Annotated in this window: 105 protein-coding genes, 5 tRNA genes and 1 pseudogene (2 of these 111 running past the window's edge); 51 read left to right on the top strand and 60 right to left on the bottom strand. The window is 63.9% G+C overall.

All coding sequences use genetic code 11. The features are described 5' to 3' along the window. From ACFOPI_RS20640 to ACFOPI_RS20675, 8 genes and pseudogenes are all read left to right on the top strand, one after another. A protein-coding gene (locus ACFOPI_RS20640; protein WP_382178171.1) for a P-loop ATPase, Sll1717 family crosses the window boundary here: on the top strand, positions 1 to 261 show its final stretch. It extends 1,335 nt beyond the left edge of the window; 261 of the gene's 1,596 nt are visible here — the last part of the coding sequence; its start codon lies beyond the left edge, outside the window; it ends in the stop codon at positions 259 to 261. Then, positions 261 to 1,628: a GTP pyrophosphokinase gene (locus tag ACFOPI_RS20645; protein WP_382178173.1), complete on the top strand. Its 1,368-nt coding sequence runs from the start codon at positions 261 to 263 to the stop codon at positions 1,626 to 1,628. Before ACFOPI_RS20640 ends, ACFOPI_RS20645 begins: the two co-directional genes overlap by 1 nt. Before the next feature lie 198 nt (positions 1,629 to 1,826). Next, positions 1,827 to 2,093, top strand: a complete 267-nt coding sequence (locus tag ACFOPI_RS20650; RefSeq protein WP_382178174.1) for a transposase — start codon at positions 1,827 to 1,829, stop codon at positions 2,091 to 2,093. A 23-nt stretch (positions 2,094 to 2,116) separates the two neighbouring features. Next, positions 2,117 to 2,671, top strand: coding sequence for a DDE-type integrase/transposase/recombinase (locus tag ACFOPI_RS20655; RefSeq protein WP_382178177.1), 555 nt, complete (start codon positions 2,117 to 2,119; stop codon positions 2,669 to 2,671). Between the two features lie 15 nt (positions 2,672 to 2,686). Further along, the gene (locus ACFOPI_RS20660; RefSeq protein ID WP_382178769.1) at positions 2,687 to 2,872 is read left to right on the top strand and encodes an integrase core domain-containing protein; all 186 of its coding nucleotides are present in this window, start codon (positions 2,687 to 2,689) and stop codon (positions 2,870 to 2,872) included. Between the two features lie 86 nt (positions 2,873 to 2,958). Continuing rightward, entirely contained in the window at positions 2,959 to 3,225 is a 267-nt protein-coding gene (locus ACFOPI_RS20665) for a transposase (protein ID WP_382178180.1), read from the top strand. A 32-nt stretch (positions 3,226 to 3,257) separates the two neighbouring features. Beyond that, a pseudogene (locus ACFOPI_RS20670) lies at positions 3,258 to 3,458 on the top strand (IS3 family transposase); the annotation flags it as partial. A 154-nt stretch (positions 3,459 to 3,612) separates the two neighbouring features. After that, the gene (locus tag ACFOPI_RS20675) at positions 3,613 to 4,071 is read left to right on the top strand and encodes an integrase core domain-containing protein (protein ID WP_382178182.1); all 459 of its coding nucleotides are present in this window, start codon (positions 3,613 to 3,615) and stop codon (positions 4,069 to 4,071) included. 104 nt (positions 4,072 to 4,175) lie between these two features. On the opposite strand, the gene ACFOPI_RS20680 is transcribed toward ACFOPI_RS20675, so the two are convergent. From ACFOPI_RS20680 to ACFOPI_RS20725, 10 genes are all read right to left on the bottom strand, one after another. After that, a complete protein-coding gene (locus ACFOPI_RS20680) occupies positions 4,176 to 4,340 on the bottom strand; it encodes a helix-turn-helix transcriptional regulator (RefSeq protein WP_382178772.1) in 165 nt (54 codons plus the stop codon). A gap of 371 nt (positions 4,341 to 4,711) precedes the next feature. Continuing rightward, positions 4,712 to 4,787, bottom strand: a tRNA-Asn gene (locus ACFOPI_RS20685). A 65-nt stretch (positions 4,788 to 4,852) separates the two neighbouring features. After that, positions 4,853 to 5,917, bottom strand: a complete 1,065-nt coding sequence (locus ACFOPI_RS20690; RefSeq protein ID WP_382178185.1) for an NAD(P)/FAD-dependent oxidoreductase — start codon at positions 5,915 to 5,917, stop codon at positions 4,853 to 4,855. 10 nt (positions 5,918 to 5,927) lie between these two features. Continuing rightward, the gene (fdxA, locus tag ACFOPI_RS20695; protein WP_382178188.1) at positions 5,928 to 6,257 is read right to left on the bottom strand and encodes a ferredoxin FdxA; all 330 of its coding nucleotides are present in this window, start codon (positions 6,255 to 6,257) and stop codon (positions 5,928 to 5,930) included. Between the two features lie 108 nt (positions 6,258 to 6,365). Further along, complete coding sequence (locus ACFOPI_RS20700; RefSeq protein ID WP_382178190.1) at positions 6,366 to 7,670, bottom strand: sulfate adenylyltransferase subunit 1; 1,305 nt, start codon at positions 7,668 to 7,670, stop codon at positions 6,366 to 6,368. Positions 7,671 to 7,713: 43 nt separating this feature from the next. Further along, a complete protein-coding gene (gene cysD / locus ACFOPI_RS20705) occupies positions 7,714 to 8,658 on the bottom strand; it encodes a sulfate adenylyltransferase subunit CysD (RefSeq protein WP_382178193.1) in 945 nt (314 codons plus the stop codon). Between the two features lie 34 nt (positions 8,659 to 8,692). Then, a complete protein-coding gene (locus ACFOPI_RS20710; protein WP_308327892.1) occupies positions 8,693 to 9,316 on the bottom strand; it encodes a phosphoadenosine phosphosulfate reductase family protein in 624 nt (207 codons plus the stop codon). A gap of 17 nt (positions 9,317 to 9,333) precedes the next feature. Further along, a complete protein-coding gene (locus tag ACFOPI_RS20715; protein WP_382178196.1) occupies positions 9,334 to 9,717 on the bottom strand; it encodes a DUF934 domain-containing protein in 384 nt (127 codons plus the stop codon). 17 nt (positions 9,718 to 9,734) lie between these two features. After that, entirely contained in the window at positions 9,735 to 11,516 is a 1,782-nt protein-coding gene (locus tag ACFOPI_RS20720) for a nitrite/sulfite reductase (RefSeq protein WP_382178199.1), read from the bottom strand. 22 nt (positions 11,517 to 11,538) lie between these two features. Further along, positions 11,539 to 12,330, bottom strand: coding sequence for a sulfite exporter TauE/SafE family protein (locus tag ACFOPI_RS20725; RefSeq protein WP_382178201.1), 792 nt, complete (start codon positions 12,328 to 12,330; stop codon positions 11,539 to 11,541). Between the two features lie 137 nt (positions 12,331 to 12,467). On the opposite strand from ACFOPI_RS20725, the gene ACFOPI_RS20730 reads away from it, so the two are divergent. Then, positions 12,468 to 13,259 carry a hypothetical protein gene (locus ACFOPI_RS20730; RefSeq protein WP_382178203.1) on the top strand — a complete coding sequence of 264 codons (792 nt, stop codon included), beginning with the start codon at positions 12,468 to 12,470 and terminating at the stop codon, positions 13,257 to 13,259. Between the two features lie 6 nt (positions 13,260 to 13,265). Here the strand turns inward: ACFOPI_RS20730 and ACFOPI_RS20735 are convergent, their stop codons facing one another. Beyond that, complete coding sequence (locus tag ACFOPI_RS20735) at positions 13,266 to 14,432, bottom strand: FAD-dependent oxidoreductase (RefSeq protein ID WP_382178205.1); 1,167 nt, start codon at positions 14,430 to 14,432, stop codon at positions 13,266 to 13,268. Positions 14,433 to 14,450: 18 nt separating this feature from the next. Next, on the bottom strand, positions 14,451 to 14,729 hold the full coding sequence (locus ACFOPI_RS20740) for an oxidative damage protection protein (protein ID WP_382178207.1): 279 nt from the start codon (positions 14,727 to 14,729) through the stop codon (positions 14,451 to 14,453). Between the two features lie 291 nt (positions 14,730 to 15,020). Here ACFOPI_RS20740 and ACFOPI_RS20745 point away from each other — a divergent pair, with 291 nt between their 5' ends. Then, positions 15,021 to 15,797, top strand: a complete 777-nt coding sequence (locus ACFOPI_RS20745) for a ferredoxin--NADP reductase (RefSeq protein WP_066151134.1) — start codon at positions 15,021 to 15,023, stop codon at positions 15,795 to 15,797. Positions 15,798 to 15,878: 81 nt separating this feature from the next. Then, complete coding sequence (locus ACFOPI_RS20750) at positions 15,879 to 16,382, top strand: disulfide bond formation protein B (RefSeq protein WP_382178775.1); 504 nt, start codon at positions 15,879 to 15,881, stop codon at positions 16,380 to 16,382. On the opposite strand, the gene ppk2 is transcribed toward ACFOPI_RS20750, so the two are convergent. Both ppk2 and argA read right to left on the bottom strand, forming a co-directional pair. Then, positions 16,383 to 17,600 (bottom strand): polyphosphate kinase 2, encoded by a 1,218-nt coding sequence (ppk2, locus tag ACFOPI_RS20755; RefSeq protein WP_382178210.1) that lies wholly within the window; start codon positions 17,598 to 17,600, stop codon positions 16,383 to 16,385. It abuts the gene before it with no gap. An 87-nt stretch (positions 17,601 to 17,687) separates the two neighbouring features. Then, positions 17,688 to 19,028, bottom strand: a complete 1,341-nt coding sequence (gene argA / locus ACFOPI_RS20760) for an amino-acid N-acetyltransferase (protein WP_382178213.1) — start codon at positions 19,026 to 19,028, stop codon at positions 17,688 to 17,690. A gap of 74 nt (positions 19,029 to 19,102) precedes the next feature. On the opposite strand from argA, the gene hrpA reads away from it, so the two are divergent. Continuing rightward, positions 19,103 to 23,023 carry an ATP-dependent RNA helicase HrpA gene (hrpA, locus tag ACFOPI_RS20765; protein WP_382178216.1) on the top strand — a complete coding sequence of 1,307 codons (3,921 nt, stop codon included), beginning with the start codon at positions 19,103 to 19,105 and terminating at the stop codon, positions 23,021 to 23,023. Between the two features lie 71 nt (positions 23,024 to 23,094). Then, a complete protein-coding gene (locus ACFOPI_RS20770) occupies positions 23,095 to 23,811 on the top strand; it encodes a twin-arginine translocation signal domain-containing protein (protein ID WP_382178219.1) in 717 nt (238 codons plus the stop codon). 9 nt (positions 23,812 to 23,820) lie between these two features. Here the strand turns inward: ACFOPI_RS20770 and ACFOPI_RS20775 are convergent, their stop codons facing one another. The 5 genes from ACFOPI_RS20775 to lptF are packed head-to-tail and all read right to left on the bottom strand — an operon-like array spanning position 23,821 to position 28,554. Further along, positions 23,821 to 25,002, bottom strand: coding sequence for a pyridoxal phosphate-dependent aminotransferase (locus ACFOPI_RS20775; protein WP_382178222.1), 1,182 nt, complete (start codon positions 25,000 to 25,002; stop codon positions 23,821 to 23,823). Between the two features lie 8 nt (positions 25,003 to 25,010). Beyond that, positions 25,011 to 25,955 carry a CysB family HTH-type transcriptional regulator gene (locus ACFOPI_RS20780; protein ID WP_382178225.1) on the bottom strand — a complete coding sequence of 315 codons (945 nt, stop codon included), beginning with the start codon at positions 25,953 to 25,955 and terminating at the stop codon, positions 25,011 to 25,013. After that, complete coding sequence (locus tag ACFOPI_RS20785) at positions 25,952 to 26,317, bottom strand: sirohydrochlorin chelatase (protein WP_382178227.1); 366 nt, start codon at positions 26,315 to 26,317, stop codon at positions 25,952 to 25,954. Before ACFOPI_RS20785 ends, ACFOPI_RS20780 begins: the two co-directional genes overlap by 4 nt. Positions 26,318 to 26,320: 3 nt before the next feature. Then, positions 26,321 to 27,439, bottom strand: a complete 1,119-nt coding sequence (gene lptG / locus ACFOPI_RS20790) for an LPS export ABC transporter permease LptG (RefSeq protein WP_382178230.1) — start codon at positions 27,437 to 27,439, stop codon at positions 26,321 to 26,323. Next, a complete protein-coding gene (lptF, locus tag ACFOPI_RS20795; protein WP_382178233.1) occupies positions 27,436 to 28,554 on the bottom strand; it encodes an LPS export ABC transporter permease LptF in 1,119 nt (372 codons plus the stop codon). Before lptF ends, lptG begins: the two co-directional genes overlap by 4 nt. A gap of 25 nt (positions 28,555 to 28,579) precedes the next feature. On the opposite strand from lptF, the gene ACFOPI_RS20800 reads away from it, so the two are divergent. From ACFOPI_RS20800 to ACFOPI_RS20825, 6 genes are all read left to right on the top strand, one after another. After that, positions 28,580 to 30,082 (top strand): leucyl aminopeptidase, encoded by a 1,503-nt coding sequence (locus ACFOPI_RS20800; RefSeq protein ID WP_382178235.1) that lies wholly within the window; start codon positions 28,580 to 28,582, stop codon positions 30,080 to 30,082. Next, on the top strand, positions 30,079 to 30,510 hold the full coding sequence (locus ACFOPI_RS20805; RefSeq protein WP_382178237.1) for a DNA polymerase III subunit chi: 432 nt from the start codon (positions 30,079 to 30,081) through the stop codon (positions 30,508 to 30,510). Before ACFOPI_RS20800 ends, ACFOPI_RS20805 begins: the two co-directional genes overlap by 4 nt. A gap of 192 nt (positions 30,511 to 30,702) precedes the next feature. Beyond that, positions 30,703 to 31,908 carry a branched-chain amino acid ABC transporter substrate-binding protein gene (locus ACFOPI_RS20810; RefSeq protein WP_382178240.1) on the top strand — a complete coding sequence of 402 codons (1,206 nt, stop codon included), beginning with the start codon at positions 30,703 to 30,705 and terminating at the stop codon, positions 31,906 to 31,908. A 195-nt stretch (positions 31,909 to 32,103) separates the two neighbouring features. Next, on the top strand, positions 32,104 to 33,279 hold the full coding sequence (locus tag ACFOPI_RS20815; RefSeq protein WP_382178243.1) for an ABC transporter substrate-binding protein: 1,176 nt from the start codon (positions 32,104 to 32,106) through the stop codon (positions 33,277 to 33,279). Further along, positions 33,252 to 34,913 carry an ABC transporter permease gene (locus tag ACFOPI_RS20820; RefSeq protein WP_382178245.1) on the top strand — a complete coding sequence of 554 codons (1,662 nt, stop codon included), beginning with the start codon at positions 33,252 to 33,254 and terminating at the stop codon, positions 34,911 to 34,913. The genes ACFOPI_RS20815 and ACFOPI_RS20820 overlap by 28 nt, the downstream gene beginning before the upstream one ends. A gap of 1 nt (position 34,914) precedes the next feature. After that, the gene (locus tag ACFOPI_RS20825) at positions 34,915 to 35,562 is read left to right on the top strand and encodes an ATP-binding cassette domain-containing protein (protein WP_382178248.1); all 648 of its coding nucleotides are present in this window, start codon (positions 34,915 to 34,917) and stop codon (positions 35,560 to 35,562) included. A gap of 28 nt (positions 35,563 to 35,590) precedes the next feature. Here the strand turns inward: ACFOPI_RS20825 and ACFOPI_RS20830 are convergent. From ACFOPI_RS20830 to ACFOPI_RS20865, 8 genes are all read right to left on the bottom strand, one after another. Further along, a tRNA-Arg gene (locus ACFOPI_RS20830) sits at positions 35,591 to 35,667 on the bottom strand. A 57-nt stretch (positions 35,668 to 35,724) separates the two neighbouring features. After that, positions 35,725 to 35,801: transfer RNA gene (locus tag ACFOPI_RS20835), tRNA-Pro, on the bottom strand. A gap of 57 nt (positions 35,802 to 35,858) precedes the next feature. Continuing rightward, positions 35,859 to 37,118 (bottom strand): acyl-CoA dehydrogenase family protein, encoded by a 1,260-nt coding sequence (locus ACFOPI_RS20840; protein WP_382178250.1) that lies wholly within the window; start codon positions 37,116 to 37,118, stop codon positions 35,859 to 35,861. Between the two features lie 44 nt (positions 37,119 to 37,162). Next, a complete protein-coding gene (locus ACFOPI_RS20845) occupies positions 37,163 to 38,248 on the bottom strand; it encodes a phosphotransferase family protein (protein ID WP_382178252.1) in 1,086 nt (361 codons plus the stop codon). Between the two features lie 31 nt (positions 38,249 to 38,279). Continuing rightward, positions 38,280 to 38,999, bottom strand: coding sequence for a Crp/Fnr family transcriptional regulator (locus tag ACFOPI_RS20850; protein WP_382178254.1), 720 nt, complete (start codon positions 38,997 to 38,999; stop codon positions 38,280 to 38,282). 137 nt (positions 39,000 to 39,136) lie between these two features. Further along, the gene (locus ACFOPI_RS20855; protein WP_382178256.1) at positions 39,137 to 39,916 is read right to left on the bottom strand and encodes an oxepin-CoA hydrolase, alternative type; all 780 of its coding nucleotides are present in this window, start codon (positions 39,914 to 39,916) and stop codon (positions 39,137 to 39,139) included. Between the two features lie 2 nt (positions 39,917 to 39,918). After that, entirely contained in the window at positions 39,919 to 41,439 is a 1,521-nt protein-coding gene (locus ACFOPI_RS20860) for a 3-hydroxyacyl-CoA dehydrogenase (protein ID WP_382178258.1), read from the bottom strand. Between the two features lie 335 nt (positions 41,440 to 41,774). Continuing rightward, the gene (locus ACFOPI_RS20865) at positions 41,775 to 42,092 is read right to left on the bottom strand and encodes a hypothetical protein (protein ID WP_382178261.1); all 318 of its coding nucleotides are present in this window, start codon (positions 42,090 to 42,092) and stop codon (positions 41,775 to 41,777) included. A gap of 55 nt (positions 42,093 to 42,147) precedes the next feature. Between ACFOPI_RS20865 and ACFOPI_RS20870 the strand changes: the two genes are divergently transcribed. Further along, the gene (locus tag ACFOPI_RS20870; RefSeq protein ID WP_382178263.1) at positions 42,148 to 43,560 is read left to right on the top strand and encodes a hypothetical protein; all 1,413 of its coding nucleotides are present in this window, start codon (positions 42,148 to 42,150) and stop codon (positions 43,558 to 43,560) included. Positions 43,561 to 43,632: 72 nt separating this feature from the next. On the opposite strand, the gene ACFOPI_RS20875 is transcribed toward ACFOPI_RS20870, so the two are convergent. From ACFOPI_RS20875 to lexA, 3 genes are all read right to left on the bottom strand, one after another. Continuing rightward, the gene (locus tag ACFOPI_RS20875; protein ID WP_382178266.1) at positions 43,633 to 44,640 is read right to left on the bottom strand and encodes a D-2-hydroxyacid dehydrogenase family protein; all 1,008 of its coding nucleotides are present in this window, start codon (positions 44,638 to 44,640) and stop codon (positions 43,633 to 43,635) included. A 47-nt stretch (positions 44,641 to 44,687) separates the two neighbouring features. Continuing rightward, complete coding sequence (locus ACFOPI_RS20880) at positions 44,688 to 45,038, bottom strand: hypothetical protein (RefSeq protein WP_382178269.1); 351 nt, start codon at positions 45,036 to 45,038, stop codon at positions 44,688 to 44,690. 132 nt (positions 45,039 to 45,170) lie between these two features. After that, a complete protein-coding gene (gene lexA / locus ACFOPI_RS20885; protein WP_382178271.1) occupies positions 45,171 to 45,851 on the bottom strand; it encodes a transcriptional repressor LexA in 681 nt (226 codons plus the stop codon). Positions 45,852 to 45,941: 90 nt separating this feature from the next. On the opposite strand from lexA, the gene ACFOPI_RS20890 reads away from it, so the two are divergent. Beyond that, positions 45,942 to 46,907: an asparaginase gene (locus ACFOPI_RS20890; protein ID WP_382178274.1), complete on the top strand. Its 966-nt coding sequence runs from the start codon at positions 45,942 to 45,944 to the stop codon at positions 46,905 to 46,907. A 75-nt stretch (positions 46,908 to 46,982) separates the two neighbouring features. Here the strand turns inward: ACFOPI_RS20890 and adk are convergent, their stop codons facing one another. The 6 genes from adk to ACFOPI_RS20920 all read right to left on the bottom strand — a co-directional run bounded on the left by adk (position 46,983) and on the right by ACFOPI_RS20920 (position 50,947). Then, the gene (gene adk / locus ACFOPI_RS20895) at positions 46,983 to 47,639 is read right to left on the bottom strand and encodes an adenylate kinase (RefSeq protein ID WP_382178277.1); all 657 of its coding nucleotides are present in this window, start codon (positions 47,637 to 47,639) and stop codon (positions 46,983 to 46,985) included. A gap of 126 nt (positions 47,640 to 47,765) precedes the next feature. Continuing rightward, on the bottom strand, positions 47,766 to 48,548 hold the full coding sequence (gene kdsB, locus ACFOPI_RS20900; protein WP_382178280.1) for a 3-deoxy-manno-octulosonate cytidylyltransferase: 783 nt from the start codon (positions 48,546 to 48,548) through the stop codon (positions 47,766 to 47,768). Further along, entirely contained in the window at positions 48,545 to 48,745 is a 201-nt protein-coding gene (locus tag ACFOPI_RS20905; protein WP_382178283.1) for a Trm112 family protein, read from the bottom strand. Before ACFOPI_RS20905 ends, kdsB begins: the two co-directional genes overlap by 4 nt. Continuing rightward, entirely contained in the window at positions 48,726 to 49,832 is a 1,107-nt protein-coding gene (lpxK, locus tag ACFOPI_RS20910) for a tetraacyldisaccharide 4'-kinase (RefSeq protein WP_382178286.1), read from the bottom strand. The genes ACFOPI_RS20905 and lpxK overlap by 20 nt, the downstream gene beginning before the upstream one ends. Before the next feature lie 11 nt (positions 49,833 to 49,843). Continuing rightward, on the bottom strand, positions 49,844 to 50,281 hold the full coding sequence (locus tag ACFOPI_RS20915) for an ExbD/TolR family protein (protein ID WP_382178289.1): 438 nt from the start codon (positions 50,279 to 50,281) through the stop codon (positions 49,844 to 49,846). 21 nt (positions 50,282 to 50,302) lie between these two features. After that, positions 50,303 to 50,947, bottom strand: a complete 645-nt coding sequence (locus tag ACFOPI_RS20920; protein ID WP_382178292.1) for a MotA/TolQ/ExbB proton channel family protein — start codon at positions 50,945 to 50,947, stop codon at positions 50,303 to 50,305. Positions 50,948 to 51,337: 390 nt separating this feature from the next. Here ACFOPI_RS20920 and xseA point away from each other — a divergent pair, with 390 nt between their 5' ends. From xseA to ACFOPI_RS20935, 3 genes are all read left to right on the top strand, one after another. Next, positions 51,338 to 52,564: an exodeoxyribonuclease VII large subunit gene (gene xseA / locus ACFOPI_RS20925; RefSeq protein WP_382178294.1), complete on the top strand. Its 1,227-nt coding sequence runs from the start codon at positions 51,338 to 51,340 to the stop codon at positions 52,562 to 52,564. A gap of 93 nt (positions 52,565 to 52,657) precedes the next feature. After that, a complete protein-coding gene (locus ACFOPI_RS20930) occupies positions 52,658 to 53,239 on the top strand; it encodes a superoxide dismutase (RefSeq protein WP_382178297.1) in 582 nt (193 codons plus the stop codon). 257 nt (positions 53,240 to 53,496) lie between these two features. Next, positions 53,497 to 55,731 carry an NADP-dependent isocitrate dehydrogenase gene (locus ACFOPI_RS20935; protein ID WP_382178300.1) on the top strand — a complete coding sequence of 745 codons (2,235 nt, stop codon included), beginning with the start codon at positions 53,497 to 53,499 and terminating at the stop codon, positions 55,729 to 55,731. Positions 55,732 to 55,792: 61 nt separating this feature from the next. On the opposite strand, the gene ACFOPI_RS20940 is transcribed toward ACFOPI_RS20935, so the two are convergent. Further along, on the bottom strand, positions 55,793 to 56,245 hold the full coding sequence (locus ACFOPI_RS20940) for a DUF192 domain-containing protein (RefSeq protein WP_382178303.1): 453 nt from the start codon (positions 56,243 to 56,245) through the stop codon (positions 55,793 to 55,795). Positions 56,246 to 56,380: 135 nt separating this feature from the next. On the opposite strand from ACFOPI_RS20940, the gene icd reads away from it, so the two are divergent. The 3 genes from icd (at position 56,381) to clpA (ending at position 60,638) form a co-directional block, all read left to right on the top strand. Next, positions 56,381 to 57,634, top strand: a complete 1,254-nt coding sequence (icd, locus tag ACFOPI_RS20945) for an NADP-dependent isocitrate dehydrogenase (RefSeq protein WP_382178304.1) — start codon at positions 56,381 to 56,383, stop codon at positions 57,632 to 57,634. Between the two features lie 215 nt (positions 57,635 to 57,849). Next, positions 57,850 to 58,206: an ATP-dependent Clp protease adapter ClpS gene (gene clpS / locus ACFOPI_RS20950; RefSeq protein ID WP_133156860.1), complete on the top strand. Its 357-nt coding sequence runs from the start codon at positions 57,850 to 57,852 to the stop codon at positions 58,204 to 58,206. 92 nt (positions 58,207 to 58,298) lie between these two features. Further along, entirely contained in the window at positions 58,299 to 60,638 is a 2,340-nt protein-coding gene (clpA, locus tag ACFOPI_RS20955) for an ATP-dependent Clp protease ATP-binding subunit ClpA (protein WP_382178307.1), read from the top strand. Positions 60,639 to 60,716: 78 nt separating this feature from the next. Here the strand turns inward: clpA and ACFOPI_RS20960 are convergent, their stop codons facing one another. Together ACFOPI_RS20960 and ACFOPI_RS20965 are read right to left on the bottom strand one after the other, a co-directional pair. After that, positions 60,717 to 61,490: an SGNH/GDSL hydrolase family protein gene (locus ACFOPI_RS20960; protein WP_382178310.1), complete on the bottom strand. Its 774-nt coding sequence runs from the start codon at positions 61,488 to 61,490 to the stop codon at positions 60,717 to 60,719. 25 nt (positions 61,491 to 61,515) lie between these two features. Further along, positions 61,516 to 63,057, bottom strand: coding sequence for a helicase HerA-like C-terminal domain-containing protein (locus ACFOPI_RS20965; protein ID WP_382178313.1), 1,542 nt, complete (start codon positions 63,055 to 63,057; stop codon positions 61,516 to 61,518). 89 nt (positions 63,058 to 63,146) lie between these two features. Between ACFOPI_RS20965 and ACFOPI_RS20970 the strand changes: the two genes are divergently transcribed. From ACFOPI_RS20970 to rng, 8 genes are read left to right on the top strand one after another with little or no spacing between them, the layout of a single operon-like run. Further along, positions 63,147 to 63,872, top strand: coding sequence for a YebC/PmpR family DNA-binding transcriptional regulator (locus ACFOPI_RS20970; protein ID WP_382178316.1), 726 nt, complete (start codon positions 63,147 to 63,149; stop codon positions 63,870 to 63,872). Then, the gene (gene purD, locus ACFOPI_RS20975; protein ID WP_382178319.1) at positions 63,869 to 65,143 is read left to right on the top strand and encodes a phosphoribosylamine--glycine ligase; all 1,275 of its coding nucleotides are present in this window, start codon (positions 63,869 to 63,871) and stop codon (positions 65,141 to 65,143) included. Before ACFOPI_RS20970 ends, purD begins: the two co-directional genes overlap by 4 nt. A gap of 2 nt (positions 65,144 to 65,145) precedes the next feature. After that, complete coding sequence (gene hemF / locus ACFOPI_RS20980; protein WP_382178322.1) at positions 65,146 to 66,060, top strand: oxygen-dependent coproporphyrinogen oxidase; 915 nt, start codon at positions 65,146 to 65,148, stop codon at positions 66,058 to 66,060. Between the two features lie 8 nt (positions 66,061 to 66,068). After that, on the top strand, positions 66,069 to 66,710 hold the full coding sequence (gene nadD, locus ACFOPI_RS20985) for a nicotinate (nicotinamide) nucleotide adenylyltransferase (RefSeq protein WP_382178325.1): 642 nt from the start codon (positions 66,069 to 66,071) through the stop codon (positions 66,708 to 66,710). Beyond that, positions 66,707 to 67,459, top strand: a complete 753-nt coding sequence (rsfS, locus tag ACFOPI_RS20990) for a ribosome silencing factor (RefSeq protein ID WP_382178328.1) — start codon at positions 66,707 to 66,709, stop codon at positions 67,457 to 67,459. The genes nadD and rsfS overlap by 4 nt, the downstream gene beginning before the upstream one ends. Beyond that, entirely contained in the window at positions 67,456 to 67,923 is a 468-nt protein-coding gene (gene rlmH / locus ACFOPI_RS20995; protein ID WP_382178331.1) for a 23S rRNA (pseudouridine(1915)-N(3))-methyltransferase RlmH, read from the top strand. Before rsfS ends, rlmH begins: the two co-directional genes overlap by 4 nt. A gap of 6 nt (positions 67,924 to 67,929) precedes the next feature. Next, positions 67,930 to 68,553, top strand: coding sequence for a Maf family protein (locus ACFOPI_RS21000; protein WP_382178333.1), 624 nt, complete (start codon positions 67,930 to 67,932; stop codon positions 68,551 to 68,553). Between the two features lie 25 nt (positions 68,554 to 68,578). Then, on the top strand, positions 68,579 to 70,120 hold the full coding sequence (rng, locus tag ACFOPI_RS21005) for a ribonuclease G (protein ID WP_382178336.1): 1,542 nt from the start codon (positions 68,579 to 68,581) through the stop codon (positions 70,118 to 70,120). An 8-nt stretch (positions 70,121 to 70,128) separates the two neighbouring features. Here rng and msbA read toward each other — a convergent pair whose 3' ends face one another. After that, entirely contained in the window at positions 70,129 to 71,940 is a 1,812-nt protein-coding gene (gene msbA / locus ACFOPI_RS21010) for a lipid A export permease/ATP-binding protein MsbA (RefSeq protein WP_382178339.1), read from the bottom strand. A gap of 148 nt (positions 71,941 to 72,088) precedes the next feature. Here msbA and tolB point away from each other — a divergent pair, with 148 nt between their 5' ends. The 7 genes from tolB to ACFOPI_RS21045 all read left to right on the top strand — a co-directional run bounded on the left by tolB (position 72,089) and on the right by ACFOPI_RS21045 (position 77,078). Continuing rightward, a complete protein-coding gene (tolB, locus tag ACFOPI_RS21015) occupies positions 72,089 to 73,399 on the top strand; it encodes a Tol-Pal system beta propeller repeat protein TolB (protein ID WP_382178341.1) in 1,311 nt (436 codons plus the stop codon). A gap of 69 nt (positions 73,400 to 73,468) precedes the next feature. After that, entirely contained in the window at positions 73,469 to 74,041 is a 573-nt protein-coding gene (gene pal, locus ACFOPI_RS21020; protein WP_382178344.1) for a peptidoglycan-associated lipoprotein Pal, read from the top strand. Between the two features lies 1 nt (position 74,042). Continuing rightward, a complete protein-coding gene (gene ybgF / locus ACFOPI_RS21025; protein ID WP_382178346.1) occupies positions 74,043 to 74,843 on the top strand; it encodes a tol-pal system protein YbgF in 801 nt (266 codons plus the stop codon). A gap of 56 nt (positions 74,844 to 74,899) precedes the next feature. Continuing rightward, on the top strand, positions 74,900 to 76,012 hold the full coding sequence (locus ACFOPI_RS21030) for a YeeE/YedE family protein (RefSeq protein WP_382178349.1): 1,113 nt from the start codon (positions 74,900 to 74,902) through the stop codon (positions 76,010 to 76,012). Further along, on the top strand, positions 76,009 to 76,812 hold the full coding sequence (locus ACFOPI_RS21035) for a tRNA threonylcarbamoyladenosine dehydratase (protein ID WP_382178352.1): 804 nt from the start codon (positions 76,009 to 76,011) through the stop codon (positions 76,810 to 76,812). Before ACFOPI_RS21030 ends, ACFOPI_RS21035 begins: the two co-directional genes overlap by 4 nt. A 59-nt stretch (positions 76,813 to 76,871) precedes the next feature. Continuing rightward, positions 76,872 to 76,947 (top strand) — tRNA-Lys (locus ACFOPI_RS21040). A gap of 55 nt (positions 76,948 to 77,002) precedes the next feature. Further along, positions 77,003 to 77,078, top strand: a tRNA-Lys gene (locus tag ACFOPI_RS21045). 150 nt (positions 77,079 to 77,228) lie between these two features. On the opposite strand, the gene ACFOPI_RS21050 is transcribed toward ACFOPI_RS21045, so the two are convergent. Further along, positions 77,229 to 77,429 carry a helix-turn-helix transcriptional regulator gene (locus tag ACFOPI_RS21050; protein ID WP_079365804.1) on the bottom strand — a complete coding sequence of 67 codons (201 nt, stop codon included), beginning with the start codon at positions 77,427 to 77,429 and terminating at the stop codon, positions 77,229 to 77,231. A gap of 354 nt (positions 77,430 to 77,783) precedes the next feature. Here ACFOPI_RS21050 and ACFOPI_RS21055 point away from each other — a divergent pair, with 354 nt between their 5' ends. Next, entirely contained in the window at positions 77,784 to 78,104 is a 321-nt protein-coding gene (locus tag ACFOPI_RS21055) for a hypothetical protein (protein ID WP_382178355.1), read from the top strand. A 606-nt stretch (positions 78,105 to 78,710) separates the two neighbouring features. Here the strand turns inward: ACFOPI_RS21055 and ACFOPI_RS21060 are convergent. The 3 genes from ACFOPI_RS21060 to ACFOPI_RS21070 all read right to left on the bottom strand — a co-directional run bounded on the left by ACFOPI_RS21060 (position 78,711) and on the right by ACFOPI_RS21070 (position 81,166). Further along, positions 78,711 to 79,334, bottom strand: a complete 624-nt coding sequence (locus ACFOPI_RS21060; RefSeq protein WP_382178357.1) for a hypothetical protein — start codon at positions 79,332 to 79,334, stop codon at positions 78,711 to 78,713. A gap of 744 nt (positions 79,335 to 80,078) precedes the next feature. Continuing rightward, complete coding sequence (locus tag ACFOPI_RS21065) at positions 80,079 to 80,789, bottom strand: SOS response-associated peptidase (protein ID WP_382178360.1); 711 nt, start codon at positions 80,787 to 80,789, stop codon at positions 80,079 to 80,081. 2 nt (positions 80,790 to 80,791) lie between these two features. Continuing rightward, positions 80,792 to 81,166, bottom strand: a complete 375-nt coding sequence (locus ACFOPI_RS21070) for a hypothetical protein (RefSeq protein WP_382178363.1) — start codon at positions 81,164 to 81,166, stop codon at positions 80,792 to 80,794. Positions 81,167 to 81,252: 86 nt separating this feature from the next. Here ACFOPI_RS21070 and ACFOPI_RS21075 point away from each other — a divergent pair, with 86 nt between their 5' ends. Then, a complete protein-coding gene (locus ACFOPI_RS21075; RefSeq protein WP_382178366.1) occupies positions 81,253 to 81,540 on the top strand; it encodes a hypothetical protein in 288 nt (95 codons plus the stop codon). Here ACFOPI_RS21075 and ACFOPI_RS21080 read toward each other — a convergent pair. After that, positions 81,509 to 81,970, bottom strand: coding sequence for a thermonuclease family protein (locus tag ACFOPI_RS21080; RefSeq protein ID WP_382178369.1), 462 nt, complete (start codon positions 81,968 to 81,970; stop codon positions 81,509 to 81,511). The two genes, ACFOPI_RS21075 and ACFOPI_RS21080, sit on opposite strands and share 32 nt — an antisense overlap. A gap of 1,352 nt (positions 81,971 to 83,322) precedes the next feature. Here ACFOPI_RS21080 and ACFOPI_RS21085 point away from each other — a divergent pair. Next, positions 83,323 to 84,177, top strand: coding sequence for a hypothetical protein (locus ACFOPI_RS21085; protein ID WP_382178371.1), 855 nt, complete (start codon positions 83,323 to 83,325; stop codon positions 84,175 to 84,177). After that, positions 84,174 to 85,199 carry a hypothetical protein gene (locus ACFOPI_RS21090; RefSeq protein WP_382178374.1) on the top strand — a complete coding sequence of 342 codons (1,026 nt, stop codon included), beginning with the start codon at positions 84,174 to 84,176 and terminating at the stop codon, positions 85,197 to 85,199. The genes ACFOPI_RS21085 and ACFOPI_RS21090 overlap by 4 nt, the downstream gene beginning before the upstream one ends. Positions 85,200 to 85,531: 332 nt before the next feature. Here ACFOPI_RS21090 and ACFOPI_RS21095 read toward each other — a convergent pair whose 3' ends face one another. The 8 genes from ACFOPI_RS21095 to ACFOPI_RS21130 form a co-directional block, all read right to left on the bottom strand. After that, positions 85,532 to 86,992: a YfjI family protein gene (locus ACFOPI_RS21095; protein WP_382178377.1), complete on the bottom strand. Its 1,461-nt coding sequence runs from the start codon at positions 86,990 to 86,992 to the stop codon at positions 85,532 to 85,534. Between the two features lie 423 nt (positions 86,993 to 87,415). After that, positions 87,416 to 87,622 (bottom strand): hypothetical protein, encoded by a 207-nt coding sequence (locus ACFOPI_RS21100; protein ID WP_382178379.1) that lies wholly within the window; start codon positions 87,620 to 87,622, stop codon positions 87,416 to 87,418. Between the two features lie 12 nt (positions 87,623 to 87,634). Beyond that, positions 87,635 to 87,829 (bottom strand): helix-turn-helix transcriptional regulator, encoded by a 195-nt coding sequence (locus ACFOPI_RS21105; RefSeq protein WP_079365813.1) that lies wholly within the window; start codon positions 87,827 to 87,829, stop codon positions 87,635 to 87,637. Between the two features lie 772 nt (positions 87,830 to 88,601). Further along, positions 88,602 to 89,264 (bottom strand): hypothetical protein, encoded by a 663-nt coding sequence (locus ACFOPI_RS21110; RefSeq protein ID WP_382178381.1) that lies wholly within the window; start codon positions 89,262 to 89,264, stop codon positions 88,602 to 88,604. A 13-nt stretch (positions 89,265 to 89,277) separates the two neighbouring features. Continuing rightward, on the bottom strand, positions 89,278 to 89,493 hold the full coding sequence (locus ACFOPI_RS21115; RefSeq protein ID WP_382178384.1) for a hypothetical protein: 216 nt from the start codon (positions 89,491 to 89,493) through the stop codon (positions 89,278 to 89,280). A 103-nt stretch (positions 89,494 to 89,596) separates the two neighbouring features. Continuing rightward, positions 89,597 to 90,946, bottom strand: coding sequence for an integrase (locus ACFOPI_RS21120; RefSeq protein WP_382178386.1), 1,350 nt, complete (start codon positions 90,944 to 90,946; stop codon positions 89,597 to 89,599). 345 nt (positions 90,947 to 91,291) lie between these two features. Continuing rightward, on the bottom strand, positions 91,292 to 91,744 hold the full coding sequence (locus tag ACFOPI_RS21125) for a response regulator (protein ID WP_382178389.1): 453 nt from the start codon (positions 91,742 to 91,744) through the stop codon (positions 91,292 to 91,294). After that, positions 91,741 to 94,509 carry a PAS domain S-box protein gene (locus ACFOPI_RS21130; protein WP_382178778.1) on the bottom strand — a complete coding sequence of 923 codons (2,769 nt, stop codon included), beginning with the start codon at positions 94,507 to 94,509 and terminating at the stop codon, positions 91,741 to 91,743. Before ACFOPI_RS21130 ends, ACFOPI_RS21125 begins: the two co-directional genes overlap by 4 nt. 519 nt (positions 94,510 to 95,028) lie before the next feature. On the opposite strand from ACFOPI_RS21130, the gene ACFOPI_RS21135 reads away from it, so the two are divergent. Further along, positions 95,029 to 96,594, top strand: a complete 1,566-nt coding sequence (locus tag ACFOPI_RS21135) for a methyl-accepting chemotaxis protein (RefSeq protein WP_382178392.1) — start codon at positions 95,029 to 95,031, stop codon at positions 96,592 to 96,594. Between the two features lie 64 nt (positions 96,595 to 96,658). Here ACFOPI_RS21135 and ACFOPI_RS21140 read toward each other — a convergent pair whose 3' ends face one another. From ACFOPI_RS21140 to dapC, 7 genes are all read right to left on the bottom strand, one after another. Further along, on the bottom strand, positions 96,659 to 96,910 hold the full coding sequence (locus ACFOPI_RS21140; RefSeq protein ID WP_382178395.1) for a GlsB/YeaQ/YmgE family stress response membrane protein: 252 nt from the start codon (positions 96,908 to 96,910) through the stop codon (positions 96,659 to 96,661). A 131-nt stretch (positions 96,911 to 97,041) separates the two neighbouring features. Continuing rightward, positions 97,042 to 99,051 carry an ABC-F family ATP-binding cassette domain-containing protein gene (locus tag ACFOPI_RS21145; protein WP_382178398.1) on the bottom strand — a complete coding sequence of 670 codons (2,010 nt, stop codon included), beginning with the start codon at positions 99,049 to 99,051 and terminating at the stop codon, positions 97,042 to 97,044. Next, positions 99,048 to 99,941, bottom strand: a complete 894-nt coding sequence (gene prmB, locus ACFOPI_RS21150) for a 50S ribosomal protein L3 N(5)-glutamine methyltransferase (RefSeq protein WP_382178401.1) — start codon at positions 99,939 to 99,941, stop codon at positions 99,048 to 99,050. Before prmB ends, ACFOPI_RS21145 begins: the two co-directional genes overlap by 4 nt. A gap of 5 nt (positions 99,942 to 99,946) precedes the next feature. Further along, on the bottom strand, positions 99,947 to 101,119 hold the full coding sequence (gene dapE, locus ACFOPI_RS21155; protein ID WP_382178403.1) for a succinyl-diaminopimelate desuccinylase: 1,173 nt from the start codon (positions 101,117 to 101,119) through the stop codon (positions 99,947 to 99,949). Further along, positions 101,119 to 102,279: a PilT/PilU family type 4a pilus ATPase gene (locus tag ACFOPI_RS21160; RefSeq protein ID WP_382178406.1), complete on the bottom strand. Its 1,161-nt coding sequence runs from the start codon at positions 102,277 to 102,279 to the stop codon at positions 101,119 to 101,121. The genes dapE and ACFOPI_RS21160 overlap by 1 nt, the downstream gene beginning before the upstream one ends. Before the next feature lie 137 nt (positions 102,280 to 102,416). Further along, positions 102,417 to 103,250: a 2,3,4,5-tetrahydropyridine-2,6-dicarboxylate N-succinyltransferase gene (dapD, locus tag ACFOPI_RS21165; RefSeq protein WP_382178409.1), complete on the bottom strand. Its 834-nt coding sequence runs from the start codon at positions 103,248 to 103,250 to the stop codon at positions 102,417 to 102,419. A 34-nt stretch (positions 103,251 to 103,284) separates the two neighbouring features. Next, the gene (dapC, locus tag ACFOPI_RS21170) at positions 103,285 to 104,511 is read right to left on the bottom strand and encodes a succinyldiaminopimelate transaminase (protein WP_382178412.1); all 1,227 of its coding nucleotides are present in this window, start codon (positions 104,509 to 104,511) and stop codon (positions 103,285 to 103,287) included. A gap of 100 nt (positions 104,512 to 104,611) precedes the next feature. Here dapC and ACFOPI_RS21175 point away from each other — a divergent pair, with 100 nt between their 5' ends. From ACFOPI_RS21175 to ligA, 4 genes are all read left to right on the top strand, one after another. Next, positions 104,612 to 105,985, top strand: a complete 1,374-nt coding sequence (locus tag ACFOPI_RS21175; RefSeq protein WP_382178414.1) for a M48 family metalloprotease — start codon at positions 104,612 to 104,614, stop codon at positions 105,983 to 105,985. Positions 105,986 to 106,102: 117 nt separating this feature from the next. After that, positions 106,103 to 109,624 carry a chromosome segregation protein SMC gene (gene smc / locus ACFOPI_RS21180; RefSeq protein ID WP_382178417.1) on the top strand — a complete coding sequence of 1,174 codons (3,522 nt, stop codon included), beginning with the start codon at positions 106,103 to 106,105 and terminating at the stop codon, positions 109,622 to 109,624. A 30-nt stretch (positions 109,625 to 109,654) separates the two neighbouring features. After that, entirely contained in the window at positions 109,655 to 110,803 is a 1,149-nt protein-coding gene (locus ACFOPI_RS21185; protein ID WP_382178419.1) for a cell division protein ZipA C-terminal FtsZ-binding domain-containing protein, read from the top strand. Further along, positions 110,803 to 111,797, top strand: partial view of an NAD-dependent DNA ligase LigA gene (ligA, locus tag ACFOPI_RS21190; RefSeq protein WP_382178422.1) — the 5' portion only. It continues 1,054 nt past the right edge of the window; 995 of the gene's 2,049 nt are visible here — the first part of the coding sequence; the start codon lies at positions 110,803 to 110,805; its stop codon lies off the right edge, out of view. The genes ACFOPI_RS21185 and ligA overlap by 1 nt, the downstream gene beginning before the upstream one ends.

A 111,797-nucleotide genomic window follows, 5' to 3' on the forward strand; every position in this document is an offset into this window, starting at 1 on the left:
TATCTTGAATACAACTCGCGCAACAAAAAAGTCACCGTGCCATCATTTGCTACGGCCGACATCACGTTGCAGTTTATGTTTGATCTAAATGTTCTTGGCTACTATGAGGAAAAAGTCTTTCGCAATGGCGAAGCAAAAGTTTTTACAAACTATTCCTTTCGCAAGCGATCGTTCGCGAACCTTCGACCAAAGGTGCCGACTAGTGGGCGGTATGTGATGCACTACGGTGTTGCGAAGTCGCTACTCGTGGATTTTAGGTAATGGACGAGTCGCCAAGTGACGTCTTTGGCCTTGTCGCTCAAAAATATGTTGAGCTTGAGCGAATCGCCGATCCAATCCGAAAGATTGCTCAAGCGCAGATTGCAACCCTCCTCCTTGATCAACTGCAGAGTATCGACAGAATTGAGAGTCGCACAAAGTCGTTTGATAGTATACGTGAGAACTACATTCGGAAGCATGGAGTTCCACAGTCTCCCCTTTCTTTTGAAGAATTTCTACAGAACACTAATGATATAGTCGGTGTTCGGGTTGTTGCATTTTTCAACTATGAAGTCGATCTAATAGGCGACTTAATAACCCAGTTTTTTGTTGGATCTGTATTGGATCAGAAGCTCACGATCCATGATCCGAATAGAGGTTCTCGGTTTGGGTACAGAGCAGTTCATATAAATTTTCCTTTTTCGGATAGCCGACTTGTGAATTCACCTCTTCGCCCTTTTATTGGGGTAGAGGTTCAGGTAAGAACAATACTATCTGATGCATGGGCTAGGCATAGCCATAGGCTTTTGTACAAGCGGAGCAATCTGATGGATGAATATCATATCAGATCGTTTGCCAGAAATGCCGCTATGTTGGAAAACCTTGACGAAAATATGGAATCCATGAGTAGAGCCCCGCAAAGTACCTCAATTTCCCCCGTGTTGGTTGCTCTATCTTGGCATGAATTCTTTTTGAAATGTTGTTCGATAGTCGCCGTCGATCTTAATGAAGATGACTTGAGAATCAATTTTGAGACAGTGAAGGATGAAATTGATGCTACTGATGAAGTTGTGGCCCTGCAAGTATTTTTGATGGATATCGGTAAGGCTTGGAATAAATTTGGCAAGATAGACTACCCCAAATATGGATTTCGGGATTCCGGAGCAAAATTGAAGCTTGCTCTATTCGGATTGGATGAGAGTCGCTATCGCGGGTTAGTGCCACTCCATATGCGAAGACGAGTTTTGAATATTCTACATTTGGGCGTGGTGAATGACCCTCCTTCAGTATTCAATGGACTGCGGATTCGTGAGGATAACGGGGTGTCGGACTACGCAGTTCCTAAAGAAGTGGTGGATCTTTGCGATGGAATGAAGAAATCTTGGAGGTCTTATGTAACAGATGGCGTCCAATGCATGCTTGTGCAGCCAAATCAACTCATTCTTACTCGGGCGCGTCCAACTGGGATTAGAGGTGCAATTGATAAAATGAAGGAGGCGGCGAATGGGAGGATTTCGCGGCGGAGGCCTATTAGCGTGATCCGGCAGTCTGATGATTTTTTGGTCATTGACGGAAATTCCACTGCCATTGTTTTGGTGGCAATTGGTCTGAATGAAGTCCCAGTGGAGCTCAATGCAGAGCTCCAATGAGCGATGGTCCGCCAGACTGGTTTACTCCACTGCATGTTGTAGCCTCCTTTCAACCCTACCAGGTGGCTAACTGAGTTTGAGTTGGTGTCGTTATTCTGGCTGCGCAAGGATTCGTATATAATTTCGATAGTATTGAGGTCCCCTCCAAAAAACCTGAACCAGCCGGAGGTAGAGATTTCCCTCAGACGGAGTCTCTACATGAAGAAATCCAGATTCAGTGAGGCGCAGATAGTCGGCATCCTGAAGGAAGTCGAGATGGGCGCGAAGGTCGGCGAGACGTGCAGGAAGCACGGCATCAGCGAGCCGACGTACTACAAGTGGAAGAGCCAGTTCTCGGGCATGACGGTCTCGCACCTGTCGCTGCTTCGCCAGCTGCAGGACGAGAACGCCAAGCTCAAACGCATGTACGCCGACCTGACGTTGATGCACCACGCTCTGAAGGACGTCGTTGACCGAAAGCTTTGACCCCGCAGCGTCGTGAGCTGGTCGTGCGTGCCCTCGTTGACGAGCACGGCATGAGCGAGCGACGTGCCTGCCAGGCCAGCGGCATTGCCCGCTCCACACTGCGCTACCGGCCTGTTGCACGCGACGACTCCGGGGTCATCACCTTCATCCAGACGCACATGGCGCTCAACCCATGCCACGGCTTTGGCCTGCTGTACGACAGCGCCCGTCACCAAGGCAAGCCCTGGGGCAAAACGGTGCTCTGGCGCGTCTACTGCGAGCTGCGGCTGAATCTGCCACGGCGGGGCATGAAACGGCTGCCTTCGCGCATCAAGCAACCACTACACGCAGCAGGCCAGCCCAACCAGGGCTGGAGTTGTGACTTCATGTCTGATGCGTTGTGGTCCGGCAGGCGATTCAGGACCTTCAACGTCATCGACGAGTTCAACCGCGAGGGCCTGCGCATCGAAGTTGACACCAGCCTGCCGGCTGCGCGCGTCATACGGGCGCTCAACGAGCTGGTGGAGGTGCGAGGTGCGCCGCTGTCGATTCGCCTGGACAACGGCCCTGAGTTCATCGCCCAAGCGCTGGCCCAGTAGGCTCAGAGCAAAGGCATCGCCCTACAGCACATCCAGCCCGGCAAGCCCACGCAGAACGCCTATGTCGAACGATTCAACAAGACCTACCGCACCGAGGTGCTGAACTGCTACGTCTTCGATTCACTGCAGGAGGTGCGCGACATGACAGCCGACTGGCTGCACCGATACAACCACCTCCGCCCCCATGACGCCCTCGGCTGAATCTGACGTTCCCCCGGAAAACCGCGACAGGTCAAAACTAGAGGTACGGTTGCTTCCCGAGGCCCCGAGAGGGGCAAGGAGAAGCGATGAAGAAGTCCCGATTCAGCGAGGAGCAGATCGCCTATGCGCTGCGGATGGCCGACGGCGGCACGCCGGTGGTGGACGTGTGCCGCCAGATCGGCATCTCGGAGGCCACGTTCTACACGTGGAAGAAGAAGTACGGCGAGCTGGGCGTGAGCGAGTTGCGCAAGCTCAGGCAGCTTGAAGATGAGAACGCGCGCCTTCGGCGCATCGTGGCCGATCTGACGCTGGACATGCAGATCCTTCAGGAGGTCGTCAAAAAAAAGCTCTGAGGGCTGCCAAGCGCCGCGAGCTGGCAGCCTGGATGCAGGAGCGTTTCAAGCTCAGCGTGCATCGCTCGTGCCGACTGGCGCTGTTGCAGCGCTCAAGCTGGTATGCCAAGAGCGAGGCACGCGACCAGGGTGCGCTGCGCCAGCGCATCCGGGACATCGCGCTGAGCCGGCCGCGGTTTGGCTACCTGAGGGTGTTGGTGATGCTCAAACGCGAAGGCTGGCCGGTGGGGAAAACGCGGGTGTATCGCCTGTACCGGCTCGAAGGCCTGCAGTTGCGCATGAAGGTCAAGCGGCGCAAACGCATTGCCCTGTTGCGCGGCAAACCGCAGAAGCCCACGGGCGCGAATCAGCACTGGAGCATGGACTTCGTGCACGACCAGACACACGATGGCCGCGCGTTTCGCATCCTCACGGTCATCGATCAGTGGAGTCGCGAGAGTGTATGCCTGGAGGCCAACTTCCGGCTGTCAGGCCGGTGCGTGGCGCAGGCGCTGGACGAGGTCGCAGGCACCGCGCGGTTGGCCCAAGGCAATCACCGTGGACAACGGGACGGAATTCACCTCGAAAGCGCTGGACGAATGGGCGTATCGGCGAGGGATCAAACTCGACTACACCCGTCCCGGAAAGCCCACGGATAATGGCCTGATCGAGTCGTTCAACGGCCGGCTGCGCGACGAGTTCCTCAACGTCAACGAGTTCGTCACACTGCACGATGCCCGGGAGAAATTGAAGATCTGGCAGGACGACTACAACCACCACCGTCCACACAGCTCGCTCGGTAACCTGACCCCGAACGAGTTCGTCAACAACAGGTCAGTTCCACCCAACGAAGCGGCCAGCCTGTAGTTCAGAACTGTCCTGTTTCCGGGGGAACGTCACTGTTCCCCAACCTCTACTTCTGACTGGCTCAGGAATTCGAGGGGACCACACAAGGTTGAGCGTGTCCGACATCAGTGCGATGTCGCTGGGCGTGACTGGCTCCACAGATCCAGCTCGCTGCGGCGGCAAGCCACTGCGCGCGCACCGAGGCGAACGGGGCAGGGGAACTGTTGTTGGGCGATGAGCCTGTAGATTGTTGATCGACCCAAGCCCGTCATCTGCATGACGGATGGCATGCGCAGAAACACGGTCTGTACCTGATCGTGTGTGGTGGTCGGTGTGGCTGGTGTCGGTTGCACGGCATTTTCCCGGTGGAGGCATAAAGGCAACTGTAGGGCTCGGCTGGCCCCTTGGTCATGCTGGATTCGCCGTCAAATCTTGTGCACAGGGCTCTCACTGTCAGAGCAGCGCGTTTACGACAGTGGTTTCGACGGTTGGGTCTCTGACAGGGTGCCTGGCGAAGCCTTGGTGCAGCTCGCACGCAACACAACTGGCACGATTCTCTGCACTACGTTCATCAGACCAGAAACTGGCACCAGACTGGCACCAGCCAAACCCAGAAAGCAAAAAAGTCAGCAGGCGCTAACCTGCTGACTCTCGTGTTTCTTGGCTCCCCGACCTGGACTCGAACCAGGGACCTGCGGATTAACAGTCCGTCGCTCTACCGACTGAGCTATCAGGGAACAGCCTCAAATTATAGTGTGATTTTTATGATGTTTGGAAGCTCAGCCGCAGTTTCTGCAAAAAATTATGGGACTGATCCGTCCAGGGGGTTGGGCTGCACTTCCAGCAAACGATGCAGCCGGGAGCTGGAGGTGGTGTATTCGAGGTGGATGGCTTTGCCGGGAAACACCCGCGTGGCTGCCGCATACGCTGCGAGCACGCACTCGTGGAAGCCGCAGACGATGAGCTTCTTCTTTCCCGGGTATGTGTTGATGTCGCCAACAGCGAAGATGCCGGGCTCGCTGGTGGAAAACGTTGATGTGTCGACTACCAGCTGTTTGCGCTCTAGCGCGAGTCCCCATTGGGCCACGGGGCCTAGACGCGGTGAGAGTCCTTGCATCACATACACGCTGTCAACGTCCAGCCGCTCGGCGGCGCCATCGGCACGCAGGACAGTGACAGCGTTCAGCCGCTCGCCGTTCGATTCGCAGGCTGTGGCCTGACCAATCAGCAGTCGCATGCGGCCCTGCGAACAAAGTGCACGCATCTGCGACTGCAGGTCCGTACCGGACTGAAACACATCGCGGCGGTGCATCAGCGTCACGTCGACGCCACCATGGTTCACCAGGGTAAGCGCCCATTGCAAGGCGCCGTCGGTGTCTCCGACCACCAGCACGCGACGCCCGATTTCATGCTCCGCGAGGCGCGGAAAGAAGAAAAGCTGCGAGCCTTCAAAGTTCTCCAGACCATCGAGTTTGAGGCGACGCGGTTCAAAGGCACCCACACCGGCGGCGATGAACACCGTCCTGGTCAGCAGAGATATTTGGCGGGAGGTCGATATCAGAAAGCGATCGTCGTCCTGTCGTTCGACACAGGATACGGTCTGACCGAGATGAAAGGTGGGCGCGAAGGGTCGAACCTGCTTCAAAAGCGCATCGGTCAACTCCTGGCCGGTGCAGGCGGGCACGGCAGGAATGTCGTAGATCGGCTTGTCGGGATAGAGCTCTGCGGGCTGCCCGCCGGGGTGCGGGAGCGCGTCGATGATGTGAGCCCGGATTTCCAACAGCCCCAGCTGGAAAGCCTGGAACAGGCCCACAGGACCGGCGCCGATGATGACCGCATCGGTCTCGATCACGTCATCGGTCGCCATCTCCTGGTGTTCAGCGAACGAGTTCGGACAGCTTGCCGGTGCGGTCTTTCCACTCCTCGTGGTCGGGCAGAGGGTCCTTGCGTTTGGTGATGCTCTTCCAGCTCGGCAGCTTGGCCAGTTCGGCGTTCAGCGCCGTCATGTGCACCTGGTCCTTGGGCAGATCCTCTTCGGCGAAGATGGCGCTGACCGGGCACTCGGGAATGCAGACCGCACAGTCGATGCACTCGTCCGGATCGATGGTCAGGAAGTTCGGGCCTTCGCGGAAGCAGTCGACGGGGCAGACGTCGACGCAGTCGGTGTATTTGCAGCGGATGCAGGCTTCGGTGACGACGTGGGTCATGGTGTGGGAGAAAAATCGATCAAACCGGTGATTTTAGGCGGTGCAGGAGGGTAAGGCCCGGGGAAGCCCTTGGCTTTGATATTGGTTAAACCCGGCCTGCGAAGCTCATCAGCTCACCAGCACGGCGCCGGAGGTTCTGTGGCTGGCGGTGTCGACCAGCACCAGCGAACCCAGCGCACGCGACTGTGCGAACGGGGCGGTGGCCAACGGCTCCTGCAGCGCCAATTCAATGTGGCCGATGGCGTTGGGTTCGAGCTGGGTGGCAGCTTCTTCTGCCAGGGTGTGGATGTCCAGCTTGTGCACGATGCGTTTGACCTTGGCCTTGACCCAGCGGTGGCCGTGCAGCGCCCAGTAGACGCGGCCGGCGACCAGGGTTTCGTCGTCCATCCACGCCACGGTGGCGCGGATTTCGCGGCTGGCTTCGAGGCATTGACCTTGTTCGTCCACGGCCAGCAGCCAGTCGCCGCGCGAGACATCGACCTCGCGGTCGAGCACGATGCCGGCGCTGTGGCCCGCCGCCACGGCCTTGGGCTGGCGCACGTGGTTGAGCACCTGGGCCACGGTGGCCGTCTGGCCACTGGGCATGACCTTGACCTGCTGGCCAGGTTGCACGGTACCGGTGGCGACGCGGCCCCAGAACACGCGGCGACCCTGACTGGTGTCGGAAGACGACGAGAACTTTTCCACCCACTGCACCGGGAAGGCCAGCGGCAGTTCGGTGTCGGGGCGGGTCACCGGCAGGTGCTCCAGGATGTCGAGCAGGGTGGGGCCCTGATAGCCGCACCAGCCGGCCTGCGCGGGTGCGTCGACCACGTTCCAGCCCTTGAGCGCGGACACCGGCACGGTGGCGGTGACGGCGATGCCGGCGTCCACTGCAAACGCACTCAGGGCACCCGAGATGTGGGCGAAAGCCAGTGCGCTGTCTTCCACCGCGTCCAGCTTGTTGACGGCGAACACGACGGACGGCACGCGCAGCAGCTTGAGGAGCAGCGAATGGCGGCGGGTCTGCGGCAGCAGCTTGAGACCGGGGTCTTTCCAGTCCAGCTTGGTCGCATCGACCAGTACCACCGCGGCGTCGGCAGCCGAGGCCGCAGTCACCATGTTGCGGGTGTACTGCTCGTGGCCGGGTGCATCGCCGATGATGAACTTGCGCGTTTCGGTGTTGAAGTAGCGATAGGCGACGTCGATGGTGATGCCTTGCTCGCGCTCGGCCGAGAGGCCGTCGGTCAGCAGCGCGAGGTCGGTCTCGCCCTGGCGCTGCACGCCGGCCAGGTGGTCCTGCAGCACGGCCTTGCTGTCCACCAGCAGGCGGCCGATCAGGGTGCTCTTGCCGTCATCGACCGAGCCGCAGGTGATGAACTTCAGTGCGGTGCGGGTGTCGGCGGCGGTGGAGGGGGTAACAACAGCGTTCATGGGATGTCCGGGGAAATGTCGGTTCGTGGGCCCGAAGGTGGCTTCAGAAATAGCCGTCTTTCTTTCGCTTCTCCATCGAAGCTTCCGACGTCTTGTCGTCCATGCGCGTGGCGCCGCGCTCGCTGACGTCCGCAGCCAGTGTCTCGATCACGATGTCCCCGGCCGTCGCGGCCAGGCTCTCCACCGGGCAGGTGCAGGTGATGTCGCCGACGGTACGGAAGCGCACATCGCGAATCTGCACGGTCTCACCGTCCTTGGGCGGGGTCAGTTCGGTCACCGGCACCAGCAGGCCCCGGCGGTCGACCACCTCGCGCTTGTGGGTGTAGTAAATCGAAGGCAGGGCGATGGCCTCGCGCTCGATGTACTGCCAGACGTCGAGCTCGGTCCAGTTGCTGATGGGGAACACGCGGAAGTGTTCGCCCGGGGCCAGGCGGGTGTTGAACAGGGTCCAGAGTTCGGGGCGCTGGGCCTTGGGTTGCCACTGGCCGAAGCTGTCGCGGTGCGAAAAGATTCGCTCTTTGGCGCGTGCCTTTTCTTCGTCGCGGCGTGCGCCGCCGATCAGGGCGTCGAAACGGAACTCTTCAATCGCTTCGAGCAGGGTGACCGACTGGTGCACGTTGCGGCTCTCACCCGGGTGGGCCAGGCGCACGGTGCCGCGCTTCATCGAATCTTCGACGCTGCGCACGATCAGCTCGGCCTGCAGTTCCTTGGCGCGGAAGTCGCGGAAGTCGGTCACCTCGGGAAAGTTGTGGCCGGTGTCGATCATCAGCAGCGGGTAGGGAATGCGGCCGACGCCAAATGCTTTCTCGGCGCACTTGAGCATGACCAGCGAGTCCTTGCCGCCGGAGAACAGCAGGGCGGGGCGCTCGAAGGCGGCTGCGACCTCGCGCAGGATGAAGATGGTTTCCTCTTCAAGCGCGTCCAGGTGGGCGTTGCTCAGGTGGTGTTCGGCAGGTTGCAGCACGGCGGTATCGGTACGGGCGTTCATGATCGTTGTCGGCAGTCGGTTCGGTGGGCCGGCCTCAATGGGCCAGGTGCAGGCCGCACTCGCGGTTCTCTTCACCCTTGGTCGGGTCCACGTAGTCGAAGTTGTTGGGCAGACCGTGCAGTTCGCAGTAGTGGTACAGGTCCTTGGAGGTCCAGTGCAGCAGCGGGGCGACCTTGATGAGGCCATCCGGGTTGATGCTCACCGGATCCATCTGGGCGCGCACAGCGGTGTCGGTGGCGCGCAGGGCGGTGAACCAGACCTTGGGCGCGGTCTCGCGCAGGGCGCGGGCAAAGGGCTCGAGCTTCACTTCTTCGGTAAAGGCAGCGTGGCGCGGATCGTCCAGCGCGGGCGTCGGCCCTTCGACCGCCTCACGGTGCGCGCGCGAGCGCCGCGGCAGGTAGATCTTCAGGTTCAGCTTCAGCTGCTTCGTCACCTCGTCGGCGAAGCGGTAGGTGGCCTCGGTGTTGTAGCCGTTGTCCATCCAGACCACGGGCACGTCCGGGTTCACCTGGGTGACCAGGTGCAGGATCACGGCCTCAAAGGGGCGGAAGTTGGTGGTGACGATGGCAGGCTGATTCAGGCCCAGGGCCCACTTCACGAGGGCAGGAGCGTCGCGGCCAATGTCGGCGTTGATTTTTGCGAGATCGATGGTGCTCATGGTGTTCGTCCTGGTGCTCAGGCGTGGGCGAAATGCGGGCGGGTGTCCACGGCATCGCCCTGGTAGTAGGCGTCGTACTGGACCAGCAGCTTCTGTCCGTGTTCGATGCTCTGGTCGGCGCGCAGCACGGCCTGGGTGAAGCCGCTGCGCTGCATCTGCGCCAGCTGGTCGATCAGCACGTCGCCGATGGCGCGAATCTGGCCGGTGAAGCCCAGGCGGCGGCGCAGCAGGAAGGCCTGGCTGAAGGCGCGGCCATCGGCAAACGACGGGAACTCCAGTTGCACGGTGTGAATGCCTTCCAGCGACGCTTCGCGCGGATCGGCGTCGTTCGGCAGGGTCAGGGTGCCGGCCTCGTCGGCGCTGAAGCTGTCGGCCTTGAAGAGTTGGATCGTGGGTTTCATGTCGTGGGCTCCTGCGTTCAGGCGGCGACCGGGGTGCGGGCCGTGGCGACGCGCACCGCGTTGGCGGCGGTCTTGAAGGGTTCGATGCCGACGCGCTTGACGGTGTTGACGAAGGTCTCGGCCGGCTGGCGCTGGGCACGGAAGGTGTCGATGATGGCTTCGATCACGTCGACCATCTCGTCGGCGGCGAATGAGGGGCCGATCACCTTGCCCGGCACGGCTTCGCCCGACAGGCGCGTGCCGTCGGAGCCGCCCAGCGTGACCTGGTACCACTCCTGACCGTCCTTGTCGACGCCGAGGATGCCGATGTGGCCGCTGTGGTGGTGGCCGCAACTGTTGATGCAACCGCTGATGTGCAGGTCGATCTCGCCCAGGTCGTGCAGCTCGTCCAGGTCCTTGTAGCGGGCCAGCAGGGCCTGGGCGATGGGCAGCGAACGGGCGTTGGCCAGGTCGCAGAAGTCGCCGCCGGGGCATGCGATCATGTCGGACAGCAGGCCGATGTTGGGCTTGGCCAGGCCTAGGCGGCGCGCCTCGCGCCACAGTTCGGGCAACTGGTCGCAGCTGACCCAGGGCAGCAACAGGTTCTGTTCGTGGGTCACACGGGCTTCGCCGCAGGAGAAACGATCCACCAGCTCGGCGGCGCGCTCCAGCTGTTCTGCCGTGGCGTCGCCGGGCGCGGAGCCCAGGCGCTTGAAGGACAGGGTGACGGCGCGCAGGTCGGGGTTCTGGTGCGGCTTGACGTTGCGGGTCAGCCAGCGGCTGAATTCAATGTCGTCCTCAGCGGCGGCCTTGAGGATGTTGGCGATCTTGGCGTCGGCGCTCTTGCGGTCGCAGCTGAGCGTGGGCTGGACGAAGAAGGCGCTCACGCGGTCCAGTTCGGCCTGGGTGATGGTGTGTGGCGCGCCGTCCTTTTCCACGATGTCGCGGTATTCGGCTTCCACCTGGTCGGTGAAAGACTGGCCTTCGGCCTTCACCAGGATCTTGATGCGGGCCTTGTACTTGTTGTCGCGGCGGCCGAAGCGGTTGTAGGCGCGGACGATGGCTTCAAGGTAGTTGAGGATCTGGTTCCAGGGCAGGAACTCGCGGATCACCGAGCCGATGATGGGGGTGCGGCCCATGCCGCCGCCCACGCGCACCTGGAAGCCCAGGTCGCCGTCCACATTGCGCAGCAGGCGCAGGCCCACGTCGTGCCAGGGAGTCGCGGCGCGGTCCTCGCGGGCGCCCGTGATGGCGATCTTGAACTTGCGCGGCAGGAAGGCGAACTCGGGATGCAGCGTGCTCCACTGGCGCATGATTTCCGCAAAGGGGCGTGGATCGGCCACTTCGTCGACGGCAATGCCGGCCAGGGCGTCGGTGGTGATGTTGCGGATGCAGTTGCCGCTGGTCTGGATGCCGTGCAGGTTCACACTGGCAAGCAGGTCCATGGCGTCGGCCGCGCGGTGCAGCGGAATCCAGTTGTACTGGACGTTCTGGCGCGTGGTGAAGTGGGCGCAACGGTCGGGCAGGCTGGGCACGTCGGCCAGGGCGGCGTTGGCCTTGGAGGTGTCGTGGTCTTCCTTGTGGTCGAAATCTCGGGCCAGCTGGGCCAGCACGCGCAGCTGGGCGGTGTTGATTTCGCCATAGGGCACGGCCACACGCAGCATGGGCGCGAAGCGCTGGATGTACCAGCCGTTCTGCAGGCGCAGCGGCTTGAAGGCTTCGCCATCCAGCGTGCCGGCCTGGAAGCGTTCGAGCTGGTCGCGGAACTGGGCGGCGCGCTGGTGGACGAACTGGCGGTCGAAATCGGAGTACTGGTACATGGCTGTCGTGGGAAGGCAGAAATCAGAAGGCGATGAGCTTGGTGCCGGCGTATGCCAGCAGCAGCGAGAGCAGGGAACGCACGAGGCGCTCGGGCGTGTGGCGCATCAGGCGGGTGCCGAGCCAGATGCCAGGCAGCGACCCGGCCAGCAGTTTGCCCAGCAACGGCCAGTCGACAGAGCCGAGGCTGGCGTGGCCCAGGCCTGCGACCAGGGTCAGCGGCACGGCGTAGGCGATGTCGGCGGCCACGATGCGCGGCAGCGGCAGCAGCGGGAACAGGAGCAGCAGCACCGACACGCCGATGGCGCCGGCGCCGACCGAGGTGAGGGTGACCAGCGTGCCGATGACGGCACCAAAGAGCACCGGCAGGCTCCAGTGGCGAGCATGGGTGGCGTTGTCGATCTCGGCCGCGGGCAGGCTGCGCGGCAGCACCTTGCCGCGGGCCGCCTTGTAGAGCATGGCGGCGGCGGTCAGCAGCAGCGCCACACCCAGGGTGTGGGTCATGACCGACTGCACAGCGGGGCTGGCCGGCCCAACCTGGTGCAGCACCCAGAGAGTGGCCAGTGCCGCCGGAATGCTGCCGGCGCACAGCTGGGCCACCACGCGCCAGGGCACTAGGCGCTGCCGAGCCAAATTGATCGTACCTCCGGCCTTGGTCACGGCGGCGAACAGGAGGTCGGTGCCCACGGCCAGGTAGGGCTTGACCCCGAAGAAGAAAATCAAGATCGGGGTCATCAGCGAACCGCCGCCCACGCCGGTCAGGCCCACGACGAGGCCCACGAAAAACCCGGCGAAGACAAAAGCAAGTTCTGACATGGGACGCGACTGTACGCAGCTGTCCATATGTCTCAAACGACATTTTGGTTGTTCATATATTTCTTCTGGTTATCAGTGGCGTCGGATGTCTGGTCTCTTTTCACAGTGCAGCGCCGTCGCAGGGGTAACATGCACCGATGGTCAAGCAGCGGATTCATGTGCAGGTGGTGGGCTTCAGTGACGTGGAGCGACATGCGCTCAACACCGTCTTCCGGCTGTCCGAAGAGCGCGAACTGAGCTACGCCCCCTGGGTGCCGCTGACCGCACCCGGTGTCCAGGCGCCGACCCGGCTGGCGGAGGTGGCCCTGGTGGATGGCGATTCCGCGGAGGCCGTCTTGTCGCACGCCCGGGAGACGCCAGCGGGTCAGCGGCTGATCTGGGTGGGGTCGCATGCGCCTCAGCACGCCTGGCGGGTGCTGCAGCGGCCGATCCAGTGGGCCGCCATGCTCAATGATCTGGACGCGGTGTTTGTCGCACGGCAGGTTGACTCCGGGTTCCTGGATCTCGATGTGACGCAGCCTGGCCCCCTGGAACCCGACTCGGCACATCCGAACAGGCGGGCGCTGATCGTCGGCGCCGCGGCCGAGCGCGGGCAGGTGACTGCGTGGCTGTCGGGGGTGGGGGTATCGGAGGTGGATGAGGCGGACAGCACTGAAGCCGCGCTTGAATGCATCGGACGCCACCGTTATGTGTGTGGGGTGTTCGACCTGGACGAGCACCACGTCGACACCTGGCAGCTGGCGCGGCTGTTTTCCCAGCACAACGCCAATGCCTTGACTGTCGGGGTCAGCGAGCACGCCGACCCCCTGGCACCCTGGCTCAATCGTCGGCGGCTCAGGCGGGATACCGAACGCACGGGCATCAGCGCTCTGGTGGGGCGGCCGTTGCAGGCAGCCCAGTGGCGGCGCTGGCTCGAGCTACTGGCCTGAGCCAGATCAGACCGGTTGTCGGCGGGCCGTCTTCCAGGCGAAACGCGCCGGGTCGAGCGCTCTCTCCAGATCCAGATCCTGCTCGGCCAGTGGGGAGGACTCTCCACTCATCTGGCCGGCCAGCCAATCGGCGCACCAGTGGGCCAGCGTCAGGCCGCGGGAGCCTAGCGCTGTCAGCATGAACAGGCCGGACAGACGCGGCGTCTGCGACAGCGGGATCCTGCCGCGCCGCGCGCCGGCGGCATCGAACAGCTCCCGCAAGGCCTTCAGGTCGGGCACGGCGCCGACCATCGGAAGCCGGTCCTGCGAGGCGCACCGGACCTGCGACCAGCCGAGCAGATGCCCTTCGCTGGCGCAGCGCCGCAGCTCGGCGGCCGCCTCTGGATGCATCTCTTCCAGGCTGGCCGCATTGCGCTCGTGTGCGGCCGGATCCACCGTGGCGTCGTCGCGACCGCGTTCATAAGTGGACCCCATGGCCCAGACGCGGGACGGCCAGGCCGGCGGCAGACCGGCATCCTCATAGGTCGGAACGAAGACCCCGTTGTTGCGCATGGGGCGGGGGGCAAGTGGTGGCGTCCGCAGGGCCGCGAGCGTCAACTGACCCTTGACCGGTCGCAACGGCACGGCGCCCGATCCGTGGCCGTGGACGCCTTCCAGCAATGGAAACGCTCCGTAGGCGGTGGCCACCACCACCGTCGGAGCGGCACCGAGCACGGTGCCTGCTCCATCCCTGGCCACCCACTTGACATCTTCGCGGGCCAGGTGGGCCACGGCAGCATCGAAGCGGGAGCTCAGGCCGCCGGAGGACTGCGCCTCGGCCAGCCAGGCCTGGACCAGTGCCGACGGCCGGACCACCGCTGCGGGCCAGCGGCCCGGGTCGTGTCCCAGGTTGTCGACTTCCGTGGCCTGCCAGCCATGGCCCTGGGGCACCAGACGCTCCAACTGGGACCGTGCATCGGCCACGCCCAGGGAGCAAAGTCGGGACAGCGGTGTGGGTGCGCGCGTGACATGCGGGCTGAGCATGCCGACCGGGAGGCCTGAGGCCCCCATGGCGGGCTGGCTGCCGCGTTCGATCAGCTCAACCCGCCATCCTCGACGGGTCAGGGCCGCGCAGCAGGCGGCCCCGGCCAAGCCGGCCCCGAGCACCAGCGCGTGGCGGGATTGGGAGGTCACCAAGCAGGGGCGCGAGGCTTACTGACTAGCGCTCGGGGGCACATAGCCGGCTGCGGCGTCGGCGCCCTCACCAAAAAAGTGCTTCTCCATCTGCCGGGCGAGGTACTGGCGGGCCCGAGCATCGGCCAGGTTGAGACGGTTTTCGTTGAGCAGCATGGTCTGGTGCTTGAGCCAGGCCGCCCAGGCTTCCTTGCTTACGCTTTCATAGATGCGTTTGCCCAGCTCGCCGGGGTAGGGCGGAAAGTCCAGGCCTTCGGCGTCCTTGCCGAGCTTGATGCAGTGAACGGTGCGTGCCATGGGGTTTCCTTATTCTTTAGGTGTCTAAGTAAAATGAAAAACTATTCGTTCCAGTATTAACCCAAGGTCGGCATGATGCGCGCAGCCAGCAAGACCGGGGTCGCATGGTGCAGGAGGCCTGCAAAAGGGGCTCCACTGTAGCAACGAATACCCGGCGCGAGCGAATGCCCTGCGGGCGCCGGTGCCAGTTCCTGATTTATCGCAAGGCTCACCGGAACCCGACTTCTACAATCGCGAACTGTTTTTGTTTCCAACTCTGGCGTCCCGGCCGGACCCATCTCCTTCAAGACCATGAGTGCATTTCTGGAAGAGCGCGTTCTGAGCGTTCACCACTGGACAGACCGCCTGTTCAGTTTCACGACCACCCGCGACACGGCGCTGCGCTTCTCCAATGGCCACTTCACCATGATCGGGCTGCGGGTGAACGACAAGCCGCTGCTGCGCGCTTACTCGATCGCCAGCGCCAACTACGAAGAGCATCTGGAGTTCCTGAGCATCAAGGTGCCGGACGGCCCGCTGACCAGCCGCCTGCAGCACATCCAGGTGGGCGACACCATCATTGTTGGCAAGAAGCCCACCGGTACGCTGCTGATTGATTACCTACTGCCCGCCAAGCGCCTGTACCTGCTGGCCACCGGCACCGGGCTGGCGCCGTTCCTCTCGATCGTGCGCGACCCCGAGACCTACGAGAAGTTCGAACAGGTTGTGCTGATCCACGGCGTGCGCGAGGTCAAGGAACTGGCCTACCGCGACATGCTGGAAACGCAGCTCAAGCAGCACGAGTTCCTGGGCGAGATGGTGAGCCAGCAGTTCATCTACTACCCGACCGTGACGCGTGAGCCCTTCGTGCACCAGGGCCGCATCCCCAACATCATCGAGAGCGGCCAGATCGCCAAGGACACCGGGTTGCCCGAGCTGAACCCGGCCGAAGACCGCGTCATGATCTGCGGCAGCCCCGAGATGCTGCGCGACCTCAAGGCGCTGTGCGAGAAGCGCGGCTTCGCCGAGGGCAACACCACGCGTCCGGGCCAGTTTGTGATCGAGCGCGCGTTCGCCGACAACGGCTGACCGCCTGCCACTGGAACTAGAAGGCGCTGGCCGGGTCCACCCGCAGCGCCTTTTTCATCTTCTGGAGTTCTCTTGAGTTTTCTGACCCCCGCCATCGATTTTCTTGACCAGCACCCACGCCGTGCGCTGACTCTGGTCGCTGCCGCCTGCGTCGGTCTGCTGGCCTTCGGCATGTACCTGCAGCATGTGGTGGGTCTCGAACCCTGCCCGATGTGCATCGTGCAGCGCTACGCACTGATCCTGGTGGCGATCGTTGCGGCCGTGGGCGCGTCGATGTCTAACCGGGGGCGCCAGGTGGCGGTCGGACTGATGGGCCTCCTGGCGCTGGGCGGCGCCTTCGTCGCTGCACGTCAGAGCTTTCTGCAGTGGTACCCAGCCGAGGTGCTCAGCTGCGGGCGCGACTTCTACGGAATGATCGAATCCTTCCCGCTCAAGCGCGCGATTCCCATGATCTTCAAGGGTAGCGGCGACTGCTCGGCGATCGACTGGACCTTTCTCGGTCTGTCCATCGCCAATTGGTCCTTCCTATGCTTCGCCGGCATCGCGGCGCTGGCGGTGGCGCTGTTGGTGCGCCGTAGAGCCTGATCAGAGAATCGCGGAGCCCGGGCGCTCGCCGCGCTCGTAGACCACGTGGGCGCGGCCCACGATCAGCGTATCCAGTGAACCGATGTTCTTCGCGCTCTTGTTGGAGTAGGGCAGCTTTTGCAGCACGTAGCGCATGGCGTTCAGGCGCGCGCGCTTTTTGCAGTCACTCTTGATCACCGTCCACGGGGCGTCGGCGGTGTCGGTTTCGAAGAACATCGCCTCTTTGGCCTTGGTGTATTCCTCCCACTTGTCCAGCGAGGCCATGTCGATGGGGCTGAGCTTCCATTGCTTGAGCGGGTGAGCCTTGCGCTCCTTGAATCGGCGGCGCTGCTCTTCGCGGCTGACCGAGAACCAGAACTTGATCAGGTGCACGCCGCTGCGCACCAGTTGGCGCTCGAACTGCGGCGCCTGCCGCATGAACTCCTGGTACTCATCGTCCGAGCAGAAGCCCATCACGCGTTCGACGCCGGCGCGGTTGTACCAGCTGCGGTCGAACAGCACGATTTCGCCGGCCGTGGGCAGGTGCTGCACGTAGCGTTGGAAATACCACTGACCACGCTCGACTTCGGTCGGTTTTTCCAGCGCCACCACCCGCGCGCCGCGAGGGTTGAGGTGCTCCATGAAGCGCTTGATGGTGCCGCCCTTGCCGGCGGCGTCGCGCCCCTCGAACAGGATCACCACCCGTTGCTTGTTCTCCTTGACCCAGGCCTGCAGCTTCAGCAGCTCCACCTGCAGCAGGTACTTGTGCGCCTCGTAGGTCTTGCGCGAGAGCAGGTTCTTGTAAGGGTAGGCGCCGCTGCGCCAGTCGGTCGACAGGACTTCGTCGGGATTGCTGTCGCCCTTGCCACGGCCCTTGATCGCCTGTGCAGTTTCCTTGAGCAGGCCGCGGATCGCCTTGGCGTCGTCGGGCGAGGCGCCTTCCAAAATCGCACGCAGGCCTTCGGCTTTGCGGCTCTTGCTGGCCGATGTGTCGGAGAGGATGTCCTTGACCGCAGCCGCCTTGGCCTCCTGTCGGGCGGAGATCACCGTGCTGGTTGTGACTTTGGCGATGCGTTCGGGTCGGGTGCTGCCCGTGACATCGCCCAGGGCCACACGCCGCGATGACGCGGCCTTGGTGGTCGTGGCAGGGCGGGCGCCCGTTTTGCGGTTGGCGCGGCTGGCGGTTTTGCGCGCCGCTTCGTCGGCGGCGGGGCTGAGGCGGGAGGGTCGTTCGGTCATGGTCGGGTCATGTGCTGGTCACAAAGGCCCAGTATGAACCGACGATCCCGATGCTGCTTGACGTTCGTCAAGCAGCAAGGGCGGGTGTCAGCCCAGCTTCTTGACCAGCACCTGGCTGCGGCGGTCCCAGTTGTACTTGCGCTTGCGCGCCTCGGGCAGCCAGTCGGGGTTGACCTGCACGAAGCCCCGCTTGATGAACCAGTGCATGGTGCGGGTGGTGAGCACGAAGATGCTCTGCAGGCCCTGGGCGCGGGCACGCGTTTCGATGCGTTTGAGCAGGCGCTCGCCGTCGCCCTGGCTCTGGCTCTGGGGCGAAACGGTGAGCGCGGCCATCTCGGCGGTGCGCTCCTCAGGGTAGGGGTAGAGCGCGGCGCAGCCGAAGATCACCCCGTCGTGTTCGATGATGGTGTAGTTGCTGGCGTCGCGTTCGATCTCGGTGCGGTCGCGTTTGACCAGGGTGCCGTCCTTCTCGAACGGCTCGATCAGCGCCAGGATGCCACCGACGTCGTCCAGCGTGGCCTCGCGCACGCTCTCCAGCTTCTCGTCCACCACCATGGTGCCGATGCCGTCGTGCACGTAGATTTCGAGCAGCAGCGAGCCGTCGAGCTTGAACGGAATGATGTGGCTGCGCTCCACGCCGCCTTCGCAGGCGCGGATGCAGTGCTGAAGGTAGAAGCCAGTGTCGGTGGGCTGGGTCGGCGGCGGCAGGCTGGCGACCATGCGCTTGGCGTCGGCCAGCGGCAGCTCGGTATCGATCTCGCTTTCCGGGTCGTTGGCATCGACGCGGATGCCAGGCACCTCGGTCAGGAAGATCAGCTTGTCGCTCTGCAGCGCCACCGCGACCGAGGTCGCCACGTCTTCCATGCTCAGGTTGAAGGCTTCGCCGGTGGGCGAGAAGCCGAACGGGGAGATCAGCACCAGGGCTCCCATGTCCAAGGTCCGCTGGATGCCTTCGGTGTCCACCTTGCGCACCAGGCCCGAATGCTGGAAGTCCACGCCGTCGATCAGACCCACTGGTCGCGCGGTGATGAAGTTGCCCGAGATCACCCGGACCCGCGCCCCGGCCATGGGGGTGTTGGGCAACCCCTGGCTGAACGCGGCCTCAATCTCGTAGCGCAGCTGGCCGGCGGCCTCCTGCGCGCAGTCGAGCGCAATCGGGTCGGTGATGCGCATGCCGTGCGAGTACTTCGCTTCCTGGCCCTTGAGGCGCAGTTGTTCGTTGACCTGCGGACGGAAGCCGTGCACCAGCACGATCTTCACGCCCATGGCCTGGATCATGGCGATGTCCTGGGCGATGGACGCCAGCTTGCCCGCGGCAATCGCCTCGCCGGTCAGGCCGATCACGAAGGTCTGGTTCCGGAACTTGTGGATGTACGGTGCCACCGAACGAAACCAGGGCACGAAGGTGAAGTTGAAGACGGTGGACATGTCGGGCGGCTGGGGCAGACGGGCGGGTGCGCAGGATAATCGCGGGTTGCCTGATTTTGACTGAAGTTGTCCCCTTGTCCTCCGCGCCGCTGACCATCGAGTTTCCCGAATCCCTGCCTGTCTCCGCCCGCCGGCAGGAGATCGAGGACGCCATCCGCGACCACCAGGTCGTGATCGTCTGCGGCGAAACCGGTTCGGGCAAGACCACCCAGTTGCCCAAGATTGCATTGGCCATGGGGCGCGGCAAGCTCAACGCCAAGCCGGGCCAGCGCGGCCAGCTGATCGGCCACACCCAGCCGCGGCGGATCGCGGCCAGTTCGGTGGCCAAGCGCATCGCGGAGGAGCTGAAGACTCCGCTGGGCGAGGTGGTGGGCTACAAAGTGCGCTTCCAGGACCGGTTGTCCAGGGACGCTTCGGTCAAGCTGATGACCGACGGCATCCTGCTGGCCGAGACGCAGACCGATCCGGACCTCAAGGCCTACGACACGATCATCATTGACGAGGCGCACGAGCGCTCGCTGAACATCGACTTCCTGCTGGGCTACCTGCGCCAGCTGCTGCCGCGACGGCCGGACCTCAAGGTCATCGTCACCTCGGCCACCATTGATGCGGACCGGTTCGCCGACTATTTCGCCTCTTCCAAAGGCAAGGCGCCGGTGCTGATGGTCTCGGGCCGTACCTTCCCGGTGGAGGTGCGTTACCGGCCGTTCGAGGAAAGCCGCGAATACGACCTGAACAACGCCATCGCCGATGGTGTGGATGAGTTGTGGCGCGGTGGGGCGGGCTCGGGCGGGGACATCCTGGTCTTCCTGCCGGGCGAGCGAGAGATCCGCGAAGCCGCCGACCACCTGCGCAAACACCTGGCCCACCAGCCGGCGTTGCGCAACGCCGAGGTGCTGCCCCTGTTCGCGCGCCTGTCGCAGGCCGAGCAGGACCGCATCTTCCAGCCGCACGGCCAGCGCCGCATCGTGCTCTCGACCAACGTGGCCGAGACCTCGCTGACGGTGCCGGGCATTCGTTTCGTCATCGACGTTGGCACGGCACGGGTCAAGCGCTACAGCTTCCGCCAGAAGGTGGAGCAGTTGCTGATCGAGCCCATCAGCCAGGCCGCGGCCAACCAGCGCGCCGGTCGCTGCGGCCGCGTGGCCGATGGCATCTGCATCCGCCTGTACGACGAGGCGGACTTCAACGGTCGCCCGCGCTTCACCGACCCCGAGATCCTGCGCAGCTCGCTGGCCGGCGTGATCCTGCGCATGAAAGCGCTGCACCTGGGCGCCGTGGAAGACTTCGCGTTTCTGGAGGCGCCGCAGCGCCGCGCCATCACCGACGGCTACCAGCTGCTGTCCGAGCTGGGCGCGGTGGACGAGGCCAACGAGCTGACCCGCATCGGCCAGACGCTCAGCCGCCTGCCGCTGGACCCGCGCGTGGGCCGCATCCTGCTGGAAGCGCAGCAGCGCGGTGCGCTGGACGAGGTGCTGGTCATCGCTTCCGCCCTGAGCCTGCAGGACGTGCGCGACCGCCCGCTGGAGAAGCAGACCCAGGCCGACCAGGCGCACAAGAAGTTCGACGACGAGAAGAGCGAGTTCACGGGCACGCTCAAGCTGTGGAAGTGGCTGGAGGACAGCAAGGGTGGTCATGGCACCGACCACAAGCTCAGCCACCGCCAGTACGAGAACCTGCTGCGCGAGAACTACATCAATGTCCGTCGCGTGCGCGAGTGGCGCGACATCCATTCGCAGCTTCACACCGTGGTGGCGGAGCACAAGTGGCAACTCAACACGCAACCCGCCAGCTATGAGCAGCTGCACCTGTCCATGCTGGCTGGCCTGCTGGGCAACATCGGCCAGAAGAACGACACCGAAGACTGGTACCTGGGCGCGCGCGGCATCAAGTTCCACCGCCACCCAGGCGCCAACCTGAGCAAGAAGCCGGGGCGCTGGATCGTCTGCGCCGAGCTGGTGGAAACTGCGCGCCTGTTCGGCCGCGGCATCGCCAACATCGAACCGCAATGGCTGGAACAGGTGGGCGGGCATCTGCTCAAGAAGCAGGTGCTGGACCCGCACTGGGAAAAAAAGGCCGGTCGCGTGAGCGCCTACGAGCGCGCCACCCTCTATGGCCTGGTGGTCTACCAGCAGCGGCGGGTGGATTACAGCAAGGTGGACCCCGCCGGCGCGCGCGAGATCTTCATCCGCGAAGCCCTGGTGGGCCATCTGCACGAGGACACCTGGGACAGCAAGCTGCCCTTCCTGGCCGCCAACCGCCGCACGGTGCGCGAGGTGCAGGAGCTGGAACACAAGGCGCGGCGCCAGGACGTGCTGGTGGACGACGAGCTGATCTACGCCTTCTACGAACAGCAGATCCCGGCCCACGTGTGCGGGGGCGCAGACTTCGAACGTTGGTGGCGCGACGACTCGCGCGAGAACCCGAAACTGCTGTTCCTCACGCGCGAAGAGTTGATGCGCCACGAGGCCGCGGGCATCACCACCCAAGCTTTCCCCAAGACGCTGCGCCTGGGCGGCGTGGACTGCGCCGTGGCCTACCTGCACGAGCCGGGCGATCCGCGCGACGGCGTGAGCGTGACCGTGCCGATCTTCGCGCTCAACCAGGTCAGCGAAGACCGCTGCGACTGGCTGGTGCCCGGCATGCTCAAGGACAAGGTGCAGGCCCTCCTCAAGACCCTGCACCAGCGCCCGCGTTCGCGCCTGGTGCCGCTTCCTGCCACCGCCGAGAAAATGACCGAGGCCCTGTGCCAACCAGAAACCTTCGGCAGCGGCAACCTGATGGACGCGCTGCTCAAGCTGGTGCGCGACGCAACGCAACTGCCGGTGCAGCGCAACGACATCAAGGTCGACATGCTGCCGGCCCACCACTTCATGCACCTGCGCGTGGTGGACGAACACGGCCGCCAGCTGGGTCAGGGCCGCAACCTTGGCGCACTCAAGGCCGAGTTGGGGAGTCAGGCGCGGGGAGCGTTCCAGGCATTGGCCTCGCTCAAGCTCAAGGACATTGCCGGCCCTGCAGCGGTCGTTCCGGCGTCTGCTGAACGGCCCGTGGCCCCCGACGGGGCCCGCCGCGTGGCGGCACCGAACAAACCACTGTCACCGCCCGCTGCCACCGCCGATCAGCGCCACACCAGCTGGACCTTTGGCGAACTGCCCGAGCTGATGGAAATCCGCAAGGGTGGCCAGACGCTGATCGGCTTCCCGGCGCTGATCGACGACGGCGACGCGGTGCGCATCGAGGTGTTCGACGAGCCGGAGGTGGCCCAGGCGCGCCACCGCGCCGGCCTGCGCCGCCTGTTCGCGCTGCAGATCCGGGACGCGCTGAAGTACCTGGAAAAGAACCTGCCGGGCTTGCAGGCCATGGGCGTGGCCTACATGAACGTGGGCAAGACCGACAGCGGCGGCGGTGGCGGCACGTTGGATGAGTTGAAAAACCAGATCCTCGACCTGGCCCTGGATCGCGCCTTTCTGACCGATCCGCTGCCGACGGAGGCCACCGCCTTCAAGGCGCGCGTGGACGAAGGCAGAGGGCGCCTGACCCTGATTGCCAACGAGATCGCGCGACAGGCGGGGGTGATCCTGACGGAATATGCGACTGCCGCCCGCAAGCTCAAGGACAGCAAGCCGCCGACCGACGTGGCGACCGACGTGCAGCAGCAGCTGCAGCGCCTGGTGCCCAAGAACTTCCTGAGCGCCACGCCCTACGCCCAGCTGCAGCATTTCCCGCGCTACCTCAAGGCGGTGCAGCTGCGGCTGGACAAACTGCGCGGCGACCCGGCGCGCGACGCCGCCAAGTTCGCGGAGCTCAAGCCCCAGGACCAGCGCTTCTGGCGCCTGGTGGCCGAGCGCAAAGGGGCGCAGGATGCCCGGCTGCAGGAGCTGCGCTGGCTGCTGGAAGAGCTGCGCGTGAGCTTCTTCGCGCAGGAACTGCGCACGCCGCAACCGGTGAGCATCAAGCGACTGGACAAGGCCTGGGCCCAGCTCAACACCTGATCCGGTGCAGCCCTGTTGACAGAGGCACCCGGGCTGCGCTTCACTGGCGCCTTCGTGTCATGGAGGTGTCCATGGATCGGCGTGACTTTGTGGAAGGCTGTGCGCTGGGGGCCGGAGCCCTCGCCGCCAGCCTGAGCACCGGCAGCTGGGCGGCGCAGGCCTCGCCGCGCCACTACGCCAGGGTTCTGCTGGTGGGCGAGCTGGGTGATCCGGTCAAGGCGTCCCAATTGCGGGCGCAGACCAACTACGTGTTTCACTACCCGTTCGAGGCCACACCGGTGTTCCTGCTGGACCTGGGCAAACCGGCCACACCGGTGGTGCTGACCACCAAGGGACGGCAGGACTACCAGTGGCCCGGTGGCGTGGGACCGCGCCGCAGCCTGGTGGCGTTCAGCGCCATCTGTGCTCATCAGCTGGTCTACCCGACGAAGGACCTGAGCTTCATCAGTTTTCGCAAGGGGCCGGTGCTCAACCCCAAGACACCCAGCCACGGCAACGACCTGATCCACTGCTGCGCCGACCACAGCCAGTACGACCCCGCGCGCGGTGCCCAGGTGCTGGGCGGCCCGGCGGAGCAACCCTTGTGTGCCGTGCTGCTGGAGCACGATGCCCGGACCGATTCGCTGACGGCGACTGGCACGCTGGGTGGTGAACTCTTCGACGAGTTCTTTCGCAAATACGAGATGAAGCTAAGCATGGACGTGGGCCCCAAGGCCCGCCAGCCGGTGGCCGGGCGCAGCGCCGTGAGGGAGCTGGAGCGCTTCTGCCGCAACCCAATCCGCTGCTGACGAGGCGTGTCAGAGGCGGGCCAGGCGATCCAGCGCAGCCTTCAGCGTCTCGTCCTTCTTGGCGAAACAGAAGCGCACCACCTTCTGGTCGAAGCCGTTGCCGTAGAAGGCCGACAGCGGGATGGCGGCCACACCGATCTCGCGCGTGAGCCACTGGCAGAACTCGCCTTCGGGCAGGTCGCGTTCGGCCACCGCCAGGTTTTCGATGCCCACGCACTGGAAGTAGGTGCCCTGGCCGGGCAGCAGGCGAAAGCGCGTCTGCGCCAGGCCTTCGCGGAACAGGTCGCGCTTGCGCTGGTAGAAGTCGCTCAGCTGCAGGTAGGGCGCCGGGTCGGCCATGTAGGCGGCCAGCGCATGCTGCATCGGTGTGTTGACGGTGAACACGTTGAACTGGTGCACCTTGCGGAACTCGGCCGTCAGCGGCGCGGGCGCCACCACGGTGCCCACTTTCCAGCCCGTGACGTGATAGGTCTTGCCGAAACTGCTAACGATGAAGGCCCGCGCGGCCAGGCCTGGGAATCGTGCGGCGCTAAGGTGCTGCTGGCCGTCGTAGACCATGTGCTCGTAGACCTCGTCGCTGATCAGCAGCACGTCGGTCGGCGCCAGCAGTTCATCGAGCCGTTGCATGTCCTCGGCGCTCCAGACCTGGCCGCTGGGGTTGTGCGGGCTGTTGATCATGAGCGCGCGGGTGCGTGGCGTGATCGCGGCGGCGATGGCGTCGAAATCGGGCCGGAACGTGCCGGGCACCAGCGGCACGCGCACCACCTTGCCACCCGCCAGCTCGATGTTGGGCACGTAGCTGTCGTAGCAGGGTTCGAGCACGATGACCTCGTCGCCCGGATGCACGACCGCCAGGATGGCGGTCAGGATGGCCTGGGTCGCGCCGGCGGTGACGGTGATTTCGGTGTTGGGGTCGCAGCGCAGGCCGTAGAGGGACTGCATCTTGGCCGCCATGGCCTGGCGCAGCGCCGGCACACCGGGCATGGGCGGGTACTGGTTGTGACCGGCCTGCATGGCCCGGGTGACGGCGTTGACCAGTTCCGGGTCACAGTCGAAGTCCGGAAATCCCTGTCCGAGATTGACCGCGCCCACTTCTGCTGCAAGCGCGGACATGACGGTGAAGATGGTGGTGCCGACCTGGGGCAGGCGCGAAGTCAGCGCGGGTGTGCGGGCTTGGGTGGCGGTGTCCATGGTGCGCGTCAGATGTCGTATTCGGTGGAGTCGCCGGCCATGGCCCGCAAGATCAGGTCGCGCGAGAGCCGTTCGCTCATCAGCTCGGCAAAGCGCAGCACGAACTGCCGCAGGTAGCTGCCACGCTTGAACGCGACGCGGGCGAGGTTGTGGCCGAACAGCTGGGCGCCAGGGCGGGCAACCAGGTCCGGGCTGGCGTTGTCACCCTGCATGGCCATCTCGGCCACGATGCCCACACCCATACCGAGCTTGACGTAGGTCTTGATCACGTCCGAGTCGATGGCTTCGAGCACGATGTTGGGCCGCAGGTGGCGCAGTGCAAAGGCCTGGTCGATGCGGGTGCGGCCGGTGAAGCTGGGGTGGTAGGTGATCAGCGGTACATGGGCCAGGTCTTCCAGCGTGATGCGCTCCTGTGCCACCAGCGGGTGGTCGTAGGGGAAGACCAGGACGTGCTGCCATTCGTAGCAGGGCAGGGTGACCAGATCGGGGTAGTTGGTGAGCGATTCGGTGGCGACGCCGATCTCGGCGACCTCCTCGATCAGCATCTTGGCCACCTGGTCGGGCGAGCCCTGGTGCAGGCTGACGGCCACCTTGGGATAGGCCTGGCGCAGCTTGGCCACCGGTCCGGGCAGCACATAACGCGCCTGGGTGTGGGTGGTTGCGATCGAGAGCGTGCCGCTGTCCTGCGCCGCGTACTGCTCGCCGATGCGTTTGAGGTTGTTGACCTCGCGCAGGATCACTTCGATGCTCTTGAGCACCTGCGCACCGGGCTCGGTGATGCGCTTGATGCGCTTGCCATGCCGGGCAAAGATCTCGATGCCCAGCTCCTCTTCAAGTTCGATGATGGCCTTGGAAACGCCGGGCTGCGAAGTGTGCAGCGCCTTGGCGGCTTCTGTCAGGTTCAGGTTGCGGCGCACCGCCTCCTGGACGAAGCGGAACTGGTGCAGGTTCATGGGCGTGGCTCCAGCGCGATCTGCGCCAGCAAGGCGGTCAGGCGCGGATCTTCTCCGGCGGTGGCAAGGCGCTCGAAACGAACGCCCGGATGCTCCCTGGCAAGCTGGTCCAGCAGCACGGGAAGATCTTCACGGGCGTGTTTGCCCATGCCAAAGAACAGCGGCAGCACCCGGATGCGGGACACCCCCTGGCTCACCAGTTGCGCCGCGGCGGTGGGCAGATCGGGTTCGCTCAGTTCGAGGTAGGCACAGGCCACGAGCGCCTGAGGATCGGCGTGCCGGATCTGCCGGGCCACCGACTCCACCGGCGCCCGCCACAGGGGGTCGCGCGACCCGTGGGCAAATACGATGACACCCAGCATGGGCTACCGCCTGAGCACCAGCCAGCCGAACGCCCCCAGCGACAGGAACGAATAGATGATGGCCGGCGAGGCTGCCGCCAGCCAGGGGCGCCAGTGGTTGAGGTTGCCGATGTAGCCGAACACGTTGTTCAACAGGAAGAAGCTGATGCCGATCATCACGCCGCCGAACACGTAGCCGGTGATGCCGCCACTGCGGAAATGCAGGTAGGCAAACGGCAGGGACAGCACGACCATCACCAGGCAGGAGAGGGGGTAGAACACCTTGCGCCAGAACTCGATCTCGTAGCGCTGCGCGGTCTGGCCGTTCGCCTCCAGGTGCTGCACATAGGCGTAGAGATCGGTTGTGCGCATGCGGTCCGGCTTGAGCAGCGCCACCGACACCATCTCCGCAGAGATGGTGCTGGGCCACGAGAACGACTCGTGCTGGCTGCGAACGATCCGGGCAGCCTGCTGGCCTGCCACATCAAACTCCCTTTGCACCACCTTGTTCAGGGTCCAGGTCCCGTTGCCTTCGATCCTGCCCTGCTCGGCCTGCACCGTGGACACCAGCAAGCCCTGGTTGTCGAACTCGAAGATGCGCACCTCGCCCAGCTCGCCAGAAGGAGAGAGCGACCCGACGTTGACCGAGAAGTTGCTGTGCGCCTGTTTCTCCTTGAGCCAGGCGCCAGTCTGACCCAGGCTCAGTTTGCCCTGGTACCGGGCCTTGAGCAGTTGCGCCGTTTTGTCGGCAATCGGGGCGACATAGTCTCCGACTGCGAAGGTGAGTGCCACAAACAGCAGGCCCAGGCCCAGCAGCGTGCGCAGCGCCTTCCACGGCCCCAGGCCGCTGGTGCGCAGGATGGTGTATTCGGAGCTCTGAGCCAGGCGTGCCAGCACCGCCACCGAGCCAATGAGCACTGAAATCGGCAGCAGCTCGTAGATGCGGCTGGGCATCAGCAGCGCCACGTAGAGCATGGCGTGGGTCAGCTCGTAGGTGACCTTGGGGTCGAGGCGGGACGGCTGACCAATTGCCGCCAGTTCTTCGACGAAGTCGAAGAAGAAGAACAGCGACAGGAAGGCCAGCAGCACGTACCCAGTGGCGATCAGCACCTCGCCGTAGATCAGTCGGCGAATGGTCTTCATGCAGATGCCCCCGCGGCACCGCCACGTGTGATCTGGCTGAACCAGTTGCGCCAGTGGATGTTGTGGTGGCGCTTGGCCAGCCACAGGGCGCTGAACAGGAACACCGAGCCGTGCAGCAGAACGGTCAGCGTCAGCCAGCTCACCTGTCCGGCGGTCACCCATCGCTGTCCGACGTTGAGCAGGTTGAAGTAGACGATGAAGGCAAAGAGCGTGAACAAGAGGTTGCCGCTGCGGCCGGCGCGGGGGTTGCTGACGGTGGTCGCGACGCCCAGCAGAACCAGGTTGAAGGCCGTCAGGGCCACGCCAATGCGCCACCCCAGTTCACCCATGTGCGCAGGCGTGGGGTCCTGGATGAGCGCGAGGGTGCTGCGCGCCTTGAGCGCCTGACCGCCGCGGATGTAGGCGGAGGCGGCACCGATCTGCGCGCCGTACTGCTCGAACTGGCTGACCTTGATGCGGCCGGTCTTCGGGTCGCTTTCGAGGCGCTGGCCGTTGTTGAGCATCAGGAACTGGCGGTCACCCTGCCACTCGATGCGCCCGGACACCGCCGAGGTGACGGTTTCGTTGCCGTTCTTCTCGATGCTGGAGATGAACACGTTGCGCCCCTCGGTGCCGTCGGCGGTGTCCTTGTCGATGAAGAACACCCGCCGGCCGCTGGACGACTCCTGGAACTGTCCCGGCGCGATGCGCTGGAGGTCGCCGCGGTTCTCGAAGCGGTTGCGCAGTTCGGCGGTCTGTTGGTTGGCCCAGGGCCAGACGAACAGGACCATCAGTACGATCACCAGCAGCACCGGCCAGGCGAACCGCAGCACCGGGCTGAGAAAGCCCCCCAGCGAGCGCCCGCTGGAGAACCAGATGATCATTTCGCTCTCGCGGTACATGCGCGAAAGGGTGGAGACAATGGCGATGAACAGCGCCAGTGTCAGGATGGTCTGTGTATACCCGAGCACCGTGTAGCCCAGCACCAGCATGACCTCTTCCGGGTTCACGCTGCCGCGCGAGGCCAGCCCGAGTGTGCGGATCAGCAGCACCGTCAGCACGATGGTGAAGAGCACCACCAGGGTGGCGCCGAAACTGCGTGCCAGCTCGGTGCGGATGGATGAATGGAATAACATCGAATCAAACAGGAAAGACACGATTATGGACTTCGAACTCAAAGCCCTTTCCCTGGTTCAGGCAAGTCAGCTCGCGGTGGATGCGCTCGTGGTGCTGGTGCCCGACGACACCCAGGGCCTGAACGGTACCGACGCCCTGAGCGACCTGATCCGGGACGCCTCTCGCCGGGGAGATCTTGAAACCGGCGTGGGCAAGTGCCTGTCGGTTTACCGGCCCCTGGGACTCAAGCCGGTACGGGTGGCACTGGCTCGCGCCGGTGACGGCTCGCCGGCAGCGGTCCGCAAAGCGGTCATGGCGGCGATGTCGGGCCTGAAATCCTCCAGCGTGAAGAAAATAGTTGTGTTGCTCAGCGGGATGGCGAGCGACCAGCCCACTGTGCACAGCGCCATGGTGGCGGTGGCGGACAGCACCTACTCCTATGTGACCACCAAACCTTCGGCCACCCCCCGCGCGATCAAACAGGTGATCGTTGGTGTGAGCGATGTCGCAGCTGCCCGTCCCGCTTTCCGCTTCGGTCTGGCCCAGGTCGCCGGGATCGAGCTGGCCAAGGAATGGGCCAACCGGCCCGCGAACCACGCCACGCCCAGTCACCTGGCCGAGGTCGCGCGCAAGCTCGGGCGCAAGCCGCGCATCAAGACCGAGGTGTTCGGTCCCAAGGAAGTGGCGGCTCTGGGCATGGGTGCCTTCATGGCGGTGGCGCAGGGCTCGTCACAACCTCTGCGGTTCATTGTCATGCACTACCAGGGTGGGCCCAAGGGCAGTGCGCCGGTGGTGCTGGTGGGCAAGGGCATCACGTTCGACACGGGCGGAATATCGATCAAGCCGGCGGCTGAGATGGACGAGATGAAGTTCGACATGGGCGGCGCTGCGAGCGTGCTGGGCACCTTTGCCGGACTGGCCGAGCTGCAGCCCGAGGTCAACGTGGTGGGCATCATTCCGAGTTGCGAGAACATGCCGGACGGCAGCGCCGTCAAACCCGGGGACGTGGTCACCAGCATGAGCGGACAGACCATCGAAATCCTCAACACCGATGCCGAAGGCCGGCTCATTCTTTGCGATGCACTGACCTACGCTGCGCGATTCAAACCGCGTTGCGTGATCGACATCGCCACGCTCACGGGTGCCTGCGTGATTGCCCTCGGAGCAGTCCGGTCCGGTATGTTCGCCAACCGGAGCGACCTTGCCGATGCTTTGCTCGCTGCAGGAGACCGGTCGATGGATCTCTGCTGGCGGCTGCCGCTGGACGACGAGTACGCCGAAGGCCTCAAGTCGAACTTTGCGGACATGGGCAATGTGGCCGGGCGGGCGGGCGGCGCGATCACTGCGGCCAAGTTCCTGCAGAAGTTCGTGGCAGAAATGCCCTGGGCGCACCTGGACATTGCGGGAACGGCCTGGAAGAGCGGTGCCAGCAAAGGAGCGACAGGACGACCGGTTCCCCTGTTGCTCCAGTACCTCAGCGATCTCCAGGGCGAGACTGCAACACCCCAAAAGGCGCGCCCGGGTGGCAGGGCATCCCGCAAGGCATGACCGAGGTCTCGTTTCATCTGAACGTCGGAGAGCGGACGGCCTACCTCTGCCGGCTGCTCCGTAAGGCCTACCTCAAGGGCTCCCGGGTGTACGTGCTTGGCAGCACGCCATCCATCGATCCGCTAGACAGGGCCCTCTGGCTCATGGCGCAGGGTGAGTTTGTGCCTCACGCCAGGAGTGGTTCTCCAGAGCACATCCGCCGCCGTTCGCCCATCGTGCTGGGTGAGCGTGAGCCCGAATGGGGGCGGGTGGATGTGCTCATCAATCTGTCGGATCACGCGCTCTGTGGCGTCGGAGTGGTGCCGCGGATCATCGAGGTGGTGGGGTCCGAGCCTGGGGGCAGGGAAAAGGGGCGGGAACGGTGGCGGCTCTATCGACAGGCGGGTGTTGAGCCCACCGCTCACGACCTGTCTGGATCGGTGGCCTGACAAATGGTCGCCAACCTGCATGCAGTCGGCTTATGGTGCATGCGTTGGAATGATGCTCACTGGGGCAAACCCTTGAAGCGATTTGCGCAAGTCCTGATGCAGCGTTCTTGGCGCAAGGAATTGGAGTATCTTTATGGATGTGGAGAAAAGTTCCCTCCGCATTCCAAAATTCATTCCTTTCCGAGGATACCTATGCAACTGAACCTGAAACTGGCCGTCATTTCCGCAGCCGTCGTTCTGGCCGCCTGCGGCAAAAAAGAAGAGGCAGCTCCGGCCGCCGCTCCTGCTGCTCCGGCGCCTGCCGCCGCTCCCGCACCCGCAGCAGACGATGGCGTCATCAAGATCGGTCACGTCGGTCCCACCAGCGGTGCCATCGCCCACCTCGGCAAGGACAACGAAAACGGCGCACGCATGGCCATAGAGGAGCTGAACGCCGCAGGCCTGACCATCGGTGGCAAGCCCGCCAAGTTCGAGCTGCTGGCTGAAGACGACGCTGGTGATCCGAAGCAGGGTACGGCCGCCGCTCAGAAGCTGGTGGACGCCAAAGTCAATGGCGTGATCGGTCACCTGAACTCGGGTACCACCATCCCCGCTTCCCAGATCTACAACGACGCCGGCATTCCCCAGATCTCCCCCTCCGCCACCAACCCCAAGTACACCCGCCAGGGCTATGCCGGAGCGTTCCGCGTGGTGGCCGACGACGTGCACCTGGGTGGCACGCTGGGCAAGTACGCTGTCGAAACCCTCAAGGGCAAGAGCATCGCCGTCATCGACGACCGTACCGCTTACGGTCAAGGTGTGGCGGACGAGTTCGAGAAGGGCGTGACGGCCGCTGGCGGCAAGGTGGTTGGTCGTGAGTTCACCAACGACAAGGCCACCGACTTCAACGCCATCCTGACCACGCTGAAGGCCAAGAAGCCGGACATCGTGTTCTTCGGCGGCATGGACGCTGTGGCTGGCCCGATGCTCAAGCAGATGAAGCAGCTGGGCATCAAGGCCAAGTTCATGGGCGGCGACGGCATCTGCTCGTCCGGTCTGGTGGACCTGGCTGGCGACGGCATGTCCGACGAGCAGGTCTACTGCGCGGAAGCCGGTGGCGTGGAAGGTGAAGCCAAGGCTGGCATGGAGAAGTTCAAGGCCGACTTCAAGGCCAAGTTCAACGCCGACGTCCAGGTGTACGCACCGTACGTGTACGACTCCGTCAAGGTGATGGTCGAGGCCATGAAGGCCGCCGACTCTTCCGACCCGGCCAAGTACCTGCCGAAGCTGAAGGAAACCAACTACAAGGGTGTGACCGGCACCATCGCCTTCGACGAAAAGGGCGACATCAAGAACGGTGCCCTGACGCTGTACACCTACAAGGGTGGCAAGCGCTCGGAACTCGCCGTGATCCGCTGATCTGCGGACAAGCTTCAAAAGGGCCGCCTTCAGGGCGGCTTTTTTGTGGGCGTCTCTCGGTTGATCAGTGCACGCCTTCCCGGCACGTGGCGCTCGGGCGGCCTTGTCAGGCCGTACAGTCGGCGTCGTCTGTAAGTTCCCGGCGTCTCGCCCGACTGTTGGGATCCCTTTCCCTGTTCTATCGAGAGTTCGCGCATGAAATTGTCTTCGCTGACCGCACTGACCCTGGGCCTGAGCATCCCGTTCGCTGCCCATGCCGACTGGGCCAAAACAGAAGCCGAGGCCAAGGGCCAGACGGTGTACTTCAACGCCTGGGGCGGCGGCGAGGTCATCAATGCCTACATTGCCTGGGTGGCACAGGAGGTCAAGGGTCGCTATGGCGTGGAGCTGCGGCACGTCAAGGTGACGGACGCGGCCGAGGTGGTCAAGCGGGTGCAGACCGAGGTGGCGGCAGGCAGACGCACTGACGGCTCGGTCGACCTTGTGTGGATCAACGGAGAGAACTTCCGCAACCTCAAGCAGGCCGGTCTGCTGTTCGGTCCCTGGGCCGAGTCCCTTCCCAACTGGGGCGCGGTTGACCTGAACAAGCCGGTGCGCAGCGACTTTTCAGTGCCTACGGAGGGCTACGAGGCGCCGTGGGGTACGGCCCAGCTGACTTTCATCGCCGACAAGGCTCGCACACCTACGCCACCGCGCTCGGCGGCCGAGTTGCTGACCTTCGCCAAAGCCAACCCAGGGCGCGTGAGCTACCCGAAACCCCCGGATTTCCATGGCACCACCTTTCTCAAACAGGTGCTGATCGAACTGGCACCTGACCGCAAGGCGCTGCAGGCACCGGTGAGTCCTGCCAGCTTCAGCGCCACCACCGCGCCGCTGTGGGCCTACCTGGACCAGTTGCACCTGGCGCTTTGGCGCGGTGGCAAGACCTTCCCGGCCAGCGCCGCCGAGATGCACCGCATGTTGGCCGATGGCGAGCTCCGGCTCTCGCTCACCTTCAACCCCAACGAGGCCGCGAACCTGATCAGCTCACGCCAGCTGCCCGCCACCGCCTACAGCTTCGGCTTCACAGGCGGCACCATCGGCAACGTGCACTTCGTGGCCATTCCCGTCAATGCGAAGGCCCGCGCAGGGGCCCAGGTGGTGGCCAACTTCCTGCTGTCGCCCGAGGCCCAGGCGCGCAAGGCCGATATCACGGTTTGGGGCGACGGCAGCGTGCTGGATGTGAACAAGCTGCCGGCGCCGATTCAGACCGCCATGCGCAAGACGGCGCCGGGCGCGCTGGCCGAGGCCGTGCCCACGCTGGCCGAGCCCCACGCCAGCTGGGTGGAGGCGCTGGAGGGCGAGTGGCTCAAGCGCTACGGGGCTCGCTGAGCCAGCCACCAGCGCCTTCAGGGCGGCAACGCAGGCGCCAGGCGCGGGTCTGGCTGGCGGCCCTGCCGACACTGGTGATTGTCGGGCCGGTGCTGCCCGGCCTGTACTGGGCGCTGGCGCCCTCGCTGGATCTGTCGGTCTGGCGGGCGCTGTGGTCCGACGCCCAATGGCCTCTGGCCCTGCGCACCACCCTGGTGTCGGCCGGGCTGGGCAGCGTGCTGGGCATGGCCCTGGCCGCTGGCCTTGCGACCATGCTGTATCCAGGGTCGCGCTGGCTGGCGATGCAACGCCGGCTTCCATTGATGCTGTCGGTGCCGCACGCGGCCTTCGCCGTCGGCCTGTTGTTCCTAATCGCTCCCTCGGGCTGGCTGGCGCGTGCGGTGACGCCGCTGTTGGGCTGGGGCGATCCACCGGCCTGGACCACGGTGCAGGACCCGCTGGGCCTGAGCCTGGCCCTGGCGCTGGGACTGAAAGAGAGCTGGTTCCTGCTCTGGGTGCTGGTGGCGGTGCTGGGCGAGCAGACGGTGCATCGGCACATGGTGGTGGCTCGGTCGCTGGGCTACAACCGCGCCCAGACTTGGCAGCGCGTGCTGTGGCCCCAGCTGCTTCCGCGCCTGGGCTGGCCGCTGGCGGCGGTGCTGGCCTACGGTCTGTCGGTGGTGGACATGGCCGTGGTGTTGGGGCCTAGCACGCCGCCCACGCTGGCGGTACTGATCTGGCAGTGGCTGACCGACCCCGACCCCGCGATGCAGGCGCGGGGGGCGGCGGCGTCGCTGGTGCTGCTGGGCCTGTTTCTGCTCATCGCGGTGGGCGCCCGGTGGACATGGCACGGGCTGGTCCGGCGCGCGGCCTATCCTGACGGTGCGCGCCAGCCAGCCAGCAACCCGTCCCGCTGGGGCCTGCACCAGCCGCTGTTTCTGGTGGGGTATGCGGTGGTGGCGGTGCTTCTGCTGTGGTCGCTGGCGGACACCTGGTTCTTCCCCGCGCTATTGCCCGATGCGCTGTCGCTCCAGACCTGGGTGCAGGCCGACTGGGCACCGATCGGCACCACGCTGTGGCTGGCGGCCGCGGCCACGCTGCTGTGCCTGCCGGCCGCGCTGGTCTGGCTGGAGTGGGGGCCGCAGCGCTACAACGCGGTGCTGTATCTGCCGCTGATCATTCCCTCGCTGCCCCTGGTGGCGGCGCAGTACGCGGCGCTGCTGAGGGTGCCGGCCGACGGCACCGCGCCTGGCTTGCTCTGGAGCCACCTGCTGTGGGTGCTGCCCTACATGGTGCTCACGCTCATCGGACCCTACCGTGCGTTCGACCGGCGGCTGATGACCACCGCGCGGGCGCTGGGCCAGACACCCCTTGGCGCGTGCCTGCGCGTCAAGTGGCCGACGCTCCTCAAACCCATCCTGGCCGCGCTGGCGGTCGGTTTTTCGGTCAGCGTGGCGCAGTACCTGCCGACACTGTTCGCTGGCGGCGGGCGCTTTGCCACTGTGACCACCGAAGCGGTGGCGCTGAGCGCCGGTGGCAACCGCCGTGTGCTGGCCGCGCAGGCGCTGCTGCAGATCGTGCTGCCGTTGCTGGGTTTCGGCCTGGCGGCGCTGCTGTCGCAATGGGCGGGCCGTCGCCGACAAGGATTGCGTTGAGATGCTTGAGGTTCGAAATCTGACCATCGCCAAGGGAGACAACCTGCTTATCGCGGGTCTGGACCTGCAGGTCGGGCAGGGCGCCATCGTCACACTGACCGGCGCGTCGGGCTCGGGCAAATCGACCCTGCTCAACTGGCTGGTGGGCGATCTGGACCCGGCGTTCCAGGCACAGGGCGAGCTGTGGCTGGACGGCCACCGGCGTGACGCCTGGCCGGTGGAGGCTCGCGGCATAGGCATCCTGTTCCAGGACGACCTGCTGTTCCCCCACCTGAGCGTGGGGCAGAACCTCGCGTTCGCCTTGCCGGCCGCGGTGCGCGGCGCCGCCGCCCGGCGCGAGCGGGTGGCGCAGACGCTGTGCGACATCGGCCTGGAGGGCTTTCACGACCGCGACCCAGCCACCCTATCGGGCGGGCAGCGCGCGCGCGTGAGCCTGATGCGGGCGCTGCTGGCCGAGCCTCGTGCGCTGCTGCTGGACGAACCGTTTTCCCGGCTGGACGCAGCGCTGCGCGCGCAGTTCCGCGGCTTCGTGTTCGAGCAGATCCGGCGCCAGCGCATTCCGACCGTGCTGGTCACGCACGACCCTGACGACGTACCGCCGGGCGGCCAGGTGTTCGACATCCGGCAGTGGCAAGAGCCGAAGCTCTGAGCGGAGAGTGCGCGAACTGCGGATTGCTTGGCCTGCCCGGAGGGACTCGAACCCCCGACCTGCTGCTTAGAAGGCAGCTGCTCTATCCGGTTGAGCTACGGGCAGACGGTGCGGACAGGATACAAAAAAGGCCCACGCAGTGGGCCTTTTTGTCCTGAAGAATGGTCGGAGCGGCGGGATTCGAACTCGCGACCCTCTGCTCCCAAAGCAGATGCGCTACCAGGCTGCGCTACGCTCCGACAAGCCGGCGAGTATACCCTGTCGCCAGGGGGCTCCGCGCGGTTTGTTGGAGTGCATCAGCAACCGCGCGTCACCGGCATCTCGACGTCGCTCTTGATGGCCATGTGTTTGGCCAGTTCCAGCTTGGCAATCGCCGCGCGGTGCACCTCGTCCGGACCATCGGCCAGGCGCAGCGTGCGCTGGTTGGCGTAGCTGTAGGCCAGAGGGAAGTCGTCGCTGACACCACCGCCGCCATGGGCCTGGATGGCCATGTCGATGATCTCGCAGGCCATGTTGGGCGCCACGACCTTGATCATCGCGATCTCGGCCTTGGCCACCTTGTTGCCCACGGTGTCCATCATGTAGGCGGCCTTGAGCGTGAGCAGGCGCGCCTGTTCGATCTTGCAGCGGGCCTCGGCGATGCGCTCGTGCCAGACCGAGTGCGAGGAGATCGGCTTGCCGAACGCAACGCGGCTGTTCAGGCGCTTGCACATCAGCTCCAGCGCACGTTCCGCGGCGCCGATGGAGCGCATGCAGTGGTGGATACGGCCCGGGCCCAGGCGACCCTGGGCGATCTCGAACCCGCGCCCTTCGCCGAGCAGCAGGTTGCGCACCGGCACGCGCACGTCCTTGAGCACCACCTCCATGTGGCCGTGCGGCGCGTCGTCGTAGCCGAACACGGAGAGCGGTCGCACCACGGTCACGCCGGGGGTGCCAGCGGGCACGACGATCATGCTCTGCTGCGAATGGCGCGGTGCCTCGGGATCGGTCTTGCCCATCACGATGTACACCTTGCAGCGTGGATCGCCGGCGCCCGACGACCACCACTTGCGGCCATTGAGCACGTAGTGGTCACCGTCGCGTGTGATCTCGCACTGGATGTTGGTGGCGTCGGACGAGGCCACCGCGGGTTCGGTCATCAGGAAGGCCGAGCGGAACTCGCCGCGCAGCAGGGGTTCGAGCCATTCGTCCTTGATCTCCTCGGACGCGTAGCGCTCCAGCGTCTCCATGTTGCCGGTGTCAGGCGCCGAGCAGTTGAACACCTCGGCCGCGAACGGTACGCGACCCATGATCTCGCAGAGCGGCGCGTATTCGAGGTTGGACAGGCCTTCCGGTGCGCGCTTGCTCATCGGCAGGAACAGGTTCCACAGGCCAGCGGCGCGCGCCTTGGGCTTGAGCTCCTCGATGACGGTGGTCGGTATCCAGGGGTTGCCCTTGGCGCGGTTGGCCGCGATCTCGGCAAAGAAGCGTCCTTCGTTCGGGTAGATGTGCTCGTCCATGAAGGCCAGCAGGCGCTGGCGCATGTCCTTGACCTTGTCGGTGTAGTCGAAATGCATGGGGGGTCCTTGTGTGTGGGTCTGGACGTTGGGGGAAGGGGTGTTCAGGCCTGCTGCGCAAAACGCCACGCCATTTCAGCGAGTGGGCGGGCGCCGGCGGCCGACGACACTGCCTGTGCGCTGGAGGCGGTGCCCATCTCGACGCGCTTGGCGATCCCCTGCAGGATCGCCGCGAGACGGAACAGGTTGTAGGCGAGGTAGAAGTTCCAGTCGGCCTTGAGCTGTTCTGGCGTGGCAAAGCCGGTGCGTTCGCAGTAGCGGCGGATGTACTCGGCCTCGGTGGGGATGCCCAACGCCTGCACGTCCAGGCCGCCGATCCCGCGGAACGCGCCGGGCGGGATGTGCCAGGCCATGCAGTGGTAGCTGAAGTCGGCCAGCGGGTGACCCAGGGTGGAGAGTTCCCAGTCAAGGATCGCGAGCACGCGCGGCTCGGTGGGGTGGAACATCAGGTTGTCCAGCCGGTAGTCGCCATGCACGATGGACACCATCGATTCGTCGCGCGCCATGGCTGGAATGTTCCGGGGCAGCCACTCCATGAGCTGGTCCATCTCGGGGATGGGCTGTGTGATTGAGGCGACGTACTGCTTGCTCCAACGGCCGATCTGACGTTCGAAGTAGTTGCCGGGTTTTCCATAGTCGGTCAGGCCGATGGCGTCCGGCCGCACGCTGTGCAGCGCCGCCATCACGCGGTTCATCTCGTCGTAGACGGCACCGCGCTGGTCTTTGGACAGTTCGGGCAGCGACTGGTCCCACATCACGCGGCCGTCGACGCACTCCATCACGTAGAACGCGCGGCCGATCACCGATTCGTCCTCGCACAGGGCATGCATGCGCGCCACCGGCACACCGGTGCCGTGCAGCGCGCCCATCACCCGATATTCCCGTTCGATGGCGTGGGCCGAGGGCAGCAGCTTGGCCACCGGGCCGGGCTTGGCGCGCATCACATAAGCGCGCGCCGGCGTGATCAGCTTGTAGGTGGGGTTGGACTGACCGCCCTTGAACATTTCGATGCTCAGGGGGCCGCTGAAGCCATCGACATGGCGCTCAAGCCAGCCCTGGAGGGCGGCGGCGTCGACAGCGTGCTGGGCAGCCACCGGCCGTGTGCCGGTGAAGTTCTGGAGGTCGTTCATTCGGTCACGGTCGGTGAGGGCGGGAGAAGAGTCAGTGCTCGGCTTCGGCGATCCGCATCAACATGTCGCGGTTGCGCACCACCAGCCCTCCCTGTTCGATACGGATCGCTTCTTCGCGCTCCATGGATTTGAGTTCTTGGTTCACGCGCTGGCGCGAGGCGCCCAGCAGCTGCGCCAGTTCCTCCTGTGCCAGTTGCAGGCCGATGCGCATCTCGTTGCCGTCGGACAGACAGGGCACACCGTAAGAGCGCACCAGGTGCAACAGCTGCTTGGCCAGGCGTGCACGCAGCGGCAGCGTGTTGAGGTCTTCCACCAGCCCGAAGAGCGTGCGGATGCGCCGCGCCTGCAGGCGCATGAGGGCCTCGTACAGCTCGACGTGCGTGCTGAGGATCTTCTGGAAATCGTTGCGCGCCACGCACAGCAGTGTGGTCGCGCCATGCGCGTAGGCGTCGTGCGTGCGACGGTCCCCGTCGAAGAACGCCACGTCCCCGAACCAAACACCGGGCTCGACATAGGTCAGCGTGATCAGCTTGCCCGAGAGCGATGTCGAGCTGACACGCACCGCGCCCTTGGCAACCGCCGTCCACTCGGTGGGCGGTTCGCCGCGGGCGACGATCAGGTCGCCGTCCTTGAATCGCTTGACGTAGGCGCATCGGAGGATGTCGTGACGCAGGGAGGGAGAAAGACTCTGGAACCAGCGACCGTTGTTGATCGCCTCGCGTTCTTCCATTGTCAGAATGGGTTCGTCCATCGGATGTCTTTTGAGTGACTGAAAGCGGTCCCATTGTCACCACTGGGACGCGCCGGGAGCATCAGGGATAGCGCGGGGGACTGTCCCGCAGGTGTCGCTGGGCCGCTTTCAAAAGCGCAGCACGGCGGGCTTGTTGATCAACGGTAGCCGGGGCGGCGCTTCTCAAGGAAGGCCGAGATGCCTTCCCCGCCGTTGGCGTGGTGGAGGTTGCGCACGAAGTGGTCGCGTTCGGCGGCAAGCTGGGTGTGCAGCGGCGCGGTCTGGGCCTCGTTCACCAGTTCCTTGATGCTGGCCATCGCATTGGGCGCACGCGTGTTCAGTTTCTCGGCCAGCGCCAGCGCGGTGGCCATTGCCTCACCGCTGGCACACACCTGGTTGACCACGCCCAGGGCCTGCAAGCGCGCTGCATCGACGCGGTCGCCACAGAGCAGCAACTGCATCACCGTGGCGCGGGGCAGGGCGCGCGCCAGGCTCCAGGTGGCGCCACCGTCGGATGACAGGCCTACATTGCTGTAGGCCATCACGAAGACACTGTCTTGCGCGGCGACCAGCAGGTCGCAGGCCAGCGCCAGCGAGAAGCCGGCGCCCGCGCAAGCACCCTCCACCGCGGCGATCACTGGCTTGGGAAACGCGCGGATGGTCTCTATCCAGTTGTGCAGGCTTTCGATGCTCTGCGCCTGCACCTCGGGCAGCTGCTGGCGGTTGGACAGCAGGCGTTGCAGGTTGCCACCTGCGCAGAAGTGGCTACCCTCGCCGGTGATCACCACCGAACGCACCTCGGGACTGGAACCCGCAACGTTCAGCGCCTCGACACCCGCTGCGTAGATCTCCGGGCCCAGGGCGTTGCGGTGCTCGGGATTGCTGATGGTGAGCACCATGGTCTGGCCATGGCTGTGGCTCTTGAGGCTGGCGCTCATCCTCAGGCCTCTTCGTGCATCAGGCTCAGGCCCAGGGCGCCGCGGCGGCGCAGCCAGGGCGAGGGACGATAGCGGGGGTCGCCATAGACCGTGCCCATGTTGAACAGAATCTCCAGCACATTGGTGGGGCCGATCTTGTCGCCCATGGCCAGGGGGCCCATGGGGTAGCCCAGACCCAGTGTCACCGCCACCTCCAGGTCCTTGGGTGTGCAGATGCCCTGCTGGCACATGTCGGCGGCGATGTTGACGATGGTGGCGACGACGCGCTGCGTCACAAAACCACCGCTGTCCTTCACCACACTCACCGCCTTGCCGTCCGTGGCGAACAGGGCGAGGGCGGCGTCGCGCATGTCGGGGCGGGTGGCCGGGTTGGTGGCGAGCACGCGCCGTTTGGTAGCGGCGTCCTCCAGCATCATGTCGATGCCGACAGTGCGGGTAGGGTCGAGCCGCTCCACCGCAGCGAGGGTGGTCACATCCAGCCCAAGCGGAGCCACCAGAATCAGCGCGTGGGCCGAAGGTGCCTGGGCGGTTTCGATGCTCGCGCCCAGGTTCTTGAGCAACTGGTAGATCTCGGCCCGACGCGCGGCCTTGGGCGAGACCCAGACCGGTGGCAGAGAGCCGACGGCCGGCACAGGCGGCTCAGCAGGAACCTGCGCGACGCCTTCCTTGTATGCATAGAAACCGTCGCCGACCTTCTTGCCGACCACACCTCCGGCCAGTCGCTGCGCCGTGATCACGCTGGGGCGGTAGCGCGGCTCGTCGTAATACTGGCGGTAGATCGACTCCATGACCGGGTGCGAAACATCCAGGGCTGTCAGGTCCATCAGCTCGAATGGACCGAGCCGGAACCCCATCTGATCCTTGAGGATGCGGTCGATGGTCGCGAAATCGGCCACCCGCTCGCTCACCACGCGCAGTGCCTCCGTGCCATATCCGCGGCCAGCGTGATTGACGATAAAGCCGGGGGTGTCCTGTGCCGATACCGGTGTATGTCCGAATTCGCGGGCAAAGGCAGTCAGTCGCTCGCACACCACCGGATCGGTCTTGAGGCCGGCGATCACCTCGACCACGCGCATCAGGGGCACGGGATTGAAAAAATGGAATCCGGCGAGCTGGCCGGGACGCCGGAGCGCCGCACCAATCGCAGTCACTGACAGCGACGAGGTGTTGGTTGCCAGCACCGACTGTTCGGAAACGATGGACTCAAGTTCGGAAAACAGCTTCTGTTTGACATCCAGCCGCTCGACGACGGCTTCAATGACGAGGTCGCAGGGAGCCAGCGAAGCGAGGGCGTCGGCGCAGCGGAGCCGATCCAGCATGGCGGTGCGCTGCACGGCATCAAGCTTGTTCTTGTCTACCAGCTTCTGCCAGGTGTCGGCCAGCGCTTGTCGGGCTGTTTCGGCCGCATTGGGTTGCAGATCAAACAAGATGACTGCGCTGCCGGCCTGGGCCGCCATTTGCGCAATGCCGCGGCCCATGGCGCCGGTACCCACGATGCCGACGGTTTGAAAAGTTGGGGTCATATGAAAGTATTATTTGAGAGGGGAGGGCAACGACCTATGACAAAATGTTGCCACGAAGAACGGAAGGGCTGTGACGTGCGCCAGATCTTGGTTGGCTCTATTTTGCTATCAACGGCGTTGGGCGGTTCGGCGGCTACTTTGGGGCGACACAGCGGCGCTGTTGTCATTGGCAGGCCTCTCGATATCCGGGTGCAGGCCATCGCGGCTCCCGGTGAAGATCTATCCGCGCTGTGCCTGCAGGCCGATGTGTTCTTTGGCGACAACCAGCTGGGTCCTTCGTCCGTGCGCACCACGACGCAGCACAACGCGCCCGATGCCGAGGCTTCGGTGCGGATTCAGACAACGGTGCCGGTGAACGAACCCGTCGTCTCTGTGGTGGTGAAGGCGGGCTGCGCTTCGCCGTTTTCTCGCCGGTACGTGCTACTGGCTGACTTCCTGTCCGAGCCTGCAACGGCGTCGCAAACAGCGCCCGCGTTTTCCGGATCACAAGAGGCACCCAACCCTTCGCCCAGTCCGGGGGCTGGTTCGACAGCGAGCCCGAGGACCTCAACCGGTTCGGCAGCCGGCAGCGCTGGTTCAGCGGCGGCATCGACGCGCAGCACGGCGCCAGCCTCCTCTTCTTCCAGGCCCAGGCCATCCAGTGTGGTGCGCAAACCGGCGGAGCCCTCACGGGATGCGGCACCGCGGCTCCAGCTGGACCCTGTGGATGTGAGTCTCGCGATCGAGCGCGATCCGGTTCTCAAGCTGTCTCTGTCCTTGCTCAGCGAGCCCGCTTCGAACCCCCAGGAGCGGGCCGCTGCCGAGCAGCTCTGGAAGGCTTTGAACGCATCCCCCGAGGACATTCTTCGTGACGCCCAGAAGCTGGTGGTCCTGGAAGCCGAATCGAAAGGCCTGCGCGAGCAGGAGGCGCGCAACAAGGCCGTCATGAAGGACATGCAGGCCCGACTAGAACAGTCGCGTTTCATGTCATGGGCTGCATACGCTTTGGGGGCGTTGCTGCTTCTCGCTCTGGGTGCACTGGCCTGGCTGTGGCGACGCAGGGCCGCCGTCGGCGTTGCGGGTACAACCCAGAAGGACTGGTGGACGTCTGGTGCAGCGAAAGCCGCCAAGGTGCCGGCCGACAAGCCAATAGGGAGCGTGGCGGCCAGAGGACTGGACCTTGACCTTGATCTGGATGCCGATTCCGGGCTGGATGAGTTGGGTCCGATGCGCAGAGGCGCTGGTGACAGCGGAGCGATGCCGTTGTCCAATTCCGAGCGCCGCGATTTCCGCACCAGCCACATCGGCGTGTCCAGGTCCGTTGCCACAGAAGAACTGTTCGATGTCCAGCAGCAGTCGGACTTCTTTGTTTCGCTAGGCGAGTTTGACCAGGCGATCGGCGTACTCAAGACTCATTTGCACGAGAGTCAGGAGCCCAGTGCGCTTGCCTATCTCGACCTCTTCAAGCTCTACCACCGGTTGGGGCGGCGCGACGAGTACGAAAAGCTGCGCGAAGAGTTCAACCACCAGTTCAACGCGAGTGCACCGCCGTTTGACCAGTACAGCGACTCCAACCGGGGTCTGGAAGCCTACGAAACAGCATTCGGGCGGATACAGGCCCTGTGGCCTCAGCCCAAGGTGCTGGATGTCATCGAGAAGTCCATTTTCAAGGATGCGACCGATCCCGAATCGGAGGTCTTCGATCTCGAAGCGTACCGAGAGCTTCTGCTGCTTCACGCCATCGCGAAGGATGTGATCCAGCGCGATTCGAGCACCCCTTCTTCGGACTTCCAGCACACGGCGATTCGTCCGCTCAAGGCCGCAGGACCGAAGATGGCCGCTGCTGCGGCCGCAGCGGCTGCATCCGAACGGGTGACCGAACCGATGGACGAAATCCCCCACGCATCTCCCCGGCTGGGTCTGGACATTGACCTGGATGCGCTGCACGATGCGTCGGCGTTCGAGGCCTCACTGCCGGATGTGGCGGTACCGGTGGAGCCCACAGCCAAGCCTGCGCTATCGGCAGGTATGTCCGCTGCAGAGTCCGCAGACATGGGCAACCTGATCGATTTTGAAGTTCTGGACTTCATGCCACCCGATGATGGGGACATACAACCAGGCAAGGACACACAGTCCAAATGAAAAGCAGTTCGTTCAACAAAAAAGCCAGACGCGTTCTGGCTTTTTTTGTGGGAGGGCTGCGGAGCCTTTGGGTCAGCGCCGCACCTGCAGGGCGCCTGGGTTGACGATGTTGGTGGGTGTCCCCTTGATGAAATTGACCACGTTGTCGAAGGCCGCCGAGAACAGCGTCTCATAGTTGTTGAGTTCGACGTAGCCGATGTGAGGTGTGCAGATGCAGTTCTCTAGCCTGAGCAACGCATGTCCTTGAAGGATCGGCTCAGACTCAAACACATCAATGGCCGCCATGCCGGGGCGGCCACGGTTCAATGCGGTGAGTAGGGCCTCGGCTTCGATCAGTTCGGCTCTCGATGTATTGACCAGCAAGGCGGTCGGCTTCATGCGAGAAAGATCCTCTAGCGTGACACAGCCCGCGCTGCGGTCGCTGAGTCGAAGATGGAGGCTGAGCACATCCGAGCGTTCAAAGAGATCTTCGCGGCTGCCTGCGACTTCGAAGCCATCGGCAACTGCCTGCTGGCAGGACTCTTCGCCACCCCAGACCAGCACCTGCATGCCGAAGGCCTTGCCATAGGCCGCGACCAGCTTGCCGATGCGGCCATAGCTCCACAAGCCAAGTGTCTTGCCGTGAAGAACCATACCCAGGCCGAAGTTGGCAGGCATGGACGATGACTTCAGTCCTGACTGTTGCCACGCGCCGTGCTTGAGGCTTGCCACATACTGGGGGATGCGTCGCATCGACGCCATGACCAGCGCCCATGTGAGTTCAGCGGTGGAGATCGGGGAGCTTTTACCTTCGGCCACGGCGATGCCACGTTCGGTGCAGGCATTGACGTCAATGTGGCCGCCGATACGCCCGGTCTGCGCAATGAGTTTCAGGCGAGGCAGCTTGTCAACCAATTGGCGGGATATGGGGGTTCTTTCCCGTATCAGGACCACGATGTCGGCATCCCGCAACCGTATGGACAGTTGCCCGACTCCCTTGACCGTGTTGGTGAAGACTTTGGCAGGATAGGGGTCGAGGCGCGCTGCGCAATCCAGCTTTCGGACGGCGTCCTGATAGTCGTCCAATATCACAATGTTCATGGGGCACTATTGTGCCGCCATGAGCATTCTGTTCAGCCTTTGCGCTGTCAGGCGGGTTCGGTGCGGTGCTCCAGAGCGGCCAGGCGGTCCAGTTCGGCGCAGACATCGGCCATGCGCCCTGAAATGACCAGGCAGGCGTTTCGATCCGGTGGGCTGGCGTGCTTCAGGCGGATGGTTGCAGGTCGTGAGGGGCGCGAAACCTCGGCCATGGAAGCGGTAGGAGAGACTGGCAGCGACTGCTTTGGTTGCCTGTTGGCCAACCACCCGGCCCTGACAAACCGCTGCATCAGTGCTGGTAGCGGTTTGCGGGTCTTGTAGGGGCACAGAGGGGACGGCAGCCAGCTGTCGATCAACTGCAGCGGTGCGCGCCAGGTCTTGGAGGTGATGCGGATTCCCATGTGAAACTCCGGGGAGGGGTTGGACACAGGCAGGATTGATTCGGAAGAGCCACACTCGCAGGGTTTGCCATAGACGGTGTGCTGTCCTGACAAAACGCCCGCCACCTGCGAGGGCAGCACCGACCCAGCGGGTCAGATTTGGAAGCTGTTGCGAATCAGGCCCACAGCGAGGCCTTCGATCTCGAATGGTTCACCCGGTTGCACCACGATGGTTTTGTAGTCGGGGTTTTCCGCGTGCAGCTCGATTTGATGGTCGCGGCGCATGAAGCGCTTGACGGTCACGTCGTCACCGAGCCTGGCCACCACAATCTGTCCATTCTTGGCGTCCTTGCTGGACTGCACCGCCAGCAGGTCGCCGTCAAGAATGCCGACGTCACGCATGGACATGCCGCGCACGCGCAGCAGATAGTCGGGGGTGCGCTGGAACAGGCTACGCTCGACGTGGTAGGTCTGGTCGACGTGCTCCTGCGCGAGGATCGGGGAGCCGGCCGCCACCCGCCCGATCAGGGGCAGCATGAGCTGCGAAAGGCCGGGCATCGGCAGTGTAAGCTGCTGCGCCCGTTGATCATTGATGGCCTGCAAGTCACTGCTGCGAAGACGGATCCCTCGCGAGGTGCCGCTGACCAATTCGATCATGCCTTTGCGAGCGAGTGCCTGAAGGTGCTCCTCGGCTGCATTGGCCGACTTGAAGCCGAGCTCGGTCGCAATTTCTGCACGGGTGGGCGGGGCGCCCGTGCGGGCTATGGCGTTCTGGATCAACTCCAGGATTTGCTGCTGGCGGGCCGTAAGCTTGGGCGGGAACGACTCGATCATGTCAACCTCGTGATGTGGCGGGCGGGCTGCTGGGTAGGCTGTTTGCATATCCAGTATCTGTATTTTTAAACAGTTTTGGAGACTTGGCAAGTGAACGACAACAACAGAAGCCTTTGCGTGATCCTGGGGACTGGCGGCACGATCGCCGGGCGGGCCGCCCGGTCTGGTGACAACGTGGGATACGTGGCGGGGCAGGTTCGTGTGGAAGATCTGCTGGCGGGCGTGCCGGCGCTGCAAAGCGTGCCTCTGGAGGTGGAGCAGGTGGAACAAGTGGACAGCAAGGACATGCACTTCGGCCTTTGGAAGCGGCTGTTGCTTCGGCTCTCTCACCACCTTGCCCGCGATGAGGTGGCTGGCGTCGTCGTCACACACGGTACCGACACACTCGAAGAAACAGCCTTTTTCATCCATACGGTGCTGCAACCCCGTAAGCCGGTGGTGTTCACCTGCGCGATGCGCCCTGCCACCGCGCTGGTGCCAGACGGGCCGCAGAACCTGCTGGACGCAGTGACCGTGGCGGGTCATCCCGAGGTCGAAGGGTGTGTGGTGGTTTGTGCGGGGCAGGTGCATGCGCCCGAGCACTTGACCAAGGTTCACAGCTACCGTGTGGATGCGTTCGATTCGGGCGACGCCGGCCCTCAGGCGTGTGTGGAGGAAGGCGAGGTCCGGTGGTTCCATCCTCCCGCAAACCACCCGAACGCCGAGCGTTCGGAGGCGCTTCTGGCGCGGGTGCTGCGGGCCGATGCGCTGCCACGTGTCCAGCTGGTGACCAGCCACGCCGATGCCGACGGCTCCGTCGTTCGCGCGCTGCTGCACGCGGAACCAGCCCTGCGTCCGCAGGGCATTGTGGTGGCGGCCACCGGCAACGGTACGGTTCACCAGTCGCTGGCGTCGGCCCTGGCGGAGGCCATGGCCAGTGGTGTGAGGGTGGTCAGGGCCACGCGCTGCCCCCGCGGGCGTGTGATTCCGGACAAGGCCAATCCCATGCCCGACTCCAACGGACTATCCCCTGTGAAGGCGCGGCTGGCACTCGCGCTCTCGTTGCTGGGGCCCTGACCAGCCAGCCAGGTGCAACGACAAAAAAGAAACCCGGCAGTTCGTGCCGGGTTTGCAGGATGAGCGGGCGGTGCTTCAGGCGGCCAGTGCCTGAAACGCTCGGGCGGTGATCTCGTCGACCGAGCCTGTGCCGCTGATGGCGCGGTACTTGGGGGCGGCGGCCGGATCCGATTTTGCCCATTGGCTGTAGTAGTCAACCAGCGGACGGGTCTGGGCGCTGTACACCTCCAGACGCTTCTTGACGGTCTCTTCCTTGTCATCGTCGCGCTGGATCAGCGGCTCACCGGTGACGTCGTCCTTGCCTTCCACCTTGGGCGGATTGAACTTCACGTGATAGGTGCGTCCCGAGGCAGGGTGCGAGCGGCGGCCGCTCATGCGTTCGATGATGGCGTCGAATGGCACGTCGATTTCCAGCACATAGTCCAGTTTCACGCCAGCCGCCTTCATGGCATCGGCCTGCGGGATGGTGCGCGGGAAGCCGTCGAACAGGAAGCCACTGGCGCAGTCGGGCTGGGCGATGCGTTCCTTGACGAGGTTGATGATCAGGTCGTCGCTCACCAGACCACCTGCGTCCATGACCGCCTTGGCCTGCAGGCCCAGGGGAGTGCCGGCCTTGACGGCGGCCCGCAGCATGTCGCCGGTCGAGATCTGGGGGATGCCGTACTTCTGGCAGATGAAGGTGGCTTGTGTGCCCTTGCCCGCACCAGGAGCGCCCAACAGGATCAGTCTCATCGTCTTCCTTGTGTCAATGTTTCGTTCGTGCTCGCCTGTCTCCTCGGCAGAGCCGGCCCCGGTATCGAGGGTCGAACGAGGATAGCATGGCCCACCCCGACACTGCCTTACAGGCAGTGTCGCAGTTCAAGACTTCCGGAGCAGCGCCCGGACTCTTTCCAGGTCCGCGGGCGTGTCGACACCGGGAGCGGCCGCATGGGTTGCCAGATGCACCGCAATGCGCTCCCCGTGCCATAGGGTGCGCAACTGCTCCAGCGACTCCGTCAGTTCCAGCGGTGCCGGCTCCAGCGACGGAAAACGGCGCAGGAAACCCGCCCGGTATCCGTAGACACCGATGTGTCGCAGTGGGACCGGAGAAGGCAGGCTGGATGGCTGGCCTGCCGCCATGCCGTCGCGCCACCAGGCGATGGGCGCTCGGCTGAAATACAGCGCCACCTGCCTGCGGTCAAGCACGACCTTGACCACGTTCGGATTGAGAAAGTCGTCCACCGTCTCGATGGCGTGGGCTGCTGTGCTCATCACGCAATCGGTCCGTTGCGCCAGCTGTGTGGCCACGGCGGCGATGAGCGCGGGGTCCACCAGCGGTTCGTCCCCTTGGACATTCACCACGAGCTCGTCGTCAGTCAGGCCCAGCTGTTCGCAAGCTTCGGCCAGCCGGTCACTGCCGGAGGGATGGTCGGCACGGGTGAGCAGCGCCGCGACGCCGTGCGACGCGCAGGCACTCAGGATGCGGGTATCGTCCGCCGCCACCACCACTTGACGGGCGCCGCTGAGCTGCGCCTGCCGCGCCACACGCACGACCATGGGCAAACCTGCAATGTCTGCCAGGGGTTTGTCAGGGAGACGGCTGGAGGCCATGCGTGCTGGAATCAGCACGCTGAAAGCTGGTGTCCGAGCCGCCGTGGTCATACGGAGGGCGCCGGTGGCCGAGCGGCTTCCTCGTCGCTCAGTGTCCGGGCCTCGTGTTCCAGGAGTATGGGAATGCCGTCGCGCACCGGATAGGCCAGGCGGGCGCTGCGAGAGATCAGTTCCTGGGCCTCGCGGTCGAAGATCAGCGGGCCTTTGGTGACCGGGCAGACCAGCAATTCAAGCAGTTTGGTATCCATGCGGCGATGATAGTCGCGCGCCTGCTCGCAGACCCTCCAGCCGCTGATCCAGCGCAGCCAGAAAGGCCGGGTCAAGCCGCAACTCCAGCGGTACCGCCCACAGGGACGGGCGTCTGTCGGCTGGCAACGCCTGTGCCTGGGCAAACAGCTTGACCGCATCCTTTTCTGTGCACACCACGGTCGATGAGGGCGAATCCAGGACTGACCGGTAGGCGTCCGGCGACGCGTGGTCTGGCAGGGCCATGCATCGCGACAGGGCCAGCCCCCGGTCACGCAGCATCTCGAAGAAAACGTCCGGCCGGGCTATCCCGGCCACGGCCACCAGTTCCCGGCCCGCCAGTTCGGACAAGGGCCGCTCACTGCCATCGGGACCTCGAGCGAAGGCAGAAAGGCGCCGGGTGGCGGCAAACGAGGTTGCTCCCACGGGCAAGGCAGAGGAAAAGACCGGAGCTGACCCGGCCCGCCGCTGCAGCAGGACAAACTGTGGCGAGAACGGGTCTTCCGTGGCCGGCGGCCAGGGCTCCCTGAGCAGGCCCGCTGGCAGCAGCCACCCGTTGCCAGTGCCCCGGTCATCGAACACCGCGATGGCAATGTCCCGTCCCAATGCCAAATGTTGCAAGCCATCGTCGCACAACAGCAGGTTCACTTCGGGGTGTGCCGCCAGCAGGGCGCGGGCGGCGTCCGCACGACGCTTCCCCACCACGACCGGCACGCCCGTGCTCCGGTGAATCAGGGTCGGCTCGTCCCCGGCTTGCGCGGCCGTTGTCTCCGGTGTGAGCTCCAGTAGCCCGTCACTTGCCCTTCCGTGCCCCCGGGACACCACGCCCGGTGACCAGCCCCGCGAGCGCAGATGGGCGATCAGCGCCATCACCGTGGGTGTTTTGCCCGCGCCACCGACCACTACGTTGCCGATCACGATCACCGGCACGGGCAGGCGTTCGACCGGCCATTGGCCTCGCACATAGCGCTGGCGGCGCCAGGCGATCAACACCCGGTAGATCTGGGACAGCGGCCACAAAAGGCGGGCTTTCCAACCCCGATGTGCCCATATCGCTTGCCACTGGGCCTCGGCGTCCGGGCGTGTCATGTCTCGGGGGGTCAGGACTTGCCGCGTGACGGGGCTGAGCCGGACTGTTGGGTGGCGAAGGTGATCTGCACCAGCCCCGCGCGCCGGGCCGCGTCCATCACGTTGATCACCGACTGGTGGGTGGCCGCGGCATCTGCGCTGATGATGATCACCATGTCGCGGGTGTCCTGCGTTGCCTCTTCGAGCGCACGGGTCAGAGACTCCACGGACGAGCCATCCAGCAGCGCCTGGTTGATCGCGTAGCGGCCGTCGCTGCTGACCGAGACGATGACTTCCTTCGGAGCGCTGCGCTGGGCCTCGGAATCGGCTACCGGCAGATTGACCTGCAACTGCGTGTACTTGCTGTAAGTCGTGGTCAGCATCAGGAAGATCAGCACGACCAGCAGGATGTCGATGAAAGGGATCAGGTTGATCTCCGGCTCATCACGGGTGCCAGGACGAAAGTTCATGCGGTGGTTCCCGGGCGCAGCTTACTTGTTGCGCAGAGTGACCAAGTGGCGGACGAATCGCTCGGTGGCGACCTCCATGGCCAGCAGGTAGTCGTCAACGCGGGCGCGGAAATAGCGCCAGAAAATCAGCGCGGGAATGGCCACCATCAGGCCGAACGCGGTGTTGTAGAGCGCGATCGAGATGCCATGTGCCAGCTGGGTGGGGTTGCCTCCGCCCGGCATGGTGCCCATGCCACCGTCACCGCCCTGGGAGCCGAAGATCTCAATCATGCCGATCACCGTACCCAGCAGACCCAGCAGAGGGGCGGCAGAGGCGATCGTGGCCAGTGCCCCCAGGTATCGCTGCAGCCGCGAACCGGCGAGACGCCCCGCGCCCTCCAGTGAAGATCTCAGGTCGTCTTCGGTGGCCCTGGGATTGCTGTTCAGGGTGCGAAAGCCACTGGCGAGCACCTCACCGAACACCGAGTTCTGCTCCAGCTGGGTGACCACATCCGGGTTGGGCACCCCGCTGCGGGAGACCATGATGGCCTCCTCAAGCAGTTTCGGTGGCAGAACCTTGGCCGCCTTGAGGCTGACAAAACGCTCGATCACGAGGGCGAGAGCGATCACGGAACAGAAGATGAGAGGCCAGATCGGCCAGCCAGCGGCTTGTATGATGGAAAACAAATCAGGGCTCCGGTGCAATCTTTTGATTATGTCTCAGGCCCTGCGCCCGTCCGGCACACCCCCCCGCACCCAGAACCGGGACTGGCCACCGGCGCCCAATGCCGGGACCATGCACAGATTCTGTGGATAACTTTGTGCAAAACAGCACCCCGATACCGGCGGATCCCGCCAATCGTCTGCATTTCAACAGTTCGATGACAAAACAGGCAGCCCAAAGTGCTTTGAAATCAAGCCACTTCCTGCAGGCAGCACATGGCACGGAGGTGGACGGCCCGGAGTCCAGCAACGGCGCGCCTTGTGGACAGGTTCCCCCCGGAGACGCCTGTGTCTGAGCCGTTTTTCAGCCAGGACGACGGCTCTGCGCGGCGAGTGTGGGCGGTTGGGCCGCTGATGCAAGCGATTGCGGATGCCTTGACCGTTCGTTTCAACCCGTTGGTGGTGCGAGGCGAGATCTCGGGCTTTTCCCGTGCCGCCAGCGGACACTGCTACTTTTCGCTGAAGGATGAAGCAGGTCAGTTGCGCTGTGCCATGTTCCGCCGTGCGGCGGATCAGTTGCAGTTTGTCCCACGGGATGGGCTTCTGGTGCAGGCTCAGGGTCGGCTGGATGTCTACGGTCCACGTGGCGATCTGCAGCTGATTGTCGACGCGCTCAAGCCGGCTGGGCAGGGCGCGCTGTTCGAGCAGTTCATCCGGCTCAAGGCACGGCTGGAGGCAGAGGGGCTGTTTGATCCCCAGCGCAAACGGGTTCTTCCCTCGCAGCCCCGGAGCATTGCGGTGGTGACCTCGCTGGGGGCGGCCGCGCTGCGCGACGTGGTAACGGCCCTGCGGCGGCGAGTGCCCCACATTCCGGTGCTGGTGCATCCGGCGTCGGTGCAGGGTGCGCAGGCGCCGCAGGAAATATGCCGGGCGCTGGAGCAGGCCTACCAGCGCTTCAGGGACTCCGGAGAAGGCGATGTGCTTCTGCTGGTTCGTGGAGGAGGATCGCTGGAAGACCTTTGGGCGTTCAACGACGAATCGGTGGTGCGCGCGGTCGTGCGTGCACCCATGCCGGTGGTCTGTGGCGTCGGGCACGAGACCGATTTCACCCTGTCCGACTTCGCGGCCGACCTGAGGGCTCCCACGCCCACTGCGGCCGCCGAGTTGTGCGCACCAGCCCGCCAACAGCGGCTCGACGAGCTGGAGCAGTTCGAAACGGACCTCAAGGACGTGATCTGGCGTGGGCTGGACCTGAGGGCGCAGCGGCTGGATCGGCTGGCCCAGCGGTTGGGGCGCCCCTCTGGCCGCTTGCACGACAGCAGCCAGCGGCTGTCGGCCCTGCAGCACCGGCTCACGTCGGCAGTGCAGTTGCGCCAGCAACGCCAAGCTCTCCATCTCGAGCGGCTGTCCGCCACCTTGCCCCAGTCGGTGGCACGCGCGCTGTCGGCGCACGCGCAGCGACTGGAGCGCTGCGGTGCGGCCCTCGGCCTGCTGGACCCGATGCTGGTGCTCGAGCGGGGCTACGCGTTTCTCACCGACCGTGATGGGCATGCCATCACCAAGGCCGCGCAGGTGCAGCCGGGCCAGTCTGTCACGGCGACTTTGACCGACGGCTCGTTGGATCTGACCGTGGACCGCTGAAGGGCGGGCTTCTTTTCCCCTGAGGGCAGCAGCGGTTCAATGTGTTGCCTACAATGCGCCGGACTTTTCCCACTCAACAGACGAGGACCCCACATGGAACACACCCTGCCCGCACTGCCGTATGCCATCGATGCTCTGGCGCCGCACTACTCCAAGGAAACGCTGGAGTTCCACCACGGCAAGCACCACAACGCTTATGTTGTGAACCTCAACAACCTGCAGAAGGGCACCGAGTTCGAGTCCATGGACCTCGAATCGATCGTCAAGAAGTCCAGCGGTGGCATCTACAACAACGCCGCCCAGATCTGGAACCACACCTTCTTCTGGAACTGCATGACGCCCAACGGCGGTGGTGAGCCCTCCGGCGCTCTGGCCACGGCCATCAACGCCAAGTGGGGCAGCTACGCCGCTTTCAAGGAAGCCTTCGTCAAGTCCGCTGTGGGCAACTTCGGTTCCGGCTGGACCTGGCTGGTCAAGAAAGCCGACGGTTCCGTTGACATTGTCAACATGGGCGCTGCCGGCACCCCGCTGACCACCGGTGACAAGGCCCTGCTGACCGTGGACGTGTGGGAGCACGCCTACTACATCGACTACCGCAACCTGCGTCCGAAGTTTGTCGAGACCTTCCTGGACAAGTTGGTGAACTGGTCGTTTGCCGAAAGCAACTTCGCCTGACGGCGACGAACCGACCCGGTTCAACGAAGCCCGAAGGTGTCTTGCCTTCGGGCTTTTTTCATGAGCCCAGACCTGCGTTGCCACGGCAAGGGCGAAAAAAGTTGGAATTTTTGATGTCCAATTTTGTTATGTGAGATAACACTTCGAATTTTGGAGCCGAGGTCAGAGGACTGAAAGCAAAATCCCACACCATCGATCGCTTGCCCCGAGTTCGTCGGGAGCGGCGGATTTCCAACAACGACATCAGGAGCCATGCCATGAGCCAACCGTCCTCGACCATCGTTTACACCCTCACCGACGAAGCGCCCCTGCTGGCGACGGCTTCGTTCCTGCCCATCATCCGCACCTTTGCCGCGCCTGCGGGCGTCAATGTGGCCACCAGTGATATTTCCGTGGCCGCCCGCATCCTGGCTCAGTTCCCGGAATACCTGACAGAAGAACAGCGAGTACCGGACTACCTGGGCGAGCTGGGCAAGCTGACCTTGCGCCCCGAAGCCAACATCATCAAGCTGCCCAACATCAGCGCATCCGTGTCCCAGCTGGTGGCCGCCATCAAGGAGCTGCAGGCCAAGGGCTACAAGATCCCAGACTACCCCGAGAACCCGAAAAACGACGAAGAAAAGGCCATCAAGGCGCGCTATGCCAAGTGCACCGGCTCGGCTGTCAACCCTGTGCTGCGCGAGGGCAACTCGGACCGCCGCGCCCCCCGCGCAGTCAAGGAGTTCGCCCGCAAGAACCCCCACAGCATGGCCGAGTGGAGCCAAGCCTCGCGCTCACACGTGTCTCACATGCACGCTGGCGACTTCTACCACGGTGAAAAGTCGATCACGCTGGACAAGGCGCGCGACGTGAAGATGGAGCTGATCACCAAGAGCGGCAAGACCATCGTGCTCAAGCCGAAGGTTTCCCTGCTCGATCGCGAAGTGATCGACAGCATGTTCATGAGCAAGAAGGCCCTGCTGGCTTTCTACGAGAAAGAAATTGAAGACGCCCGCAAGACCGGCGTGATGTTCTCGCTGCACGTCAAGGCCACCATGATGAAGGTGTCGCACCCCATCGTGTTCGGTCACTGCGTGAAGATCTTCTACAAGGAAGCCTTCGAAAAGCACGGCGAGCTGTTCAAGGAACTGGGCGTCAACGTCAACAACGGCATGGTCGATCTGTACAACAAGATCGCCACGCTGCCGCAGTCCAAGCAGGACGAGATCAAGCGCGACCTCCACGCCTGCCACGAGCACCGCCCCGAGCTGGCCATGGTCGACTCGGCCAAGGGCATCACCAACTTCCACTCACCCAACGACGTGATCGTCGACGCCTCGATGCCGGCCATGATCCGCAATGGCGGCAAGATGTGGGACGCGAACGGCCGCCTGAAGGACGTCAAGGCCGTGATGCCGGAGTCGACCTTCGCTCGCATCTACCAGGAGATGATCAACTTCTGCAAGTGGCATGGCGCGTTCGATCCCAAAACCATGGGCACGGTGCCCAACGTCGGCCTGATGGCCCAGCAGGCCGAGGAATACGGCTCGCATGACAAGACTTTCGAGATTCCGGAGGACGGCATCGCCAACATCACCGACCTGGAAACAGGCGAGGTGCTGCTGAGCCAGAACGTGGAAGAGGGCGACATCTGGCGCATGTGCCAGGTCAAGGACGCCGCCATCCGTGACTGGGTCAAGCTGGCCGTCAACCGTGCCCGCAATTCCGGCATGCCGGTGGTTTTCTGGCTGGACGCGTACCGCCCGCACGAGGCCCAGCTGATCCGCAAGGTCAAGATGTACCTGCACGAGCACGACACCAACGGCCTGGACATCCAGATCATGAGCCAGGTGCGCGCCATGCGCTACACGCTGGAGCGCGTGATCCGCGGCCTGGACACCATCAGCGCCACCGGCAACATCCTGCGCGACTACCTGACCGACCTGTTCCCCATCATGGAACTGGGCACCTCGGCCAAGATGCTGTCCATCGTGCCGCTGATGGCCGGCGGCGGTATGTACGAGACGGGTGCCGGTGGTTCGGCACCCAAGCACGTGCAGCAGCTGGTGGAGGAAAACCACCTGCGCTGGGATTCGCTGGGCGAGTTCCTGGCGCTGGCCGTGTCGCTGGAAGATCTGGGTCTGAAGACGGGCAACAGCAAGGCCAAGCTCCTGGCCAAAACCCTGGACAGCGCCACTGGCAAGCTGCTGGACAACAACAAAAATCCGTCGCCCAAGACCGGCCAGCTCGACAACCGGGGCAGCCAGTTCTACCTGGCGCTGTATTGGGCGCAGGAACTGGCGGCGCAGACCGAAGACGCTGAACTGGCAGCCAAGTTCGCGCCGCTGGCCAAGCAGCTGGCGGACAACGAGCAGGCCATCGTCGCCGAGCTGACCGAGGTCCAAGGTAAGCCGGTGGACATCGGCGGTTACTACAAGCCTGACTTCGACAAGCTGTCCACGGTGATGCGTCCGAGTAAGACGCTCAACGCTGCGCTGGAGTCTGTGGCCTGAGGTCTACGCCGCTCGCCATGAAAAAAGCCCGCCATCCAGCGGGCTTTTTTTGCGTTGTGAATCAGCGCCGTCCTTCGAACGGGGGGCCGCCAAGGCGAGACCCCGCCTGAATTCCGCGCTTGGCGAACCAACCCTGGTGCATCTCCAGCACGTACCGCACCGGTTTGGCAGAGCAGTGGGAGTCCAGCGTTTTGGGCTTCATGTCGGCCAGGTTGACGATGGTGCCGTCGTCGGCCACAAACGCAGCGGTGAGGGGCAGGAGGGTATTTTTCATCCAGAAGCACTGCCCCGCGGGCTCCTCGAACACGAACAGCATGCCTTCGTTGGCGGGCATCTCCTCACGGAACATGAGCCCCGTGGAGCGTTGTTCAGGGGTGGAGGCCACCTGGGCGTGGATCAGGTGCATGCCGGCCTTCAGCGTGACCTTGGGCAGATCGAGCTGCGGAGCGGTCTGCGACCATGCAGGAGAGACGAACAGGGCCAGCAGGCCAATGAGGGTGGTCCGGCGAATCATGGGGAGGTTCTCGTGTCGTGCAAGCGCGCATTGTGCGCGATCAGTCTTGTCAGGCGGAATAGAATTTCTGGCTGTCTGAGGCGATGCCGGCTTCAGAGTTGTCCGCTTTTATCATTCCACCGGAGATCGTTTTCCATGTATCAGCACATCAAGGTGCCGGCTCAAGGCCAGAAGATCACTGTCAATCAGGACATGTCGCTGAACGTGCCAGATGAGCCCATCGTCCCGTATATCGAAGGCGATGGCACCGGTCTGGACATCACGCCGGTGATGCTCAAAGTGGTCGATGCGGCTGTGGAGAAGGCTTACAGTGGCAAGCGCAAGATCCACTGGATGGAGGTTTTTGCCGGTGAGAAATCGACCAAGGTCTACGGTCCCGACGTCTGGCTGCCGGAAGAGACGCTGGCTGCGCTCAAGGAGTATGTGGTCTCGATCAAGGGTCCGCTGACCACCCCGGTGGGTGGTGGCATCCGCTCGCTCAACGTGGCGCTGCGCCAGGAGCTGGACCTGTACGTGTGCTTGCGGCCGGTGCAGTACTTCAAGGGCGTGCCGTCGCCGCTGAAGGAGCCCGAGAAGACCAACATGGTGATCTTCCGCGAGAACTCGGAAGATATCTACGCCGGCATCGAATACGCCGCCCAGAGCGACAAGGCGAAGAAGCTGATCAAGTTCCTGCAGGACGAGATGGGCGTGACCAAGATCCGTTTTCCGGAGACCTCCGGCATCGGCATCAAGCCGGTGTCGATCGAAGGCACCGAGCGGCTGGTGCGCAAGGCGATCCAGTACGCCATCGACAACGACAAGCCCAGTGTGACCCTGGTTCACAAGGGCAACATCATGAAGTTCACCGAGGGCGGTTTCCGCGACTGGGGTTACGCCCTGGCGCAGAAACAGTTCGGCGCGCAGCCGATCGACGGCGGACCGTGGTGCCAGTTCAAGAACCCAAAAACCGGTCGCAACATCGTGATCAAGGACTCGATCGCCGATGCCTTCCTGCAGCAGATTCTGCTGCGGCCGGCCGAGTACTCGGTGATCGCCACGCTCAACCTCAACGGCGACTACATCTCCGATGCCTTGGCGGCGCAGGTGGGGGGCATCGGCATCGCCCCGGGGGCCAACCTGTCCGACTCAGTGGCCTGCTTCGAGGCCACACACGGCACAGCGCCGAAGTACGCCGGCAAGGACTATGTGAACCCAGGGTCAGAGATTCTGTCGGCTGAAATGATGTTGCGCCACATGGGCTGGACCGAGGCTGCCGACCTGATCATTTCGGCCATGGAGCAGGCCATTCTGTCCAAAAAGGTGACCTACGACTTCGCACGTCTGATGGACGGGGCAACCCAGGTGTCCTGCTCAGGTTTCGGGCAGGTCATGATCGACCACATGTAGGTTGGTCGTTCTCCTATCGGGGAAAGGGCACAAAAGCCGCCAGGAATTGCCGTTCCTTGGCGGTTTTTTCTTGGTGGCAACACCGACAATGGGTCCATGGAAAGGGTCAGCAGTTCAAGCACCAGGCACCCGGCGGGCGCAGCGTACCGGTTGGGGCTTGTCTGGACATGTCCACAGCCGGATCTTCGGGGCGGCTGGCCGCTAGAATCATTTTCATGGCCACTCAGATCCCGAAGAAACCCCCAGTTCCAGCGGCTCCGACAGGCGTCGGTAGCGACGACTCGGTGGTGCTTGAGCGGCGCACGCAGCGCACCAAGCCACCCCAGATGTTTCAGGTCGTGTTGCTTAACGACGACTTCACCCCCATGGAGTTTGTCGTGCATGTGATTCAGGAATTTTTCAGCAAAGACCGGGAGACTGCCACCCAGATCATGCTCAAGATCCACTTGGAGGGCAAAGGCATCTGCGGCATATACACCCGGGATGTGGCGAGCACCAAAGTGGACCAGGTGCTGGCGGCGTCCCGCGCCGCCGGTCATCCGCTGCAATGCCTGAGTGAACCGGTTGAATAAAGGCGGGTCTACCCCAACTGATGGTCTCTTCCCTGTAAACCTCCACCCGAACGCTCGCGTTTCAGATTCTCACCAGCCCAAAGGAAGCGTCCATGATTGCCCAGGAACTTGAAGTCAGCTTGCATATGGCCTTCGTTGAGGCCCGCCAGCAACGACACGAATTCATTACGGTCGAGCATCTGCTCTTGGCGCTGCTGGACAACCCCAGCGCAGCCGAGGTTTTGCGGGCCTGCTCGGCCAACATCGACGACCTGCGCAAGTCCCTGACGAACTTCATCAAGGACAACACGCCCCAGGTCGCTGGCACTGACGAGGTCGATACGCAGCCCACGCTGGGGTTCCAGCGGGTGATCCAGCGCGCGATCATGCACGTTCAGTCCACCGGCAATGGCAAGAAAGAGGTGACCGGCGCCAACGTGCTGGTGGCCATCTTCGGCGAGAAGGATTCGCACGCCGTCTACTACCTCCACCAGCAGGGCGTGACCCGTCTGGACGTAGTGAATTTCATTGCTCACGGCATCCGCAAGAGCGATCCGCCCGAGTCGTCCAAGCCCGGTGAAAGCGCCGCGGACAACGAGGAGCAGGGCGCCGAGGCCAAGAGCAATGAAAAGCAGTCGCCCCTGGAGCAGTTCACCCAGAACCTTAACCAGGCGGCCAAGGAAGGAAAGATCGACCCGCTGATTGGCCGCGAGTACGAGGTCGAGCGCACGATCCAGATCCTCTGCCGCCGCCGCAAAAACAACCCGCTGTTGGTGGGTGAAGCCGGAGTGGGCAAGACGGCGATTGCTGAGGGATTGGCCTGGCGCATCACACAGAACGATGTGCCCGAGATCCTTGCCGAGGCCACGGTGTATTCCCTCGACATGGGCGCACTGCTGGCGGGCACCAAGTACCGGGGCGATTTCGAGCAGCGCCTCAAGGCGGTGCTCAAGTCGCTCAAGGACAAGCCCAATGCCATCCTGTTCATCGACGAGATCCACACGCTCATCGGGGCCGGTGCGGCTTCGGGCGGAACGCTGGATGCATCGAACCTGCTCAAGCCGGCCCTGTCCAGCGGTCAGCTCAAGTGCATCGGCGCAACCACCTTCACCGAATACCGCGGCATCTTCGAGAAAGACGCTGCGCTGTCCCGCCGCTTCCAGAAAGTGGACGTGATCGAACCGACGGTCGAGCAGACGGTGGATATCCTAAAGGGTCTCAAGAGCCGCTTCGAGGAACACCACAGCGTCAAGTACGCAGTGGCGGCATTGCAGGCTGCGGCCGAGCTCTCGGCCAAGTACATCAACGACCGCCATCTGCCGGACAAGGCCATCGATGTGATCGACGAGGCCGGTGCCGCGCAGCGCATCCTAACGCCGTCCAAGCGCAAGAAGACCATCGGCAAGGCCGAGATCGAGGAGATCGTGGCCAAGATCGCTCGCATCCCGCCCGCGAACGTGTCCAACGACGACCGCAGCAAGCTGCAGACGCTGGAGCGCGACCTCAAGAGCGTGGTGTTCGGCCAGGACAAAGCGCTGGAAGTGCTCGCCGCCTCCGTCAAGATGGCGCGCTCCGGTCTGGGCAAGGCCGACAAGCCGATTGGTGCGTTCCTGTTCAGCGGCCCCACCGGCGTCGGCAAGACCGAAGCCGCCAAGCAGCTTGCCTACATCATGGGCATCGACCTGATCCGCTTCGACATGTCCGAGTACATGGAGCGCCATGCGGTGAGTCGCCTGATCGGCGCGCCTCCGGGCTACGTGGGTTTCGACCAAGGTGGCCTGCTGACCGAGGCGATCACCAAGAAGCCGCATTGTGTGCTGCTGCTCGACGAAATCGAGAAGGCGCACCCGGACATCTTCAACGTGCTGCTGCAGGTCATGGATCACGGTACGCTGACGGACAACAACGGGCGCAAGGCCGACTTCCGCAACGTCATCATCATCATGACGACCAACGCGGGCGCTGAGACCATGAACAAAGCGACCATCGGCTTCACGAACCCGCGTGTGGCCGGCGACGAAATGGGCGACATCAAGCGCCTGTTCACGCCCGAGTTCCGCAACCGGCTGGACGCCATCGTCAGCTTCAAGGCGCTGGATGAGCAGATCATCATGCGCGTGGTGGACAAGTTCCTGCTGCAGCTCGAAGGCCAGCTGGCCGAGAAGAAAGTGGAGGTCACCTTCACCGACGACTTGCGCAAGCACCTCGCCAAGAAGGGCTTCGACCCGCTGATGGGCGCGCGTCCGATGCAGCGCCTGATCCAGGACACCATTCGCCGTGCGCTCGCCGACGAGTTGCTGTTCGGGCGCCTGACCGAGGGTGGGCGCCTGACGGTGGATCTGGAGTCCAAGACCGGCGAAGACGGCAAGGAGACGCAGGAGGTCAAGCTCGACATCCAGCCGCTGCCCAAGAAGGAAGGCAAGGCCAAGCCTGAAGAGGCCACGGCCGGCTGATCCCGAAGGCTTCCATCCCAAAAAGAAACCCGGCCATGCCGGGTTTCTTGTTTTTTGATGATTGCCGCCTTCAGACCTTCATTGGGTGCGCCAGGCCAGAACGGCATCTGCCCAGCGGTTGCCCAGCTTGGCCTCGCCAGCGGGGTTCGGGTGCACGCCGTCGTAGTTGTCGGCCGTGGAGTAACCGCTGGCCTGGTTGACCACCGCAATCGGCGATGTGGCACTGGATCGGCTGGACGCAACGCCGTCGATCTGGCGGTTGAGGGCTGCGGTGCCGGAGGGATCGGGTGCGGCCGGGATGATCTTGGCCAGCAGGATGTGGGCGTCCGGTTTGCCGGCGCGGATGGCGTCGATCAGCCCGCCCAGTTCCTGGGCGACGCCACCGGACGACTGCCCGCCGAGCACGTCGTTGGTGCCCAGGTGAACCAGCACCACATCGGGCTGCGCCTGGGCCACCAGCCCGCCGACCCGTGGAATGAGTTCGTTGACCGAATAGTCCCAGTAGCCCTCGTGGTCGAGGTCGAAGTCTGCGTTCGGCGGATTCACCGACCCACTGTCGCGTGAGCCCCTGGAGACGCCCGACTTGCTGCCGACCAGGTTGACCGAGCATCCCGCGCCGTTCAGGCGCTGCCACAGCACTCTGCGGTAGCTGTTGTGGCCGGCTTCGCCCTCGGTGATGGAGTCGCCCAAAGGCATGATGCGCAGCGGGCCGCCATTGAGTCCGCAACTTGCCACCTTCTCGGCCGAACTGCCGCCACCGCCCGCATCGTCACCACTGTCGCCGCCCCCGCAGGCGCTCAACAGGGCACTGAGGCCGACCAGACAGGCGTGGGCGAAGAAACGTTGGGCCATGTGGATCCTTGGTGTGGTGGAAGGGTCAGCGCTTGCCACCGAGCAGGCTGCCCAGCACGCCGCGCACGATCTGGCGGCCGATGCCGCTGGCCACGCTGCGGGCGGCGGTCTTGGCCATGGTCTGGACAATGCCGTCGTACTGGCCGCCGCGTGGACCGGTCCGGCCAAACAGCGCTTCGTTCAGCATGCCGCCAATACCGCCGCTTTCCGCCTCGGCCTTCTTGCCTGCCGCGCCGGGAATACGCGGGGTCCTGGGGGCATCTGCCGGTGACGCGTCGGCTTCGTCCGTTGCGCCAGCATGTTTGCGGAACATTTCGTAGGCGCTTTCGCGATCCACCACTTTCTCGTACACGCCGGCCACCAGCGAGCCCTGGAGCAGTGCCTTGCGCTGTTCGGGAGTGATGGGCCCCAGCTGACTGCCTGGCGGCAGCACGAACACGCGCTCGGTTTCGCTCGGGCGCCCCTTGCTGTCGAGCAGGCTGACCAGCGCCTCGCCCACGGCCAGCTCGGTGATGGCGGCTTCGATGTTGAGCCCGGCCTTGGGTCGCATGGTTTCGGCGGTCGCCTTGACCGCCTTTTGGTCGCGGGGGGTGAAAGCGCGCAGCGCGTGCTGCACGCGGTTGCCCAGCTGACCGAGCACCGAATCGGGAATGTCCAGCGGGTTCTGCGTCACGAAATACACGCCCACGCCCTTGGAGCGCACCAGGCGCACCACCAGCTCGATGCGCTCGACCAGGATCTTGGGCGCCTCGTCGAACAGCAGGTGGGCTTCGTCGAAGAAGAATACCAGCTTGGGTTTCTCGGGGTCGCCGATCTCGGGCAGGCTCTCGAACAGCTCGGACAACATCCACAGCAGGAACGTGGCGTACAGGCGCGGCGCGTTCAGCAGCTTGTCGGCCGTCAGAACATTGATCACGCCCTTGCCCCCCACGGTCTGCATGAAGTCGCTGATGTCGAGCATGGGCTCGCCAAAGAACTTGTCGCCCCCTTGCTGTTCGATCTGCAGCAGACCGCGCTGGATGGCCCCGATGCTGGCCGCACTGATGTTGCCGTACTCGGTGGTGAACTGCTTGGCGTTGTCGCCCACATGCTGAAGCATGGCGCGCAGGTCCTTCATGTCCAGTAGCAGCAGACCGTTGTCGTCGGCGATCTTGAAGACCAGGTTGAGCACGCCGGCCTGGGTGTCATTCAGGTCCAGCATGCGCGAGAGCAGCAGCGGACCCATGTCGGACACCGTGGCGCGCACCGGATGGCCCTGCTCGCCGAACACATCCCACAGCGTGGTGGGGCAGGCCTGGGGCGGGGTGGGGGTGAGACCGCGGTCGGCCAGGATCTTGCGCACCTTGTCCGGCAGGTTGCCGGTCTGGCTGATGCCGGTGAGGTCGCCCTTGACGTCGGCCATGAACACCGGCACACCGATGTTGGAGAACTGCTCGGCCAGGGTCTGCAGCGTCACCGTCTTGCCGGTACCGGTAGCGCCCGTGATCAGCCCGTGGCGGTTGGCCAGGCCGGGCAGAAGGTGGCACTGTGTACTGGCGTTCTGGGCGATCAGCATCGGTTCGGCCATGTCGGGCATCCTTGCAAGGAGGGGGGAAGGGCGGGTCGTAAAATCGAGGGTTATTACACCAAATTCTGGTCAGAAAAAAGGACTCTCTCGTGGCTGGACACAGCAAATGGGCCAACATTCAACACCGCAAGGGCCGGCAGGATGAGAAGCGGGGAAAGATCTGGACGCGCGTGATTCGCGAGATCACCGTCGCGGCCCGCACCGGCGGCGGTGACCCGGCCATGAACCCGCGCCTGCGGTTGGCGATCGACAAGGCCAAGGCAGCCAACATGCCGGCCGACCGCATCAAGTACAACGTGGACAAGGCCTCGGGCAACCTAGAAGGCCAGGCGCTGGAAGAGATTCGCTACGAGGGTTATGGCATCGGCGGTGCGGCGATCATTGTCGACACCATGACCGACAACAAGGTGCGCACCGTCGCCGAGATTCGTCACGCCTTCAGCAAGTACGGCGGCAACCTGGGCACCGAAGGTTCTGTGGCCTTCCAGTTCAAGCACTGCGGACAGATCATCTTTGCGCCGGGTACGAGCGAGGACAAGGTGATGGAGGTGGCGCTGGAAGCCGGGGCCGAAGACGTGATCACCGACGACGATGGCGCCATCGAGGTGCTGACCGCCTACACCGACTTCGAGGCCGTGAAGAATGCGCTGGAAGCGGCCGGCCTGAAGCCCGAAGTGGCCGAGGTGACCATGCGTCCCGAGAACACCATCGAGCTGACAGGCGAAGACGCAGCCCGCATGCAGAAGCTGCTGGATGTCATCGAAGACCTGGACGACGTGCAAGACGTGTTCCACAACGCCGAGATCAACGAATGAAAGTCCTGGTGATTGGCGGCGGTGGCCGCGAGCACGCACTGGCGTGGAAACTCAAGCAATCCGAGGGTGTGGAGCAGGTGTTTGTGGCGCCCGGCAACGCGGGAACGGCGCGTGATTCGCAGCTGACCAACCTGGCCATCACCGACAAGGTGGCGTTGCGGGAATGGGCGCAGGCCAACGCCATCAGCCTGACGGTGGTCGGTCCCGAGGCGCCGCTGGCGGCGGGGGTTGTGGACGAGTTTCGTGCCCACGGGCTGGCGATCTTTGGCCCGACGCAGATGGCCGCGCAGCTCGAAAGCTCCAAGGCCTTCAGCAAGGCCTTCATGCAGCGCCATGGTATTCCCACCGCCGAGTACCAGACCTTCACCGATGCGGTGCAGGCCCACGCTTATGTGGACGCCAAGGGCGCACCCATCGTGATCAAGGCCGACGGCCTGGCGGCGGGCAAGGGTGTGGTGGTGGCGATGTCGCTGGCCGAAGCGCACGAAGCCATCGACTTCATGCTGCTGGACAACAAGCTGGGCGTGGCGCACAACGAGGGCGGCGCCCGGGTGGTGATCGAGGAGTTTCTCGAAGGCGAGGAGGCGAGCTTCATCGTGCTGTGCGACGGCGTCAACGCGCTGGCGCTGGCCACCAGCCAGGACCACAAGCGCCTGCTGGACGCCGACCAGGGGCCGAACACCGGCGGCATGGGCGCCTATTCGCCCGCGCCGGTGGTCTCGCCTTCTGTGCACCAGCGCGCCATGGACGAGGTGATCCTGCCCACACTGCGGGGTATGGCCGCCGACGGCATCCCCTATACCGGCTTCCTCTATGCGGGCCTGATGATCACGCCCGAAGGCCGCGTCAAGACGCTGGAATTCAACTGCCGCATGGGCGACCCCGAGACCCAGCCGATCATGATGCGGTTGCGCTCCAACTTGGCGCAGGTGCTGCTCTCGGCCACCCGTGCAGAGCTGGACCAGGTCACGCTCGACTGGGACCCGCGTGTGGCGCTGGGCGTGGTGCTGGCTGCCGCCGGTTACCCCATGAACCCGCGCAAGGGCGACGTCATCAGCGGCCTGCCGGCCGACGAGGCCGACCGCATGGTGTTCCATGCCGGCACCACCGATGCCAACGGACATGTGGTGGTTTCGGGCGGCCGCGTGCTGTGCGTGACCGCGCTGGCGGATACCGTGGCCGAGGCACAGCAGAAGGCCTACGGCGTGGTGGATGGCATCCGCTTCGACGGCATGCAGTACCGGCGCGACATCGGGTACCGGGCGCTCTGACCATGAAACAACCCACCCAGCGGGTCCGCGACTACCTCGTCAACCTCCAGGACCGCATCACGTCCACCATTGCCGTGGTGGATGGCGGGAGCTTCGCCGTGGACCACTGGAAAAAGCCGGCGGGCGAGCGCCTGCAGGGCACCGGCATCACCCAGATCCTCGAAGACGGCACGGTGTTCGAGCGGGCCGGTTGCGGTTTTTCCCATGTGACTGGGCCCGCCCTGCCGCCATCGGCCACCCAGCACCGGCCGGAACTGTCCGGGGCGCCCTTCGAGGCGATGGGGGTCTCGCTGGTGTTCCACCCGCGCAACCCCATGGTGCCGACGGTCCACATGAACGTGCGCATGATCGCCGCCACGCCCCAAGGCGGGCAGCCGGTCTGCTGGTTCGGCGGGGGCATGGACCTGACGCCTTACTACGGTTTTGAAGAGGACGCCGAACACTTCCACCGCACCTGCAAAGCGGCGCTCGACCCGTTTGGCGTCGACAAATACCCCCGTTTCAAGAAATGGTGCGACGAGTATTTCTACCTGAAGCACCGCGACGAGCAGCGCGGTATTGGTGGTGTGTTCTTCGACGACTTTTCGGAGCTGGGCTTCGAGGGCAGCTTTGCCATGATGCGCTCGGTGGGCGACGCGTTCCTGGGCGCCTATTTGCCCATCGTGGACCGCCGCAAGTCGCTTCCCTCTGGCGAGCGCGAGCGCGGGTTCCAGCTGTACCGCCGCGGCCGCTATGTGGAGTTCAACCTGGTCTGGGACCGCGGCACCCACTTCGGTTTGCAGTCGGGCGGGCGCAGCGAGTCCATCCTGTTGTCCATGCCCCCCATGGTGAGCTGGTCCTACCAGCGCCAGGAAGAACCTGGCTCCCACGAAGCGCGGCTCTACAGCGACTTCCTGGTGCGCAAGGACTGGGTTTGATGTCTTCTGTGCGGTCGAACGACCGGACAGCGCCTGCGCAACGGGTCGGCCTGTTCGGCGGCGCATTCGATCCTCCGCATCGCGCTCACCGTCTGTTGGTGGAGTCTGCGCTGGATGCGCTGCAACTGGACCGTCTGCACATCCTTCCCACCGGGCGCGCCTGGCACAAGGCGCGTTCTCTCAGCCCGGCGGAACACCGGCTGGCCATGTGTGAGCTGGTCTTTGGCGATCTGGCGCGCGTGTGTGTGGACCGACGCGAAAATGATCGCCCAGGCGACTCGTACACCATCGATACCCTGGACGAACTGGCGCGCGAATATCCGGGAGCGGAGCTGTTCCTGATCATTGGCGAAGACCAGCTGGCTGCCTTCAAGACCTGGAAGCGCTGGCCAGAGGTGCTTGGTCTGGCGCAGCTGGTGGTGGCGGGACGTGCCGGCTTCCCACCTGCTGCGACCCCGGTGTATGGTGACACCCGCGACGACTCGCCCGTGCCGCACCTTCGGCTGCCAGTGCCGCTTTCGCCCATCAGCTCCACCACCATCCGTTCGATGGTGTCTTGCGGTGCGGAGCCCCAGGAACTGGCTGCGCTGGTGCCCGAGGCCGTCGCCGGCTATATTTCGACCCATTCCCTTTACCAACAGCCTTCATGACCAGCGAAACCACCGCCAAAAAAGACATCCAGAAACTCCAGCGCGCCATCGTCGATGGTCTGGAGGACGTCAAGGGCCAGGACATCGTGGTCTTCAACACCGAAACGCTGTCGCCGCTGTTCGAACGGGTGATCATCGCCAGCGGTACCTCCAACCGGCAAACCAAGGCGCTCGCGTCCAGCGTTCGTGATGCGGTGCGCGAGGCCGGATTCGACAAACCCCGCATCGAGGGTGAAGACAACGGTGAGTGGATCATCATCGACTGCGGTCAGGCGGTCGCCCATGTAATGCAGCCGGTCATCCGGCAGTACTACCGCCTTGAAGAGATCTGGGGCCAGAAGCCTGTGCGACTCAAGAGCGCAGCTGAAAAGGCCGCCGAGGCGCGCGCGGCTGCCAAGCCGGCGAGCAAGACCACCCGCAAAGGCGTCGAGAAAGAGGTCAAGCCGGCGAGCAAGACCACCCGCAAAGGCGTCGAGAAAGAGGTCAAGCCGGTGGACGCCAAGTCCGTGGCCCGCAAGCAGGCCAAGGCGGCTGCTGCTGCGGCGGCACCCGCGAAAGCGCCCGCCAAAAAGGCCGCTGCCAAGACTTCAGCCGTCAAGACGCCTGCGGCCAAGGCACCACGCAAAACCGCAGGCGCGGCCAAGACGGTCCAACCCAAGGCAGCGCTGCCCAAGCTGGTGGTGAACAAGCCCAAGCCGGCTGCGAAGAAGCCCGCCGCGAAAAAGGCCGCGCCCAAGAAGAAGGCATGAAGCTGGTGATCGTCGCGGTCGGGCAGCGCATGCCCGACTGGGCTCAGTCCGCTTACGACGACTACGCCAAGCGCTTTCCGCCCGAACTCCGGGTGGAACTCAAAACAGTGAAGACCGAGCCGCGTGGCGCCAAGACGGTCGAAACCGTCATGGCTGCCGAGCGCGAGCGCATCGTGGCTGCGCTGCCAAAGGGCTGCCGCGTGGTGGTGCTCGATGAACGTGGGGCGCAGCTGACCACCAAGGCATTGGCCCAGCAGCTCAAGGCCTGGCAGCTTGGTGGCGACGATGTGGCGTTGGTGATCGGGGGGCCGGACGGCCTTGAACCCGCTTTTCGCGAAGCAGCCCACCAGCGCATCCGCCTGTCGGACATGACGCTGCCCCACGCCATGGTGCGCGTGCTGCTGATTGAGCAGCTCTACCGCGCCTGGTCGATCAACGCCAACCACCCCTACCACCGGGAATGACCCGCCGTGAGTGACTTCATTTACCTGGCCTCGCAGAGTCCCCGCCGCAAGCAGTTGCTCGAACAGTGGGGAGTGCGCTGCGAGCTGTTGTTGCCCGACTCCGACGAGGACGTCGAGGCGCTGGAGGCGGCCAAGCCAGGCGAGGCGCCTGCCGACTACGTGCAGCGGGTGACTGCTTTGAAACTGGAGGCCTCCGTGGGCCGCCTTCGGCGCAAGGGGTGGCCGCTGGCGCCGGTGCTGTGTGCCGACACCACTGTGGCGCTAGGGCGCCGCATACTGGGCAAACCCGCCGATGCCGCCGAGGCCCGGCGCATGCTGTCCGATCTGTCCGGTCGCCGTCACCGCGTGCTGACGGCGGTGGCGGTGGCGCGCCCGACGGTGCGCGGCCCTGGCCGCTCGTGGGCGGCGCTGTCCACCTCTCAGGTCGAGTTCGATCCGTGGGCCGGCGCGGACATCCGGCGCTACGTCGACAGCGGCGAGCCCATGGGCAAGGCCGGTGCCTATGCCATCCAGGGCGCCGCGGCTCTGCACATCCGGCACATCAGCGGCAGTTACTCGGGCATCATGGGTTTGCCGGCCCATGAAACGGCGCAACTCCTGCGGGCTGCGGGTGTGCGGCTGGTTTGCTGAAACTGAAAACCATCACGAGGCATCAATGAGCCAGGACATCCTGATCAACTGGGCACCCCAGGAAACCCGCGTGGCGGTGGTGGAGCAGGGCGCGGTGCAGGAGGTGCACCTCGAACGCACGCTGGAGCGCGGTCTGGTGGGCAACATCTACCTGGGCAAGGTGTCCCGCGTGCTGCCGGGCATGCAATCCGCCTTCATCGACATTGGTCTGGACCGTGCGGCCTTCCTGCACGTCGCCGACCTGATGCCCAACATCACAGCCAAGCACGCGGCGCCGCGCGAGCGCGCCGCTGCCCAGCCGGGTTCAGAGACCCCCAACGGCGGCAGCAACCGCGTGCTGGCCGCTGATCCGGTGCAGCCGATCGAGCGGCAGATCTTTGAGGGACAGGCGCTGATGGTCCAGGTCCTGAAGGACCCGATCGGGACGAAGGGCGCGCGCCTGACCGCACAGATCAGCATCGCGGGCCGGCTGCTGGTATTCCTGCCCCAAGACAACCACATCGGCGTGTCGCAGAAGATTCCCTCGGCCCAGCGCGAGTCGCTGCGCCAGCGCCTGCTGACGCTCACGGCCATGCCGGACGGCAGCGCGGCCGGTGGCTTCATCCTGCGCACCAACGCCGAGGACGCCAGTGACGAGGAGCTGGGTGAAGACATCGCGTACCTGCGCAAGACCTGGCAACGCATCAAGGATGCCGCCTCGCGCCAGCCTCCTGCCACCGTGCTGCACGTCGACCTCAACCTCATGCAACGGGTGCTGCGCGACCTGGTGGGCGCTCAGACGCACTCGATCCGGATCGATTCCCGGGAGCAGTTCGGGCTGCTGCAGTCCTTCGCAGCGGAATTCATGCCCGATACCGCCAGCAAGCTGCAGCTCTACACCGGCGAGCGCCCGATCTTCGACCTGTTCAACATCGACGAAGAGATTGCGCGTGCGCTCAGTCGCCGGGTCGACCTCAAGTCCGGTGGCTATCTGGTGATCGACCAGACCGAGGCGCTGACCACGGTCGACGTGAACACGGGCGGGTTCGTCGGGGCACGCAACTTCGACGACACCGTCTTCCGCACCAACCTGGAGGCCGCGCAGGCCATCGCACGCCAGCTACGGCTGCGCAACCTGGGCGGCATCGTCATTGTGGATTTCATCGACATGGTGCGCGAAGACCACCGCGATGCCGTGCTGACCGAGTTCCGCAAGCAGTTGTCGCGGGACCGCGTCAAGACCATGACGGGTGGCTTTTCGCAGCTCGGCCTGGTGGAGATGACCCGCAAACGCACCCGAGAGTCCCTGGCCCATATGCTCAGCGAGCCGTGCCCGTCCTGCGACGGCAAGGGCGTGGTGAAGACCGCGCGCAGCGTGTGCTACGACATCCTGCGCGAAATCCTGCGCGAGGCGCGCGCCTTCAGCCCGCGCGAGTTCCGGGTGGTGGCTTCACCCCGGGTGATCGAGCTGTTTCTCGACGAAGAGGGGCAGCACCTGGCGGGTCTTTCAGACTTCATCGGCAAGCCCATCTCGCTGCAGGCCGAGAGTTCGATGACTCAGGAGCAGTACGACATCGTCCTGCTCTGAGGCCCGGCTCACGCTGCTTCGGGCTCCGGCGAGAAGCCCTGGGCGTGCAGCCGTGCATAGAGGCCGCCCGTGCGCAGCAGCACTTGGTGCGTGCCCTGTTCCGCAATGCGGCCGTTGGCCAGCACGACCACGCGGTCGGCGTGCTCGATGGTCGAGAGCCGGTGGGCGATCACCAGCGTCGTGCGGCCTTTCATGAGGCGGGCCAGCGCTTCCTGCACCAGCCGCTCGGACTCGTTGTCCAGCGCCGAGGTGGCTTCGTCGAGGATCAGGACCGGCGCATCCTTGTAGATCGCCCGAGCAATCGCCAGGCGCTGGCGCTGCCCGCCCGAGAGCTCGGCTGCGTTGTGTCCGACGTTGCTGTGAATGCCTCTCGGCAGCCGTGCAACCAGTTCGCCCAGGTTGGCCGAATGGAGGGCCGCAATCACCTTCTCCTCGTCGATGGCACCTTCCGCGGCGCCCAGCGCCACGTTGGCCGCGAGCGTGTCGTTGAGCATGATCACGTCCTGGCTGACCATGGCGAACTGTCTGCGCAGGCAGTGCAGGTCCCAGTCTGGCAGGGCCACGCCGTCGAGCAGCACGTCGCCATGCAGCACCTCGACAAAACGGGGCAGCAGGTTGGCGAGCGTGGTCTTGCCGGAGCCGGAGGGGCCGACCAGTGCCAGCACCTCGCCCGGCCGGACCTGCAGCGAAACGCCGCACAGCGCCGTGCGGTTGACCTCGTCGTCACTGGTGTTCTCGTCGTCCCGTGACGGGTAGCGCACCCATACGTCCTTCAACTCGATGGCCCCCTCGACGCGATCGGCCTGGTGGGTGCCACTGGACTGTTCCGGTGTGTCCTCGATCAGCTCCAGCCCGCGCTCCAGGGCCGCCAATCCCCTGGTGATGGGGCCAGCGATCTCGGCCAGGTGCCGTATGGGCGCCACCAGCATCAGCATGGCCGTCACGAAGGCCACGAAGTTGCCGACAGTGACCCCGCTGCGGCTGCTCTGCCACAAGGCCACGGCGATGACCGCCGAAAGCGCCACCGCCGCCAGCATCTGCGTGAGCGGTGTCATGGCCGCCTGCGCGATGGTCGACTTCAGCGCCAGCCGCCGCAGACGCACGCTCAGCGACTCGAAACGGTCGGACTGGCGTTCCTGCGCGCCGTGCAGACGGACCATGCGGTGGGCGAGGGCGTTCTCCTCGACCACATAGGCCAGCTCGTCGGTGGCCTGCTGGCTGGATTTCGTGAGGCTGTAGAGGCGGCGCGAGAGCACCCGCATCACCACCACCAGCGCCGGGAACAGGAAGAGCACGATGAGGGTGAGCTTCCAGTTCAGATACATCAGGTAGCCCAGCAGCGCCAGCAGTGTGAGGCTGTCCTTGGCGAGGGTCAGAAGGGCGTTGACCAGCAGGGTGGAGCCGGTCTGCACCTCGTAGACCAGCGTGTTGGAGAGCTTGCTGGCGCTCTGCCGGGCGAATAGCGTCAGCTGCGCGTCGTTGAGCTTGGCAAACATGGCGCGGCGCAGATTGAGCAGGCCCAGGCTGGCTGTATAGGACAGCGCGTATTGAGCGAGAAAGCCGGCCAGGCCACGGATGCCGAACAGTCCCACCAGCGCCACCGGAACCATCCAGAGGTCGATGTTTCCTTCGGAGAAGCCGCTGTCAAGCAGCGTCTTGAGCAGCGCAGGGATCATCGGTTCGGTGAGCGCCCCGATGATCGTGCAGATCACCGCCAGCACGATGCCCGCCGACGCCGAACGGAAGTACGGCCAGAACCTCACCAGGCGCTCGCGGATGGTGGCAGTGGGCGGTGCGGCAGGTGTGGAGGGCAAGGTCAAGACGGCGGTCGGTGGTTCGTTTAGTTCAACAGCAGGCTTCTGAGCCCGCGCGCTGCAAGGATATGGCACATCTTGTCACGGCCCTGTGATGCGCTTCCGGTATTATCCGACGGCTGCGCTTTCTGTCGCTGACACCAACACCCGACGCATGCTGGATTTGAATCGACCCGAATGGCTGCCCACGCGGCGGCATCTGTTGTCCCAAGCCGCCGTGCTGCCGCTGGCGGTACTTCCCCTCCAAAGCGCTCTGGCGCAGTTTCGCGTCGAAGTCTCCGGCGCTGGCGTGACCCAGATTCCAATTTCTGGTGTGGCTTTCCGCGACAACGGTCTTGCCAACCAGGACATGGTCGCGATCGTTCGCGCCGACCTTGAGCGCAGTGGGCAGTTCAAGTTCATCGAGCCTCTGCCGGTCCGTTTGGACGAGACTTCGCGTCCCGATCTGGCCGCCTGGCGCGAGAAAGGCACGGATGCCCTGCTGACCGGCAGCGTGTCCAAGCTGGCCGATGGACGTTTCGACATCCGCTTCCGACTCTGGGATTCGGTACGTGGACAGGACCTCGGCGGGCTCAGCTACCCGGTCAACGCCGGCGATCTGCGCTACGCAGCGCACCGCATCGCCGACTACGTCTACGAGAAGCTCACGGGTGAAAAAGGGGTGTTCGCTACCCGCATCGCGTACGTGACCAAGAACGGTCCGCGCTACACCTTGCTGGTGGCCGACTCCGATGGCGAGAACGCGAAGGCCACGCTCAGCAGCCCGGAGCCCATCATTTCACCGAGCTGGGCGCCCGGCGGCGGGCAACTGGCCTATGTCTCGTTCGAGTCGCGAAAGCCCGTCATCTACTCGCACGATGTCGCCACCGGCAAACGCCGGTTGCTGGCCAATTTCCGTGGCTCCAACAGCGCGCCGTCGTGGTCGCCAGATGGTCGACAAGTGGTGGCGACGCTGTCCCTCTCGGGCAATGCGCAGGTGTACCTCATGGACGCCAATGGCGGCCAGCCGCGCCGGCTGACCCAGTCGGGCAGCATCGACACCGAGCCGGTGTTCAGTGCTGATGGCCGCTCGATCTTTTTCGTGAGTGACCGTGGTGGATCTCCCCAGATCTATCGCATGGGTGCGGGCGGCGAGAACCCGCAGCGCCTGACCTTCACCGGCAACTACAACATCTCTCCTGCACCCAGCCCCGACGGGCGCTGGCTGGCGTTTATCTCCCGCGTTGGCGGAGCCTTCCGCCTGCATGTGATGGAGCTGTCCAGCGGCAACGTTACTGCACTGAGTGATGCAAGCGCGGACGAAAGCCCCAGTTTTGCACCCAACAGCCGACTCATCGTTTACGCCACCCGCGATCGAGGGCAGGAGGCTCTGATGACGTCGACCGTCGACGGTCGCGTCAAGACCCGGCTGACCGGTGCCCAGGGCGACATCCGAGAGCCCGAGTGGGGCCCGTTCGTCCGCTGACGATCTGACTCCTTTGGTGCCTTGCCTCTTTTCAAAACCAACCAACCCGACTCAGAAAGGGACCTGTCCATGAACAACACCTCGACCCCGGCTGCGCAGCGCACAACTTCCCAATGGGCCTTTCGGCTCGGCGCCCTGATCTTGGTGGCGTCGCTCGCAGCCTGCGGCTCCAGCGTGAAGCTGGATGAGGCGCCGGTCGAAGACCGCAACACCACCACTGGCCAAGCTGGTCAGGATGGCTCCGGTTCTGGTGTTGATCCGCGTGGTGTCACCGGTGTGCAGGTTCCTGGCATGGACACCGAGCAGCCTGCAGCGCTTTCCCGCATCGTCTATTTCGACTACGACAGCTTCGAGGTACGTGCCGAGTACACCGCAGCGCTGGAAGCCAACGCCCGCTATCTCAAGGCCAACCCGAACCGCAAGGTGGCCCTGGAAGGCCACACCGACGAGCGTGGTGGCCGCGAGTACAACCTGGCGCTCGGCCAGAAGCGCGCTGAGGCCGTTCGCCGTTCGCTGGCGCTGCTGGGTGTGAACGAGTCCCAGATGGAGCCGGTGAGCTTCGGGGAAGAAAAGCCCGCCGCGATGGGCATGGACGAGACGTCCTATGCCAAGAATCGCCGTGTGGAAATGACCTACCGCTGACATGGCCGTGCGCACATCTGCTGTCCTGTCCGTCCGTGTGGCAGCGGCCATGGCGCTGGTTGGCGCCTGCCTGTGGCCGCTGCAGGCCCACGCCCTGTTCGATGACGACGAAGCGCGCAAGGCGATCCTGGACCTTCGGCAGAAGTTCGACGCGTACAAGCTGGAGGTCGACGCCAAGCTCAGTCGCATGGCAGCGGAATCGCGCGATGCGGGGTCGGCCAGCCAGCGCAGCCTTCTTGAGTTGTCCAACCAGAACGAACAGCTCAGGGCCGAGATTGCCCGTCTGCGTGGCCTGAACGAGCAGCTGGCTCGTGATGTGTCCGAGCTTCAGCGCCAGCAGAAGGATGTCCAGGCCGGAGTCGATGCGCGTCTGAAGCAGGTCGAGCCCAGCAAGGTGTCAGTCGACGGCGTGGAGTTCTCCGCGTCGCCGGAAGAAAAGCGCGAGTACGACGCTGCCATGGAACTGCTGCGCAAGTCGGACTTCGCCGGAGCAGCCTTGGCCTACTCGGCCTTTCTGCGGCGTTTTCCTGGCAGTGGCTACATCCCTTCAGCGCTTTACTGGCAGGGCAACGCCTTGTATGCCACCCGTGCGTACAAGGAGTCGATTGAGAGCCATCGGCGCCTCGTGAGTCAGTACCCTACCCACTTGCGCACCCCAGAAGCCATGCTCGCCATGGCCAATAGCCAGGTCGAACTCAAGGACAACAAATCGGCCCAGCGCACGCTGGAGACCCTTGTCCGGACCTATCCCCAGTCCGAGGCTGCTGCCGCGGGCCGCGAGCGCCTGTCGCGTCTGCGCTGATCTCGCCAGAGCCCTGCACCCAGACCGGGGTGGAGGGCCGCTCCTACAATCGCCGGATGGACCTCGCCGGCATTCAAGCTCTCCAAGTCACTGTTCTCTGGGCCGCGTTCGCGGCCTCCTGTCTTTTCGGCTTCATTGCCCAGCGAACGCAGTTCTGCACCATGGGGGCGGTGAGCGACATCGTCAACATGGGCTCCTGGACCCGCATGCGCATGTGGGGCATGGCGGTGGGTGTGGCCATGATCGGCTTCTACGGCATGGGTTGGCTGGGCTGGATCGACACCGGCAAGACCATCTACAGTTCCGGGCGCATCGTGTGGCTGTCAGCGCTCGCGGGCGGCCTGCTGTTCGGCTTCGGCATGGTGCTCGCGTCCGGCTGTGGTAGCAAGACGCTGGTGCGCATCGGTGCGGGTAGCCTGAAGTCGCTGGTTGTGTTCTTCGTCATGGGGTTTTTTGCGTTCGCCACCCTGCGCGGAGTCTTTGCCGTGCTGCGTGTGAATACGGTTGATCAGGTTGCCGTAGACATCGCCGCTGGCGGGAGCCTGCCCATGTGGTTGGCGCAGTTTTTCGGTCTGTCGCCCGGCGTGTCTGGTCTGATCGCCGCGCTGCTAGTCGGGGGCGGGCTTGTGGTCTGGGCGCTGCTAGGGAGAGACTTCCGTACAGCGGATGGCTTGCTGGCTGGTATCGGACTTGGGGGTGTAATCGCAGGGATGTGGTGGATCAGCGGTCACCTTGGTTTTGTGCCTGAGCACCCAGACACACTGGAGTCTGTGTATCTCGCGACCAATAGCGGGCGCATGGAATCGCTGACCTTCACAGCACCGATGGCCTACCTGCTGGACTGGCTCATTCATTTCAGCGACACCTCCAAGGTGCTGACACTGGGTGTGGTCACTGTGGTCGGCGTGGTCGTGGGCTCGCTTGTTCAGGCGCTGCTGTCTCGCAGTTTTCGCTGGGAGGGCTTTCGCGATACCCGGGACACGGCGTTGCACCTGGCCGGGGCCGCGTGCATGGGCGTGGGCGGTGTGACAGCCATGGGCTGCACGGTCGGCCAGGGGCTGTCAGGCCTGTCGACACTGAGCCTGACCAGCGCCATCGCAGTGAGCGGCATCATGGTCGGGGCCGTGCTGGGCTTCCGCTTCCAGATCTGGCTGCTGGAACGCGAATGAACGCAGACTTCGACCGCCGCTTTGGCGGCATGCGACGCCTCTACGGTGTTCCGGGGGCGCAGGCGGTGTTTGATGCGCATGTGATGGTGGTGGGCATTGGAGGGGTGGGGTCCTGGGCTGCGGAAGGCCTTGCGCGCAGTGGCGTGGGGCGCCTGACGCTGGTCGACATGGACCATGTGGCCGAGTCCAACGTCAACCGGCAGCTTCATGCGCTGACCGACACCCTGGGCATGGCCAAGATCGAGGCCATGCGGGAGCGCATTGCGCAGATCAATCCCGCCTGCGTGGTCAAGACAGTCGATGACTTCGTGACGGAGGACAACTGGTCGTTGCTCGGTGCCAGGCTGCTGGAGCACGCAGGAGCGGTCGCGGTCATTGATGCCTGTGACCAAGTGCGTGCCAAAACAGCCATGGCGGCGTGGGCCTTGTCGCACGGGCTGAATTTTGTGACAGTAGGCGCTGCCGGAGGCAAGCGCAAACCCCAGGCCATCGAGGTCGGCGACCTCGCAGAGGTCACCCACGACCCACTGTTGGCCCAGTTGCGGTACAGGCTGCGAAGGGAGCACGGCGCACCGCGGACCCGTCGCATGGGTGTGCGATGCGTGTTCAGCCGCGAGACCGTGGCGCCGCCCGACGCGTCATGCAACCTTTCGCCATCCGATAGATCGCTCAACTGCCATGGCTACGGGTCGGTGGTGAGCGTGACTGCAAGCTTTGGACTGTGTGCGGCTGGGAACGTGCTCAACGCTATTGCGGAGGGCACATCAAACAAACCAATGCGTGCTTTCGAAATGACCTGAAATGACGCTATAATCTGAGGCTTCGCGCTATCTGATTGATAAAACAACAGAATGTGTGCGGGGCGTTAGCTCAGTTGGTAGAGCAGCGGACTCTTAATCCGTAGGTCGAGTGTTCGAGTCACTCACGCCCCACCAGTTTTCTGGTGATCAATGTCCTTGGTTCAACCCTCGACACAAGTTCTAGTTTGATGGGACGTTAGCTCAGTTGGTAGAGCAGCGGACTTTTAATCCGTTGGTCGGCAGTTCGAGCCTGCCACGTCCTACCAAAATCCCCTTGTGGGACAAGGAAAGCCCGCTACTAAAACGGTAGCGGGCTTTTTTGTTTGTTGCTCCGTTACCAGAGCATTACCAGTTTCGCGACGAGTGCCCCTCTGTGTGGCATCGGCGCATCACACTCGTGTGGTGTCTTCCTTCGCTCAGCGCGCCAGGGGCAGCGAGTCAATCAGGGCCTCGATATCCGACGCCCTCCAGGCCACTGAGCGCTCACCGAGCTTGACCGGGGCAGGGTACTTGCCTGCTCGCACTCCGCTGTACCAGTCAGACCGCGAGACGGGGAAGCGCTGAAGCACCTTGGGCAGGCGCAGCAAGGTTTCGGGATTGATGATTGTTTGGCTCATGGGGCTCCTTGTGGAATGCCCGAAGCCCGGAGGATGTTCCGCGGGCAGACCCACTCCGCGCCGCCACATCCACCACGTTCACACGCCCGGCTTCAGGCCACTGGTGTAGCCCTTGCCTTTAAACGCCGGTAGGTTGGTTCAGCGAAAACCTCCCACAGTGGTCCATCCCACCAAAAGGCTCAACCACCTGTTTTGACGAAAAGCACTTGTGCCAAAATGTTTCCAAGATCAACAGAGGGAGGGAACATGCGCAAGCTAGCTTTGACACTTGTATCGGTGGTCGCCTTGTCCGCCTGCGGAGGGGGAGGGGACGATTCATCGCCAGCGTACCTCGCAGGAACATATTCCGCGACGTTGAACAAGTCCATCGACAACTGCGGAATCTTCACAAGCTACAACGGCGCCAATCACGTCATCACGGTTGACGGAGCCATCGTCACGGCTCAGATCAACAGTCTGGTGATGAAAGGTGGAGTCACTGAAGATGGTGGTCTGCGAGCCTCGTACGAAGTCACAAGCAACAACGTGACGACCCGGTCAACGCTTGTCTACTCAACCCCTGCAAACCAGGCACCACAGGCCGGCACGTTCAACGCCAGCCTGACCATCGAGGGAATCTCTGGTGGCTTCATCTGCCGTGTGAAGCTCGAAGGGGCAGTCACGAAAATCGGTTGAATCCCTGACTTTAGGCGGCTGACGATTCGGGAGACTATGGACCTACAACCCCATTCTCCGAACCCTTCGGAAACAGGCTCGGTGGTGCCGGACCCGACGCGGATTTGCTGGACGCAGTGGCTCCGCGAGACGACACCAAGCGCGGACGCGCCGCTGATTCCGTAGCAGCGGTCGCAGATCGACTTTCCAATCGAGAAGCTGTTTTCGTAGATTCGTTTGCGCACTTGGGTCCGATGAGACGGAGCAAGGTTGCGGGATGGATTGGTCGGTAGCTCAGACCATGCAGGTCAGAGTCTGCGGCCTTGATGCAGCGGTCATGCACGCATCGCCCGTTGTGGCGCTTAGGTTTACTAGGCCGGCGAGTTGCCCGGTGAACTTAGGATTCAGGATGACCGTTTCCCCGACTATCACTCCGATGGCACTTCTTGTCCGTCCAGGCGTGTACGCGCCGATGGTTCATATCAGTGGCATATATGAAGGAAGGCGAACAAACCAGGCGCGTTTGCTTGTCGGATTTGCGCAGACCCAAGAGGGGGCGCTGCAGCTTGCGAAGCTTCAATCCAAGCGCTTTCGACGTTGAGAAACGTCGGCGTGCGACCGTGTTGCTCAGTTCGGCTTTTCTCGCTTGCCGCGTCCTTCTTCTAAGCGGTCGAGAAATTCACCCAGGCAGTCCATCATCTGGGAGGACGCCTCTGAAGACAAAACCGGCTTGCCGTAAAAGATGCGCTCGAACGGGAGTCCCTTCTGTTTGAAGCCCACTTGTACTTCGGCTGGTCGTTCTAGGATCGCGAGAACAAAGGCGAGAGCTTCATCCAGCGGAACAGTGGACAGCACCGAGTCCTCTTCGCCTTCATAGGTGCCGATTGCTGGCAACGTGTCGCTAGGCTTGATCCGTGTCCAAGCGGATGCGAGGGCCAAGTTTGCAGCCTTCATTTCTGGCCCACTGGTGACGCTACTCAGAACCGTCTTGGTCATGCCTGCCGGAGAGTCGAGCCAGAAGTTCACCGACAACGTCAGATAGTCATAGTGGGAGCGCTCGACCTCCCTCACGAATCTGAGATGCAAGCCGCACCCTCGGAAGTTACCTGCGCGGCTGTACTGGAGCGGCTCAGCAAGTACGTGCGCCGCCTCAAGCATTTGAGCGTTGGCGGCCTGTGGGATAGCTGTAGCTGCAAAGATCATTGCTACCCAGTGCCGAACACAACGAATGTGCTTTTTGAAGGTCTTCATGTTGCAGGCATTTTGGTCCCTTGTCGCTGCGAGGATGGCACCACCTTTTGAGGATGTGCGGGGGAGAACCAAGTGTCACACTCTGGCTTCCTCCTAAGGTGAACGCCTTTGGTTATGCCCGGCAAGTCCGGGCTTCTTTTTTCCTTGAAATACTGTATAAACACACAGTATCAGGAAATCCCGTGAAGTCCCGTGCAATCTACTGTGTACCGCCTCCGCGACCGAGGCATCAAGCTGCCCAGGCCGTTCCCGCCTGTCGCTGGCGATGTGCTCTTGGCAAAGGTTGAGAGGGGAGATTTGAAGTACCTGCAAGCCCGGCTTGTTGTGGACTCAAGGGAAGTAGTGCCCGCGCTGCATCAAGCCGTGGTGTCTCGGGTCACTAGAAACGGGATGGTGATCCACGGAGCCGAGATGGTGCAGCGTGTCCCGGGCAGTGGAAAAACGCAAGTGTCGAAGCATCCCCAAACATGGTGGGTGCTCGTAGTGGCAGAGGCGCCTGCCGGCATTGATGTACTTGAGGAGATGGCAAATGGAGACGATCCAATCAGCGGCTTGCCCTACGCTGCTTCGTTGCCCCCGGCTTGGCAGCGCGCTAGGGGCACAAGAGACGATGATTCCCGGTGATCCTGCGGACTACGTTGTCCAGCAGCACGGCCCCTGGTGGATGGTCACTCGGCAAGACAACCAAGAGACGATTTATGCAGGCCCGGGACCCGTTGAGCTGCTGCGCTCGCGAGCCCCGTTCTAGATCGGAAGGCGCAATGCATACGCCTTTTCTGGCTCTGCAGGTCCGTGGCGGAACAGCTCCACAGGTGGGACTCGAATCAAGGCTTCCGCGGCCTCTTTCGGGCCATGTAGCCACAGGTCCCAATCCTCTCGTTCGATTGGGACCACAGTGCGTTTGTCCTGTTTGTCCGGGGGAAGCTTCGGATCAGGCTTGTGCATCAGCGCGAGTAACGGGTGTCCGTCACAGTTCTGCGTCAGCATGGTGTAGTTCGGCACCACCTCACCGGTTACCGGGTCGGTCCATTCGTTCCATATCCCGGCCAGCATCCACGGCTGGCCATCTGCTCGCCAGAACCGCCACCAGGTGTTCTTTGACATCGACATCGGGTCGGTGTGCGAGATGCCCCAATAGGGTTCTTGGAACCACTCCGCAGGTATCAGGCACCGCTGCCCGCGTGACCAAGGAAAGCGGAACGTCCAAGCGGTCGCCACAGTCTCGCGCCTTGCGTTGTTTGTGCTCAGGCGTCGCCCCTCGCGTGTCTTGGGGGTGCGCTCCTTCGAGTTGGGCGGGATCATTCCCCATTGCCCAACCTGTGCGCGGTTGTCTTGCCGGATGTAGACCCCTCTTCCCAATGGGGCGACAGTTTGATCCCAGCTCAGATTGTCGAGGTCAAGGAACAACTGCGAGCGCAGCGTCTGCGCATCAGTTGACCCGTTCAGGTTGCACACGCTCAGAACCCTCCAAAGTCCTCGAATCCTTCAACAACGTCGAGCCTTACCCCGGGGGGGAGGTCGCACTCAAACCACTTCACTGGCCTCCAGTCTGGTTCTGGAGACTTCTCGACCTCGGCGGCAGACCGCTTTTCAAGAAGGTCATTAACCATGCCCGGGCCAAGTGCGAACGGGACGTTATGGGCCATGTCCGGTTCGTAGTCGAGGTCTTCCGCAGAGATGTGATACGGCTTGCTCCAAGGACCAGCCAAATCCCCAGCACCAACGCGCGTTTGAATGTCTATCGACTCGTCGGAGTTGAAGAGCGTGAGCCACTGGAACCGCAGTCCCCGGTAGTTCATGACGACGCTGAGCACGGCGGATTTGATCTTCATGGAAAAAGCATACGCCAGGCGAAGCGCGCCGCAAACCGGAAACCTCACCCGCAGCACGACTGCACCTACCCCTGAAAGGAACAGCCATGAGCCAAGCTGAGATCAAGGAGCTAAAAGAACACCTCCAGGAACAGACGGCCTTCACTGCTTCGGCGTGCCTGATGATTGGCGCGATTGCCTCAGTGTTGACAGATGAACAGTTCGCGGATGTCTTCGAGCGCTACGAGGAAGCCGCTTTGACCCATAGAACCAACGTGGCCAACTCGCCCAGGAAGAACGCCAAGCAATGGGCCACAGCCATGGAAGAGGCGCAGCAGGCTTTGCTGGTCCAGACAATTGGCATCAGGGAGATGAACCGACATGCCGCGAGGTAGAGCGCTTTTGCTGACGCCAGTCCCAAGGCGGGACCGGTGACGCGTCTGACCAAAGACCAACCCTTGCTCCCTTGGCGCGGTCCTGCAATGGGTAAAGGTGTTCATAGCCCTCTGAGTACCTGTCGAACACCCAGGCCATCCCGGTTTTGACCTGCGCCATTGAAACGTCTTGACCCTGACACTCCACATCAGCCACGGTGCGGCCGTACTTGTCGCGTGTGGTCGGTCTGATGGTTGCTGTTTCCCGAAAGCAGAGGTCGGACAGAGCCTGCTTTGATCGCTGCCCAAACGCTTGGGCCTTCTCTGGTGCATCGATTCCCGATATGCGCACCTTCACCTGTTCATAGGCTCCGGGCTCGCCACAACGGGCTGTGAGGGTGTCTCCGTCAGCGACTGCGACCACGAGGCAAAACAGAACATCGAGAGCCACTTAGCAAAACCTCACCTGCACTCTGCGCCCCCACCTTTTCGGCTGCGGCAGCTTTGACCAAAGGAGCAATGAGCGTCGACCTCGCACGACACGGGCGCGGCCAAGGGCACCACCTGAGGCAGTGGCTCCCGCGCTTGAGATGCCTTCACTAAGCTCCACCCCCGCGCGTACATGCAAGCCTCCGCGCTGCTGCTTCGGTTTCGCGCGTTGACATCAATGGGTATTGATGCAGGGGCGATGACTTGACCGGGATATGTCGTGCAAGTGGTGGTGGTTGATCCGTACACGCTGTTCCCCATCCCATACGCCGACCCGCTCCCTGCGCATTGGGTTGACGACGGGGCCACATACCCGCTTGAAATCTGATGCGCCATGTAGGCGGCCGGGTACAGACGCGCCGCCTCTGACTGGCACTCGTATTGATCGCGTGAGAAATCCTGCTGCGACGCTCCAGGCTTCACCCACTGATAGCTTGCACAGCCACCAACGACGAGGGCCATGCATGCGAAAACACATCTGATCCAAAACGTGCCCATACAGCCCCCGTGCAAATTCCGCCCTGCGGTCAGGTCGATGCCTTCAGTCTAGCAGTCGAGGTCATCCGAAACCCAGGGATATGTGGCATATTTGCAATTGATTTCGTATTCTGAAAGGCTGCATATGCCAAAAGGCGGTTATCGGTTTGGAGCGGGACGGCCATCAACTAAAGCCAAAGCGGAACAGCTTCCGAGGATCGACCTGAGAGAGCTTAGGCGAAAGGGATTGCTTAACTTTGGGGATACCTTTACCTGGCGATGGTCGAAATTTGGGGAGGTAGTTGGCTCTGTTTCGGCAACATTTACAGACACGCATTGCCTAGCCCTTCGCAATGCTTCCTGGGTTCAAAGAATAGAACTTGATTACACCGAATGCCATTTCGGTGGAAGTCGCCTTTGGATGCGCTGCCATCGCTGCAATTGCCGGTGCTCGGTGGTGTATTTGAGGGGGCAATCCTTCTCGTGCAGGAAATGCTCTAAGGTTGCTTACACCTCACAGTCAGAGGACTATTGCGGAAGACTTTGGCGCAAGCAGGCAAAGCTAGAAAGCAAGTTGGGAGGCGGATGGTCGAGACCCAAAGGAATGCACCGAAAGACGCACCAAGCGGTCTTTGAGAAGATTGTTAACTGCGAGGAACAAAGAGAGGATGAGTTTGTGCGCTTCGCTCAAAGAATCATGCAGTCTGACCGTTATTAGATTGGCTAATTATTGGGGCAATAGCATTAGGAAATCGGAATTGACTTTGTGTTAGTAATTGCTAGTATCTAGGTGCTGAGTTTCGGCCCGCCAGCAGCCACGCAATTAGTGAGGCTGCAATGCTTGTCGAACAGAGTCAACGAATTGAAATTGATCCGGACGCACTAGAGACCTACCTCGTCACCATGCCGCAGGCCCCGTGCCCTGTGGTTCACCACTTCGGCCCCGGCGTCTACATCCGCGAAGTCACCATTCCCAAGGGTGCTATCGCGATGGGGCACAAGCAGCGCCACGAACACCTGAACATTGTCCTTAAAGGCTCCGTCGCCATCATTGGCGATGATGGGCAAGTCAAGGTCATTTCTGCGCCTGCAATTTTCGTCGGTCAACCTGGGCGCAAGGTTGGCGGGTGCATTGAAGAGTGCGTTTGGCACAACGTCTATCCAAATCCTGACAATTGCCGAGACATTGAAACGCTAGAGGCTCGCTGGCTGGAAAAGTCAGATATTGCGCTTGAGTATGAACGGCTTTACGTTGAGTGTCTCTCAAGTCACTACGAGAAGGATCGTCAAGACTACGCTGTAATGCTGGAAGAGCTTGGGCTTTCGGATGAGTTCGTTAGAGCGGAATCCGAGACTGTTAAAGACTTGGTAGAAATTCCGGGTGAGTATGCAACTCGCATATCTGTTCGCAGTTCAGCGATTGAGGGAAAGGGGCTGTTTGCATCTTGCCCTGTAAATGCGGGCGATTTCATTGCTCCAGCAAGGATAGGCCGGTTTAGAACCATTGCGGGGCGCTATACCAATCACGCCGCCATTCCGAACTGTGAGTTTCGAGAGGCCCACGATGGTGACCTTTACTTGGTCGCGCTTGCCAATTTGAACGGCTCAATTGGTGGGTCGTTCGGAACGGAATTGACGGTCAACTATCGAGATGCATTGAAATTGTCTCGTCGTAAGGAGGTGCTGCAATGAGCGCCATCTTTACCGCAGTTGCGACTGTTGCTGTTGGAGCCTACTCAGCAGATCAAGCACGAAATAGCGCGAACCGAGCAACAGCAGCGGGCCTAGAGGCCAATGCAGCAGCACTCGCGCAGAGCCAACAGCAATTCGAGGCTTCCCAGCGCCTGCAGCAGTCAATTGCAGCCCAGCAGATGGCGACACAGCGCCACATCGCAGGCATGCAGATCGGCGAGTACCGCCGTCAGTTTGCAGAAGTTCAAAAGGTCCTGGCCCCGTTTATTACGGCTGGAAACGAAGCGCTAGGCCCTCTGAAGCAGTACCAAGCCACCGGCCTAGAGGCCATGGGCGACCAGCGCGACTTGCTTGGCATGAATGGCACTCAGGCGCAGCAAGCGGCAATCTCTGGACTATCCAACTCCCCGGAGATGGCGGCTTATCTCCAGCAAGGGGAGGGCGCGATTCTCCAGAACGCTGCTGCTACTGGTGGGCTCCGTGGTGGGAATACACAAGCGGCACTCGCACAGTTCCGCCCGTCTTTGCTGGCCGGGATGATTTCGCAGCAATACGACCGGCTTGGAGGTCTTGCCTCGATTGGCGTCAACACTTCGTCCATGCTCTACCAGACCGGGCAATCGGCAGCGGCGGGCCAGGCGAACGCTGGGATGCAGGTTGCCGGTCAAGTCGGCTCTGCACTGGCGGGTTACTCCGAGGGTGTTGGTAACGCCTATGGGACCCTGGCGCGGACCACTTCTGCGAACAGCGCGGGGATGGCCGGGGCGTACAACCAGTATTACAACAACCTCGGTTCCATGAACGCTGGTAACGCACTGGCCATAGGTAGCGCCAATCAAGGCTTTGCGAACACGGTGGCTGGTGCTCTCGGGTCCTACTCCTTCATGCAACAGATGAAGGGCAGCGGCATGGGAAGCAACCCAAGCACCGCAGGCCTAGCAGCCTCCTACACAGGCGGGGGAGGGTACTCCCTTGCGAGTGGCTACCAGGGCGGCGGCCTTGGCCTAAAGGCCAGCTTCTGACTTGTCATCTCACCTTTCCTGGTTCGGGATACGTTGAGACAAAGTAATCGGTTAGGCCGGCGCGTTGTTCGGGGGGGGCCTCCAAGCACTCCCGGACCATTTGAATGCGTGCTGTTTGCGAGTCTTGGAAATGCTCGCATGCGCGCATCGCGGCTTCAAGGAGACTGCGCACCGCAGGGTCGATGTGTCCGTGTCCATGTTGGCTAATGGCTAAAGTGGCTAAAGCGGCTAACGGAGTCTCTTCAGAGTGGTCGTGATGAGCCTGATTAGCCAAATTAGCCGGATTAGCCATTAGCCACGCCTCCATGGCAGCGTCTCGTATTGCGTCCATGTCAACCTTGAACATCCCGCACCTCCCATGTACCTGGCGTCGCAGCCTCGCGGATGTACCCGCGCTCTGCCAGCTCGCCCAACAGATCCTTGATGCCTTCAGCCTTTAGCCCCCGTATGGCTCTTGGAGATCGCTGCAAAACGTTCGCGGTCATGACGAACGGACCAACACTGGACATCCAATCCAACAGCATGTGCAGTCGCGCGTTTCTTTGGTCGGTGCGACCGGCACCGGTCAAACGCAAGTGCTCGCCCATGTAGAAGGTCGCGACCTTGATTCCTCCCTCCATCTCTCGGTCTGTAATGCTGGTACGTCCTTCAGCCACCGCCACGACCCCCGCGATGCGTGCAGCTTGCTCTGCGGCCTTGCTGGCGAAAGGTCTGGCGCCGGCAAGCTCACCACCGGGGCTTTGGGCTTGTTCAACTTGATTGAAGAACTCAACCCACATGGCCCGTGCGCTCGTTGTCATATGCATGGCCGTTGGGCGCAGCTCGAACCCGTCGCCCTCATTCCAAACGCGCGGTGTCTGGTCCAGAAGCTCGCGGATACGGTTGTTAAACCGAACCACCGCCGAGTTTTCCAACGGGTTGGAGTCTCTGAACAAACGCGAACCAGCCAGCGTGTCGGGCTGTGCGATCAGGCACCGCGCCAACAGTCCCTGACCTTGCGCAATTGGATCGGCAAGCAGTTGAGCAAGGATTACAGGCTGCACCAACACATGCAACGCGACACGGCGCCCAAGCAAGACGGTTAGGCCTTCGCCACCTCGAAGGGAATCGAGGGGCTCAGCTCCCCAAGCTTTCAAGTAGAAGCTCAGTCCCGACACGCGCCGTTCCTCGCGCATGCTGTGGCCGCCCAACATTTCGCCACCCTCGGCAGAGAAGACCCCAACACTGCTTTGATGCTTCAGCAGCTTGGTCAAGCCCTCGACAGTTGCGTTTGATACTGCGAGCACTTGGGCCATTGGCGGCGCTGCCTTGTCGACCTTCGGGCGCCCAGCGTTCTCCGTCTCCCACCTCTGCATGGCCTTGATATGGTCCCGCGCATGCTGCTTGCGCCGCTCCTCGATAGCGAGACAGGCCGCCGCATCGGTGGCACTCTTTCGGTCGCCGGATGCTGCTCCGGTGATGATGAAGAGGCTCAATGGGGCTATCTGCCCATGTGGCATTTGAACGTTGGCAAGTGGCGAAGCGGCTAACGATGCCGCAGCCAAAACACTGCCCCCGGCGAGTGCATCAGGTGCTTGAACATCACGGCCGATTGCTCGGGCGGCCTCCCCCAAGATAGCGCCTAGCGCATCAAACGGGAATGCATCAGCTCTTGCCGGGGATACCATTTGAAGTGGGTTCAGCGCCGGCCAATCATCAGCTTCGTGGCGGGCCTTCTTTCTCGCCATAGGTTGTAGCTTGGCAAGTTCATCGAACTGCTCAAGGGTGGAGGCGGGGATCAGCACATCAGACATTGCGTGCCTCCCGTGCGATGGCTAGGACTCGCCCAGAAGCCTGCATGAGACGGTTTCGATCATCTGTACTGAGTGGGCGACCCTCAGACAAGATACCTGCGCACACTGCCACCAAGTGAGCTTCCCTGGTCAACAGCTCCAGAGCCTGCGAAGGGGTCAACAATCCGGCAATGCGGCGGGGGCCTTTGCTGGGCCTTTCGCGGGGCGGGAAGAGGTCTTGAGGCTGCAGACCAACTGCAGAAACGATTTCGTTGAATCCGCACCCTGCAAAGCAGTGAAGTAGGACGGAGCCTTCAGGTGTCTCTCTAACGCTCAGGCTCGGCCCCTTGTCTGCATGTGCGGGGCAACACGCCGAATACTGGCCGGGCTGGCGCTGGCGCACCTTCTCAAGTCTGGCCAGCAGGAGTTCCAACGGTGATTGGGTCATTGGGCCACTCCCACCAGCTTTGCGAAGTCCTGCAGGGCTTCGAGGTCCTTGCAGTACCGCGACAGGCCATATCGCGAGACGTAGAAACCGCCGTCTTGCCCCTTGTGGACGGTGTGCCCCTTGAGGGCAAATGCAGCGGTCAGCGAAGCCTCTGGTTTCGTCAAGGCGAGTTCGTCCCTCGCGGTGAAGCGATCTGCTTTCATCGTGGGGACTCCTTACGCCTTGGACAGCGAGGCGATCAGCGCGGAAATGTCCGACTCTTTCCAGGCCACGGCGCGGGGGCCAAGCTTCACAGGCTTGGGGTACTTGCCGTCCCGAATTCCTTCGTAGAACGCTGATTTGGAGACAGGGAGGCGCTGCAGAACTTTGGGCAGCTTGAGCAGGGTTTCAGGTTGCGCGTCTTGAGCCATGTCGGCTTCCTTTCGATCAAACACCCGGACGGATGGGGCTCTGACCGTCAGGAAGACGCAACATGCAGACTAGCTACTGCACATCTTCTTGTGCTAAGGTCTCGGAGTCGCTTCAAGACACCTCGGCCCTAGTGGTCGAACCCCTGATGCCCCTATCAATTGCTTTGGCGAGCAGTAGTTAGGGGCATCACTCTTTGTTGGTCCGGTATCCCAACAAAAAGCGCTTGCTCGGAATTCTACGTGCTGAGTTCGCTCTTATTGCGCTCCCTTAGCCCTCCCAATACGTCCCCAGGGTTTGGACTGGTTACGCATACAGGTCTCATCCGAACGGGCCGATGATATGAGAGTGCACAGCGGTGTGCAAGGGGGTTTTTTAGTCCGAGAGGAAAATCGGCGGGACAACCCGTGCAATCTCTGTGGATAACTTCATTCATATCCCGGCGAATGAATGCCTGATTGGTGAGACATTGCAAAAAACTCTTTGTAAATCAATAACTTGCATTTCATAATTTGCACCAGAAATGCGATCTGCTTTTATTGATTTTTTTGACAGGCTTAGGTGGATTGCGAGCTAGAAAAGGCTGCTTCTAGCAATCGAGCGGCCTTCGATCGAACGTTTGTGAGTGATGCGAGACAATACGCGCGCTACTAAGCTGGGAGGTTGTGGTTGCTGTTGAGCTAGGAGCGCTAGTTGTTGTCGAAGATGTGGAAGTCGGCGAGCAATTCGTGGGACGTTCGCACCTAGTTCTTGTAGCGCTCTTCCTCAACTCGCTCACATTCGCACGCCACTTTTGATGTGCGCGAGCATCTTCTGAAGGCTCGCGTCTTGCAGAGCGGCCTTGCGGTTCTTGAGTGCGTTCACTTGCTCCGGGCGCCTTGTGACAGCCCCAACACGAAGAAGGGTCCTGATTTCATCGACCTTCTCTTCTATGGCGTGAGCGATGCCGGGTGCATAGGCCCAGGCATGCCCTTGCTGTAGATCGTTCTGACAGGCTGTCCATCCCAGCAGAATGTGCCGCTCCAACTGCGCACGAAACTCTGTCTCGGTGAGGTCAAGGGCGCGCAATTCACGGTCAATCTCCTTCACCTCTTGATCGACGCGCCGTTTGTTTGCTCGTGCCCGTTTCTCTTCGGGGAGGGCATGGACAACAAGGCGGAAGTGATCCGCCGTCCCGTCTCCTTTCGACAGGACAAAGCGCCGTTGTTCACTGTTGCGCCACCTCACCCCGCGAGGTGCCTTGCATTCGTCAGGGAAGGGCGTTCCAGGCGGGATCAGGCCTGATGCCCTCAGCGAGTCCCGCGCCCCCAAAAGCCCCAAACTGTCACCATAGGCATGAAGGACAAGCCCTTTGGGCGGGGCGGCTCGTAGATCGTCCAATGAGGTGAAGGGCTGGTCCACCTCGGTCGCTGAAGCTCCCTTTGTATGTTTGTTCATGATGTCTCTCCGTTCAGATATACGGATTGAAGGCATGTTGAACCGCGTGCAACTTCTCAGCAGCAAGCCTGAGAAGACGGTCCCCACTTTCTCCGGGGTTGTCAAACGGCATCATCCTTGCAGCCTCGATCAGCGCGATCACGTCCCAGAGTTCGCCAGATTGCGTGTGGGCAACTGAAACCAGTGGTTCCGCCTGCACCTCTTGGGTGGTTACAGTTTGGATAGCCATGTCAATGCTCTTTCATTGCTGTGGTTAGGGGTGGGTCGGTGTTGCAGCACCTTCCTGCCCCGCCTGAATCCCTCGGATGATCCGCGCCGAGGCGTCGCAGTCGTCACGCTTTCTTGCGCTTCGGAAACTGGATGACGGTTTCTTTGGGTTGGTTCAGCAGGCGCAGCAGCTTGTCCATGCTTTGCCGCTTTTCGTCCAGGTAGTCGTGCCCGTCATAGTGGGTTGCTTGAACGCCCGTGATGCCGTGAGACTGGAGGCGCCCGCGAAGGTCTTTGGATACCTTTGCGGCGGCAAGGGCGGTCTCGACCCCGCTGCGAACCCTCTTGAGCAGGAACCCCGGAATCTGTGTGCCTACAGCTTCAGCAGCCCATTTGCCGAGGTTTCCCGGTGAGATGTGCGTCTTTCCGCCATCGGTTGACAGGCGATAGGGTGCATTGCCTTCGCATGCCTCAAGTTCCTTTTTCAAGGCCTTGGTGATGGGAATCGGATGGGCTCGCGGCGGCTTTCCTGGCCGTCCTTTCCCGTCATAGATGGTGAAGCAGTCCTCGGCGACCTTTTCATCAAGCAGACGCACAAGCTGGGCCACGCGTTGCCCACCTGACAAGAGGTGGATGCGCAGGGCTACTCCCGGCATTCCTTCCACAGTCTGCAGAACACCCCAATAGGTGCGCAGTTCATCGAGAGAAAGAGGGTGCTTGTCTGGGCGGTTGGCAGACTCGTCCGGGCTTGTCTCAGCGGCCGGATTGGAGTTGATGTTGTAGCCTTTGAAGGCAAGCGGAATGCTCGGCTTGGACTTTGCCGCCTTTGCTACTTGGTAGGCCGCCCGGACATAGCTGCGCAGCTTGTTGGCCGTCCGGTCTTTTCCTGCCTCAATGAGCTTGCGCATCATGTCGGCTATCTCTTCGGTCGTGACCACTGATGCAGGCTTTGCCGATGTGGTCGGGTAGGCGTCGAACACATGGTTCTTGAAGATGGACAGGGCGTCAGTGTGGGACTGCCTCCCCAAGTTCTGCAGGTATCCGCAATAGTCCCTGAGCAGGGCTTCGAGGGTGAACTTTGAACGGGCCTCCAATTGGCGGCGCTGCTCTTCAAGCGCGGCAAGTTCTGCTGCTTTCTCCTTCTCCGCGTCGGCCTCTTGCTGCTTGCGTAGACCTGCAAGGCCACCAATGGACAGGCTTTGTCTATGTAGGGTAGCAATCTCCGTTGCCTTGATGGCAGCAGCACGCCGGGAGTAACCGAGGGCCGTAGGTTCGACCGAGAGGGGCGGGCACTTGGGGTCATATGTGCCGATGGACTCGCGGAAATCCCGGCCCTGCATGGTGCAGCGCCAGTAGAAAGTGACAAGCCCGTTTGCCTGCTTGCGAGCCTGCAGGGTTCCCGATGGGTGGACCTTTTCCAGGGTGATGAACTTGCCGGGCTCGATATTGCTCAGCGATTTGGTATTGGTAGCCATCCGATCCTCTCGTTACCAGTTGATTACCAGTCTAGTAACGGATGCTAGCGGACTTTGTTGGACGGTGCTACGCCATAAGTGAATCAAATCAAAGGGTTACGACTTGGATATATGTCCAGTGTCGTCCAGGGTCGTCCGAGATATCGGACTTTTAATCCGTTGGTCGGCAGTTCGAGCCTGCCACGTCCTACCAAAATCCCCTCGTGGGACGAGAAAGCCTGCTACAAAACGTGGCGGGCTTTTTTGTTTGTGGCTTCGTGACCGGAGCATTTCCAGAATACCGGCAATAGATGGGCAGCAAGGTCACCCAGCAGCGAAACAGGTCTTTCAGTTGCAGCGCCTTGTTCACCTCTGCATGGACCGATCCGGTGGCGGTTCATTGGTGGCGAGCCAGTAGACGCCCAGGCGGGCCACGGTTTCGGCGAAGGCGGTGAAGTCCACTGGTTTCTGTACGAAGCTGTTGCAGCCGCTCTCGTAGCTCTTCAAACGGTCCTTCTGTTCGTCGGATGAAGTGAGGATCACCACGGGGAGCATCTCGGTGCGGGGATCCGCTCGCAGGCGTTCAAGCACCTCCAGGCCCGACAGCCGCGGCAAGCTGATGTCCAGCAGCACCACCGTGGGCAGATCGGGGCCATCGCGGTCGGCGAACTCACCGGTGCGAAACAGGTAGTCCAGTGCTTGCTGGCCGTCGCGAGCCACATCGATGCGGTTGGCAAGATGGGCTTTTTTCAGTGCGCGCAGGGTGAGCATCTCGTCCTGCAGGTTGTCTTCGACCAGCAGTATGGTTTTGGTGTTCACGTCGTGGACTCCTGTTCTCGTTGATCTGGCTTGTTCGGCAACAGCACCGAAAACCTTGCACCCTGGCCAGGCACGCCCTGCGCCCGGATCTGGCCACCATGGCGCTGCACGATTCGCTGAACCGTGGCCAGACCGATCCCAATGCCTGGGAACTCGTCCTGGCGGTGCAGGCGTTGAAAGGCCTTGAACAGGCGGGCGGCGTGGGCCATGTCGAAACCTGCGCCATTGTCCGAGACGCAGAAGCCGCTCAAGCCATCGGCGGCACAGGCCTGTACCCGGATCTCTGGCTGCGCCGTTGTGCCCGTGTACTTCCATGCGTTGTCGAGCAGGTTATCCAGCACGCTGGAGATCATGCGCTCGTCACCCTGCACCGTCAGGCCTTGGTCGACCTCGACCGACACACGGCGAGCTGGTTCTGCCGCCGCCAAGTCGGCCAGGTGTTGCTGCGCCAACGCAGACACGTCGACTCGGTCCATCCGCAGGTCGCCACGCGTGCTGCGAGCGAGCGTCAGCAAACCTTCGACCAGATCGGTCATCTTTCGACCAGCCAGGACGATCTGCTCCAGATAGGTCTTGGCCTCGCTGGAGAGGGAGGCCGAATGGTCTTCCTGCAGCGCGCTGGAGAAGCCGCTCATCGCTCTCAGTGGCGCCCGCAGATCGTGCGATACCGCGTAGGCAAACGACTCCAGTTCCTGGTTAGCCGCAGTCAGCTCGGCGGTGCGCTCGGCAACACGGACCTCCAGGGTGGTATTGAGTTCGCGCAATGCGGCCTCTGCCGACTTGATCGCGTCGATATCGGTGTGTGTGCCCAGCATGCGCAGCGGGCGGCCATCGGCAGCGCGCGCCTGAATCCTGCCCAGCGAGAGAATCCACTTCCAGCCCCCCTCGCGTGTTTGCTGGCGGAACTCGACCCGGTACTCCTGCAGCCGGCCTGCCAAGTAGTCTTCGAAGACCCGGAGGGTTGTGGGCCGGTCGTCCGGGTGCATTCGGTCACGCCAGGAGGCGCTGCTTTCCTGAAAGGTGGCCGGGTCGTAGCCCAGCATGGTGGCGTACTCGGGACTCACCTTGGCAACGCCTGTGGTCAGGTCCAGGTCGTACAGGCCCTGGCAGGCGGCGGCCAGCGCCAGACGCAGTCGCTCCTCGCTCTCGCGCACCGCCAACTCGGCCTCTCGGCTGGCGCGGACGTCTCGCATGATGGTGGATAGGAACAGCAGCTTTCCCTGTGGGTCCTTGTGGCTGAGGATGAGCTGCGAAACCGGAATCTCCCTGCCGTCCGGTCCCAGAACCGCAGTCTCGCCCGACCATCGGCCGTCGCGCACGGCCATCTGCAGGCCCTTACCCAGGATGATGTCGCTGGCCCACCGTGGATGGACATTCGCGATCGTTTTCGGCAAGGGCGCTTCCGGACCGAGGCCCAGCAGTGCACGCCCAGCCACGTTCAGATAGGTGAGATGGCCTTCAGGGTCGGCCATGCCGACGAGGTCGCTGGTGGCCTCCAGAATCGCAGCCAGTCGCTGGCGCTCCTGTTCGGCCTGTACGCGCGCGGTGATGTCTCGGTCGACTCCCTGGAACCCCTGCAGCTCACCCTTGGCGTCCAGGACCGGTTGTGCATTGGATTCCAGCACCCGGTAGCTGCCGTCCTGGTGGCGCCAGCGAATGACGATGTTGCGCCAGCCGATCCGGCGCGCACGCGACTTCTGATGGGTGTCCTCGAACAGGGCGAGGTCATCAGGATGAACCAGGGTCGCCGCGTCGGTCGCCAGAAACGCCTCGACCCGATAGCCCAGGATCGCCGTGACCCCCGGATTGCTGTAGGTGTGGCGGCCGAGCAGGTCGTGCTCCCAGATCCAGTCGGCGGAGTTCTCGGCCAGGTTGCGGAACCGTTGCTCGCTATCGCGCAGGGCCAGCGTCTGTCGCGCCACTTCGCTGCGCAGCAGGGCCAGGAAGCCCAGCGCCAGCACCAGCAGGCCCAGCACCACGGCCAGGCCCCACCAGAAGGCCTGTGGCACGCGGGGCCCTGTGGTCTGGTGCCCCCACCGCGCCAGCGTCTGGAAGTAGAACGAGTTGGCATCGTTCTGCCAGACGTCCAGCAGGGCGTCGATGTCGGCCAGCAGGTCGGCGTTGCTGCCTTTGTCGGTGGCGAAGTACAGCTTGCTGGGCAGGAACACCAGGCTGGATGCGGTCAGCCCGTAGCGACTGGCGGCCGCATCGCCTGAGTAGCGGTTGGCGGCCACCGCATCGGCCCAGCCCGTGGCCACCATGCTGAAGGCCTGGTCAAACGACTTCACCGGCACCAGTTCGGCGCGCAGCCCGAAGCTGTTGAGCAGGCCCGCCAGATGCTCCTGCTGAACCGACCCTTCCAGCACCACCACGCGCTTGCCCTCCAGGTCGAGCACCGACTGCAGCTCCGCGCCTGGTCGCCGGTACACCTGCGACCAGCTGGGCAGAGCAGGGACGTTGTGGAAATCAAAGCGCTGCGCGCGCGTGTCGTTGTAGGCCACGTCCGGCATCAGGTCGATCTGGCCATCTTCCAGAAGTCGCAGACACCGGTCCCAATCGCACGGCACCGGTTCCAGTTTCCAACGCTTCAGCCGGGCCATTTCGGTCAGCAGGTCGCCCAGAATGCCACTGGGCTGCCCTTGCTCCCCCGCCTGCAGCTTGGGCGGGTTCTCGTAAATGCCCACGCGGACCACCCGAGGTGCCGCCTGCGCAGCGCCCGCGACCACCGCGGCAAACAGAGACAGGGCGATGAAGCCACAGCGCATCGCGTGCACGCGAGCTCGACTCGCAGACCAAGGCGGAAGCACAGATCTGCTCCGTGAAAGCAGTGCCAGGTCAAACCCATCGGACTTCGACGTCAACATGCGCTCTCGAAGGTGTTGGGGGCGGCATTCCACGCACAGCAGGTCATGCATCGCACAGGTCCGAGCACCTCAACAGTGCACAGGCCCTCTCCCCAGTTGTTGAACAACGCTTCACGATGCCTATCCGCAGCCGAGGTGTGACGTGGTTCGAATGCGGAACGAGCGGTTCAGTATAGGGTGCTCCGGGCGGTGCTTGTCTGCCGGTCGCACACCTGCGTTGAAGGGTCTGGCTGTGTTTTGCGGCGCTCATTCGGCCTTCAGTCTGTACCGCAATGTCCGATATTCGTGGGACTCATCGCTTTGTTTCCGGACGACTCCACCCCGTGGAGCCATGGTCAGCGTGGGACAGGAGGGGGCTGGTCCTCAGGCAGGTCTCCAGCTTCTGGTCGGGCAGACATTGAATCGAAACGGGGGCGCTACGTGGAACTGATCATCAAAGCCTTGCGCCAATGGCGAATCCGCACGCGCATGATCGCCCTGCTGGTGATCGCGCTGACCTTGGTGTGCGTGGTGGCGGCTGCCGGGGTGTTCTCCTTGCAGCAGCAAAACCAGCGCACCGACGAGTTCATCAATCGCTCGCTGCATCTGTCCCACCAACTCAGTGAGATCAACCGGAAGGTCGGGGACATCAACCGGGCCGAGAAGGACATGGTCATCTACTACGACGACCGCATCACGCTCAACCAGCACAGGGATCGCTGGACTGCCGCCATAGCGGGGGTGCAGAAACAGCTGGGTGACCTGCTGGGCAGCGCCAGCGAGAAAGAGATGCCCCTCCTCAATGAATCAGTGAGCAGGCTGGAGGCATACGAGAAGGCGACCAAACAGATCGTATTGCAGGTGGAGGACGGTGCCTACGACAACGGCACCACTGCCGACAAGATGCTGGGGCAGGCCAAGGAGCAGATGCGCTTGATGGAGGCTTCGCTGCTCGGGCTGGCGAAGGTGCTGGATGAGGATGCCGCAGAGGCGCGCACGGCGCGAGAGCAGGGCGTCCAGCAGGCCATGATGATCAGCCTGGGGGTTCTGGTGGCCGTGGCGGCGCTGCTGGTACCGTTTGTCTGGCTCAACATGCGCAGCATCTGCACTCCTCTGGATCGGGCGCGCGAACTGGCCAGCGCCATTGCGCAAGGCGATCTGACCCGCCATGTGGACAACCATGGGCGCGACGAGACCGCCGCCATGTTGGCCTCATTGCAGTCGATGCAGGCATCGCTGCAGGCGGCGGTGAAGCAGGTGCGCCAAGCCAGCGACAGCATTGACACGGCCAGCGCAGAGATCGCCTCGGGCAACCAGGATCTCTCCAACCGAACCGAGCAGGCGGCCAGCAACCTGCAGCAGACCGCGGCCTCCATGGAGCAACTGACCAGCACCGTGCGCAACAGCGCCGACGCGGCGCGCCAGGCCAACCAGCTGGCCGCCAGCGCCTCGGAGATCGCCGTGCGCGGCGGTCAGGTGGTGGACCAGGTGGTGCACACCATGCAGGAGATCCACCAGAGCAGCCAGAAGATCAACGACATCATCGGCGTGATCGACGGCATCGCCTTCCAGACCAACATCCTGGCGCTCAACGCGGCCGTCGAGGCGGCGCGGGCAGGCGAGCAGGGCCGCGGCTTTGCCGTGGTGGCGGCCGAGGTGCGCAACCTGGCGCAACGCAGCGCCGAGGCGGCCAAGGAAATCAAAGGCCTGATCAGCGCCAGCGTGGACAAGGTCGAGACCGGCAGCCGCCTGGTGGGCGATGCGGGTCAGACCATGGGCGAGGTGGTTGGTTCGATCCGCCGCGTGACCGACATCGTCGGCGAGATCAGCGCGGCCGCGGGCGAACAGAGCGATGGCATCGGCCAAGTGAACGTGGCGGTCACGCAGCTGGACCAGATGACGCAGCAGAACGCGGCGTTGGTGGAAGAGAGCGCGGCTGCGGCACAGAGTCTCAAGGACCAGGCCGCCGTGCTCACCCGCACGGTGCAGGTGTTCCGGGTGCAATGACCACGGTCGGCCGCAGGAGCGAAGGCTCTACGGCGGCCTTTTGCGGTCGACCCGATGCCCGGGTTCAGGCCTTTTTCTTGAGCAGGCCGTAGACCATCAGCAGCACGATGGCGCCCACGACGGAAGCGATGAAACCCGCCGGCTGGCCCGGCGCGTAGAGCCCCAGGGCAGCGCCGGCGTAACTGGCCAGGAACGACCCGGCGACGCCGAGCAGGGACGTCATGATCCAGCCCATGCTGTCATCGCCGGGCTTGAGCATGCGTGCGACGAGGCCAGCGATCAGGCCGATGAACAGGGTGCCGAGAATGGACATCATGCGGAAGGCTCCTTTCAGAACGCAGAGACAGGCCTCTGGGTGGCGGTCACTGTAGCGCCATTCTTTTGATAGCGCCGCCTTTGCACGCTGGCCCTCTTCGCGGCGTGCAGGATGTCATTCTGCGGCGGCGTTCAGGCGACAGTGCCCGCTGCTTCAATCGCTTCGGTCAGTTCCAGCCACCGGGCCTCGACCTTCTCGATCTCGTCGTTCACCGCCTTGAGCTGACGACCGGCGTCGGCCAGGGTTGCGGGCGCGGCGGGCTGGCTCAGGGTGTCCTCCAGCCGTTGTTTGTCCTGAGTCAGCGCGGCAAGACGTTTCTCTGCCTGTTCCAGCGACTTCTTTAGCGGTCGCAGGCGCTCGGCCAGTTGCTGGCGCTTCTGTGCGTCCAGTTTGCGCTGTTCGGCGCTGCTGGGCGCCGGTGCGGCGGCCACAGCCGGGGCGGGTGCTGGCGCCACAGCGGTGGCCGGCGCGGTCGTCTCGGCACGCGCCTCCTGCCGGCGTGTCTCGCGCGCCTGTTTGGCCACATCCAGCAGGTAGCGCTGGTAGTCGTCCAGGTCGCCATCGAACGGGGCGATGCCGCCGCGGGAGACCAGCCAGAACTCGTCACACACGGCGCGCAGCAACGCCCGGTCGTGCGAGACCAGCATCACTGTGCCTTCAAACTCATTGAGCGCCACCGACAGCGCCTCGCGAGTGGCCAGGTCCAGGTGGTTGGTGGGTTCGTCCAACAACAGCAGGTTGGGGCGCTGCCAGACGATCATGCACAGCACCAGGCGCGCCTTCTCCCCGCCGCTCATGCTGCCGACGGCCTGCTTGACCATGTCACCGCTGAAGTTGAACCCGCCCAGGAAGCTGCGCAGGTCCTGCTCGCGCGTGGCTTGGCCGCTCAGGCGGCCTTGCGCGGTGCAGTCCTTGACCAGGCGGATCATGTGCTCCAGCGGCGTGTCGGCGGGGCGCAGAACGTCCAGTTCCTGCTGGGCGAAGTAGCCGATGTTCAGGCCCTTGCCTTCGATGATCTCGCCGCTGATGGCGGCCAGGTCGCGCGCAATGGTCTTGACCACGGTGGACTTGCCCTGGCCGTTGGCACCCAGGATGCCGATGCGCTGGCCCGCCAACACCGACTTGCTGACGCCGCGCACGATGGTGATCGGGTCGCCACCGTCCACGGCCGGCGGGTAGCCGAAGCTCACGTCGTGCATGGCCAGCATCGGGTTGGGCAGGTTCTGCGGCTCGGCGAACTCGAAGTTGAACTCCGCCTCGGCCAGCACCGGACCGATCTTCTCCATGCGCTCCAGGGCCTTGACCCGGCTCTGCGCCTGCTTGGCCTTGCTGGCCTTGGCCTTGAAGCGGTCGATGAATTTCTGCAGGTGGGCCATCTTTTCCTGCTGGCGCGCGTAGGCCGTGGCTTGCAGCGCCATCTGCTCGGCACGCATGTCCTCGAAGCGGCTGTAGTTGCCGCCGTAGCGGGTGAGCAGCGCACGTTCGATGTGCACCGTGACGTCGGTGACCGCGTCAAGGAACTCCCGGTCGTGGGAGATCACCAGCAGCGTGCCCTGGTAGCGCTTTAGCCAGTCTTCGAGCCAGACCAGGGCGTCCAGGTCCAGGTGGTTGGTCGGTTCGTCGAGCAGCAGCAGCTCGCTCGGGCACATCAGTGCACGTGCCAGCTGAAGGCGCATGCGCCAGCCGCCGGAGAAGCTGTTGACCGGTCGTTCCAGTTCATCGGTGCGGAAACCCAGGCCCAGGATCAGGGACTGCGCGCGCGCCGAGGCATCGTGTGCGCCGGCATCGTGCAGCGCCATGTAGGCGTGGGCCATGCGCTCGCCGTCGTCGCTGGCCTCGGCCGCGGTCACTTCCTGCTGGGCGGCCAGCAGGGTCACGTCGCCTTCGATGACGAACTGCGTGGCCGGCATGTCGGTCTCGGGCATGTCCTGCGCCACCTGGGCCATGCGCCAGTGGCTGGGCACACTGAAGTCGCCCTTGTCTTCGTGCAGCATGCCGTCCAGCAGGCGGAACAGGCTGGACTTGCCTGCGCCATTGCGGCCCACGAGGCCGACCTTTTCGCCGGGATTGATGGTGCAAGAGGCGCCGTCGAGCAGGACCTTCGTGCCGCGACGAAGGACCAGGTTTTTCAGGGTGATCATGGGGAAACGGATGGGGTGGCCGTGTGCGCGCGCAGCGCCTCGGCGGTCAGCAGCAGCACTTGGTCGTCACCGGCGCTGGTGGTGAGCCAGACCACTTCAAGCTGGGGAAAGGCGGCTTCAAAGTGGGTGCGTTCGTGGCCGATTTCGAGCACCAGGACGCCATGGGGAGACAGGCGCGAGGGCAGATCGCGCAGCAGCGCGCGCACGAAGTCCATGCCGTCAGCACCACCGGCCAGCGCCAGCCCGGGCTCGGCACGGAACTCCGGCGGCAGGGTGGACATGCTGTCGGCGTTGACGTAGGGCGGGTTGCACAGCACCAGGTCCCAGGGGCCCGGGCAGGCGGCGAGTCCGTCGGATTCGATCAGTGTGATGCGGTCCTGCAGCCGGTGGCGGTCGACGTTGATGCGCGCCACCGCCAGTGCGTCGGGCGAGAGGTCGGCGCCGGTCACCTGCACATCGGGCCAGGCCATGGCTGCGAGCACGGCCAGGCTGCCGTTGCCGGTGCACAGGTCGAGCACCTGCAGCGTGTCCTCGCCGAGCCAGGCGTCGAAGCCGCCGTCGGCGATGAGTTCGGCGATGAAGCTGCGCGGCACGATGGCGCGTTCGTCGACGTAAAAGGGCACACCCTGCAGCCAGGCTTCGCGCGTGAGGTAGGCGGCGGGCTGGCGGGTTTCGATGCGGCGCCCGATCAGGGCCTCGGCCTCGCTGACCTGGACTGTCTGCAGCACCTGGCTGCCGATGGCGTCCAGGTCGCTGTCCAGCGGCATGCCCAGCGACCAGAGCACCAGCCAGGCCGCTTCGTCGTGCGCGTTGGTGGTGCCGTGTCCGTAGACGAGGCCAGCGGCCTCCAGCCGGTCCTGGGACCGGTCCAGCAGTTCCTGCAGAGTCATGGTGTTCAGCCGGCCAGCGCCGCGCTGTGGTTCAGGCGTTCGAGCACGCCGCGGTAGATGGCCGTGAGCGGCTCGATGTCGGCCACCGCCACGCATTCGTCGACCTTGTGGATGGTGGCGTTGGGCGGACCGAGTTCGATCACTTGCGGGCAGATCTGTGCGATGAAGCGCCCGTCGCTGGTACCGCCGGTGGTGGAGAGCTCGGTGACGATACCGGTGGTGTCCTGGATGGCGACGCGCACGGCATCGACCAGGGTGCCCGGCGTGGTGAGGAAGGGCAGGCCGCCCACGGTCCAGGCCAGGTCGTAGCCGGTGTCCGGCTGCAGACCATGGCGCGCCAGCACCTCGGCCACACGGCCTTGCAGGCTTTCGGGTGTGGACTCGGTGGAGAAGCGGAAGTTGAAGTCGATGACCACGGTGCCGGGAATCACATTGCTGGCGCCGGTGCCGCCGTGGATGTTGCTGACCTGCCAGCTGGTCGGCGGGAAGAAGGCGTTGCCTTGGTCCCAGACCGTGGCCGCCAGCTCAGCCAGCGCGGGCGCGGCCATGTGGATCGGGTTCTTCGCCAGCTGCGGGTAGGCGATGTGGCCCTGGATGCCCTTTACCGTGAGCTTGCCGCTCATGGTGCCGCGGCGACCGTTCTTGATCATGTCGCCGGTGCGCTGGACCGAGGTCGGCTCGCCCACGATGCACCAGTCCAGGCGCTCGCCGCGGCGCTGCAGTTCTTTGCAGACCACCACGGTACCGTCATTGGCCGGGCCTTCTTCGTCGCTCGTGAGCAGGAAGGCGATGTCAATGGCCGGTTGTGGGGTGACGGCGAGGAACTGTTCGCAGGCCACGACCATCGCCGCCAGCGAGGTTTTCATGTCGCTCGCGCCGCGTCCGAACAACTTGCCGTCGCGGTGGCTGGGCACGAAGGGGTCGCTGGTCCAGGCGCCGAGCGGGCCGGTCGGCACCACGTCGGTGTGGCCCGCCCAGACGAGGGTGGGGTGCTGACCGGTGCCGCGGCGTGCCCACAGGTTGGCGACACGGAAGGCGTCCGGTCCGCTGTCCATGCGCTCGCACGAGAAGCCCAGCGGTCGCAGTCGCGCCCCAATGATGTCCAGGCAACCCGCGTCGTCGGGGGTGACCGAGGGGCGGGCGATCAGTTCTTCGGCAAGGCGCAGCGTGGCGGTCATCAGAATTTGACGTCGAGCGTGAACTCGGTGAAGGTGGCCTGGTCGCTCTGGTCGTCGTCCATCGGCGTGGCAGCCTGGTTGGCCTTGGAGGCGTTGAAGTCGTTCTGCAAACGCCACATCAGGTTGTTGGGGGAATCGGCATGCACCAGCGCCTCGTTGCGCGTGACCAGACCATCGAGCACCAGGCGCGCGAGGTCCTGCTCGAAACTCTGCGAGCCCACCGCCAGCGACTTTTCCATCGCCTCGCGCACCCCTGAGAAGTCACCTTTCTGGATGAGGTCGGCCACCAGGGCGGTGTTGAGCAGCACCTCCATTGCCGGCACCCGTCCGCCAGTGTGGGTGCGCAGCAGGCGCTGCGACACCACGGCGCGCAACGCCGCGGCCAGATCGCCCAGCATCGTCGGGCGCACCTCGACGGGGTAGAAGCTCAGGATCCGGTTGAGAGCCTGGTAGCTGTTGTTGGCGTGCAGGGTGGCCATGCACAGGTGGCCCGACTGGGCATAGGCGATGGCGGCCGACATGGTCTCGCGGTCGCGGATCTCGCCGATCAGGATCACGTCCGGTGCCTGGCGCAGGGCATTCTTCAGGCCGATCTGCAGCGATGCGGTGTCCCGGCCGACCTCCCGCTGGTTGATCACCGAACGCTTGTTGCGGTACATGTACTCGATCGGCTCCTCGATGGTGAGGATGTGGCCGGTGGCGTTCTCGTTGCGGTGGTCGATCATGGCGGCCAGCGTGGTCGATTTGCCGGCGCCGGTGGCGCCGACCATCAGCACCAGGCCGCGTTTTTCCATCACGATCTCGTTGAGGATCGGGGGCACGTTCAGCGAGTCCAGCGATGGCACGTCCGCCGGAACAAAACGGATCACCACCGCGTAGTTGCCGCGCTGGCGCATGGCACTGACCCGGAAGTTGCCGATGCCATCCAGCGGCACCGCCATGTTGAGTTCACCGGTTTCCACCAGTTCCTCGATGCGGGCCGGCGGCACGATCTCGGACAGCAGGTTGCGCGGCGCCTCGGGCGGCAGCACCTGGCTGTTGATCGGGATCGTCTGGCCGTTGATCTTGATCATTGCCGGCGCATGCGCCGACAGGTACACGTCCGAGGCCTTCTTGTCGGCCATCAGGCGCAGGATGCGCTCCATCGTTCCGCTGCTCATGCCAAATCCTCAAAAGAACTCAGAAATACACACCTCATCGGCGACCGTGCCTGAACCCAGAACACCGTGGATCTGGCTTTGCCAGTCCGCAGGTGTTGCCCCTTGAGGGGCGGAGCGCAGCGACGGGGGTGGGTCATTTAGTCGCGCAGCAAGTCGTTGATGCTGGTCTTCGAGCGCGTCTGGGCATCCACGCGCTTGACGATGATGGCGGCGTACATGCTGTAGTCGGCGCCGTTGGCGGCCTTCTTGGGCAGGTTGCCGCTGACCACCACCGAGCCCGAGGGCACACGGCCGTAGCTGATCTCGCCGGTGGCGCGGTCGAAGATCGGGGTGCTCTGGCCGATGTACACGCCCATGCCGAGCACCGAGTGCTCTTCCACGATCACGCCCTCGACCACTTCGGAGCGGGCGCCGATGAAGCAGTTGTCCTCGATCACGGTCGGGTTGGCCTGCAGCGGCTCCAGCACGCCACCGATGCCGACGCCGCCGGAAAGATGCACGTTCTTGCCGATCTGTGCGCAGGAACCGACCGTGGCCCAGGTGTCGACCATGGTGCCCGAGTCGACATACGCGCCGATGTTCACATAGGAGGGCATGAGGATCGCGCCCGAAGCGATGAAGCTGCCGCGGCGGGCCACGGCCGGCGGAACCACGCGCACGCCGGTGGCCTTGAGTTCGGCGTCGGAGAGGTGGGCAAACTTGGTCTGCACCTTGTCGAAGAAGGCCAAGTCACCGGCCTTCATCACCGCGTTGTCCTTCAGTCGGAACGACAGCAGCACGGCCTTCTTGATCCACTGGTGCACCGTCCACTGGCCCACGCCTTCGCGGGTGGCCACGCGCAGCTTGCCGCTGTTGAGTTCGGCAATCACGTGCTCGACCGCGTCCAGCACTTCTTTCGGAGCGGAAGCGGGCGAGAAGTCGGCGCGCTGTTCCCAGGCGTTGTCGATCAGGGTTTGCAGTTGTTGGGTCATGAGACGGGTCGGCTTTGGGGTTGAAATGGGTTGTTCAGCGGGACTGTTCGCGGCAGAAGCGCACGATGCGTTCGGCGGCTTCCAGGCATTCGGCGGGTTCGGCCACCAGGGCCATGCGCACGCGGCCGGCGCCGGGATTGGCGCCACCACTGGCTCGCGCCAGGTAGCTGCCGGGCAAAACGGTCACATTGTATTGAGCCAGCAATTCCCGGGCGAAGGCCTCGTCATCGCTCAGACCGGCCACCTTGCCCTCGAACGAGGCCGGCACGCCGGCCCAGAGGTAGAACGCCGCATCGGGCAGTGCCACGTCCAGCACCTCGGCCAGCATGGGCGTGACGGCTGCGAACTTCTCGCGGTACTGGCGGCGGTTGTCGATCACATGTTCCTCGTCGCCCCAGGCGGCCACGCTGGCGGCCTGCACGGCCGGGCTCATGGCGCCGCCGTGGTAGGTGCGGTAGAGCAGGAAGCTCTTGATGAGCGCTGCATCCCCCGCCACGAAGCCGCTGCGCAGGCCGGGCACGTTGCTGCGCTTGGACAGGCTGGTGAACATCATGAGGTTCCTGAAGTCCGGGCGGCCCAACTTGACTGCGGCCTCCAGCCCGCCCAGCGGCGGCTCATCACGGAAGTAGATCTCGCTGTAGCACTCGTCCGACGCGATCACGAAGCCGTGGCGGTCGCTCAGTTCAAACAGCTTCTGCCACTCGTCCAGCGGCATCACGGCGCCGGTCGGGTTACCTGGCGAGCAGACGAAGATCAGCTGCGTGCGTGCCCAGACCTCGTCGGGCACGCTGTCCCAGTCCACCGCGAAGTTGCGCGCTGGCACGCTGGGCACGTAGAAGGGCTGGGCGCCGCCGAGCAGGGCCGCACCCTCGTAGATTTGGTAGAACGGATTTGGAAAGGCCAGCGTGGCGCCTGGTTTCGAGGCGTCCAGAACGGTCTGGGCAAACGCGAACAGGGCCTCGCGCGAACCGTTCACCGGCAGCACCTGGGTGGCTGCGTCGACGGTGACGCCATAGCGGCGCTGCATCCAGGCGGCGCAGGCCTGGCGCAGAGCGGGTTCGCCGGCGGTGGCCGGGTAGCCGGTCAGGCCGGTGTCCAGCGCGGCGGCCAGCGCGTCCTTGAGCATCTGGGGCGTGGCGTGTTTCGGTTCGCCAATGCCCAGGCTGATGGGGCGCAGGTCGGGATTGGGCGTGACGCCCGCGAACAGCCGGCGCAGCCGCTCGAACGGGTAGGGCTGCAGAAGGGACAGATGGGGATTCATGGCGGGGGATTATCCCTGTCACCGGCACCAGCCTGAAGGGCCACCTGGACCGGGATCTGCGCTGGCTACACTGTGCGGCTTTTATCGGGGAGTGATGAAAATGGACTACAAAAACAGACGCAAGCGGCCCGCCGGGTGGCCGCGGCGCGGCGTGCAGCTCGGCGCCCAAATCGGAGTCGTGGGCCTGCTGGCGCTGGCGGGGCTGATGGCCAGGGCCGACAGCGACCGCTACATCGACGTGAGCAAGGCGGCCGCCCAGGGCACCGACGCCTCGGACCAGGCCTTCTTCCGGGAACTCGAAGCGATGCACCAGGCGCTGGCCAAGGTCAGCGGCATCGAGTCCCGGCTGCTGCTCTCTGACAGCGACGAGGTCAACGCCTTTGCCACCGAGGTGGAAGGTGAAAAGTTGATCGTGCTGAACATGGGCCTGGTGGATGCGCTGGGCGACGACCGGGATGCGCTGGTCTCGGTGCTGGCCCACGAATATGCCCACCACGGCAAGTCCCACCTGGCGAGCACGAAGTCGACCAACTCGCTGTTCGGCGTTCTCGGCGTGGTGGTCGGGGCGGTCATCGACTACAAGCTGGGCACGGGCGGGCTCGGGCAGGACATTGGCGGAGCCGGTGCCAAGGTGATCACCCGCTCGTTCTCGCGCGACCAGGAGCGCGAAGCGGACGCGACCGGTCTTCAGTGGATGGTCGACGCCGGCTACAACCCGGCCGGTGCGGTGCGTGCGCAGCGCAAGTTCCTGGAGATGGCCGGGTCGTCCGGTGGTTTTTCGCTGTTCCGGACGCATCCCGGTTCGGACGAGCGGGTGGTGAACCTGCAGGGCCTGATCGCGGCGAACGCCAAGGCCCAGGCCTTGCAGAGCGAGCAGAAAGTGGCGCTGTCATTGCCTTCTGCGGACGAGGAGGAAGACGAGGGTGCCGATGAGTCCGTGGGCCAGGCGGTGGCGGCCTTCACCGAACCTCCGGCGGCCTTGCTGGAGCCGGTGCAGGGCACCAGCCTGGCAAGCTTTGCGCAGATCTCCAACGACATCGTGTTCATGGGCGAGGCCAAGGCGCTGGCCCGACACAAGCTCACCGCCAGCCGTTACGCGCAGATCAACGACGGCTGGACCACCCGCATGCGCGGCGAGTCGGGCCACACGCTGACGGGGGCCTATTCCATGCACTATTTCGAGGCCAGTCAGGGCCGGTTCGCGGTCTGGGGCAAGGACGTGGCCCAGGCCATGCGTTCCGGCCGCCTGGCGCAGACGACCGAGCCGTTGCCGGTGGACGACTGGGCCGCATTGGTGCAGGCGCAGCGGCAGGCGGTCAAGGACGGCCAGTACGACGCCGCGGCGTTCGAGCGCGCCGCCAAGGCCAAGGGGCTGACCAGCTACGACTTCAACATCGTGAATTCGTGGTGGATGCAGCGCGCCCGTGAACGGGCCTCCCAGGGCGACACCAGTCTGTACCAGAAGCTGGGCTGAACGGTGTTCAGTTGACGGCCTGCCACGGGGTGCCCGAGCAGGCCCGCACGGTATCATCGTGCCCGCCACGTCCGCGCCCGGCGGACGTCCTTTTTTCAGAACGTTCCAGGGCGATCCGTGCGTCTCAATTCCATCAAGCTGTCCGGCTTCAAGTCCTTCGCCGAACCGACCAACTTCATGCTCCCGGGCCAGCTGGTGGGCGTGGTCGGTCCCAACGGCTGTGGCAAGTCCAACATCATGGACGCGGTGCGCTGGGTGCTGGGTGAGTCCAAGGCCTCCGAGCTGCGTGGCGAGTCCATGCAGGACGTGATCTTCAACGGCACCAACAACCGCAAGCCGGCCAGCCGCTCCAGCGTGGAGCTGGTGTTCGACAACAGCGACCACCGCGCGGGCGGCCAGTGGGGCCAGTTCACCGAGATCGCGGTCAAGCGCGTGCTCACGCGCGACGGCACCAGCAGCTACTACATCAACAACCAGCCGGTGCGCCGCCGCGACGTGCAGGACGTGTTCCTGGGCACTGGTCTGGGGCCGCGTGCCTACGCCATCATCGGCCAGGGCACGATCAGCCGCATCATCGAATCCAAGCCCGAGGAACTGCGCCTGTTCCTGGAAGAGGCGGCCGGTGTGTCCAAGTACAAGGAGCGCCGCCGCGAAACCGCCAACCGGCTGGCCGACACGCGCGAGAACCTGACCCGGGTCGAGGACATCCTGCGCGAGCTCAACGCCAACCTGGACAAACTGGAGAAGCAGGCCGAGGTGGCGGCGCGCTACCACGGGCTGCAGTCCGGCGCCACGCTCAAGCAGCACCAGCTGTGGTTCCTCAAGCGCACCGAAGCCGAGGCCGACCAGGTCAAGGTCAAGAACGACGCAGCCCAGGCGGTGAACGATCTGGAATCACGTACCGCGGACCTGCGCCGGGTGGAAAGCGAGCTGGAAACCATCCGCCAGGCGCACTATGCCGCGGGCGATCAGGTCAACCAGGCCCAGGGTAGGCTCTACGAGGCCAGCGCCGAGGTGGGCAAGCTCGAGGCCGAGATCCGTTTCGTGGTCGAAGGCCGGCAGCGCGCCGAGCAGCGCCTGACACAGTTGAAAGAGCAGATCGCCTCCTGGTCGACCCGCAGCCAGGACGCCGCCGTCGAGCTGGAGCAACTGGCCGAAAACATCGTGGCCGCCGAGGAGCGTTCTGTCGAACTCGCGGCGCAGGGCGAGGAGCAGTCCGGCAGCCTGCCCTCGCTGGAAGACGCGCTGCGGGCGGCGCAGAACGCCGCCAACGAGCAGCGTGGCAGTGTCACCCAGGTGCAGCAGCAGATCCAGGTGCTGGCCGCCGAGCAACGCAACATTGAAGAGCAGAGCCGGCAGCTCAACCAGCGCCGTGAGCGGCTCGTGGCCGACCGCAACGCGCTGGCCGCGCCCGACGAGGCCCGCCTCGCGCAGTCGCAGGCCTCGTTCCAGCAGGCCGAGCAGGCCGCCGAACTCGCCGAGGCGGTGCTGCACGAGCTGCAGGAAAGCGTGCCCGATCTGGACGAACAGCGCCGCGCGGCGCAGCTGGCGGTCAACCAGGAATCGGCGAAACAGGCCGATCTGTCGGCCCGCCAGGAAGCGCTCAAGGCGCTGCAGGAAAAGGTGCGCACCGACGGCAAGCTCAAGCCCTGGCTGGCCAAGCACGGGCTGGACGGCCTGCAGGGCCTGTGGAGCCGTATTCATATAGAGCCCGGCTGGGAAAACGCCCTGGAGTCCGCCTTGCGCGAGCGCCTGAGCGCGCTGGAGGTTTCGCGCCTGGAGATGGTGCGCGCCTTCAGCAACGACGCGCCGCCGGCCAAACTGGCGTTTTACAGCCCGCCCGCTGCGGACGTGCCCGCGCCGGCCCGCGCCGGTCTCAAGCCATTGGCCGACTGGCTGCGCCTGAACGACGCCGGGCAGAAGGCGCTGCTGGCCGACTGGCTGCAGGGCTGCTGGACCGCCGCGAGCCTGGACGAGGCCATGGCACTGCGCAGCCAGCTGCAGGCGGGCGAAGCGGTCTTTGTGCCGGCAGGCCATGTGGTCACTGCGCACAGCGTGAGCTTCTACGCGCCCGACAGCGAGCAGGCCGGCCTGCTGGCCCGTGCCCAGGAAATCGAAAACCTGGACAAGCAGCTCAAGGCCCAGGTGCTGATCGCCGAGCAGGCGCGCGCCGCGCTGGTGCGCGCCGAAGCGGCCTACACCGACGCCTCGCAGCGCCTGGTGGCGGCGCGCCGGGAAGGCGCCGAGACCCGCACCCGCGCCCACGAGCTGCAGGTGGAGATGCTGCGCCTGACGCAGCTGGCCGAGCAGACCCGCGCCCGCAGCGAGCAGATCGCCGCCGACCTGGCTGAGGTCGATGGCCAGCTCGACGACCTGCAGGAGCGCCGCGTCACCGCCGAAGCGCGTTTTGAAGAGCTGGACATGCAGCTGGCCGATAGCCAGGAGCGCCACGCCCAGCTCGATGACAAGGTGATCGCTGCCGAGCGGGCGCTGAGCGACGCGCGCGAACAGCAGCGCGGTCTGGAGCGCCAGGCGCAGGAAGCCACCTTCACGCTGCGCAGCCTGCAGGCGCGCCAAGGCGAGTTGCAGCGCTCGCTGGAAACCGCCGGCTCGCAGGAAAAGGCCTTGGCCGATGAAGCCGCGCGCGCTGCGGAAGAGTTCGCCCGTCTGGACGACGCAGCCGCCCAGGCCGGGCTGCAGTCGGCGCTGGCCATGAAGCTGGAGCGCGAGCAGGCGCTGGGCGCGCTGCGCAGCCAGTACGACGACCTGACCGCCAAGCTGCGCGCCAGCGATGAGCACCGCCTGAAGCTGGAGCGCGAGCTCGACCCGCTGCGCCAGCGCATCACCGACTTCCAGCTCAAGGAGCAGGCCGCGCGCCTGGGCGTCGAGCAGTACAGCCAGTTGCTGGCCGAGGCCCAGGCCGACCTGGCCGCGGTGGCGCAGAGCATCACCGAGGGCAATGTGCGCCTGACCGGCCTGCAGTCCGAGATCGACCGCTTCCACCGCGAGATTCAGGCCCTGGGCGCGGTCAACCTCGCCGCGCTGGACGAACTGACCGCCGCGCGCGAGCGCAAGACATTCCTCGACGCGCAGTCCGCCGACCTGATCGAGGCGATGAACACGCTGGAAGACGCGATCAAGAAGATTGACGCCGAAACCCGCGACCTGCTGGGCAACACCTTCAACACCGTCAACGAGCACTTTGGCCGCATGTTCCCCGAGCTGTTCGGCGGCGGCAACGCCCGGTTGGTGATGACCGGCGAAGAGATTCTGGACGCTGGCGTGCAGGTGATGGCCCAGCCGCCGGGCAAGAAGAACCAGACCATTCACCTGCTCTCGGGCGGCGAGAAGGCGCTGACCGCCATTGCCCTGGTGTTCGCCATCTTCCAGCTCAACCCGGCGCCGTTCTGCCTGCTGGACGAGGTGGACGCGCCGCTGGACGACGCCAACACCGAGCGCTACGCCCGACTGGTGACCAGTATGAGCAAGAAGGGCACCCAGTTCCTGTTCATCAGCCACAACAAGATCGCCATGGAAATGGCCGAACAGCTGATCGGCGTGACCATGCAGGAGCAGGGCGTCTCGCGCATCGTGGCGGTGGACATGGAGTCCGCCGCCGGTATGCTCGAATCCGCTTGAGAACATCCCCCAATACCGCCGCTTACACCCATGAGCACCTTGCAAATCAGCCTGGCCATCGTCGGCGGTCTTGTTCTAGCGGGCGTGGTCGCCTACAACGCCTGGGTCACTCGCCGCAGCGCCCCCCGCACCGCCCGAGGCCTGCCCGAGGCCGACCTGCCGCACGATGCCGCAGGCGCAGACACCGTGCCGGTGGGCGATGCCGAGCCGTTGGCGGACCGTGTGGAAGGCGATGGAGAGCGCATTGAGCCGGTGCTGCGCGATGAGCCGGTGGAAGCCGTGTCGGTGCGCGAAGAGGTGCGGCCCGTGCCATCGGTGGCGGTCACGCTCAACCACGTCGTCACCACGCCGGACAAGCGGCCTGGGCTGGATGCCCTGATCGATGTCATCGCCCCCTTGCAGCTCGACGGCGAGGTGTCGGGCGATGCCGTGATCGCCGCCCTGCCTGGCACGCGCCGCGTAGGCAGCAAGCCGTTCGCGGTCGAGGGACTGGTCGAAGAGGGTGGCGAGTGGGAGGCGCCCCGGTTGGGGCAGCGCTACAAGGCCCTGCAGGTGGGTGTGCAGCTCGCGAACCGCGCTGGCGCCCTGAACGACATCGAGTTCTCCGAGTTCGTGATGAAGGCCCAGGCCTTTGCCGACGCCATCGGCGCCATGCCGGACTTCCCTGATATGCGGGCCGAGGTGGCGCGGGCCCGCGAGCTGGACGCCTTCGCCAGCGGCCACGATGCCCAGCTCGGTTTCACGCTGCGGGCGCGCCGCGCCGCCTGGAGCCCAGGCTACGTGTCTCAGAATGCCGCGCGCTTCGGTTTTGTGGCGGGCGTGCTGCCCGGCCGCATGGTGCTGCCCGGCAGCGCCGCGGGCCAGGCCCCTATCCTCAGCCTGTCGTTCGATCCGCAGGCGGCCATGGCCGAAGACCCGGAGCAGAGCGCGCTGCGTGAGATCAACCTGTCGCTGGAGGTCACCCACGTGCCCCGCAGCGAACAGCCTTTTGTTCGCCTGCGCCAAGCTGCCTCGGCATTGGCCGAGGCCATGGACGGCGTGGTCACCGACGACGCGGGCCAGCCTCTGAACGGCGAAACCATGGACCAGATCGGCGCCGACCTGGAGTCGTTGTACGACGCGCTCGACAGCCACGACCTGTCCGCCGGATCGCCCCAGGCACGCCGCCTCTTTTCCTGATGACACCTGATCTATTTGCCGCCGAGCCCACGCCGGCGGAGCGCGCCGCCGAACTGCGGGCGCAACTGCACCACCACGCCCACCGCTACTACGTGCTGGACGCGCCGGAGATTCCGGACGCCGAGTACGACCGGCTGTTCCAGGAGCTGCAGGCCATCGAGGCGGCGCACCCCGAACTGCTTACCCCCGATTCGCCGACCCAGCGCGTGGGCGGCAAGGTCCTGGATGGGCTGGTGCCGGTGCGCCATGCGGTGCCGATGCTGTCGATCCAGACCGAGACCGACACCACCGCGGTGGGCGCCGAGGCTTTTGATGCGCGGGTGCGGCGCGAACTGGGCCTGACCGTGGACGCGCCCGCGGTCGAATACGCCGCCGAGCTGAAGTTCGACGGCCTGGCCATCAACCTGCGCTACGAGCGCGGTGTGCTGGTGCAGGCAGCCACACGCGGCGACGGCGAGACCGGCGAGGACGTGACGCAGAACATCCGCACCATCGGGCAGATTCCCCTGCGGCTGACCGGCGAAGCGCCCGAGGTTCTGGAGGTGCGCGGCGAGGTCTATATGCGCCGCGACGACTTCGAGCGGCTGAACGAACGCCAGCGCGAGAAGGGTGAGAAAACCTACATCAACCCGCGCAACACCGCCGCCGGCGCGGTGCGCCAGCTGGACCCGGCGATCACAGCGCAGCGCCCGCTGTCCTTCTTCGCCTACGGCCTGGGCGAGGTGCAGGGCTGGACCCTGCCCGGCACGCACAGTGGCCTGCTCGATGCGCTGGCCGCCTTCGGTCTGCCGGTCTGCGCCGATCGCTGCGTGGCGCAGGGTTCGGCCGGCCTGGTGGCGTTCCACGCGCTGATCGCTGCGAAGCGCGACGCGCTGCCGTTCGACATCGACGGTGTGGTCTACAAGGTCAATTCGCTCGCGCTGCAGCGCGAACTGGGCTTCAAGACCCGCGAGCCGCGCTGGGCGGTGGCGCACAAGTACCCGGCGCAGGAGCA

Origin of the sequence: Hydrogenophaga luteola (assembly GCF_042648585.1) — a bacterium.
GTDB lineage: Bacteria > Pseudomonadota > Gammaproteobacteria > Burkholderiales > Burkholderiaceae_C > Hydrogenophaga > Hydrogenophaga luteola.

What these genes read in the sequence shown, in the direction of transcription:
- ACFOPI_RS21185 (WP_382178419.1), top strand. Translation starts at nt 109,655, where the DNA reads ATGAGCACCTTGCAAATCAGCCTGGCCATCGTCGGCGGTCTTGTTCTA.
- ACFOPI_RS20710 (WP_308327892.1), bottom strand. Translation starts at nt 9,316, where the DNA reads ATGAGCACCATCGATCTCGCAAAAATCAACGCCGACATTGGCCGCGAC.
- clpS (WP_133156860.1), top strand. Translation starts at nt 57,850, where the DNA reads ATGGCCACTCAGATCCCGAAGAAACCCCCAGTTCCAGCGGCTCCGACA.
- ACFOPI_RS20845 (WP_382178252.1), bottom strand. Translation starts at nt 38,248, where the DNA reads ATGAACGACCTCCAGAACTTCACCGGCACACGGCCGGTGGCTGCCCAG.
- ACFOPI_RS21140 (WP_382178395.1), bottom strand. Translation starts at nt 96,910, where the DNA reads ATGATGTCCATTCTCGGCACCCTGTTCATCGGCCTGATCGCTGGCCTC.
- ACFOPI_RS21075 (WP_382178366.1), top strand. Translation starts at nt 81,253, where the DNA reads ATGAGCCAAGCTGAGATCAAGGAGCTAAAAGAACACCTCCAGGAACAG.
- lpxK (WP_382178286.1), bottom strand. Translation starts at nt 49,832, where the DNA reads ATGACACGCCCGGACGCCGAGGCCCAGTGGCAAGCGATATGGGCACAT.
- dapC (WP_382178412.1), bottom strand. Translation starts at nt 104,511, where the DNA reads ATGAATCCCCATCTGTCCCTTCTGCAGCCCTACCCGTTCGAGCGGCTG.
- ACFOPI_RS20810 (WP_382178240.1), top strand. Translation starts at nt 30,703, where the DNA reads ATGCAACTGAACCTGAAACTGGCCGTCATTTCCGCAGCCGTCGTTCTG.
- icd (WP_382178304.1), top strand. Translation starts at nt 56,381, where the DNA reads ATGTATCAGCACATCAAGGTGCCGGCTCAAGGCCAGAAGATCACTGTC.
- adk (WP_382178277.1), bottom strand. Translation starts at nt 47,639, where the DNA reads ATGAGACTGATCCTGTTGGGCGCTCCTGGTGCGGGCAAGGGCACACAA.
- ppk2 (WP_382178210.1), bottom strand. Translation starts at nt 17,600, where the DNA reads ATGACCGAACGACCCTCCCGCCTCAGCCCCGCCGCCGACGAAGCGGCG.
- ACFOPI_RS20690 (WP_382178185.1), bottom strand. Translation starts at nt 5,917, where the DNA reads ATGGCGACCGATGACGTGATCGAGACCGATGCGGTCATCATCGGCGCC.
- prmB (WP_382178401.1), bottom strand. Translation starts at nt 99,941, where the DNA reads ATGACTCTGCAGGAACTGCTGGACCGGTCCCAGGACCGGCTGGAGGCC.
- ACFOPI_RS20785 (WP_382178227.1), bottom strand. Translation starts at nt 26,317, where the DNA reads ATGCTGGGTGTCATCGTATTTGCCCACGGGTCGCGCGACCCCCTGTGG.
- ACFOPI_RS20780 (WP_382178225.1), bottom strand. Translation starts at nt 25,955, where the DNA reads ATGAACCTGCACCAGTTCCGCTTCGTCCAGGAGGCGGTGCGCCGCAAC.
- ACFOPI_RS21050 (WP_079365804.1), bottom strand. Translation starts at nt 77,429, where the DNA reads ATGAGCCAAACAATCATCAATCCCGAAACCTTGCTGCGCCTGCCCAAG.
- ACFOPI_RS20800 (WP_382178235.1), top strand. Translation starts at nt 28,580, where the DNA reads ATGGACTTCGAACTCAAAGCCCTTTCCCTGGTTCAGGCAAGTCAGCTC.
- purD (WP_382178319.1), top strand. Translation starts at nt 63,869, where the DNA reads ATGAAAGTCCTGGTGATTGGCGGCGGTGGCCGCGAGCACGCACTGGCG.
- ACFOPI_RS21100 (WP_382178379.1), bottom strand. Translation starts at nt 87,622, where the DNA reads ATGAAAGCAGATCGCTTCACCGCGAGGGACGAACTCGCCTTGACGAAA.
- ACFOPI_RS21175 (WP_382178414.1), top strand. Translation starts at nt 104,612, where the DNA reads ATGGACTACAAAAACAGACGCAAGCGGCCCGCCGGGTGGCCGCGGCGC.
- ACFOPI_RS20645 (WP_382178173.1), top strand. Translation starts at nt 261, where the DNA reads ATGGACGAGTCGCCAAGTGACGTCTTTGGCCTTGTCGCTCAAAAATAT.
- ACFOPI_RS21130 (WP_382178778.1), bottom strand. Translation starts at nt 94,509, where the DNA reads ATGCGCTGTGGCTTCATCGCCCTGTCTCTGTTTGCCGCGGTGGTCGCG.
- ACFOPI_RS20855 (WP_382178256.1), bottom strand. Translation starts at nt 39,916, where the DNA reads ATGAGCGCCAGCCTCAAGAGCCACAGCCATGGCCAGACCATGGTGCTC.
- ACFOPI_RS20775 (WP_382178222.1), bottom strand. Translation starts at nt 25,002, where the DNA reads ATGGACACCGCCACCCAAGCCCGCACACCCGCGCTGACTTCGCGCCTG.
- ACFOPI_RS20960 (WP_382178310.1), bottom strand. Translation starts at nt 61,490, where the DNA reads ATGGCCCAACGTTTCTTCGCCCACGCCTGTCTGGTCGGCCTCAGTGCC.
- ACFOPI_RS21095 (WP_382178377.1), bottom strand. Translation starts at nt 86,992, where the DNA reads ATGTCTGATGTGCTGATCCCCGCCTCCACCCTTGAGCAGTTCGATGAA.
- ACFOPI_RS20860 (WP_382178258.1), bottom strand. Translation starts at nt 41,439, where the DNA reads ATGACCCCAACTTTTCAAACCGTCGGCATCGTGGGTACCGGCGCCATG.
- ACFOPI_RS20720 (WP_382178199.1), bottom strand. Translation starts at nt 11,516, where the DNA reads ATGTACCAGTACTCCGATTTCGACCGCCAGTTCGTCCACCAGCGCGCC.
- ACFOPI_RS20825 (WP_382178248.1), top strand. Translation starts at nt 34,915, where the DNA reads ATGCTTGAGGTTCGAAATCTGACCATCGCCAAGGGAGACAACCTGCTT.
- lptF (WP_382178233.1), bottom strand. Translation starts at nt 28,554, where the DNA reads ATGTTATTCCATTCATCCATCCGCACCGAGCTGGCACGCAGTTTCGGC.
- ACFOPI_RS20725 (WP_382178201.1), bottom strand. Translation starts at nt 12,330, where the DNA reads ATGTCAGAACTTGCTTTTGTCTTCGCCGGGTTTTTCGTGGGCCTCGTC.
- dapD (WP_382178409.1), bottom strand. Translation starts at nt 103,250, where the DNA reads ATGACCCAACAACTGCAAACCCTGATCGACAACGCCTGGGAACAGCGC.
- ACFOPI_RS21060 (WP_382178357.1), bottom strand. Translation starts at nt 79,334, where the DNA reads ATGAAGACCTTCAAAAAGCACATTCGTTGTGTTCGGCACTGGGTAGCA.
- ACFOPI_RS20880 (WP_382178269.1), bottom strand. Translation starts at nt 45,038, where the DNA reads ATGGGAATCCGCATCACCTCCAAGACCTGGCGCGCACCGCTGCAGTTG.
- ACFOPI_RS20965 (WP_382178313.1), bottom strand. Translation starts at nt 63,057, where the DNA reads ATGGCCGAACCGATGCTGATCGCCCAGAACGCCAGTACACAGTGCCAC.
- clpA (WP_382178307.1), top strand. Translation starts at nt 58,299, where the DNA reads ATGATTGCCCAGGAACTTGAAGTCAGCTTGCATATGGCCTTCGTTGAG.
- rlmH (WP_382178331.1), top strand. Translation starts at nt 67,456, where the DNA reads ATGAAGCTGGTGATCGTCGCGGTCGGGCAGCGCATGCCCGACTGGGCT.
- ACFOPI_RS21035 (WP_382178352.1), top strand. Translation starts at nt 76,009, where the DNA reads ATGAACGCAGACTTCGACCGCCGCTTTGGCGGCATGCGACGCCTCTAC.
- argA (WP_382178213.1), bottom strand. Translation starts at nt 19,028, where the DNA reads ATGTCCACCGTCTTCAACTTCACCTTCGTGCCCTGGTTTCGTTCGGTG.
- ACFOPI_RS21120 (WP_382178386.1), bottom strand. Translation starts at nt 90,946, where the DNA reads ATGGCTACCAATACCAAATCGCTGAGCAATATCGAGCCCGGCAAGTTC.
- ACFOPI_RS21160 (WP_382178406.1), bottom strand. Translation starts at nt 102,279, where the DNA reads ATGAGCAGCGGAACGATGGAGCGCATCCTGCGCCTGATGGCCGACAAG.
- ACFOPI_RS20805 (WP_382178237.1), top strand. Translation starts at nt 30,079, where the DNA reads ATGACCGAGGTCTCGTTTCATCTGAACGTCGGAGAGCGGACGGCCTAC.
- kdsB (WP_382178280.1), bottom strand. Translation starts at nt 48,548, where the DNA reads ATGACCACGGCGGCTCGGACACCAGCTTTCAGCGTGCTGATTCCAGCA.
- rsfS (WP_382178328.1), top strand. Translation starts at nt 66,707, where the DNA reads ATGACCAGCGAAACCACCGCCAAAAAAGACATCCAGAAACTCCAGCGC.
- ACFOPI_RS20680 (WP_382178772.1), bottom strand. Translation starts at nt 4,340, where the DNA reads ATGCCATCCGTCATGCAGATGACGGGCTTGGGTCGATCAACAATCTAC.
- ACFOPI_RS20930 (WP_382178297.1), top strand. Translation starts at nt 52,658, where the DNA reads ATGGAACACACCCTGCCCGCACTGCCGTATGCCATCGATGCTCTGGCG.
- xseA (WP_382178294.1), top strand. Translation starts at nt 51,338, where the DNA reads ATGCAAGCGATTGCGGATGCCTTGACCGTTCGTTTCAACCCGTTGGTG.
- ACFOPI_RS21145 (WP_382178398.1), bottom strand. Translation starts at nt 99,051, where the DNA reads ATGATCACCCTGAAAAACCTGGTCCTTCGTCGCGGCACGAAGGTCCTG.
- lexA (WP_382178271.1), bottom strand. Translation starts at nt 45,851, where the DNA reads ATGATCGAGTCGTTCCCGCCCAAGCTTACGGCCCGCCAGCAGCAAATC.
- ACFOPI_RS20935 (WP_382178300.1), top strand. Translation starts at nt 53,497, where the DNA reads ATGAGCCAACCGTCCTCGACCATCGTTTACACCCTCACCGACGAAGCG.
- ACFOPI_RS20745 (WP_066151134.1), top strand. Translation starts at nt 15,021, where the DNA reads ATGAGTGCATTTCTGGAAGAGCGCGTTCTGAGCGTTCACCACTGGACA.
- ACFOPI_RS20875 (WP_382178266.1), bottom strand. Translation starts at nt 44,640, where the DNA reads ATGAACATTGTGATATTGGACGACTATCAGGACGCCGTCCGAAAGCTG.
- tolB (WP_382178341.1), top strand. Translation starts at nt 72,089, where the DNA reads ATGCTGGATTTGAATCGACCCGAATGGCTGCCCACGCGGCGGCATCTG.
- ACFOPI_RS21085 (WP_382178371.1), top strand. Translation starts at nt 83,323, where the DNA reads ATGCTTGTCGAACAGAGTCAACGAATTGAAATTGATCCGGACGCACTA.
- ACFOPI_RS20715 (WP_382178196.1), bottom strand. Translation starts at nt 9,717, where the DNA reads ATGAAACCCACGATCCAACTCTTCAAGGCCGACAGCTTCAGCGCCGAC.
- ACFOPI_RS20665 (WP_382178180.1), top strand. Translation starts at nt 2,959, where the DNA reads ATGAAGAAGTCCCGATTCAGCGAGGAGCAGATCGCCTATGCGCTGCGG.
- ACFOPI_RS21070 (WP_382178363.1), bottom strand. Translation starts at nt 81,166, where the DNA reads ATGAAGATCAAATCCGCCGTGCTCAGCGTCGTCATGAACTACCGGGGA.
- ACFOPI_RS20700 (WP_382178190.1), bottom strand. Translation starts at nt 7,670, where the DNA reads ATGAACGCTGTTGTTACCCCCTCCACCGCCGCCGACACCCGCACCGCA.
- ACFOPI_RS20905 (WP_382178283.1), bottom strand. Translation starts at nt 48,745, where the DNA reads ATGGATACCAAACTGCTTGAATTGCTGGTCTGCCCGGTCACCAAAGGC.
- ACFOPI_RS20940 (WP_382178303.1), bottom strand. Translation starts at nt 56,245, where the DNA reads ATGATTCGCCGGACCACCCTCATTGGCCTGCTGGCCCTGTTCGTCTCT.
- cysD (WP_382178193.1), bottom strand. Translation starts at nt 8,658, where the DNA reads ATGAACGCCCGTACCGATACCGCCGTGCTGCAACCTGCCGAACACCAC.
- ACFOPI_RS20840 (WP_382178250.1), bottom strand. Translation starts at nt 37,118, where the DNA reads ATGCATTTCGACTACACCGACAAGGTCAAGGACATGCGCCAGCGCCTG.
- ACFOPI_RS21110 (WP_382178381.1), bottom strand. Translation starts at nt 89,264, where the DNA reads ATGAACAAACATACAAAGGGAGCTTCAGCGACCGAGGTGGACCAGCCC.
- pal (WP_382178344.1), top strand. Translation starts at nt 73,469, where the DNA reads ATGAACAACACCTCGACCCCGGCTGCGCAGCGCACAACTTCCCAATGG.
- ACFOPI_RS20850 (WP_382178254.1), bottom strand. Translation starts at nt 38,999, where the DNA reads ATGGACGAACCCATTCTGACAATGGAAGAACGCGAGGCGATCAACAAC.
- rng (WP_382178336.1), top strand. Translation starts at nt 68,579, where the DNA reads ATGAGCCAGGACATCCTGATCAACTGGGCACCCCAGGAAACCCGCGTG.
- ACFOPI_RS20675 (WP_382178182.1), top strand. Translation starts at nt 3,613, where the DNA reads ATGGCCGCGCGTTTCGCATCCTCACGGTCATCGATCAGTGGAGTCGCG.
- lptG (WP_382178230.1), bottom strand. Translation starts at nt 27,439, where the DNA reads ATGAAGACCATTCGCCGACTGATCTACGGCGAGGTGCTGATCGCCACT.
- ACFOPI_RS21105 (WP_079365813.1), bottom strand. Translation starts at nt 87,829, where the DNA reads ATGGCTCAAGACGCGCAACCTGAAACCCTGCTCAAGCTGCCCAAAGTT.
- ybgF (WP_382178346.1), top strand. Translation starts at nt 74,043, where the DNA reads ATGGCCGTGCGCACATCTGCTGTCCTGTCCGTCCGTGTGGCAGCGGCC.
- hemF (WP_382178322.1), top strand. Translation starts at nt 65,146, where the DNA reads ATGAAACAACCCACCCAGCGGGTCCGCGACTACCTCGTCAACCTCCAG.
- ACFOPI_RS21030 (WP_382178349.1), top strand. Translation starts at nt 74,900, where the DNA reads ATGGACCTCGCCGGCATTCAAGCTCTCCAAGTCACTGTTCTCTGGGCC.
- fdxA (WP_382178188.1), bottom strand. Translation starts at nt 6,257, where the DNA reads ATGACCCACGTCGTCACCGAAGCCTGCATCCGCTGCAAATACACCGAC.
- ACFOPI_RS20770 (WP_382178219.1), top strand. Translation starts at nt 23,095, where the DNA reads ATGGATCGGCGTGACTTTGTGGAAGGCTGTGCGCTGGGGGCCGGAGCC.
- dapE (WP_382178403.1), bottom strand. Translation starts at nt 101,119, where the DNA reads ATGACCGCCACGCTGCGCCTTGCCGAAGAACTGATCGCCCGCCCCTCG.
- ACFOPI_RS20650 (WP_382178174.1), top strand. Translation starts at nt 1,827, where the DNA reads ATGAAGAAATCCAGATTCAGTGAGGCGCAGATAGTCGGCATCCTGAAG.
- ACFOPI_RS20815 (WP_382178243.1), top strand. Translation starts at nt 32,104, where the DNA reads ATGAAATTGTCTTCGCTGACCGCACTGACCCTGGGCCTGAGCATCCCG.
- ACFOPI_RS21090 (WP_382178374.1), top strand. Translation starts at nt 84,174, where the DNA reads ATGAGCGCCATCTTTACCGCAGTTGCGACTGTTGCTGTTGGAGCCTAC.
- ACFOPI_RS20915 (WP_382178289.1), bottom strand. Translation starts at nt 50,281, where the DNA reads ATGAACTTTCGTCCTGGCACCCGTGATGAGCCGGAGATCAACCTGATC.
- ACFOPI_RS21115 (WP_382178384.1), bottom strand. Translation starts at nt 89,493, where the DNA reads ATGGCTATCCAAACTGTAACCACCCAAGAGGTGCAGGCGGAACCACTG.
- ACFOPI_RS20730 (WP_382178203.1), top strand. Translation starts at nt 12,468, where the DNA reads ATGGTCAAGCAGCGGATTCATGTGCAGGTGGTGGGCTTCAGTGACGTG.
- ACFOPI_RS20740 (WP_382178207.1), bottom strand. Translation starts at nt 14,729, where the DNA reads ATGGCACGCACCGTTCACTGCATCAAGCTCGGCAAGGACGCCGAAGGC.